The sequence below is a fragment of the Deltaproteobacteria bacterium genome (assembly GCA_016709225.1).
Lineage (GTDB): Bacteria > Myxococcota_A > Polyangia > Nannocystales > Nannocystaceae > Xiheibacterium > Xiheibacterium phototrophicum.
Genome location: JADJEE010000012.1, coordinates 1,717,501 through 1,832,843 on the forward strand (window position 1 = coordinate 1,717,501; position 115,343 = coordinate 1,832,843).

105 protein-coding genes and 1 tRNA gene (2 of these 106 only partly in view) are annotated in these 115,343 nt (G+C 71.3%); 54 read left to right on the top strand and 52 right to left on the bottom strand.

Translation table 11 applies throughout. From position 1 onward, the window contains the following. Together IPH07_32085 and IPH07_32090 are read right to left on the bottom strand one after the other, a co-directional pair. Positions 1–1,144 carry the 5' portion of a serpin family protein gene (locus IPH07_32085; protein MBK6922076.1) on the bottom strand. The gene continues 167 nt to the left of window position 1, outside the view, so 1,144 of the gene's 1,311 nt are visible here — the first part of the coding sequence; its start codon is at positions 1,142–1,144; the stop codon falls past the left edge of the window. A 54-nt stretch (positions 1,145–1,198) separates the two neighbouring features. Beyond that, complete coding sequence (locus tag IPH07_32090) at positions 1,199–3,310, bottom strand: chloride channel protein (protein MBK6922077.1); 2,112 nt, start codon at positions 3,308–3,310, stop codon at positions 1,199–1,201. On the opposite strand from IPH07_32090, the gene IPH07_32095 reads away from it, so the two are divergent. The 3 genes from IPH07_32095 (at position 3,303) to IPH07_32105 (ending at position 7,108) form a co-directional block, all read left to right on the top strand. Then, positions 3,303–3,560 (top strand): hypothetical protein, encoded by a 258-nt coding sequence (locus IPH07_32095; protein MBK6922078.1) that lies wholly within the window; start codon positions 3,303–3,305, stop codon positions 3,558–3,560. The genes IPH07_32090 and IPH07_32095 overlap by 8 nt on opposite strands. 223 nt (positions 3,561–3,783) lie before the next feature. Beyond that, the gene (locus IPH07_32100) at positions 3,784–6,555 is read left to right on the top strand and encodes a hypothetical protein (GenBank protein MBK6922079.1); all 2,772 of its coding nucleotides are present in this window, start codon (positions 3,784–3,786) and stop codon (positions 6,553–6,555) included. A gap of 82 nt (positions 6,556–6,637) precedes the next feature. Beyond that, on the top strand, positions 6,638–7,108 hold the full coding sequence (locus tag IPH07_32105; GenBank protein ID MBK6922080.1) for a hypothetical protein: 471 nt from the start codon (positions 6,638–6,640) through the stop codon (positions 7,106–7,108). A gap of 16 nt (positions 7,109–7,124) precedes the next feature. On the opposite strand, the gene IPH07_32110 is transcribed toward IPH07_32105, so the two are convergent. Together IPH07_32110 and IPH07_32115 are read right to left on the bottom strand one after the other, a co-directional pair. Then, positions 7,125–8,384, bottom strand: a complete 1,260-nt coding sequence (locus tag IPH07_32110) for a radical SAM protein (protein ID MBK6922081.1) — start codon at positions 8,382–8,384, stop codon at positions 7,125–7,127. Positions 8,385–8,417: 33 nt separating this feature from the next. Beyond that, positions 8,418–9,269, bottom strand: coding sequence for a LysR family transcriptional regulator (locus IPH07_32115; GenBank protein MBK6922082.1), 852 nt, complete (start codon positions 9,267–9,269; stop codon positions 8,418–8,420). 65 nt (positions 9,270–9,334) lie between these two features. Between IPH07_32115 and IPH07_32120 the strand changes: the two genes are divergently transcribed. After that, positions 9,335–10,048 carry a TSUP family transporter gene (locus IPH07_32120; GenBank protein MBK6922083.1) on the top strand — a complete coding sequence of 238 codons (714 nt, stop codon included), beginning with the start codon at positions 9,335–9,337 and terminating at the stop codon, positions 10,046–10,048. A 21-nt stretch (positions 10,049–10,069) separates the two neighbouring features. On the opposite strand, the gene IPH07_32125 is transcribed toward IPH07_32120, so the two are convergent. After that, positions 10,070–10,282: a hypothetical protein gene (locus IPH07_32125; protein ID MBK6922084.1), complete on the bottom strand. Its 213-nt coding sequence runs from the start codon at positions 10,280–10,282 to the stop codon at positions 10,070–10,072. A 173-nt stretch (positions 10,283–10,455) separates the two neighbouring features. Here IPH07_32125 and IPH07_32130 point away from each other — a divergent pair, with 173 nt between their 5' ends. Together IPH07_32130 and IPH07_32135 are read left to right on the top strand one after the other, a co-directional pair. After that, positions 10,456–11,313, top strand: a complete 858-nt coding sequence (locus IPH07_32130) for a monothiol glutaredoxin, Grx4 family (protein ID MBK6922085.1) — start codon at positions 10,456–10,458, stop codon at positions 11,311–11,313. Positions 11,314–11,316: 3 nt separating this feature from the next. Continuing rightward, positions 11,317–14,271, top strand: coding sequence for a DEAD/DEAH box helicase (locus tag IPH07_32135; protein ID MBK6922086.1), 2,955 nt, complete (start codon positions 11,317–11,319; stop codon positions 14,269–14,271). A gap of 38 nt (positions 14,272–14,309) precedes the next feature. Here IPH07_32135 and IPH07_32140 read toward each other — a convergent pair whose 3' ends face one another. Both IPH07_32140 and IPH07_32145 read right to left on the bottom strand, forming a co-directional pair. After that, complete coding sequence (locus IPH07_32140; protein ID MBK6922087.1) at positions 14,310–15,329, bottom strand: hypothetical protein; 1,020 nt, start codon at positions 15,327–15,329, stop codon at positions 14,310–14,312. Continuing rightward, positions 15,307–16,899, bottom strand: a complete 1,593-nt coding sequence (locus IPH07_32145; GenBank protein ID MBK6922088.1) for a DUF2914 domain-containing protein — start codon at positions 16,897–16,899, stop codon at positions 15,307–15,309. Before IPH07_32145 ends, IPH07_32140 begins: the two co-directional genes overlap by 23 nt. A gap of 179 nt (positions 16,900–17,078) precedes the next feature. Between IPH07_32145 and IPH07_32150 the strand changes: the two genes are divergently transcribed. Further along, positions 17,079–17,822 carry a hypothetical protein gene (locus tag IPH07_32150; protein ID MBK6922089.1) on the top strand — a complete coding sequence of 248 codons (744 nt, stop codon included), beginning with the start codon at positions 17,079–17,081 and terminating at the stop codon, positions 17,820–17,822. On the opposite strand, the gene IPH07_32155 is transcribed toward IPH07_32150, so the two are convergent. Then, positions 17,708–18,649 carry a hypothetical protein gene (locus tag IPH07_32155; GenBank protein ID MBK6922090.1) on the bottom strand — a complete coding sequence of 314 codons (942 nt, stop codon included), beginning with the start codon at positions 18,647–18,649 and terminating at the stop codon, positions 17,708–17,710. The two genes, IPH07_32150 and IPH07_32155, sit on opposite strands and share 115 nt — an antisense overlap. A 133-nt stretch (positions 18,650–18,782) precedes the next feature. Here IPH07_32155 and IPH07_32160 point away from each other — a divergent pair, with 133 nt between their 5' ends. Genes IPH07_32160 through IPH07_32175 form a run of 4 tightly spaced genes read left to right on the top strand, consistent with a single transcriptional unit; the run spans position 18,783 to position 24,004 of the window. Then, positions 18,783–20,834: an aspartyl protease family protein gene (locus tag IPH07_32160; protein MBK6922091.1), complete on the top strand. Its 2,052-nt coding sequence runs from the start codon at positions 18,783–18,785 to the stop codon at positions 20,832–20,834. Then, positions 20,831–22,144: a formimidoylglutamate deiminase gene (locus IPH07_32165; protein ID MBK6922092.1), complete on the top strand. Its 1,314-nt coding sequence runs from the start codon at positions 20,831–20,833 to the stop codon at positions 22,142–22,144. The genes IPH07_32160 and IPH07_32165 overlap by 4 nt, the downstream gene beginning before the upstream one ends. Further along, complete coding sequence (locus IPH07_32170; protein MBK6922093.1) at positions 22,141–22,815, top strand: hypothetical protein; 675 nt, start codon at positions 22,141–22,143, stop codon at positions 22,813–22,815. The genes IPH07_32165 and IPH07_32170 overlap by 4 nt, the downstream gene beginning before the upstream one ends. Before the next feature lie 22 nt (positions 22,816–22,837). Beyond that, complete coding sequence (locus tag IPH07_32175; GenBank protein ID MBK6922094.1) at positions 22,838–24,004, top strand: hypothetical protein; 1,167 nt, start codon at positions 22,838–22,840, stop codon at positions 24,002–24,004. A gap of 42 nt (positions 24,005–24,046) precedes the next feature. Here the strand turns inward: IPH07_32175 and IPH07_32180 are convergent, their stop codons facing one another. Then, the gene (locus IPH07_32180) at positions 24,047–24,496 is read right to left on the bottom strand and encodes a hypothetical protein (GenBank protein ID MBK6922095.1); all 450 of its coding nucleotides are present in this window, start codon (positions 24,494–24,496) and stop codon (positions 24,047–24,049) included. A 278-nt stretch (positions 24,497–24,774) separates the two neighbouring features. Next, a complete protein-coding gene (asnS, locus tag IPH07_32185; GenBank protein MBK6922096.1) occupies positions 24,775–26,166 on the bottom strand; it encodes an asparagine--tRNA ligase in 1,392 nt (463 codons plus the stop codon). A gap of 147 nt (positions 26,167–26,313) precedes the next feature. Here asnS and IPH07_32190 point away from each other — a divergent pair, with 147 nt between their 5' ends. Both IPH07_32190 and IPH07_32195 read left to right on the top strand, forming a co-directional pair. Beyond that, the gene (locus tag IPH07_32190; protein ID MBK6922097.1) at positions 26,314–27,018 is read left to right on the top strand and encodes a 7-carboxy-7-deazaguanine synthase QueE; all 705 of its coding nucleotides are present in this window, start codon (positions 26,314–26,316) and stop codon (positions 27,016–27,018) included. A 4-nt stretch (positions 27,019–27,022) separates the two neighbouring features. Next, positions 27,023–28,228 carry a threonine synthase gene (locus IPH07_32195; GenBank protein MBK6922098.1) on the top strand — a complete coding sequence of 402 codons (1,206 nt, stop codon included), beginning with the start codon at positions 27,023–27,025 and terminating at the stop codon, positions 28,226–28,228. Here IPH07_32195 and IPH07_32200 read toward each other — a convergent pair. Continuing rightward, positions 28,209–28,973 (bottom strand): hypothetical protein, encoded by a 765-nt coding sequence (locus IPH07_32200; protein ID MBK6922099.1) that lies wholly within the window; start codon positions 28,971–28,973, stop codon positions 28,209–28,211. The genes IPH07_32195 and IPH07_32200 overlap by 20 nt on opposite strands. A 313-nt stretch (positions 28,974–29,286) precedes the next feature. Here IPH07_32200 and hemJ point away from each other — a divergent pair, with 313 nt between their 5' ends. The 7 genes from hemJ (at position 29,287) to IPH07_32235 (ending at position 32,656) form a co-directional block, all read left to right on the top strand. Continuing rightward, positions 29,287–29,718 carry a protoporphyrinogen oxidase HemJ gene (gene hemJ, locus IPH07_32205; protein MBK6922100.1) on the top strand — a complete coding sequence of 144 codons (432 nt, stop codon included), beginning with the start codon at positions 29,287–29,289 and terminating at the stop codon, positions 29,716–29,718. 111 nt (positions 29,719–29,829) lie between these two features. Continuing rightward, positions 29,830–30,615 (top strand): hypothetical protein, encoded by a 786-nt coding sequence (locus IPH07_32210; protein ID MBK6922101.1) that lies wholly within the window; start codon positions 29,830–29,832, stop codon positions 30,613–30,615. A 75-nt stretch (positions 30,616–30,690) separates the two neighbouring features. Beyond that, complete coding sequence (locus tag IPH07_32215) at positions 30,691–30,981, top strand: hypothetical protein (protein MBK6922102.1); 291 nt, start codon at positions 30,691–30,693, stop codon at positions 30,979–30,981. 14 nt (positions 30,982–30,995) lie between these two features. Next, positions 30,996–31,316 (top strand): iron donor protein CyaY, encoded by a 321-nt coding sequence (gene cyaY, locus IPH07_32220; GenBank protein ID MBK6922103.1) that lies wholly within the window; start codon positions 30,996–30,998, stop codon positions 31,314–31,316. Continuing rightward, positions 31,313–31,819 (top strand): 2-amino-4-hydroxy-6-hydroxymethyldihydropteridine diphosphokinase, encoded by a 507-nt coding sequence (folK, locus tag IPH07_32225; protein ID MBK6922104.1) that lies wholly within the window; start codon positions 31,313–31,315, stop codon positions 31,817–31,819. The genes cyaY and folK overlap by 4 nt, the downstream gene beginning before the upstream one ends. 49 nt (positions 31,820–31,868) lie before the next feature. Continuing rightward, positions 31,869–31,940 (top strand) — tRNA-Val (locus IPH07_32230). Positions 31,941–32,005: 65 nt separating this feature from the next. Continuing rightward, a complete protein-coding gene (locus tag IPH07_32235; protein ID MBK6922105.1) occupies positions 32,006–32,656 on the top strand; it encodes a DUF2621 family protein in 651 nt (216 codons plus the stop codon). A 6-nt stretch (positions 32,657–32,662) separates the two neighbouring features. Here IPH07_32235 and IPH07_32240 read toward each other — a convergent pair whose 3' ends face one another. Beyond that, a complete protein-coding gene (locus tag IPH07_32240) occupies positions 32,663–35,674 on the bottom strand; it encodes a hypothetical protein (protein MBK6922106.1) in 3,012 nt (1,003 codons plus the stop codon). 94 nt (positions 35,675–35,768) lie between these two features. Continuing rightward, the gene (locus IPH07_32245; GenBank protein ID MBK6922107.1) at positions 35,769–36,047 is read right to left on the bottom strand and encodes an acylphosphatase; all 279 of its coding nucleotides are present in this window, start codon (positions 36,045–36,047) and stop codon (positions 35,769–35,771) included. 97 nt (positions 36,048–36,144) lie between these two features. Here IPH07_32245 and IPH07_32250 point away from each other — a divergent pair, with 97 nt between their 5' ends. After that, on the top strand, positions 36,145–36,969 hold the full coding sequence (locus IPH07_32250) for a hypothetical protein (protein ID MBK6922108.1): 825 nt from the start codon (positions 36,145–36,147) through the stop codon (positions 36,967–36,969). On the opposite strand, the gene IPH07_32255 is transcribed toward IPH07_32250, so the two are convergent. Together IPH07_32255 and IPH07_32260 are read right to left on the bottom strand one after the other, a co-directional pair. Next, complete coding sequence (locus tag IPH07_32255; protein ID MBK6922109.1) at positions 36,966–38,321, bottom strand: radical SAM protein; 1,356 nt, start codon at positions 38,319–38,321, stop codon at positions 36,966–36,968. The genes IPH07_32250 and IPH07_32255 overlap by 4 nt on opposite strands. A gap of 11 nt (positions 38,322–38,332) precedes the next feature. Then, positions 38,333–38,815 carry a hypothetical protein gene (locus IPH07_32260; GenBank protein ID MBK6922110.1) on the bottom strand — a complete coding sequence of 161 codons (483 nt, stop codon included), beginning with the start codon at positions 38,813–38,815 and terminating at the stop codon, positions 38,333–38,335. Between the two features lie 80 nt (positions 38,816–38,895). Between IPH07_32260 and IPH07_32265 the strand changes: the two genes are divergently transcribed. Further along, positions 38,896–40,380 (top strand): hypothetical protein, encoded by a 1,485-nt coding sequence (locus IPH07_32265; GenBank protein MBK6922111.1) that lies wholly within the window; start codon positions 38,896–38,898, stop codon positions 40,378–40,380. Between the two features lie 36 nt (positions 40,381–40,416). Continuing rightward, the gene (locus IPH07_32270) at positions 40,417–41,415 is read left to right on the top strand and encodes a hypothetical protein (protein ID MBK6922112.1); all 999 of its coding nucleotides are present in this window, start codon (positions 40,417–40,419) and stop codon (positions 41,413–41,415) included. 3 nt (positions 41,416–41,418) lie between these two features. Here the strand turns inward: IPH07_32270 and IPH07_32275 are convergent, their stop codons facing one another. The 3 genes from IPH07_32275 to IPH07_32285 all read right to left on the bottom strand — a co-directional run bounded on the left by IPH07_32275 (position 41,419) and on the right by IPH07_32285 (position 43,462). Next, complete coding sequence (locus IPH07_32275; GenBank protein ID MBK6922113.1) at positions 41,419–41,712, bottom strand: hypothetical protein; 294 nt, start codon at positions 41,710–41,712, stop codon at positions 41,419–41,421. Between the two features lie 67 nt (positions 41,713–41,779). Continuing rightward, complete coding sequence (locus tag IPH07_32280; protein ID MBK6922114.1) at positions 41,780–42,652, bottom strand: hypothetical protein; 873 nt, start codon at positions 42,650–42,652, stop codon at positions 41,780–41,782. A 108-nt stretch (positions 42,653–42,760) separates the two neighbouring features. Then, positions 42,761–43,462 carry a DUF72 domain-containing protein gene (locus tag IPH07_32285; protein MBK6922115.1) on the bottom strand — a complete coding sequence of 234 codons (702 nt, stop codon included), beginning with the start codon at positions 43,460–43,462 and terminating at the stop codon, positions 42,761–42,763. A 141-nt stretch (positions 43,463–43,603) separates the two neighbouring features. On the opposite strand from IPH07_32285, the gene IPH07_32290 reads away from it, so the two are divergent. Beyond that, on the top strand, positions 43,604–44,740 hold the full coding sequence (locus IPH07_32290; protein MBK6922116.1) for a hypothetical protein: 1,137 nt from the start codon (positions 43,604–43,606) through the stop codon (positions 44,738–44,740). A 58-nt stretch (positions 44,741–44,798) separates the two neighbouring features. On the opposite strand, the gene IPH07_32295 is transcribed toward IPH07_32290, so the two are convergent. The 6 genes from IPH07_32295 to IPH07_32320 all read right to left on the bottom strand — a co-directional run bounded on the left by IPH07_32295 (position 44,799) and on the right by IPH07_32320 (position 51,304). Then, on the bottom strand, positions 44,799–45,917 hold the full coding sequence (locus IPH07_32295; GenBank protein ID MBK6922117.1) for an AAA family ATPase: 1,119 nt from the start codon (positions 45,915–45,917) through the stop codon (positions 44,799–44,801). 11 nt (positions 45,918–45,928) lie between these two features. Further along, on the bottom strand, positions 45,929–46,726 hold the full coding sequence (locus IPH07_32300; GenBank protein ID MBK6922118.1) for an RNA ligase family protein: 798 nt from the start codon (positions 46,724–46,726) through the stop codon (positions 45,929–45,931). Positions 46,727–46,798: 72 nt separating this feature from the next. Further along, positions 46,799–47,443, bottom strand: coding sequence for a class I SAM-dependent methyltransferase (locus tag IPH07_32305; protein ID MBK6922119.1), 645 nt, complete (start codon positions 47,441–47,443; stop codon positions 46,799–46,801). Positions 47,444–47,667: 224 nt separating this feature from the next. Continuing rightward, positions 47,668–48,945, bottom strand: coding sequence for a hypothetical protein (locus IPH07_32310; protein ID MBK6922120.1), 1,278 nt, complete (start codon positions 48,943–48,945; stop codon positions 47,668–47,670). Then, a complete protein-coding gene (locus IPH07_32315) occupies positions 48,942–49,346 on the bottom strand; it encodes a hypothetical protein (GenBank protein MBK6922121.1) in 405 nt (134 codons plus the stop codon). Before IPH07_32315 ends, IPH07_32310 begins: the two co-directional genes overlap by 4 nt. Positions 49,347–49,348: 2 nt before the next feature. Next, on the bottom strand, positions 49,349–51,304 hold the full coding sequence (locus IPH07_32320) for an ATP-dependent DNA helicase RecQ (protein MBK6922122.1): 1,956 nt from the start codon (positions 51,302–51,304) through the stop codon (positions 49,349–49,351). A 155-nt stretch (positions 51,305–51,459) separates the two neighbouring features. Here IPH07_32320 and IPH07_32325 point away from each other — a divergent pair, with 155 nt between their 5' ends. Beyond that, on the top strand, positions 51,460–53,334 hold the full coding sequence (locus tag IPH07_32325) for a hypothetical protein (GenBank protein ID MBK6922123.1): 1,875 nt from the start codon (positions 51,460–51,462) through the stop codon (positions 53,332–53,334). A gap of 6 nt (positions 53,335–53,340) precedes the next feature. Here the strand turns inward: IPH07_32325 and IPH07_32330 are convergent, their stop codons facing one another. The 4 genes from IPH07_32330 to IPH07_32345 form a co-directional block, all read right to left on the bottom strand. Beyond that, the gene (locus IPH07_32330) at positions 53,341–54,213 is read right to left on the bottom strand and encodes a universal stress protein (protein ID MBK6922124.1); all 873 of its coding nucleotides are present in this window, start codon (positions 54,211–54,213) and stop codon (positions 53,341–53,343) included. A gap of 143 nt (positions 54,214–54,356) precedes the next feature. After that, positions 54,357–56,528, bottom strand: coding sequence for a molybdopterin-dependent oxidoreductase (locus IPH07_32335; protein ID MBK6922125.1), 2,172 nt, complete (start codon positions 56,526–56,528; stop codon positions 54,357–54,359). Positions 56,529–56,561: 33 nt separating this feature from the next. Continuing rightward, a complete protein-coding gene (locus IPH07_32340) occupies positions 56,562–57,236 on the bottom strand; it encodes a hypothetical protein (GenBank protein ID MBK6922126.1) in 675 nt (224 codons plus the stop codon). 142 nt (positions 57,237–57,378) lie between these two features. Continuing rightward, entirely contained in the window at positions 57,379–58,167 is a 789-nt protein-coding gene (locus IPH07_32345) for a serine/threonine-protein phosphatase (GenBank protein MBK6922127.1), read from the bottom strand. Here IPH07_32345 and IPH07_32350 point away from each other — a divergent pair. The 3 genes from IPH07_32350 (at position 58,160) to IPH07_32360 (ending at position 63,450) form a co-directional block, all read left to right on the top strand. Beyond that, on the top strand, positions 58,160–59,947 hold the full coding sequence (locus tag IPH07_32350; protein ID MBK6922128.1) for a hypothetical protein: 1,788 nt from the start codon (positions 58,160–58,162) through the stop codon (positions 59,945–59,947). The two genes, IPH07_32345 and IPH07_32350, sit on opposite strands and share 8 nt — an antisense overlap. Positions 59,948–60,090: 143 nt before the next feature. Next, complete coding sequence (locus tag IPH07_32355) at positions 60,091–61,869, top strand: sigma-70 family RNA polymerase sigma factor (GenBank protein MBK6922129.1); 1,779 nt, start codon at positions 60,091–60,093, stop codon at positions 61,867–61,869. A 159-nt stretch (positions 61,870–62,028) separates the two neighbouring features. Next, positions 62,029–63,450, top strand: coding sequence for a hypothetical protein (locus tag IPH07_32360; GenBank protein MBK6922130.1), 1,422 nt, complete (start codon positions 62,029–62,031; stop codon positions 63,448–63,450). A gap of 13 nt (positions 63,451–63,463) precedes the next feature. On the opposite strand, the gene IPH07_32365 is transcribed toward IPH07_32360, so the two are convergent. After that, on the bottom strand, positions 63,464–64,462 hold the full coding sequence (locus IPH07_32365; GenBank protein MBK6922131.1) for a DUF4003 family protein: 999 nt from the start codon (positions 64,460–64,462) through the stop codon (positions 63,464–63,466). Between the two features lie 128 nt (positions 64,463–64,590). On the opposite strand from IPH07_32365, the gene IPH07_32370 reads away from it, so the two are divergent. Then, positions 64,591–65,220, top strand: a complete 630-nt coding sequence (locus IPH07_32370; protein ID MBK6922132.1) for an RNA polymerase sigma factor — start codon at positions 64,591–64,593, stop codon at positions 65,218–65,220. A gap of 78 nt (positions 65,221–65,298) precedes the next feature. After that, the gene (locus IPH07_32375) at positions 65,299–66,249 is read left to right on the top strand and encodes a hypothetical protein (GenBank protein MBK6922133.1); all 951 of its coding nucleotides are present in this window, start codon (positions 65,299–65,301) and stop codon (positions 66,247–66,249) included. Here the strand turns inward: IPH07_32375 and IPH07_32380 are convergent. Continuing rightward, on the bottom strand, positions 66,228–69,017 hold the full coding sequence (locus IPH07_32380) for a serine/threonine protein kinase (protein ID MBK6922134.1): 2,790 nt from the start codon (positions 69,015–69,017) through the stop codon (positions 66,228–66,230). The genes IPH07_32375 and IPH07_32380 overlap by 22 nt on opposite strands. Positions 69,018–69,088: 71 nt before the next feature. Here IPH07_32380 and IPH07_32385 point away from each other — a divergent pair, with 71 nt between their 5' ends. Beyond that, positions 69,089–70,189, top strand: a complete 1,101-nt coding sequence (locus tag IPH07_32385; GenBank protein ID MBK6922135.1) for a trypsin-like serine protease — start codon at positions 69,089–69,091, stop codon at positions 70,187–70,189. Between the two features lie 14 nt (positions 70,190–70,203). Here the strand turns inward: IPH07_32385 and IPH07_32390 are convergent, their stop codons facing one another. After that, a complete protein-coding gene (locus IPH07_32390) occupies positions 70,204–71,337 on the bottom strand; it encodes a hypothetical protein (protein MBK6922136.1) in 1,134 nt (377 codons plus the stop codon). 104 nt (positions 71,338–71,441) lie between these two features. Between IPH07_32390 and IPH07_32395 the strand changes: the two genes are divergently transcribed. Both IPH07_32395 and IPH07_32400 read left to right on the top strand, forming a co-directional pair. After that, positions 71,442–74,357 carry a tetratricopeptide repeat protein gene (locus IPH07_32395; GenBank protein MBK6922137.1) on the top strand — a complete coding sequence of 972 codons (2,916 nt, stop codon included), beginning with the start codon at positions 71,442–71,444 and terminating at the stop codon, positions 74,355–74,357. Positions 74,358–74,464: 107 nt separating this feature from the next. Continuing rightward, a complete protein-coding gene (locus IPH07_32400; protein MBK6922138.1) occupies positions 74,465–74,668 on the top strand; it encodes a hypothetical protein in 204 nt (67 codons plus the stop codon). Between the two features lie 48 nt (positions 74,669–74,716). Here the strand turns inward: IPH07_32400 and IPH07_32405 are convergent, their stop codons facing one another. Then, entirely contained in the window at positions 74,717–75,688 is a 972-nt protein-coding gene (locus IPH07_32405) for a fused MFS/spermidine synthase (protein MBK6922139.1), read from the bottom strand. 205 nt (positions 75,689–75,893) lie between these two features. Here IPH07_32405 and IPH07_32410 point away from each other — a divergent pair, with 205 nt between their 5' ends. Continuing rightward, complete coding sequence (locus IPH07_32410; GenBank protein MBK6922140.1) at positions 75,894–76,412, top strand: hypothetical protein; 519 nt, start codon at positions 75,894–75,896, stop codon at positions 76,410–76,412. Positions 76,413–76,503: 91 nt separating this feature from the next. Here IPH07_32410 and IPH07_32415 read toward each other — a convergent pair whose 3' ends face one another. Next, positions 76,504–77,748 (bottom strand): hypothetical protein, encoded by a 1,245-nt coding sequence (locus tag IPH07_32415; protein ID MBK6922141.1) that lies wholly within the window; start codon positions 77,746–77,748, stop codon positions 76,504–76,506. Positions 77,749–78,025: 277 nt separating this feature from the next. On the opposite strand from IPH07_32415, the gene IPH07_32420 reads away from it, so the two are divergent. The 9 genes from IPH07_32420 (at position 78,026) to IPH07_32460 (ending at position 84,930) form a co-directional block, all read left to right on the top strand. Continuing rightward, positions 78,026–79,126 carry a hypothetical protein gene (locus tag IPH07_32420; protein ID MBK6922142.1) on the top strand — a complete coding sequence of 367 codons (1,101 nt, stop codon included), beginning with the start codon at positions 78,026–78,028 and terminating at the stop codon, positions 79,124–79,126. An 88-nt stretch (positions 79,127–79,214) separates the two neighbouring features. After that, positions 79,215–79,973, top strand: coding sequence for a sigma-70 family RNA polymerase sigma factor (locus tag IPH07_32425; protein MBK6922143.1), 759 nt, complete (start codon positions 79,215–79,217; stop codon positions 79,971–79,973). 93 nt (positions 79,974–80,066) lie between these two features. After that, complete coding sequence (locus IPH07_32430; protein ID MBK6922144.1) at positions 80,067–80,507, top strand: hypothetical protein; 441 nt, start codon at positions 80,067–80,069, stop codon at positions 80,505–80,507. A 160-nt stretch (positions 80,508–80,667) separates the two neighbouring features. Then, positions 80,668–81,582 carry a hypothetical protein gene (locus IPH07_32435; protein ID MBK6922145.1) on the top strand — a complete coding sequence of 305 codons (915 nt, stop codon included), beginning with the start codon at positions 80,668–80,670 and terminating at the stop codon, positions 81,580–81,582. After that, positions 81,579–82,295: a 1-(5-phosphoribosyl)-5-[(5-phosphoribosylamino)methylideneamino] imidazole-4-carboxamide isomerase gene (locus IPH07_32440; GenBank protein MBK6922146.1), complete on the top strand. Its 717-nt coding sequence runs from the start codon at positions 81,579–81,581 to the stop codon at positions 82,293–82,295. The genes IPH07_32435 and IPH07_32440 overlap by 4 nt, the downstream gene beginning before the upstream one ends. Continuing rightward, positions 82,289–83,092: an imidazole glycerol phosphate synthase subunit HisF gene (gene hisF, locus IPH07_32445; GenBank protein ID MBK6922147.1), complete on the top strand. Its 804-nt coding sequence runs from the start codon at positions 82,289–82,291 to the stop codon at positions 83,090–83,092. Before IPH07_32440 ends, hisF begins: the two co-directional genes overlap by 7 nt. Before the next feature lie 43 nt (positions 83,093–83,135). Continuing rightward, positions 83,136–83,837 (top strand): bifunctional phosphoribosyl-AMP cyclohydrolase/phosphoribosyl-ATP diphosphatase HisIE, encoded by a 702-nt coding sequence (locus tag IPH07_32450; protein MBK6922148.1) that lies wholly within the window; start codon positions 83,136–83,138, stop codon positions 83,835–83,837. Between the two features lie 33 nt (positions 83,838–83,870). Beyond that, positions 83,871–84,527, top strand: coding sequence for a glycerol-3-phosphate acyltransferase (locus IPH07_32455; protein MBK6922149.1), 657 nt, complete (start codon positions 83,871–83,873; stop codon positions 84,525–84,527). 151 nt (positions 84,528–84,678) lie between these two features. After that, positions 84,679–84,930, top strand: a complete 252-nt coding sequence (locus tag IPH07_32460; GenBank protein ID MBK6922150.1) for an RNA-binding protein — start codon at positions 84,679–84,681, stop codon at positions 84,928–84,930. Positions 84,931–85,164: 234 nt separating this feature from the next. Here the strand turns inward: IPH07_32460 and IPH07_32465 are convergent, their stop codons facing one another. From IPH07_32465 to IPH07_32485, 5 genes are all read right to left on the bottom strand, one after another. Continuing rightward, positions 85,165–85,866 carry a helix-turn-helix transcriptional regulator gene (locus tag IPH07_32465; GenBank protein ID MBK6922151.1) on the bottom strand — a complete coding sequence of 234 codons (702 nt, stop codon included), beginning with the start codon at positions 85,864–85,866 and terminating at the stop codon, positions 85,165–85,167. A gap of 87 nt (positions 85,867–85,953) precedes the next feature. Then, positions 85,954–86,325, bottom strand: a complete 372-nt coding sequence (locus IPH07_32470; protein ID MBK6922152.1) for a DUF962 domain-containing protein — start codon at positions 86,323–86,325, stop codon at positions 85,954–85,956. Positions 86,326–86,391: 66 nt separating this feature from the next. Further along, complete coding sequence (locus tag IPH07_32475; GenBank protein MBK6922153.1) at positions 86,392–87,933, bottom strand: hypothetical protein; 1,542 nt, start codon at positions 87,931–87,933, stop codon at positions 86,392–86,394. 145 nt (positions 87,934–88,078) lie between these two features. Then, positions 88,079–89,002, bottom strand: a complete 924-nt coding sequence (locus tag IPH07_32480; protein ID MBK6922154.1) for a hypothetical protein — start codon at positions 89,000–89,002, stop codon at positions 88,079–88,081. After that, positions 88,906–90,315, bottom strand: a complete 1,410-nt coding sequence (locus IPH07_32485; GenBank protein ID MBK6922155.1) for a sigma-54-dependent Fis family transcriptional regulator — start codon at positions 90,313–90,315, stop codon at positions 88,906–88,908. Before IPH07_32485 ends, IPH07_32480 begins: the two co-directional genes overlap by 97 nt. Positions 90,316–90,697: 382 nt before the next feature. Between IPH07_32485 and IPH07_32490 the strand changes: the two genes are divergently transcribed. Further along, a complete protein-coding gene (locus IPH07_32490) occupies positions 90,698–90,889 on the top strand; it encodes a hypothetical protein (GenBank protein MBK6922156.1) in 192 nt (63 codons plus the stop codon). A gap of 103 nt (positions 90,890–90,992) precedes the next feature. Continuing rightward, on the top strand, positions 90,993–91,625 hold the full coding sequence (locus tag IPH07_32495; GenBank protein ID MBK6922157.1) for a hypothetical protein: 633 nt from the start codon (positions 90,993–90,995) through the stop codon (positions 91,623–91,625). Here IPH07_32495 and hisS read toward each other — a convergent pair. Continuing rightward, positions 91,612–92,964 (bottom strand): histidine--tRNA ligase, encoded by a 1,353-nt coding sequence (gene hisS, locus IPH07_32500; protein MBK6922158.1) that lies wholly within the window; start codon positions 92,962–92,964, stop codon positions 91,612–91,614. The two genes, IPH07_32495 and hisS, sit on opposite strands and share 14 nt — an antisense overlap. A gap of 117 nt (positions 92,965–93,081) precedes the next feature. Between hisS and IPH07_32505 the strand changes: the two genes are divergently transcribed. Beyond that, positions 93,082–93,516 carry a hypothetical protein gene (locus IPH07_32505; GenBank protein ID MBK6922159.1) on the top strand — a complete coding sequence of 145 codons (435 nt, stop codon included), beginning with the start codon at positions 93,082–93,084 and terminating at the stop codon, positions 93,514–93,516. 170 nt (positions 93,517–93,686) lie between these two features. On the opposite strand, the gene IPH07_32510 is transcribed toward IPH07_32505, so the two are convergent. Further along, positions 93,687–95,534, bottom strand: a complete 1,848-nt coding sequence (locus IPH07_32510; GenBank protein MBK6922160.1) for a M20/M25/M40 family metallo-hydrolase — start codon at positions 95,532–95,534, stop codon at positions 93,687–93,689. A 121-nt stretch (positions 95,535–95,655) separates the two neighbouring features. On the opposite strand from IPH07_32510, the gene IPH07_32515 reads away from it, so the two are divergent. Further along, a complete protein-coding gene (locus IPH07_32515; protein MBK6922161.1) occupies positions 95,656–96,459 on the top strand; it encodes a hypothetical protein in 804 nt (267 codons plus the stop codon). Between the two features lie 3 nt (positions 96,460–96,462). On the opposite strand, the gene IPH07_32520 is transcribed toward IPH07_32515, so the two are convergent. Together IPH07_32520 and IPH07_32525 are read right to left on the bottom strand one after the other, a co-directional pair. Further along, positions 96,463–97,149 (bottom strand): hypothetical protein, encoded by a 687-nt coding sequence (locus IPH07_32520; GenBank protein ID MBK6922162.1) that lies wholly within the window; start codon positions 97,147–97,149, stop codon positions 96,463–96,465. A gap of 294 nt (positions 97,150–97,443) precedes the next feature. Further along, complete coding sequence (locus IPH07_32525) at positions 97,444–98,217, bottom strand: AraC family transcriptional regulator (GenBank protein MBK6922163.1); 774 nt, start codon at positions 98,215–98,217, stop codon at positions 97,444–97,446. A 147-nt stretch (positions 98,218–98,364) separates the two neighbouring features. Here IPH07_32525 and IPH07_32530 point away from each other — a divergent pair, with 147 nt between their 5' ends. After that, positions 98,365–98,742: a cupin domain-containing protein gene (locus IPH07_32530; GenBank protein MBK6922164.1), complete on the top strand. Its 378-nt coding sequence runs from the start codon at positions 98,365–98,367 to the stop codon at positions 98,740–98,742. Between the two features lie 66 nt (positions 98,743–98,808). Here IPH07_32530 and IPH07_32535 read toward each other — a convergent pair whose 3' ends face one another. Then, positions 98,809–99,231, bottom strand: coding sequence for a Rieske 2Fe-2S domain-containing protein (locus IPH07_32535; protein ID MBK6922165.1), 423 nt, complete (start codon positions 99,229–99,231; stop codon positions 98,809–98,811). Between the two features lie 323 nt (positions 99,232–99,554). On the opposite strand from IPH07_32535, the gene IPH07_32540 reads away from it, so the two are divergent. From IPH07_32540 to IPH07_32555, 4 genes are all read left to right on the top strand, one after another. Beyond that, a complete protein-coding gene (locus IPH07_32540; protein ID MBK6922166.1) occupies positions 99,555–101,282 on the top strand; it encodes a hypothetical protein in 1,728 nt (575 codons plus the stop codon). A gap of 165 nt (positions 101,283–101,447) precedes the next feature. Continuing rightward, complete coding sequence (locus IPH07_32545) at positions 101,448–102,785, top strand: hypothetical protein (GenBank protein ID MBK6922167.1); 1,338 nt, start codon at positions 101,448–101,450, stop codon at positions 102,783–102,785. Continuing rightward, the gene (locus IPH07_32550; protein MBK6922168.1) at positions 102,782–104,593 is read left to right on the top strand and encodes a protein kinase; all 1,812 of its coding nucleotides are present in this window, start codon (positions 102,782–102,784) and stop codon (positions 104,591–104,593) included. The genes IPH07_32545 and IPH07_32550 overlap by 4 nt, the downstream gene beginning before the upstream one ends. Continuing rightward, positions 104,590–105,462: a hypothetical protein gene (locus IPH07_32555; protein ID MBK6922169.1), complete on the top strand. Its 873-nt coding sequence runs from the start codon at positions 104,590–104,592 to the stop codon at positions 105,460–105,462. Before IPH07_32550 ends, IPH07_32555 begins: the two co-directional genes overlap by 4 nt. 63 nt (positions 105,463–105,525) lie before the next feature. On the opposite strand, the gene IPH07_32560 is transcribed toward IPH07_32555, so the two are convergent. Next, positions 105,526–106,320, bottom strand: a complete 795-nt coding sequence (locus IPH07_32560; protein MBK6922170.1) for an alpha/beta hydrolase — start codon at positions 106,318–106,320, stop codon at positions 105,526–105,528. A gap of 137 nt (positions 106,321–106,457) precedes the next feature. Between IPH07_32560 and IPH07_32565 the strand changes: the two genes are divergently transcribed. Further along, positions 106,458–107,027 carry a hypothetical protein gene (locus IPH07_32565; GenBank protein MBK6922171.1) on the top strand — a complete coding sequence of 190 codons (570 nt, stop codon included), beginning with the start codon at positions 106,458–106,460 and terminating at the stop codon, positions 107,025–107,027. A gap of 20 nt (positions 107,028–107,047) precedes the next feature. Here the strand turns inward: IPH07_32565 and IPH07_32570 are convergent, their stop codons facing one another. The 5 genes from IPH07_32570 to IPH07_32590 form a co-directional block, all read right to left on the bottom strand. After that, positions 107,048–107,239: a hypothetical protein gene (locus IPH07_32570; protein MBK6922172.1), complete on the bottom strand. Its 192-nt coding sequence runs from the start codon at positions 107,237–107,239 to the stop codon at positions 107,048–107,050. 4 nt (positions 107,240–107,243) lie between these two features. Further along, complete coding sequence (locus IPH07_32575) at positions 107,244–108,746, bottom strand: hypothetical protein (protein ID MBK6922173.1); 1,503 nt, start codon at positions 108,744–108,746, stop codon at positions 107,244–107,246. Continuing rightward, positions 108,743–109,600 carry a hypothetical protein gene (locus IPH07_32580; protein ID MBK6922174.1) on the bottom strand — a complete coding sequence of 286 codons (858 nt, stop codon included), beginning with the start codon at positions 109,598–109,600 and terminating at the stop codon, positions 108,743–108,745. The genes IPH07_32575 and IPH07_32580 overlap by 4 nt, the downstream gene beginning before the upstream one ends. Before the next feature lie 102 nt (positions 109,601–109,702). Continuing rightward, positions 109,703–110,191, bottom strand: coding sequence for a hypothetical protein (locus IPH07_32585; protein MBK6922175.1), 489 nt, complete (start codon positions 110,189–110,191; stop codon positions 109,703–109,705). 726 nt (positions 110,192–110,917) lie between these two features. Further along, complete coding sequence (locus tag IPH07_32590; protein MBK6922176.1) at positions 110,918–111,520, bottom strand: hypothetical protein; 603 nt, start codon at positions 111,518–111,520, stop codon at positions 110,918–110,920. Here IPH07_32590 and IPH07_32595 point away from each other — a divergent pair. After that, on the top strand, positions 111,402–112,469 hold the full coding sequence (locus IPH07_32595) for a response regulator (GenBank protein MBK6922177.1): 1,068 nt from the start codon (positions 111,402–111,404) through the stop codon (positions 112,467–112,469). The two genes, IPH07_32590 and IPH07_32595, sit on opposite strands and share 119 nt — an antisense overlap. A 41-nt stretch (positions 112,470–112,510) precedes the next feature. On the opposite strand, the gene IPH07_32600 is transcribed toward IPH07_32595, so the two are convergent. The 3 genes from IPH07_32600 to IPH07_32610 all read right to left on the bottom strand — a co-directional run. Next, complete coding sequence (locus tag IPH07_32600; protein ID MBK6922178.1) at positions 112,511–112,942, bottom strand: hypothetical protein; 432 nt, start codon at positions 112,940–112,942, stop codon at positions 112,511–112,513. 108 nt (positions 112,943–113,050) lie between these two features. After that, a complete protein-coding gene (locus tag IPH07_32605; GenBank protein ID MBK6922179.1) occupies positions 113,051–114,571 on the bottom strand; it encodes a right-handed parallel beta-helix repeat-containing protein in 1,521 nt (506 codons plus the stop codon). 409 nt (positions 114,572–114,980) lie between these two features. After that, on the bottom strand, positions 114,981–115,343 hold the 3' portion of the coding sequence (locus tag IPH07_32610) for a hypothetical protein (GenBank protein MBK6922180.1). It continues 144 nt past the right edge of the window; only the last 363 of its 507 coding nucleotides appear in the window; the start codon falls outside the window, past its right edge; it ends in the stop codon at positions 114,981–114,983.

Genomic DNA, 115,343 nt, shown 5'->3' on the forward strand with positions numbered 1-115,343 from the left:
CCGCCTCGTCGAGCTCCAGGAACGCCTTGTGGAAGGCCTCGCTGACCATCAGCTGCTCCGATCGCGGTGCGATGCCGGTCAGATCGGCCTCGCTGGTGAACACCTGCGAGACCCCCATCGCGCCCAACACCGAGCGCAGGGCGAGCGGTCGATCGGCCTCGATGCGGAACTTCGGCACGCCCAACGTCACCTGCGCGTCGGACATCGCCGCCAGGCCTTCGGCGAGCCAGGCACGGTCGAACCTGCGCTCGAGCGCGGCCAGGGCGTCGGCGCGGTCGGGCACGACGAAGGTCATCGCGTAGTCACCGACGCCGTAGTCGAGCTCGACGATCGTCGCGCCGTCGTGACGTGCGACCGGCATCGTGCCGCTGCGATGCATCATCGCGACGCGCTCGACACCGTGCGGGGTCGTGAAGTCGGCGTCACGGGTGAGATGGGGAAGAAACGGCGTAGCCCACCGCGCCTTGAAGTACACCGCGTCGACCAGCACCAGGCGCGAGCGGGCGTCGATGGTGCCGGCCGGCAAGAGATCGCGGATGCGTTCGTGGGTCTGCGCTTCGACCCACGCGTTGATGTGGGCGCGCGCGGCCTCGGGGTCGCCGCGGAAGTCGAGCGACTCCAGCGGGGCACCGAATACGTCGGTGCCGAGCTCGAGATAGGCCCGGTCGAACGCGACCCCCTGATCACCGAAGAGTCGGTTGGCGACGCTGAAGTCGACGCCCTCGCTGGGCGCCGCCCAACGCGACAGCAGCTCGGCGAACCCGACGTGCAGCGCTGCGGGCTGCCCCTGCCAGTGGAACGCCGACGCCAGCTCCTGCGCAGTGCGACCGCGCGCGCCGGCGTGCAGCATGCCGAATGCCAGCGCGATGCTCGACGGTGAGACCACGAGGTTGGCGTCGGGCTGTGCGAGCCGACGGTGGAGGTCGACCGCGAATGCGTCCATCGCGACGGCGATCGCCGCGGCGTCCGTCGCCGCAGTCGGGCTCGCTACCGGGGATTCGACGGGCGTCGGCGGGCGGCCGCCATCATCGGCGGCGTCGGGCTCCCGGGCGCGCTCGCGCTCCGCAGGGCTACATGCGCTCGCGGCGAGGGCGAGCAGGCCGCGCAGCGCGGCACGACGGGTGAGTTCGGGGCTTTCGTCCATGCGACGAGTGCTGCCAACGCACACGTCGCGCGCCGGTTCTCCCACGGCCTCCGATCAGATCGAGCGCGTGCGCAGGATCTGCTCGCGGGTGCCAGCCAGCGCGAGCACGTCGCCCTCGCGCAGCGGCGCGCGGGGCTCGATCGGCATGGTCTCCTCGCCGCGACACCACTCGATCACGGTCACGCCGGTGCGCCCGCGCAGATCGAGCTCGACCAGGCTCTTGCCGGCCCATCGACGCCCGACGATCACCCGCTCGAGGATCGTGCCCTTGCCGAGCCCGACCTCCTGATCGGGCACCGCACCGCCGGTGCGCACCTGCACGACCTCCTCGTGTTGTCCGAGCACCTTGTCGCTGTAGTGCACGATCAGATCGCCGCGTCGCAGCACGCCGATCAGGCGCCGCTGCGGGTCGACCACCGGCAGCAGCTCCATGCCGGAGCGCGCCGAGGCCAGCATCGCGCCGGCCAGCGTGTCCTTCTCGTAGAGCAGCGGCATCTTGCGCGCCGTCATGAGCTCCTGCGCGGTCGACTCGAGCCTGATCTCGCCGGCGAGCATGCGCTTGGCGAGCTGGTTGCCGTTGATGTAGCCGACCACGGCGCCGTCGGCATCGACCACGAACACCGCGCGCAGATCGGCGTCGAGCGAGAGCTTGCGGATCTCCTCGAGCGGGGCGTCCTCGCGTAGCGTCGGCGTCGGCGGCAGCACCAGCTCCCGCACGGTGCCGCGCCGCATCACCTCGGCCTCTGCGTCGCGCTCCATGATGACGCCGCGGCGTGCCAGCTCGAGCTTGGTGAGGCTCTGCGCCGACACGCGCCGCCCCACCACCACCGCGAGGATGCAGCACAGCATCAGCGGCAGGATGATCGCGTAGTCGCGGGTCATCTCGAACATCATCACGATCGGCGTCAAGGGAGCGTGCAGTGTGGTCGCGAAGATGGCCCCCATGCCGACCAGCGCGTACGCGCCTTGGGCCTGGGGATCGTCGAGCGCGAACCCGGCGAGGTGACCGACCAGCGTACCCAAGCACGCGCCGACGTAGAGCGACGGCAGCAGCGTGCCGCCGTAGCCACCGGAGCCCAGGGTCAGCGCGGTCGCGACGATCTTGAGCACCAGCAGCGCCGCCGCGAGTGAGAGCGCGAGCTCGCCGTGCAGCGCTCGCTCGACGGTGCCGTGGCCGGTGCCGAGCAGCTCGTTCGAGACCAGTGCGGCGAGCAGCGCCACGCCGAGCGCACCGATCGCGGGCCGCAACCACGGCGGCACCCGCACCGCCTCGAAGCGGTGGTGGGCGAGGATGATGGCGCGCGAGAAGACCGTCCCGATGATGCCGGCGGCGATCGCCAGCAGCACGTAGAAGCCGATGTCGCCGAGCCCGACGCCGGCGTGGGCGGGCAGCTCGAACGCGACGTCGTCGCCGCGGATCGCATACGACGTGAACGTGCCGCAGACCGCAGCGACGATCAGCGGGATGAACACCGACATGCTGCCGATGTCACCGCCGATCGAGCCGCCGAAGACGATCTCGACCGTGAAGATCACGCCGGCCAGCGGGGCGTTGAAGGCCGCCGCGAGCCCGCCGGCCGCGCCCGCGCCGAGCATCGCGAGGCGACGGCGCTGACGCATGCCGAAGAAGCGGGCGAGCACGCTGCCGACCGCGGCACCGATCGCGAGCGACGGACCCTCGTGGCCGCACGAGCCGCCGGAACCGATCGTGATGCCGGTGCCCACGCCACACACGATCGCCGAGCGCCCCCGCAGCGTGCCGCCGTGCTTTGCCACCGCCTCGACCACCGCCGGCACGCCGTTGGCGGGCGGCGTCCGAATCCACCGCTCGGCGGCGAAGCGCAGCAATCCCGCCAGGAGACCGCCGGCGGTGGGGATGCCGATCGCGACGGCGTAGCGCACCCATGGCGTGCCCTCGTCGTGCTGCGGGAACAGGTGCACGCCGAACTCGATCCACATCAACAACAGACCGGCGGCGGCGCCACTGGTGATGCCGACGAAGGCCGCCATCACGATCATGAAGAGGTGGTCGTCGCGTACCGCGGTGGCGAGCTGGCGCCCGAGCAGCAGGCCTGCGGAGGCCCACACGCGGCCGAGGCGCTCCGCCGGTGGCAGCGGCTTGTGGTAGCCGGTCGCGTGCAGGTCCTCGGGCTTCGGGATGCGCATCGACGTCGTCGATCGCTCGGCCTGCGCGCCGCGCCGCATCGTCGCCGAAGAGCCCAGGTCCATCCGCGCCGACGAGCCGTCGGGTCCGACGCCGCGGTCGGTCTCGCCGCCGCCCGGCGCCGCTGCTGCCGGCGGCACGGATTGGCGGTCCGATGGATCGGTCGGCACCATCCTCGCGCGAAGCTACGGCCGCGCGGCAGGGCTTTCAACCGCGCCCGACCGCACACGCGCGAGCGCGGGCGAAACCTGACCCAGCGGCAGTTCGAGCCGCACACTCGATCGACACGCCGCGGCCGTCGCCTGCCGACACGTTGCGTGGGGACGCGCCGGGATCACATGCTCGACACGCGAGGGGCAGCAATCCGCAGCCGCTCGAGGGTGGGCACCCGCACGCCGCAAGACCGCGTTCGGCCGCCCGCAGGGCTTGCGCAGCGGTCGCGGCTCGGAAAGACTCCCACGAACCGATGATTGGATTGAACGCCGCTTTCGGATGGAGCCCCGGCGCGCTGCTCGCGTTGGCGGAGGACAAGGTGCCCAACGAGGCCGCGCAGGCACTGTCACCGCAGGCGGGATGGGTGCTCCTCATCGGCGTCATCGCGCTGGTGACCCTGTTCATCCTGCACGGCGAGCGTTGGCGACGGTTCTGGCTCACCGCCGAGGACCCGCGCGCGCTGGCGCTCTACCGCATCGTCTTCGGCTTCTTCGTCATCTGCAACGTCAACGACTTCTGGGAGTACTTCACGTTCCTGTTCACCGACGAAGGCATCTTCACCGCCGACGTCGCCAGGCAGGTCCATGCGTCGGCGCAGTTCAAGGGCTTCGGCGACGGCTTCACCGACGAAGAGCCGTGGGGCTTCTTCGACATGTGGGGGCTCATCGAGTTCCTGAAGGGCCCGAAGTGGTCACTGCTCTACTTCTGGGACACGCCGACCGCGTTCTGGATCCACCTGTGGGCCTTCGAGATCATCGCAGCGCTGTTCATGCTGGGCTTCTGGACCCGCACGACCGGCGTGCTGACGTTCTTCTTGATGAACAGCATCTTCTTCCGGAACCACCTGTTCTGGGAGGGCACCGAGCTGGTCTACCGGGTGTTCCTGGCCTACCTCATCTGCGCCAAGTCGGGCTACGCATACAGCCTCGACAACTGGCTGCGCTGTCGGAGACTGCGGCGCAAGGGCCTGCTCAGCGAGCGTGACGGCCCCGGTGGCGGTGCCGGCCTCGCGCCCTCGGAGGAGCACCCCAAGGGCCTGCAGGCGATCTATCGCCTCATCCCGGCGTGGCCGCGTCGGCTCGCGATGTTCCAGCTCGGCACGGTCTACGCGTTCACCGGCATCGTGAAGAACGGCAGCGTGTGGGCCAAGGGCGACGCGATCTACTACGCGTGGAACATGGACCACTTCTACCGCTACTACCCGCAGCGGCTGACGGCCCTCATCGGCACCAACTTCCTGCGCCTGATGACGTGGTTCTCGCACTGGGGCGAGGTGTTCTTCGCGATCTGCCTCATCGGCATGGTGATGCACTGGGCGCGCGACCAGCAGCTCCCGCGCGAGACCGGTGCGCGGCGCCTGCTGCTGCGACTGTGCTGGTTCACGATCATCATCGTCAGCGGCGGCCTCATCTACGTGACGTGGTCGGTGCACTTCGTGCCCGCGATGCCGGCGTGGGTGTTCGTCTCGCTGTGGGTCTCGCTACTGCTGGCGCTGTGGTGGGGCTGGGAGCGGCTGGATCGCAAGCCGATCGTGGTGCGCCCGGCCAAGGCCGCCGGCGTGATCGCCACCGCCATCGTCGGCGCGATCGGGTTCGTGTTCGGCCTGCTGATCGGCGCCGACTCGCCCCACTGGGGTCAGTGGCTCGGCGTGCTCATCGGCTGGTTGGTGGTCGGCACCGGGCTCATGCTCGCGATCCGCAAGCGCAAGCCGACGTGGTGGGAGGCGATGCGTCGCTTCGGCACCACACAGATCGATCGCATGTGGCTGTGCCGGTGGCTGCTCGGGCGTCGCATCTGGATCCCGTGGCACATCGCGCTCATGGGCGGGATCTTCACGCTCATGAACATCGGGCAGTTCCAGACCGGGATGCTGTCGCAGACGTTCGTGTTCTTCACCGGCCTCGAGACCGCGATCGGCCTGCGCTGGTTTGGCCGCAGGCTCGCCAAGTGGGGCGTGCCCGGCATCCCGCAGGACGTGAAGGACGGCCTGCCGCCGATCCCGAGCGAGGACGCCAGCTTGCCGCACCTGCGACGCGACGCGGCGAAGCTGCCGCAGTGGGCGATGTTCGTCACCGCCGGCATCGTGCTCGTGGGCGTGCTGGTGGCCGCGGTCGTGCAGCCCGAGTGGAACTGGCAGCGCATCTGGTGGGCCGCGCTCTTGTTCGCGGCCGGCGTCGCGTTCCAGACCTGGCGTGCCAGCCGTGGTGTGCAGCTGTCGGTCGTGGATCCGAACACCCAGGAGCCGCGCACGCCGTGGGCGTACGGCCCGTTCGGTCGCTTCGTGATCGGCACGCTGCTCATCTGGCACATCGTCGCGGTCGCGACCTGGCTGCTGCCCGAGAAGGACAGCCTGCACGCGTTCCGCGGGCCTGCACGCAACGTGTTCGCGTTCTACCTGACGCGCACACAGACCGATCAGGGCTGGGGCATGTTCGCGCCCAACCCACCGCGCAGCAACGTGTTCCTGAAGGTGCTGGTGACGGGGCAGGACGGCGAGGTCTACGACATGAAGACCGACGTCTATGCGCCCGAGCGCAAGCCGATGCCGTGGATCTGGAACGACCGCATGCGCAAGATGAACCGCCGCATCATCGGCGGCGAGTCGGGCGACACGCAGTGGTATCGCAAGTGGCACGCGCGCTGGTACTGCCGCGAGTGGGCGCTCAACCCCGATCTCGTCGAGGGCCTGTCGGGCATCGGCGAGCCGCCCAAGAAGGTCGAGCTGGTGAAGGTCTGGTACAAGATCCCTTCGCCCGAGGACGTCGCGCGACGCGGCTTCTACGTGCCCGAGGACCTGCTCGAGCGCACCGGTGAGGAGAAGGTCGAGTACACCGAGAACTGTCGTGGCGCGGTCATGGGACAGCTGCCCGACTGGATCCGCGAGCGTCACGGCCTGCCACCGCTGCCCGAGAACGAGAAGTACAAGCCGTGGATCAAGCACAAGAAGCGCGCGTGGGAGAAGGCCCATGCGCCCAAGGACGAAGAGAAGGAAGACGGCAACGAGGGCGATCCGACCCGCAAGCTCGACGATTGAAGGACCCTGCGAACGGGCGTCGGCACCGACGCCCGTGGCCGATCGCGCGGGGCCCGAGCCCCCGTGATAGCCTGACGGGGTCATGCCAATGCTGTCGTGCTCGTCCTGCGCCCAGCACTTCCTCGCCCACGAGGCCGCGTGCCCGCACTGCGGCGCGACGGTGCGAACGGTCGGTGCCACCGGCTTCGCGCCGTTCATCTTGCTGGGCTTGATGTTGGCGGCGTGCCCGGCCGACGACTATCACGACTCGCTCGGCGACTCGGCCAGCGGCAGCACCACCAGCAACACCACCGGCAACACCACCACGGCGTCGACCACCGCCTCGACCGACTCGGCCACTGGCACGACCGGCATGACCACGATGGATGCCGCGACCGTCGGCAGCGAGGCCGCCTACGGCGTGCCGGAGTCGAGCAGCTCCACCGATCCGACCGTGGCCGACAGCAGCTCGGGCAGCAGCGGCAGCGGCAGCTCGGGCACCGACAGCGGCAGCGGTAGCGGCAGCGGTTCGTCGAGCACCGCCGGCGAGCCGCTCTACGGCGCGCCGGGCTGAGCCTGCGATCGCGGCTTCAAGTGGCGAGCGGCAACGTGCGGCGCGGCGACGCCGGCTCGGGCAACGCCTGCTCCCACGGCTGCTCGCACAGCTCGAAGCGACCGAAGTCGTACGGGTCGCCCGGCGGACGCTCGGCGTGCACGAGCAGCTCGCGGATGCCCCGACGCTCGAGCGTGCGCACGCGGTAGTAGCAGAACGGGTTGTTGCCGCGACGACCGAGCGCGCTGTGGGTCGTGAACGAGCAACCCGCGCGACACACGTCGGCGTAGTAACACTCGCTGCAGAAGCCCCACAGCTCCTCGCGAGTGCGATCGCGGGTGAACTTCATCCCCTCGCCGTCGCGCCAGATGTCGGCCAGCGACAGCGTGCGAACGTTGCCGCCCACGTAGGGCGCGGTCGGCAGCGACGGGCACCCTTTCACGGTGCCGTCGGATTCGATGCCCATCACGAACTGCCCCGCCTGACAGCCGCCGAAGTAGCGATTGCCGCGACCGGGTCGCGAGCGCAGCAGCTGCTCGTGCGGGCCGTAGTAGCCGAGGTTGTTGCCGATCGCGACGTGGAACGAGCGATCGGCCGGGACCCCGCGCGCGGTCGCCCGCGCGAACGCGGCGGTCTGGATCGCGGCCAGCGTGTCGATGATCTCGACCACCATCCACGGCTGCACGATCCACTCGGGGTGGTCGCCGGCACGGCCCATCGCCGCGGTCAGCTGCGCGCGCCAGACCAGCACACCCGCGGCCTCGAGCAGCTCCGCCAGCGCCGGCAGCTCGCCCATGTTGAGGCGGTTGATCTGCGTGTTGGCAGTGACGACGAGGCCGGCGGCCTGGCCGTGCTCGATGGCCCGCATCGCGGCGGCGTGGCTGCCCGCGCTCGCGCGCAGGAGGTCGTGGCTCGCCGCGGTGCCGTCGATCGACACGCCGATCGCCTCGAGACCCGCATCGGCCAGTCGTCGCGCACGCTCGGCCGTGAGCCCGCGACCGCCGGTCTGCATGGTCACGCGCAGGCCCTGCCGTGCGAGGTGCTCGACCAGCGTGTAGACGTCGGCCCGCAGATAGGCCTCGCCGCCGATCAGCGTGACCTCGCGGGTGCCCAGCCGCACGAGCGCGTCGGCGACCTCGAGCAGCTCCGCGGTCGAGAGCTCGTCGTCGCGGACCGGGCCAGCCCGTGAGCCACAGTGCTCGCACGCGTGGTCGCAGCGCAGCGTGATCTCCCAGACGCAGTAGATGGGTCGCGGGGTGTCGCGCTCCTCGTCTCGAACGGTGCGCGGGCTCTCCACGGCGCACGATCCTAGCAGAGCCCGCGCGCGGGCTCAGGCGTTGCGTCGCCGTGGGCTCCGGCGCGGCGCGTCGGCGAGCAGCAGCAGGCGCAGCGCACGGGCGGCGGGTGAGAGCCGATCGAGCCCGCGATGGAGCAGCCGCAGCGGCCGGTCGATCGGCGTCCGAGGATCTCGCACCTCGACCAGGCGACCGAGCTCCAGATCGGTCGCGACCGCAGTGCGGCTGACCAACGCGATGCCGAGGCCAGCGCGGACGCTGCCCTTCACCGTCGAGATGCTCGACAGCTCCATGCCGATCTCGACGCCGGCGAAGTGGCGGTCCATCACCGCTCGCACCGCACTGCCAGGCGCGAACGCGATGAAGGGCAGCGCGCGTGGGTCGGCACCCGGCGCAGCGACCAGCACGATCGACTCGTCGCGAAACCTCTCGCCGCGGGCGCTGCTGGCGATGACGAGGTCGAGCTCGCCGGCCTCGAAGGCGTCGATCGCGAGCTCCTCCGGCATCTCGCGCAGGCGCAGCGCAACCTTGGGGTGTCGGCGGCGGAACCCCGAGAGCACCGGCGGCAGCAGGTACGTGCACGCGGTCTGGCCGCCACCGATGCGGACCTCACCCGCCTCGAGTCGCTCGAGCGCCGCGACCGCCTGGCGAGCCTCGGCGACCGCGACCACCGCCGCGCGCGCGTGGGGCAGCAGCGCGACCCCGGCCTGCGTCAGCTGTGCACCGGTGCGACCGCGATCGAACAACCGCGCCTCGAGCTCGGCCTCGAGCCGGCGGATCGAGGCGGTCAGTGCCGGCTGCGACACGTGGGCGTGGCGGGCCGCCGCCGTGAAGGTGCCCTGCTCGACCACCAGCAGGAAGTGACGCAGGTGCTCGAGCATAAGCATAGGTTATCGAACTGCGGCGAAACATTCATGGGCGTCCGGTCCGCCGCAGGCCCATCTTCGCCATCGTGATCCTCCTCGTCGTGCTCGGGCTCGCGGCTGGCATGCTCAGCACCATCGCCGGCCTCGGCGGCGGCCTGTTCCTGCTGATGGTGCTGGGGCTGCTGCGCGGGCCCCATGCCGCGCTGGTGCTCACGACCCCGGCGCTGCTGGTGTCGAACCTCCACCGCGCGTGGCTGTTCCGCGCCGATCTCGATCGTCGGCTCGCCCGCGTCATCGTCGGCGGCGTGATCCCGGGTGCGTTCCTCGGCGCACTCGCGCTGCCGGAGATTCCCGAGACCGTGGTGGCGGTGCTGTTCACCGCGTCCACCGTGTTCGCGCTGCTGCGCGCCAGCGGACGCATCACGCTGCAGCCGCGGGGCCGCGCCATCGCGCTCTACGCCTTCGTCGTCGGTGCGCTGGCGGCGACCTCGGGCGGTGCTGGCATGCTGCTGGCACCGCTGGTCTTGAGCGTGGTCGGGCCGGGTACGCGCTACCTCGCGACCATCGCCGTGGGTGCGATGGCGATGCATGCGGCGCGGGTGATGGGCTATGGCGCTGCGGGTCTCCTGGCGAGCGAGCAGACCGGCGACATCCTCGCGCTGCTGGTGGGGTTGCTGGCTGGCAACCTGATCGGCCGGCGCCTGCGCGGCCACGCGAGCATCGACACCCAACGCCGGGTCGAGATCGGCGCGCTGGTGATCGCGAACGTTTGCGCGCTGGCCAGCCTGTTCGGGCGGTGAACGGACGAACGGGTGGATGCGCTACTGCTCGCGCTTGCGTGCGCGGTTCCACTTCCACAGCTTCACGATGCCGCCGGTGACGGCGCCCCGTGCCCGCGCGCCCAGGCTCTTGCCGTCGTCCTTGCCGTTGCCGGCCCGCGGCACCGCCTTGCCCGCCTTGTGGCCGAGGTAGAGGCCCGCGGCGACCGCCAGGACGATGAGCACGATGAGCAGGGGCAGTGGGAGCTCTTCCAAGCGGCGGGCCTCCGGACGAAGGTAGCGCCAACTGCGAAAGTCACAAGGGGCCCCCCGCGCACGAAGGTCGTTGCGGTCGGGTGCCGCACCCATCTTTGCTAAGCTCCGCGGCCGTGGACGAGCTCCAAGGTCGCATCGATGCACTGGTCAAGGGCAACCGCGTGGTGCTCTTCATGAAGGGCACGCGTGCGGCGCCCCAGTGTGGCTTCTCGGCGCAGGTGGTCGAGATCCTCGACCAGTACCTGCCCGAGTACACCACCGTGAACGTCCTCGCCGACGCCGCGATGCGCGACGGTGTGAAGGAGTACGCGCAGTGGCCCACGATCCCGCAGCTGTTCGTCGACGGCGAATTCGTCGGGGGCTGCGACATCGTGCGGGAGCTCGACGGCAACGGCGAGCTGGTCAAGACCCTCGGTGAGCTGGTCACGCCGCCTTCGCCCCCCGCGATCACGATCAGCGACGCCGCTGCCAAGGTCTTCGCGCAGGCCGTGCGCGAGCTCGCCGAGGGCGAGCGCCTGCGGCTCGTCGTCGACGGACGCTTCCAGCACGAACTCACGATCACGGGGCCGGGTCCCGGCGATCTCGAGGTCACTGCCAACGGCGTTACGCTGCGGGTCGACGTCGGCAGCGCGCGACGTGCCGACGGCGTGCGCATCGACTACGTCGAGCAGCCGAGCCCCGGCTTCAAGATCGACAACCCCAATGCACCGCCGACCGTGCGCCACGTCAGCCCCGCCGAGGCCAAGGCGTTGCTCGACGCGGACGGGCGGGCGCGCCTGCTCGACGTGCGCACGCCCGGCGAGCACGAGCGGGCGCGCATCCCCGGCGGCGTGTTGCTGACGCCCGAGCTCATGCGCGAGCTGCTCGAGCTGCCGCGCGACACCCCGCTGGTGTTCCATTGCCACCACGGTCAGCGCTCGCACCAGGCCGCGCTGCACTTCCTCGAGCGCGGCTTCACGGTGGTCCACAACGTCGCCGGTGGCATCGACGCGTGGTCGGTCGAGCTCGACCCGTCGATCCCACGGTACTAGTCGATGGAGTCGCTGCTCGCCGCGATCCGCAAGGCCTGCTCGGCCTCGACCTGGTCGCGCGGGGTCGAGCTGGCGCGCAGCGACGCGGTGATGCTGCAGGAGCGCGGCAAGTCCGAGCTCGAGTTCCGCGTCGCGACCAAGGGCGGCATGGTCGCGCCGATCGTCACGCTGTTCCCCGACGACGACGAGTGGAGCTGCGAGTGCAACTTCCCCGAGGACGCGTGCCCGCACGTGGCCGCCGCCGCGATCGCGTGGCAGCAGGACCAGGCCGGCGGCAAGCCGCTCACGCAGGCCGACGCACCCAAGGCGCCCGGCCGCATCGCGTATCGCTTCGAGACCCGCGGCGAGTCACTCGCGCTGCGCCGCGTGATCGTGCACGAGGGCGGCGAGTGGGCCTTCGACGGCACGCTCGCCATGGTCGCGCAAGGCAAGCTGCGTGGCCCGAAGTTCGTGGCCGCGCCGGCCGACCTGCGCTTCGAGAAACACGTCGGCACGTTCATGGCGCAGGTGCTGCCCAAGGCGGGGCTGGCGCGACTGTTCGAGACCCTGAGCGACGCGACCGACGTGACGCTCGATGGCACCGCGGTGCGCCTGGGGCCGCCGTCGTCGGGCTTGCGGGTGCTCGTGCGGGGCGAGGGTGACCGCGTGTTCGCGCAGCTCGAGCGCGACCCCGAGGTCACGATGGTGTTCAAGAACGGTGCGATCCGCCGCGGCGATCGCCTGCACCCGGTCGGCGGCCACGGCCTGCCCGAGGGCGAGTTCAACGAGCTGCGCCGCGGCAAGTGGTTCGACGCCGAGGGCATGGCCACGCTGGCCGGCGATCTCGTGCCGCGGTGGAAGCGGACGCTGCCGATCGAGAACGTGTCGGAGTCGGTGCCGCAGGCCCGCGCGCTCAAGCCCCGCATCGCGATCAGCACCGCCCGCGACGGCGACGCGCTGTCGCTGCTGGGCACGGTCGTGTACGGCGACCCCGCGGTCGCGCGCGTCGACGGCGATCGGCTGACGAGCCTGCGCGAGGGCGACGTGCCGCTGCGCAACCTCCGGCTCGAGAAGATCCTCGTCGAGCGCATGCGCGAGGAGCTGGGACTCGAACCCGGCGTGCGGCGCTCGCTGTCACCGGGCGAAGCGGTCGCGTGGAACCAGCGCTTCCTCGGCGGCGAGGGCTATGCCGTCGAGGGCCGCGCCCACCACGACTTCGTGCTGCGCGGCGAGGTGGTGCCGCGGCTCGGCGAAGGCCCGCGCGAGGGCGAGCTGGCGTTCGAGCTCGAGCTCGATGACGGCGATGCGGGTGGCAGCGGCGGCGGCCCCCGCGGCCGCGCCGAGCCGGGCGCGGTGGTGGCGGCGTGGCGACGTGGCGAGGAGCTGGTGCCGCTGGTCGACGGCGGCTTCGCTCGACTGCCGCTCGAGTTCCTCGCGCGTCATGGCGAGCGCGTGGCCGCGCTGCTGCGCGCCCGCGAGGCCGCACGCGATGATGCACTGCCGACCTGGGCAACCGCCGATCTCGCGGCGCTCTGCGAGGCGCTCGAGCGCCCGGCACCGCCGCAGTGGCAGCACCTGCGGGGCTTGTTCGAGGGCTTCGAGGGGCTCGGCGAGCCGGTCCTGCCCGCCGATGTCACGGCGTCGCTGCGCGACTACCAGCGCCGCGGCGTCGCGTGGTTGTCCTTCCTGCAGGACGCAAAGATGGGCGGCCTGCTCGCCGACGACATGGGTCTCGGCAAGACGCTGCAGACGCTGTGCGCGATCCGAGGACGCACGCTGGTGGTCGCACCGACGAGCGTGCTGCCCAACTGGGCCGCCGAGATCGCCCGCTTCCGCCCTGCCCTGCGCGTGTGCAGCTACCACGGCCCCGGTCGCGAGCTCGGCCGCGACGCCGACGTCACGCTCACCAGCTTCGCGTTGTTGCGACTCGATCGCGAGCTGCTGACACGCCAGTCGTGGGACACCGTCGTCATCGACGAGGCCCAGGCCATCAAGAACCCCGACAGCCAGGTCGCGCGGGCCGCCTTCGAGCTGCAAGCGCGCGTGCGATTCGCCCTCACCGGCACGCCGGTCGAGAACCGGCTCGAGGATTTGTGGAGCCAGTTCCACTTTGCCAACCCCGGCCTGCTGGGCGGCCGCAGCGAGTTCCTCGAGCGCTACGCGCGGCCGATCGGCAGCGGCGACGCGTCGGCGACCGCGGCGCTGCGCGAGCGCATCCGTCCGTTCGTGCTGCGACGTCTGAAGCGAGAGGTCGCGCGCGAGCTGCCGCCGCGCACCGACCTCGTGCTGCACTGCGAGCTGCGCGACGAGGAGCGTGCGGTCTACGACGCCGTGCGGGCCGCGACGCGCGAGGACATCGCTGCGCGCCTGGGCGCCGGCGGCGAGGTGATGGCGATGCTCGAGGCGCTGCTGCGTCTGCGCCAGGCCGCGTGCGACAGCGCGTTGGTACCGGGCCAGCGCAGCGATGGCCCGCCGTCGTCGAAGCTCGAGCGCCTGCTCGATACGCTCGCGACCCTGCGCGAGGCCGGCAGCAAGGCGCTGGTGTTCTCGCAGTGGACCTCGCTGCTCGATCGCGTCGAGCCGCTGCTCGCCGAACAAGGGGTGCCGTACCTGCGCCTCGATGGCTCGACCAGCGATCGCGGCGCCGTGGTCGAGCGCTTCCAGGCCGACGACGGCCCGCCGGTCTTGCTCATCTCGCTGCGTGCCGGTGGCACCGGGCTCAACCTCACCGCGGCCGACCACGTGTTCTTGCTCGACCCGTGGTGGAACCCCGCCGTCGAGGATCAGGCGGCCGACCGTGCGCACCGCATCGGCCAGGACAAGCCGGTGTTCGTCCATCGCCTGGTCGCACGCAACACCGTCGAGGAGGGCATCTTGGCGCTGCAGCTGCGCAAGCGCGAGCTCGCCGCGGCGGCCCTCGAGGGCGGCACGCCGGCGACCGCGATCACCCGCGACGAGCTGCTCGCGCTGCTCGACTAGTACCTCTCACGCGGGGACGCCCGCCCGCGCAACCAGGCTCAGGGCGCCGCCGCGGCGGCTGCTTCGATGGGCTCGCAGCTGCAGCCCCAGCTCGCCGGCAGCTGCGGACACATCGTCGCTGCGATGATCCGGTGGCCCTCGGCGTTCGGGTGGATGTGGTCGAAGCTTCGCAGCTCCGCGCGCAAGAACCACCGCGGCAGCTCGGCGAGCAGTGCAGCGTCACGATCGAGCTCGGCCTCGCGCGCCGCCTCGTCGAGCTTCGCGTGGGCCTGCTTCCAGCGCTTGTCCTTCGCGAGCGCAGCGCGGACGGTCTCGACTTCCTGCGCGTCGGCATCGCGATCGCGCAGCGCCGAGTCGTAGAGATCGATGGCGATGTCGGGCAGCTCGCGGGGGTCCCACGGCGCCTCGACGCCGCCAGGACGCTTGCGACCGTAGTCACCGAAGGCCTGCTCGGGGGTCAGCCGCGACATGTTGAAGTCGACGACCTCCTTGGTCACCCGCACGTGTTCGAGCCCCTGCTCCCCGCGCCAGCGCTTGTCCTTCAGATCGCCCCACGGTGTCAGCGAGAGACCGATCACCTTGAAGTGGTGATCGTGGGCGGCGACGAAGAGGTCGCGCATGTGCTTGTTGGTCGACTTCGGGGTGCCGACGCTGTTGAGCCCACCGCCGTAGACGAGCCAGTGCTCGAAGGCGGGGTCCTTGGCGCGCACGCGCGAGTTCTCGAGCACCTGGTGCTTGAAGCGCTGCTTGAGCGCGAGTGCGCCCTGACCCACGCGCGAGAGGTTGTGGACCTCGACGTTGCGACACAGGCGCTCGAGCTCGCGGGCATAGGGCTGCTTGGGCCACGCACCGATCGATCCCGCCAGCACCACGACCTTCACCGGCTTGTCGGCGTGCTTGAAGCGCCAGGTCGGCGGACCCTCGGGCTCGAGTCCGATCAAGGTCGGCGCGGCGGCGGCGGGCTCCTCGGCGTGGGCGGGCGTCGCCGGCGACCCGAACGACAGCGCGGTCGCGAGCGCCAGCCAAGGCCCAGTGTCACGGAACGATCGAGAACGCATGCTCGGCGAGCTCCACACCATCGGCAGACATGATGCGCACCACCCACTCGCCGACGTACTCGGCGCGCAGCCGCAGGTACGCGCGCGTGCGGTAGGCATGCAATGACACCACCGCGATCTTGCCGCGGCGCGCCGTGCTGCCGTCCTTCTTCTGCCACACGATCGACATCATCTCCTCCTCGCGGGGATGCACGACACGCAGGCACACGTTGATCTCCTCGAGCTTCGAGACGGAGAACTCGCGGGCGACGTCCTTGCAGCCGGTCTTGTCGTAGCCCGCGCCCATCTCGATGCGATCGACGTGGATGCCGGTCGCGCCGACACCCCCGACCGGCGGGAGGTCGGCGGGGCTCACGGGCAGGCGGGCGAAGGTCGCAGCGATCTCGGGCGGCGTGCCCGGTGGCGCCGTGCGGGGATCGGCGTCGCGCGGCACTGCGACCGGCGGCTTCGACTCGATCGGCACCGTGGGCGCGGTACCGCCGCGTTCGGTCGGCGGCGTGGCATCGTCGTCGTCGACGTGGGTCGAGGCCGGGGTCGGCTCCACCGGCGCGGGCGCGGGATCCACGGCCGGCTTCTCGGCGATCGTCGTTTGCGAGGCGGCGAGCTCGGGCGTCGCGCCATCGTTCGCCGCGCCGAACCACCACACTGCCCCGGCCACACCGACGCCCGCGACGACCGCCCAACCCAGCGAGGCCCGCTTGGGCTTGGCGCCCAGCTCGAGCGCAGCGGTGCGCGAGGTGATGCGCCGCGGCTCGGGTGCCACGACGCGCTTGCGCGCCGCCGCGTGCAACGGCAGCACGCGTCCGCGATCATCGTCATCGTCGTCGACCGCGCCCACCGCAACGCGGGCCACCACCGCGTCGCGCGGCTCACGGACGACCTGCGAGGGGCGCCGCGGAGGTTCGACCGTCCTGGCGACCTCGACGGGCTTCGCCGCCTCGCTCGGCTTCGCCGCCTCGCTCGACTTCGCCGCCTCGCTCGACTTCGCCGCCTCGCTCGACTTCGCCGCCTCGCTCGACTTCGCCGCCTCGCTCGACTTCGCCGCCTCGCTCGACTTCGCCGCCTCGCTCGCGTCCGCTGCGGCGCGTGCCGCCGCGGCCCGCTCGCGCGCCTCGAGCTCCGCGCCCATCAGCGCAGCCATCTCCGCCTCGGACTCCCGTAGGTCGCGTTGCGCCGGTGCGGGCGGCATCATCGCCACCGCAACGTCGCGGGTCGCCATCGCCCACGATCCCGACATCATCGCGTCCATCTGCCGATCGTCCTCGCGCTCGGGCGCCACCGCGACGTCGGGCTCGGCACCCTCGTCGTCGAGGGTCGCGGTCGGGAGATCGGTCGATGAACTCTCGGCCACGCGGGGCCCCGAGATCTCGCTGACGTCGCGCGCCACCACGGCATCGCCGCTCACCACGCGCGGCACCGCGGCCGCGCGCGCGCGGTCGTCCCAGGTCTTCGTCTCGCCCCCCGGCTCGGCCGTTTCGGACTGCCCGAGCAGGTCACCCCACGCCGCATCGAAGCTCGCTTTGCCGTCCGCAGCTGGACGGTGGGGTGGCTCATTCGAGCCATGCCTCATGCTCGACATCGTGCCAGAAAAGCCGCCGCGGCGGGAGCCTCGCGATCGGCGATCGCAGGCCCGGCCGGGCCGCGCATCGTCCCGGTCCGCCCTTGCCGCCTGTTCCTGGGGTGTGCCGTCTTCCGAGCGCGGCAGGTTCGGGATTGTGTCCGAACCGCCCGCGGACTATGAACGAGCGTATGCGGCCGAGCGCGCGACGCGAAGGACTCGCGGCACTGGGGCTCACGGCCCTGCTCGCGTGCGAGTGGGCTGCACCCGACGAGTTCACCCCGCCGGCGCCCTACCGCCCAGCCCACGTGCCGCGTCCGATCGCGCCCGCCGATCCGGGCGCCGAGCCCAACCTGTTGCAGGAGTACACCGTGCGCGCGCCGGTCGATCCGCAGGAGGCCGAGGCGTGGGAGCTGCCGTTCCAGTCCAAGCGCCTGGTGGTCGCGCTGCTCATCGCCGCGGCCCACGATCGCCTCGAGGAGCTGAGCTACGTGCTCACGCCCGACGCGACATGGGGCCTGCCCGATCGACGTCGTCGCGGTGCACGACCGATCTTCGGCGAGGACCACGGCGCCGCCTTCCTGCAGGCGCTGCGCAACGCGGCGGTGCGCTTCTCCGCGCGCAAGCACCCGTGGTCGAGCCCGCCGACCGCCGATGGGCCCAACCAACAGGTGCGCTCGGGTGCCGAGCCGTTCTGGACCTACTACGCGGCCGACGGCGACGTGATGGCGTTTCGCGAGGTCATGTACCGCGGTCGCGCGCGCATCGACTACGTCGGGTTGTTCGAGTCGCTACCGCCGCCACCGATGGTGGGCGCGCCTCACGATCCACCACCGCCACCGTCGCCTCCGCCGCGCAAGCCCAGGCCCGGCGAGCTCACGGCCTCCGAGCTCGCCGGCGACTTCGATGCGCCCGCCGTGGGCGAGCTTCGCTGATCGGTGGCCTCGAGCATGGCGGCCACGCGCACGCGCAGTGGCGACCACGCGTGACGATCCAAGAACGCGGCCGGCGACAGCTCGCCCCGCAGCACCGCAGCGAAGTCGGCCTCCTGCCGCGCCAGGCGAGCCTCCACCGCCAGCTCGGTCGCTGCGGCGGCGCGTGGGTGCTCGGGATGCCGCAACGCGAACAACCCCGGTGCCCCGCGCCCACCCGTGACCCAGCGCGCATGCAGATCGGCCTGCAGCGCGCGCAGGCGATCGAGGCTGTAGGTCCCGGCCCAACCACCGCGACCGATCCGCAGCGCCGCGTAGGCATCGAGCTCGCGGTGCCCGTGCTCGAGCGACCATCGATCGAGATCGGCGTAGTCGAGATCGAGGCGACCATCGCGATCGCTGGTCGGCACCACCTCGAGCGCGATCCACCGACCACCGGGCTCTCGCAGCTCCACCGTCACCGGGCCCGTCCACGCGCGCACGTGGCAGGGCGCGACATCGGCCTGGTCGAGCACGTCGCCGCGCGGCGTGGGCGGTCGTCGACACTGCGCGTGCTCGAGCACGAAGTGGGCACGTGCAGGTCCGATCTCCCGGTACGCCACGACGCCCCAGCCCGCGCGTCCGGGCACGTCGCCGACCGCGACCGGCTCGAGCGGAACAGTGCCGGCGTTCGCGGGCTCGACCGGCGCGCGCGAGCGCTGCGCCGTCGCGTCCCGTGACGCGGCACACGCGGTCGCGAGGACACAGCCGATCAGGATCGCCGCGCGATGGTTGCAGCGTCGACCGGCAATTGCCGCGTTCGCGCCCTTGCTGCCCTGCTGCCCTCGCATGCCCTGTTGCCCCTCGCGAGACCTTGCAGCTTCGCGAGACGTTGCACCTTGGCCCATGCCCACCACGCGTGCAAGCACGGGGGGACCGTCGTCGCCTTGACGGGGGCGCCGTGCTCGCGCGACCGTCCCCGAGGTGCGCCGAAGACTGTTGCCGCTCCTGTTGCTGACCTCGCTGGCGGGCTGCCTGCGCGTGCCGCCCGAGACCACCGAGCCGACCGACCAAGGTGCGGCGGCGCCGACCACCGCGGCCGATGTGCTCGCACGGCACATCAAGGCCATCGGCGGCGCACCGAAGCTCGAGTCCATCAAGCAGCGCACGGTCGAGGCCCGCATGATCTACCGCGCCGAGGCCGGCTGCGAGGCCGACGACGGCTCGTGCTTCAAGACCGATCAGAACGGGTCGTTCGTGCTCGAGACCACCGCCGACGGCAAGCTCTACCGACGCACCGTGCTCGGTGATCTGATCGAGGAGCGCGGCTACGACGGCAAGGCCGGCTGGTCGCTCGCCGGCGACGGCCTGCTACGCATCGACACCCCCGAGGAGGCCACCGTCTCGCGCGAGGACGCGTTGCTGCACTGGTACTTCGGCGTCACCGAGCGCGGCATCGAGACGACCCTGCTCGCGACGCGCAACGAGGACGCGACCGGCAAGGTCATGACCCTCGATGGCGTGCAGTGGCGCGTCGCGCCCGATCAGCCGGCGAAGAACTTGTGGTTCGATCGCGCCACCGGCCTGCTGCACGAGGAGAGCATCGACGAGGGCGAGGGCGAGAACCGCCGCCAGCAGATCATCACCTACGACGACTATCAAGCCGTCGACGGTGTGTTGGTGCCGTTTCGCATCCGCGTCACCAATCGCTTCGGGCAGCGCGAGCAAATGGTCGACTTCGAGACCCAGCGCGTGAGCCACGGGCCGGTCGAGGTCGCCAAGTTCGCGATCCCGAAGCTCGAGACCCCGAAGCCCGCCGCCGATCCGCTGCTCGAGGCGCTGGCCAAGGCCCACAAAGAGGCCGATGCGGCGCCGCGCGAGGTCGGGCCCAAGGTCGCCGTCGCGCGGCTCGAGTTCGCGGCCGCCCACTTCGAGGCCGCCGAGGCCGCAGCGCAGGCCTGCCTCGCGCTCGACCCCAAGGAGCCCGAGGCACTGTTCATCCTCGCGCGCGTGCAGCTGTTGCGCGGCGATCTCTCGGGCGCCGCGCGGACGTTGCCCAAGGCCGCGAAGTTCGGCGTGCGACCCGACGCGATCGCGCGACAACAGGCGTGGATCCACGTGCGACAGCGCGAGTTCGCCAAGCTCGCGAAGGACCTCGACACCGCCGGCAGCGCGACCACGGCGGGGCGCTACCGTTCGTTCGTCGGCAAGCCGCTGAACGCGACCATGCCCGCGGGCTGTGTCGGCAGCGCCAAGCTGCTCGCATCGACGCCGCTGGCGATCGCGGACCTCGAGATCGGTGGCAAGCACACCGGCGCCATCGTCGACAGCGGCTCGGCCGAGGTCTTCGTCGCCCAGAGTCTCGCCAAGGAGCTCGGCCTGTCGGTGCGCGCCGGCGATGCCTCGCCGAACTCGCCCGAGGTCGGCTGGAGTCAGCTCGAGTCGATGACCGTCGCGGGCGTGGCGATCGCAAACGTGCCCGTGACCGTGCTCGCCGACGACGTGATCTCGGAGATGGCGGGCGAGACCAAGGACAAGATCCGCGGTGTCATCGGCACGCGCGCGCTGTCGGAGTTCATGGTCGATCTCGACATCGCGGGCGGCAAGCTCGAGCTGGTCGCTCCCGGCTCGAAGTGCAAGGCCGCCCGCGAAGCTCACCGGGTCGGCACCGCGGTGCCGTTCTACTTGCACGAGTCCCACCACATCTACGTGCGCGCCAAGATGGGCCCCGCCGAGGGCCTCTACCTGGTGAACACCGGCATGCGCGGCGCCGACCTGGCGGCGAATCAGCCGGCGTATGCGTTCGCCGGCGTCGGTGCCCCGGCGCTGCGCTCCGACGAGATCCCGCTGGTCACCGTGCCGTCGCTCGACGTCGGCGGCGTGGCGCTGAGCAAGCTGGCCGGCGTCTATGGCTTCTTCGAGCAGACCCAGAGCTCGGACGGCTTCCGCATCGACGGCGTCATCGGGCTCGGTGCAGTCGGCCGCAAGCGCGTCGTGATCGACTACGAGACCCAGCGCCTCTGGATCACACAGTGAGCCCATCGCGCACGTTCCTCGCCGATGCGGGCGATGTCGACGGCGCCTGGATCACGCTGCCGCGCTGGGACGTCGACGAGGACGGCATCATCGTTCGGGCCGGGCCCCGCGATGCGCTGGCATCGGTGCCCGTCGCCGAGGTCGTGCGAGACTTCGGCCGCGCGGTCGTGCTGCCGGGCTTCGTGAACGCCCACAGTCACGCGTTCCAGCGTGGCATCCGTGGCGCCACCCACCACCGCAATCACGACGACGACGACTTCTGGAGCTGGCGCACCGCCATGTACGGCGCCGCCACGCAGCTCGATCCCGACGGCGTCTTCGAGATCACCCGGCGCGCGTTCGCCGAGATGCTCGCGGTCGGGATCACCTGCGTCGGCGAGTTCCACTACCTGCACCACCGGCCCGACGGCAGCCGCTACGACGCACCGGACCTGCTCTCCGAGCAGATCGTGCGGGCCGCCGCGCACGTCGGCATCCGCCTGGTGCTGCTCGAGACCTACTACGAGCGCGCCGGACACGGGGCCCCCGCGCTGCCGGAGCAGCGCCGCTTCTGTGACGGGAGCGTCGAAGCCTACCTCGAGCGGCTCGAGCGCTTGCGTGCGCGCGGCGTGGCGGTCGGCATCGCGCCGCACTCGGTGCGGGCGGTCTCCGCCCCCTCGCTGCGCGCGCTCGCGGAGCACGCCAACACCCACGGCCTGCCGCTGCACGCCCATGTCTCCGAGCAACCGCGCGAGAACCAACTCTGCATGGCAGAGCATGGCTGTTCACCGCTGCAGCTGCTGCGCGACAGCGGTTGCCTCGATCGGCCCGGTGCGTTCACGGCCGTGCACGCCATCCACGTCGACGACGACGATCGCCGCCTGCTGACCGGTCACCAGGTGTGTGCGTGCCCAACCACCGAGGCTGATCTCGGCGATGGCATCGTGCCCGCGTCGAGCTACGCCGAGGCGGGTGTCCGCATCGCGCTCGGCAGCGACAGCAATACCGTGATCGATCTGCTGCAGGAGGCGCGCTGGCTCGAGCTCGGCGAGCGCTGGCGCACCGGCCGTCGCGTGCGGTTGGCCGCCGCCGGCGTCGGCCTGGGCGGTGTGCTGCTCCGGATGTGTACGCGCGACGCTGCACGAGCGCTCGGGCGCCCCGAGCTCGGCAGCCTGCGTGCCGGCGCCCCCTTCGACGCCGCCGTCATCGGCCGCGATCATCGCGTGCTCGAGAGCGTGGCCGATCACGATCTGCTCGACGCGATCCTGATGGCGGGCACCGGCGCGCTCGTGACCCACGTGGTCGTCGGAGGCCGCGAGATCCTGCCGTGAGCCCCCGACCGCTCCTCGCGTTCGCGATGTTCGCCTCGGCTGCGGTGGGCGGTGGCTGTGCCAACCGCACCGACGCGCGCACGAGAGCGGCCTTCGAGGCCGCACAGCGCGGCGAGCCGGCACCCACGACCGACGGCGGCGCTCGACGCAACCCGCAGCGACGGGATCCCCGACGCACGAGCCCGACCGCATGGTCCGGCCTCGATGACCGGCTCGCCGACGCGATCGACCTCCTCGCCACAGGCATCGACGGCGACACCTTGATCGCGACGACTGGGCAGTGGTGCGCGGTGACGCCCGAGCCGAGCGCGAGCGAGACCGGTCCCACGTACGTGTGCTTCACCGAGCCCGCGCTGAACTTCGAGCGCCGCAGCTTCATCCTCGAGGTCGCTCGCACCGGCGTGATCGGCTTCGAGATGCGCGAGCTGAGCGGGCCGCAGAGCCGCGACATCGCCACGCGGGCGACGGATGCGCTCGCACACCACTGCGCGCGCCCGTTCGCGAAGGCAGTCAGCACCGCGGGGGACGAGGCCGAGTTCTCGACCTGCCCCGTCGACGGTGGCTCGACGCTGGCGATCGGCCACGCGCGCGCGACCGCCGAAGAGTGGTTCGTCTCGGTCGCCGTACTCGGCACACTGGTGACCCCGAAGGTCGATCCGCCACCGCCGTAGACCCTGCTATCCTCCGGCCACCATGACCGACCCCGAAGCCACGACGCCTACGAGCCACGGCGGGATCTTGGTCCCGTTCGACATGTTCCGGCTCTCGCAGCTCGCGGCGATCTTCGCCGAGCTGCTGGTCAGCAAGGCGCGCAACATCCTCGACGCCCAGCTGATCGCGGTGCGCCACGAGGCTTCGCGTGTGTTGTTGTTGCGCATCGAGGGACACGTCGTCGGCGATGACGCTGCCGAGTTCTGGCGCACCAATGCCGATCTCGGGCTGATCAGCAGCCAAGCGCTGCCCCACCGCGTGTTGTTGTACTGGGCGCAGCCTGGGCCGGCCGGCAAGCGACGCGAGGGCTTCCTCGTCGCCCAGCGCGGGCAGGTCATCGGCTCGGACGAGGCCACCGAGGACGTCGCACGCGGCGATGCCGGCTGGCCGGTTGCGCGCCTGTGCGAGCAGATGCGGCTCCCGATGAGCGAGCTCGCGGCCGGCTTCCCGGGCTCGCCGCGGGTGGCGATCTCGTTGGTCGAGGCCAGCAGCTACAACGATGAGCAGCTGCTGATGACGCTGATCGGGCGCGACGGCGCCCCGGCCGACGAGCTCGAGGATGGGCCGCCCGAGGGGCCTGCACGTCCCGCCGCGCAGGCGGCCCCTGCCGCGCGGCCCGCTGCGCCGCCACCCCCCGCCCGGGCGAACGTGGAGGAGGACGCCAAGCGGCGCGCCACCGAGGCCGCCGCGGAGGCCGCGGAGCAACGTCGGCGCGCCGACGCCATGCAGAGCGATCTCCGACATCGCAGCGACGAGCTCGGGATCATCTGCATGCCGAGCGCCGGCCTCTCCGAGCCCGATCTCCTGCGGCCGCTGGTGGTCGCCAAGATCGCTGGCGACCTCCCGCCCGGGCTCCCGCGCGCGATGACCGACGAGCTACAGGGCAAGCGCTCCGACGTCGCGATTCGCGTGGAGTTCCTCAGCGAGGTCTTCCTCGAGAGCACGCCGCTGTCGCGTCCGCTGCTGCAGGAGCGCGCGGTCGCCCGACAGATCGGTGCCCACGACCTGCGGGTGCTCGAGGTGCTGGCGCCGCGGGTGGGCTACGGCACGTTGCTGAGTGACGGCAAGCGCCACGTGTTCGTCTCGCGCAAGCCAGAACAGGCACTGCCCGCCGAAGTGGTCGACGACCTCCTCGGCGGGCAGAGCTGATGAGACGAGCAGAGCACGATCCCCTGGGGGATCGCGCGATGTTCAGGCGACTTCGAAGCGCGCCTTGAGGCTGTCGAGGATCTCGTCCTCGCGGGCCCCGGCGGTGGGCTCGGCGAGGCGGTCACGGATGAGCGCCTCGAGGATCGCGAAGCGCTCCGGGTGCGGCGGGAGATGCTGCGAGAGGTTCAGCTTGCGGCTCGCGAGGGCCTTCAAGAAGGGCTCGATCTTCCGCACTTCCTGGGCGATGCGCATGGTCGCCGCCTTGCCTTCACCACGCTTGGTCGCGAACTTGGGGGCGCATTTCTCGACGACCTGGACCAGCTCCCGAGCCAGCTCGATGTCGACGTTGTCCTCTACGCCGAAGCTCGCGACCACGATGGGACGGCTCTGCGCGCGACGATTGCCCTCGCCCGACCACCAGACGTTGTGGGCGATGGACAGGTAAGTGCGGCGCGACTCGCCACAGCGGACTTTGTTCCTTCGCAGGTACATGATGTCTTCGTTCCTCGTGGTTGCGGCCAGGCGGGAGTTCGGGGTGGTGCCTTGGCGGACCCTCACTACGACGACCTAGCGGTGCAAACCTTCAACGTCCCACCCCCCGGATCGATTTATCCGCGAGGATCTTGAAATCACGCGAAAAACCTCGTGGCCACCCTGTCGATCCGGGGCCGCGGGACAAAAAAAGTTGCTGCGCGACGGAGAAAATCGCGGGGCACGGGGGGCAGACCACCGCGGCGGACGCTCGGCCGCGCGCGGGACCACGCCGACCTTCAGAAGTCGCAGTGACGCGGCGTGCGGGGGAACGGGATCACGTCGCGAATGTTCTGCATGCCGGTGCCGTACATGATCATGCGCTCGAAGCCGAGGCCGAAGCCGGCGTGCGGCGCCGTGCCGTAGCGGCGCGTGTCGAGGTACCACGCGTAGCTCTCCGGCGAGAGGCCCGCGTGCTGCAGCGACTCCAACAGCACGTCGTGTCGCTCCTCGCGTTGTGAGCCACCGATGAGCTCGCCGACCTGCGGAACCAACAGATCGACGGCCGCGACCGTGCGGCCATCGTCGTTGCGCCGCATGTAGAACGCCTTGATCTCCTTCGGGTAGTCCGTGACGAAGACCGGCCGACCGACGATGTTCTCGGTCAGGTGGCGCTCGTGCTCGGCTTGCAGGTTCGCGCCGAAGAAGACCGGATACTCGAACTTCTGACCGCTCGCCGTGAGTCGCTCGACCGCCTCGCCGTAGGTCATGCGATCGAAGCCGGACTCGAGCACATGACGAAGTCGGGCGATCAGACCCTGATCGATGCGTTCGTTGAAGAACTCGACGTCGGCGGCGCAGCGCTCGAGCAGCGTGCCGACCAGGTGCTTCACGAAGGCCTCGGCCAGCGTGCAGTTGTCGTCGAGATCGTAGAACGGCATCTCCGGCTCGATCATCCAGAACTCGGCGACGTGGCGACTCGTGTTCGAGTTCTCGGCGCGGAACGTCGGGCCGAAGGTGTAGATGTCACCGAGCCCCAGCGCGAAGGTCTCGCCGTTGAGCTGCCCGGACACGGTGAGGTAGGCCTGCCGCGCGAAGAAGTCGGAGTCCCAGTCGATCGCACCGCCCTCGGTCTTCGGTGGCGCCGCCGGGTCGAGCGTGGTCACGCGGAACATCTCGCCCGCACCCTCGGCGTCGCTGGCGGTGATGATCGGCGTGTGCACGTAGACGAAGCCGCGGTCCTGGAAGAAGCAGTGCACCGCGTGGGCGAGCGCGCTACGGACTCGAAACACGGCGCCGTAGGTGTTCGTACGCGCGCGCAGGTGGGCGATCGTTCGCAGGTACTCGAAGCTGTGGCGCTTCTTCTGCAGCGGGAAGTCCGGGTCGGCGCGCCCGATGATCTCGACCTGCGTGGCGTGCAGCTCTACGGTCTGCCCCTTCGCGGGTGAGGCGACCAACTCGCCGCACACCGACACCGACGAGCCGGTGGTGAGGCGGCGGACGTCGTCGAGGTTCGACAGCGCCGGATCCACGACGATCTGCAGGTTGGCCATCGACGAGCCGTCGTTCAGCTCGAGGAAGACGACCTGCTTGCTGTCACGGACGGTGCGAAGCCAGCCCTTGACGCGCACATCGGCGCGCGGAGGACTCCAGGCCAGCACTTCGGCGATGCGGGTGCGAACGGACTGCATGACGGCGCGGGAGCGTAGCACGCGGCCGCGCGGCCAATGACCGGAGTGACGGTGGACCGGGATCGAACGCTTCCCTCGCGGGCGCAGCCGTGGGATCCATCCGAGGTGACCCCGCCCGCCACCGCCGAGCCCGCATCGACGCCGTCGCTGCGGGTGCAGGAGACCTTCGTGTCGATCCAGGGCGAGGGCGAGCTGGCGGGCGTACCCAGCAGCTTCATCCGCGTGAGCGGCTGCAACCTGCGATGCGTGTGGTGTGACTCACCGGCGACCTCGTGGGCACCGCGCGGCGATCGCATCGCGGTCGACGCGCTGGTGGAACGCTGCGCGAGCGGGCCACGGCATGTGGTCGTGACCGGCGGCGAACCGTTGCTCTTCACGGAGACCGTCGACCTCACGAAGGCGCTGGCAGGCCGCGGCCACCACGTGACGATCGAGACCGCGGCGACCGTGGCGCTGCCGAACGTGCACGCGGATCTGATGTCGATGAGCCCGAAGCTGGCCCACAGCACGCCGCATGGGCGAGACCCAGGCTGGGCTGCGCGGCACGAGGATCGACGCCGACGGCCGCGGATCATCGAGGCGCTGATGGCGGGCCCGTGGCAGCTGAAGTTCGTGGTGCGTGCGGGGAACCCCGACGCGCTGCGCACTGACATCGACGAGATCGAAGCGCTGCTCGCCGAGCTGTCGCTACCCGCTGCCGATCGGGCCCACGTGCTGCTGATGCCCGAGTGCATCGACGGCGCACGGCTCGGTGGTGAGCTCGCGGCGCTGGTGCCCCTGTGCCACGCGACCGGCTTCCGGCTGGGCTTGCGCCTGCACATCTCCCTGTTCGGCCACACGCCCGGGACCTGACGCAATGACCAACACATACCTGCTCGATCTCCGCTGCTCGGCCACCGGCGCTGCCGTGCCCGCCGGCCAGCTCCACGGCCTGTCGGCGGCGGGACGACCGCTGGTGTGCCGCTACGATCTCGACCGCATCGCACGAGCGGTCGATCGCGATGCCGTCAGCGCGCGCGCGCGCGGGATGTGGCGCTGGCGCGAGCTGCTTCCGCTGCCGTTCGACGCAGCGCCCGTGACGCTCGGCGAGGGCGACACCCCGCTGGTCGACGCGCAACGGCTCGCACGAGCGCTGGGCGTGCGACAGCTGTGGATCAAGGACGAGAGCGTCGAGCCCACGGGGTCGTTCAAGGCGCGCGGCATCGCGGCCGCCGTCAGCATGGCGGTGCACCTGGGCGTGCGTGCGTTCGCGATCCCCTCGGCGGGCAACGCCGGTGGCGCGCTGGCGGCCTACGCTGCGCGGGCCGGACGCCCTGCGCACGTGTTCGTGCCGAGCGACACGCCCATCGTCAACCAACGCGAGGTGCTGCTCTACGGTGCGACGCTGCACCGCGTCGAAGGGCTGATCCACGACTGCGGCCGACGAGTCGCGCAGATGCGCGAGGAGCTCGACGCCTTCGATGTGTCGACGCTCAAAGAGCCCTACCGGCTCGAGGGCAAGAAGACGATGGGGCTCGAGATCTGCGAGCAGCTCGGCTGGCGCGTGCCCGATGTGGTGGTCTACCCGACCGGCGGTGGCACCGGCCTGCTGGGCGTGCACGCCGCGATCGCTGCGCTCGCGCGACTCGGCTGGCTCCGCGAGGCCCGACAACCGCGCTTCGTGGTGGTGCAGGCCAGCGGGTGCGCGCCGATCGTGCGGGCGTGGGAGCGCGGCGCCGACGAGGCCGAGACCTTCGAACCCGCGCACACGCTGGCGTCGGGGCTCCGGGTGCCCAAGGCGGTGGGCGATCGCATGATGCTGGAGATCCTCCGCGAGACCGGCGGCACCGCGATCGCGATCGACGATCGCGAGCTGCTCGCCGACATGGCGCTACTGGCCCGCAGCGAAGGCCTGTGCGCTTGCCCCGAGGCAGGCGCGTGCGTGAGCGCGATCCGATCGCTACGCGCGTCCGGCTACATCCGCCCCGACGACGAGGTGCTGACCTTCAACACCGGCGCCGGGACCAAGTACGTCGAGCTCCTGCCGGAACTCGACGGGCCGGCTACGGATCGAGCTCGGTGATCGCGAACTCGGCTTCGTCCTCGGGGTCGACGCTGAGCGCGGGACGCCAGCGCTCGTAGCCAGGGAACGGCTCGCCCGCGATCTCGAGCGAGTGCCCGTGCTGGCTCTCGGCCGGGTCGACGGTCGGCCGCGGACTTGCGGCGGCACCGGCGGGCATCGTCGCGGTGTCGGAGGGCGACGGTGTCCCCCACATCGCGGGGGTCTGCCCCACGGGAGTGACCATGGTGGCGGTACCGGTGGGGCTGGTGGTGTCCCACGAGGCGCCACGTCGCGGCACCTGGTGCGGCGCCGGCGTGATCATGGTGGCCGCGTTGGTGGCGGTGGCTTCACTCGACCAGTTCGCCACCGGCATCGATGCGCTGCTCGACGCCGCAGCCGGTTGCATGTCGACGCCGGTGGTCCGCCGCTTGCGCGGTGGTTCGGCCGGCGCCGGCGTGGCGGTGGGCGCAGGTCGGGGCATCGGCGTGATCGACGAAATCTCCGCGCGCGCCTCGATGCCGCGAGCGTGCCGCGGCTGACACAAACGCCAGAAGCGGATGGTCTTCGCGCTCGCCCCGGTCAGGCGCATCAGCTCCTCGTCGGTGAGGCGCGGCAGGAGATCGAGGTACTGCGCGAGGCCGTTGCCGATCTCCACCACCTGGCGACGAAGCGTCGCGACGACCTCGAGCTCGACACCGGCGAGCCGCGCGAGCTCGTCGTCCGCCAGGCGCGCGAAGAGGTCGAGGTACGGCACCAAGCGGTTCATCGGATTGTTCCGACGGGCCGCATCCGATCGCGTGACCGTGTCACGCCGCGTGCTGTCGGGCCCCTCCGCCATGGCGAGTACGACGATACACGATCGGACGGCCGTGGTTGCCGTGCGTCGACGTCCCGCGCTCGCCCGACCCGCGGCCCATGACCGCGCGCCGGCCGTGCACGTGCGCGCACGCTCGCCCCGCCCATGACTCGGCTCACTTTCGCCACGTCCGGGACGAACCCTCGCGGCGCCAGGGGTTCACCGGCCTCACCTCGAGCGGGGACGCACGCGTGGCCGGGGCCAGGCTGCTAGCCTTGCGGCGATGTCCTACGACGGACTGCGCGCACTCCACATCATCGCAGTCGTGACGTGGTTTGCGGGCCTCTTCTACATCTTCCGGCTGTACGTCTATCACGTCGAGAATCGCGAAGACGATCGCGTCACCGCCCTGCTGCGCGTGATGGAGCGGCGACTGTATCGCGGGATCTGCTGGCCCGCGATGGTGATCACGACGCTCTTCGGCGTGTGGCTGTGGGCACGCGACTTCTCGTTCTACCTCGCGTCGGGGTGGTTCCACGTCAAGCTCACCGCGCTGTTGTTGCTGTTCGGCTATCACTTCTATTGCGGCAAGGTGCGCCGCGACCTCGAGGCCGGACGCTGCCGTCTGACCTCGCGCCAGTGTCGGTTGATCAACGAAGTGCCCACGGTGCTGCTCGTGACGATCGTCTGCATGGCCGTCCTCAAGCCGTTCTGAGCGCCCCGCCGCCGGCGTCGCCCGAGGGCCCCGACACGGCCCCACGTTGCGCGCGCGCGCGCGCCCTGCTGGCGCGTTGTCCGGCGTCGGCCACCCGCCTATGATCGTCCGATGGTACGTCCACGCCGCGGCCACGGCCGAGCGCAGCGAAGGTCTGCGGCGTCGCGGTTGCACGGCCACCTCGCCGCGTGGCTCGCACTGTCGGCGGCGTGCAAGGGCGACGACGATCGCAACAGCTGCGGCGTGCCGACCAACGAGATCTCGATCGTCGCGACGCTGGTCGACAACGGGCTGAGCCTGCGCACCGAGGTCGACTTCGCGGTCGGCGACCGCAGCACCGACGTCGATGGCATCTCCCTGTGCAGCGACGACGAGCTCTCGATCGCGGGTGAGCAGCCCAACCAGACCGAGCGCAACGAGCGGGTGATCTACTCGCACACGCAGCCCGCCGACGGCCAGCGCAGCGTCGAGGTGGTGCTCACGCGGACCGATGGCGAGCGCACCGCGGTCGCCATCGAGCTGCCCGAAGCGTTCGACATCACGGCGCCGGCACCGATGGCGAAGGTCTCGCGCTCGGCGGACTTCATGCTGACGTGGGCACCACCTGCGCCCGAAGGCTCGATGCGCATCACGCTCGTCGAGGAGATCGGCAACGGCATCTGCCTGGAGACCGGCACCGCCGAGCACGACTACAAGGACAGCATGGGCGTCGACGTCGACGACGACGGCAACTGGCTCATCCCCGCCGCCGTGATCGCCGGCGGCGCGCGCGACAAGTGCGACGCGCAGTACCGCTTCGCACGCTACGAAGACGTCGCGTACCCGTCGAGCTTCGCGCCCGGTGGCTACATCGAGGGCCGCACCGAGCGGATCGTCGCGTTCGTGTCGGTCCCCTGAGCGCACGGTCCTTCGCGACGCCCCCCTTGGCCGGGGTGGGTTGCGGTGCCGCGCCAGCTGGGCCACAGTCAGCCGGTGCGACTGCCTCGCAAGGGCATCCTGATCCGGCTGTGCATCTACGTGCCGCTGCTCGGCTACCTGTCGTACCGCGCGTTCGACCGCTGGTGGGCGGAGCGACATCCGGCGCCGACGGAGCAGGACGAGCTCGATCGCAAGCTGGCGCCACACAAGCGCGTCATCACCCTGCCCGACGGCTCACAGCAGGAGATCGTCGAGCTCACGCCGGAGCAAGCCGAGGAGCTCCTCGGCCCGTTGCCGACGCACGAGCCGCGGGATCCCGGACCCGCGAAGGCACCCGCCCCCTGACGACGAGGACCACCGTGGAGCGAGACGAGTTCATCAAGCTGTCGTCGCACGCGCTCGAACACATCGAGCGTACGCTCGGCGCGCTCGAGCACGATGCGCTCGATGTCCAGCTGGCCGGTGACGTGCTGACACTGTCGTTCGACGACGGCGTGCGTTTCGTGGTCAACGCCCACAGCGCCGCGGGTCAGATCTGGATGGCCGCGGGCCGCACGGCGTGGCACTTCGACTGGGTGCCCGAGCGCGAGCGGTGGGTCGCGAGCAAGAACGGCGACGAGCTGATGGGCACGCTCGCACGCTCGGTGGGTGGCAAGCTGGGCGTCGACGTGTCGCTGTGATCGCGACCGCCTTGGTCGGCCTGGGCAGCAACATCGAGCCCCGCCGCGATCACCTCCGCACCGCGGTCGCGGCGATTCGCGAGGTCTTCGGCGGGCCGGTGCGCTGCTCACCGGTGTTCGAGAGCCGCCCGCTCGGCCCATCGGCCACGAACTTCCTCAACGCCGCGGTCGCGTGCCCGGTCGACCGCGAGCCGGCCCGCGTGCTCGCAGCGCTGCACGAGATCGAAGCCGCCATGGGCCGCATCCGCACCGAACGCTGGGCCGCGCGCACCATCGATCTCGATCTCTTGGCGTGGATCCCGGATGGGGCCGTGCGCTCGGTCGAGCGCGACGCCGCGCCGATCCTGCCGCACCCCGGCCTGGTCCATCGCGACTTCGTGCTACAGCCGCTGCTGCACGTATGGCCGCAGCTCGAACACGACGGTCGCAAGGTCGCCGAGCTGTTGGCCGGGCTCCCGGCCGCCGAACGCCTCGTGATCGACGGCTCGGCCTCGCCGCTGTGACGCCCGTGGCCGACGCCACGACAGCTGTGCTACCTTCGCGACGCGACGCAGGCGGATAGCTCAGTGGTAGAGCGGCGCGTTTACACCGCGTTGGTCGCAGGTTCGATCCCTGTTCCGCCTACCGCCGTCGGTGGCCGAGACCGACACACCGCCCGCGGGGGCGATCGCGGTTAGGATGTGCCCGCGATGGACGACGTCACCTTCTTCGGCCTCAGCCACGTGGACGTGCTGGTCTCGGACCTGCCGCGCGCGCGGCGGCTCTACGCCGAGACGCTCGGCTTCGTGGTGCGGGCCGAGGGCGAGGGCTGGCTCGACCTCGACGCGGGCAGCACTTCGCTGCGCCTGATCGCGGTGCGCAACCCGGAGCAGCGGGTGTCGCTGCGCGTGCAGTCGCCGACGGTCGAGCGTGCGCTCGAGCACCTCCAGCGCGCGGGCGCCAAGCTGCTCTACCCCGCCGCACGAACGCCAGAGCTCGAGATCATGGGGGCGGTGCGCGACCCCGATGGCAACACCATCGTGGTGTGGCGCGCACTGAGCGAGGACGAGTACGACTTCGTGCCCGAACTGCCGACGGTGCTGTCGTGGCAGCCAGAGGCCGAGACCATGCTGAAGTCGTTGCTCAAGAGCGTGCCGGCGCTGTTCCGCGCGTTGGCGCGGCGTCGCGTGGTCGCGGTGACGGAGGAACTCGCCGCCCGCACCAAGCTGGTCACGCGTGAGGAGGTGATCCGTGGCTTCATCCTCTCGAGCCCGAAGGTCACCCGCGGACGCAACCGCAAGCCGCTCATCGAGCACGGCGTCGACGTCGATCGCTACCAGGCCGACTGGGACGCGGAGTAGTCGCGGTCACGGCTCGAGCAGGGATGCCCGCGCGCGCTCGATGGTGGTCGCGTTACCGGCGAGATCGCGCACACCGACGCGCAGGGTCGCGTCCATCGGTACGCCGGTCAGCGCAACCGTCACGATGCCCGCGGCGGCCCCGACCCCCGGCGCGAGGTCGGTCCATCCGCCGTCACCGCGCCACTGCACCGTGAGCGCGTCGACGTCGATCCCGGTGCCGACGTCGACCATGCCGAGCGCGAGGGTCTGCGGCGCGGCGCCGGCGATTCGGGCCACCAACACCGGTGCCGCGGTGTCGGCACGAACGGCCTCGCCACCGGCGGTGCCGGTGTCGATCCAACGCGCCAGCGTGCGTAGCTCCTCGGGTGTGATCGCACTCGGGTGATCGACACCGAAGTCGACATCGGCATCGTCGCCGACGAGGTCGGCATCGGTGCGACCGTCGACCCGCGCGTTGGCGGCCTTCCAGTACAGCAGGCTGCCGCGCGCCGACATGAAGCGCACGTGGCGGGACAGCTGCGGCTTGCGAAGCGTGCCGGCGGGGTTCTGCTGGCCCACCGGCACGTACTGCTGCGGATAGTCGGCGGTGAGCCGCCACCACGTCGAGCCAACATCGACGCCGGGCAGGTCGAGGCGCAGGCCGCCGGCGGCGGCGTCGGTGGCGTGGCACTCGACGCAGCGCGCCTGCAGGATCGGCCACACGTCGCGTTCGAACTCGATCGACACGCCGAAGCCCTCGCGCAGCTCGAGTTCGGGCGCCTCGGGTGTGCCGCCGGCGAGCAGCTGCACCTGCCCGCCGCCGGCGAGCAGCGGCGCCGCATCGGCGGCGGCGGTCTCCTCGAACCGCAGCGGCAGCTGCGAGCGCACGTGACAACCGCCGCAGGTGCGCTCCTCGCCCGGCCGGGTCGAGAACGGTACCTGCGACGACGACAACGCCCGACCTTCGCAGTCGAGGCCCGCGATCAACAACGGCGTGTCGGCCGGCACACGCACGCGGAAGGAGGTGTCGGGGTCGCCCAGCGGATCGACCACCGCGACACCGCCGTCGAACTTGCGCACGGGGAGCTCTGCGACGATCCACGCGCGATGGCCCATCGCGGTGAACATCGTGGTGAGATCGTCGGCGACGTTGGTCGCGAGTGCGCTGATGCGCACGCCGCAGACCTCGTCGTCGCCCCACTCGGAGGTCTGCGCGCCTTGCAGCGCCCAGTGGGTCTCGCTGCCGAAGGGGTTGCCGACCACGCTGCGGGTCTCGTGCTGCAACAGCGACGAGCCCGAGAGCACGGCGAACGGTGTCGCGAACGGCAGCGCCGCCAGCTGCGGTGCCCTTCGGTGCGCCGGCTCGATGTGCTCGGGTGCGGCCGCGGCGTAGAGCCCGGCCCAGGGGCCGATCCGTCGCGGCATGATCTCGTGGTAGGCGGGCGAGTCGATGATCGGCACCAGCTGGTTGGGATGATCGAGCGGCAGGCCGTCGACGCGGTAGATGCCCGCATCGCAGCCGGGGTTGTCGGCGCCGAGCCACTCGAGCGCGTTCACGGGGGTCAGCCCGGTGGTGCCGGAGGTGGCGGGCGGCGGCGCCTCGTCGGGGAACGGCGGGCCGGTGTTCGACGCGTTCTCACTGCACGCGCCCTTGGTCCACGTCAGCAGCAGAGCCCCGCCGGCGATGGCGGTGGGATCGCGCAGGAACCCCGCGAAGGCCAGGGGATCGGCGAACCCGGCCACCGAGAGCGGCGGCTCGGGCATCGCTGGCGAGAAGCCGATCCAGCTCGAGCTCCACGGCGCGACATGATCGAGATCGGTCGGCAGGAACACCTCGCTGTCGGCGACGGTGTGCGGCGCCGGGCCCTCGAGACCGTTCGGATCGGGCGTGAATGCGAACAACGCCCCGGCCCCCACGGGGCTGCTGCTCTCGACGAACAGCAGGCGACCGTCGGGCAGCTGATCGAACCCTGCGATCTGGCTGTGCTGCAGCGGGCCCGAGCTGAGGTGGGTGTGTTCGCCGAGCAGCGCTGCAAAGCGGGCCCCGTCGGGGTCCTGGACGTAGAGGTGGTGGATGTTGCGGTAGGCACCGGCGCTACCGGGCGCGCCGTTGTTGTACCGGTACGCGCGCAGGCCTTCGCTGTGACTCGACACCAGCGCGACGCGGCCGTCGATCAGCTGGCGCGGCGCGACGCTGGCCGTGGTCGCGTTCGCGCCGGCGCGCACGAGACCCTCGCCGTCGTCGTCGAGCACGAACAGCTCGACCAGCGACGGCGTCGTGATGGCCTGCCCGCTACCCTGTCGCAGCAGCGAGCCGAGCCGATCGTCGCGGCGCACGGTGAACATCACCCGGCCGTCTTCGAGGAAGGTCGGGGCTCGACGGATCTCGCCCGGTGGCGCGGCCGCGATGCGCTCCTCGCCGCTCACGAGGTCGACCACGTGGATGTCGGCATGGGTCGGGACCAGCACCGGGTTGGGCAGGTCGACGTAGCGCACGATGACGTCGTCGGCGGCGGGGTCGAGCGCCGGGCCGACCACGCTCTCGGAGCGATGCGCGATGCTGCCGTGCACCACCGCAAACGCGATCGAGCGACCGTCGAAGGCGACCGCGGGGTCGATGGCGGCGCAGGTCTGCACCTCGGTGCTGGTGGCGCTGCAGTCGAACAGCACGGTGTCCGTACCGTCGTCGTCGTGCAGCATCAGGTCACATGGCGCAGCGAAGTCGCGGTCCCGCAGCGCGCTCGGTAGGGCGTCGTAGACGTCGACGAAGCCGAACGTCCGCGTCCGTGGCACCACCGCGCCGGCGACAGTGACGTCGGCGGCGACCTCGAGCGGCACCTGGGTCCGAGGGCAGCGCACGTACAACAGGCCCGACGGCACCGCCTCGCCGCCGTCGCCGGACGCACCGCTCGGATCACCGCTGTCACCGCTGCCACCCTGGGTGCCCGACGCGCTGGCGGAGCCCGACTCGAACGGGTGCAGCGATCCTCCGCACGCCGCCACCCACGATGCACCGACGAGGCACATCGCGAGGCTCACCGATGATCGACATCGCCCCACGCTCGCCTCCAAGCGTGCCACCTGTCGCGCGTGCCGGTCAAAGCCGACGCGCTCGCGCGCAGCCGCGACGAGCTCAGGTGCTGATCGAGAACGGCGCACGCACCAGCGTGGGCGGCAGCTTCAGCACCACGACGTCGTCGACGCGGGCCCCTGGTGGGCCCTGTCGACACCACTCGACCATGGCTTCGACCTTGTTCTGATCGCCCTCGATCTCGAGCGTGACGCTGCCATCGGCCTCGTTGCGGACGAAGCCCGAGAGCCCGAGGCTGGTGGCGTTGGCCTGGGCGCTGGCGCGGAACGAGACCCCTTGCACGACGCCGACCACGCGCGCCCGAATGCGCCGCCATTGCACCGTGTCGTTGCGTCCGCGCTCGTTCACGTCGACGATGCTACCAAGCCTTCGTGCGGGGGTTAAACCGCCGGGCCGGTGGCGGAACCTCGGCCTGCGAATGCGACCTGCGACCCTGGGATTCCTCGTGATTGCGCTGTCTGCGTGCTTCGTGACGGCGTCCGACGGCGACGACGACGGCGGCTCGGCCGGTGCGACGACGGCGGGGCCGTCGACCGGCGTCGACTCGTCGGGCAGCAGCGAGGCCGCGACCTCGAGCGATGCGAGCGCGTCCAGCTCGACCGGCGCGAGCTCGACCGGCGCGAGCTCGACCGGCGCGAGCTCGACCGGGACGAGCTCGACCGGTTCCACTGGCACTGCGAGCGACGACGCCAGCGGTGGCTCGTCGAGCGCGAGCGCGGCGAGCACCGCCGACGGCTCGAGCGGCAGCGAGGGGCCGGCCCCGGACTGCGCTGCGTTCGACGATTGCGAGGACTGTGGCGCCGTCGACGGCTGCGGCTGGTGCGGTGCGACCGGCAGCTGTGCGGCCGGCGACGCGAGCGGCCCCGCGGGCGGCAGCTGCAGCGGCGGGTGGGTCGACGACGGCGACTTCTTCTCGTGCCCCGCGGCGAACTGCTTCGCGCAGACCGACTGCGCCAGCTGCCAGGACGCGTATCAAGGATGCGGCTGGTGTGCGTCGAACTCGACCTGCATGCCCGGCGCACCCGACATGCCGGCGCCGGGCGGCTCGTGCGAGGACGAGCAGTGGTACTTCGACATCTGCCCCGAGGACTGCGCCGGCGAGATGACCTGCGTCTCGTGCACCGGCACGGTCGGTTGCGGCTGGTGCACCGCCGGTAACACCTGCATGGCTGGCACCTCGGCAGGTCCACTCGCGGGATCGTGCGGCGGCACCTGGTCGATCGACACCGACGCGTGCTTCTAGCGCTCGCGCGTGGTGCCTGCGATCTCGTCGGGTGCCAGCTCGCGACCGGGACCCATGCGATCGACCAGCCGCGAGACCCGCGGACCTTCGATCGCAACCGGCCCCTCGCGCGCGGCCACCTCGGGGTCGCTCGACTCGCGCACGACCTGCCATAGGCCGTTGTCGAACGGCAGACCCGGCGCGGCGGCGACCCGCTCGATGCGCTCACGCAGACCCACGCGCCGCATCTCGAGCGCGCGGTGGTGGCAGAAGGGATTGTTGCCCGGGCGGCCCAGCAGCGGCTCGCTGGTCGCCGTGCATCCGGCCCGACAGGTGTCGGCGTAGTAGCACTCGCGGCAGTAGCCCCACAGATCGTCCACCGTGCGCTCGCGGATGTACGTGATCTCCGGCGCGTGATCCCAGATCGCGCGCAAGCCGTGCTCGCGCCAGCTGCCGCCCTGGTTGGTCGCGCCACCCAGGCTGGGGCAGCTCTTGATGACGCCATTGCTCTCGATGCCGAGCGTGACCACGCCGGCCGTGCAACCACCGTAGTGACCGCCGCGCTTCTGAACGAACCGCAGCTTCTGCTCGTTGGGGCCGAAGTAGCCGATGTTGTTCCCGGGCAGGAACTTGATGCCGCGCTCGCGACAGCGATCGGCGAGCTCGCCGAGCTGTTCGAACAGCTCGGGGATCATGTGCGGCTGCAGGATCAGCTCGGGATGATCCGCACCCGAGCCGTGCACCATCGTGAACTGCAGCTGCCACGCGACCACGCCGGCGTCAGTCAGGCGATCGAGCAGCGGCGCGAGGTCGTTGCGGGTCAGCGCGTTGATCTGGGTGTTGGCGCCCACGCGCATGCCGGCGGCGCGGGCGTTGGCGACCGCCTCGAACGCGCGACGCCAGCTGCCCTTCTTGTTGCGCACGTGATCGTGATGCGCCTCGAGGCCGTCGATCGACACCGACACCACCATCAAGCCGGCCTCACGGGCGGCCGCGCAGCGCTCGGCGCTCAGACCCCAGCCGCCGGTCACGATGCTCGAGGTCATGCCACGCTCGCGGATGCGCCGCACGACCAAGAGGAAGTCGTCGCGCAGGTAGGCCTCGCCGCCGATCAGCGCGACCTCGCCGACGCCGAGCTCCGCGAGCTCGTCGACCATGCGCAGGGCCTCGTCGGTGGTGAGCTCGTCGTCGCGAGCGAAGCCGGCCCGCGGCCCGCAGTGCAGGCAGCGGTGGTCACACATCAAGGTGAACTCCCACACCGCGATCGCGCAGCGCGGCGAGGGCCCGAGATCGCGATCGGTGAAGCTGCGATCCTTGGGCGCTGGGAAGTGGGTGACCACCGGCAAGCGGCGGCGGACGTCGTCGAGCGCCACGGCGGGCCTCTTCAGGCGCCGGTGGCCGGACCGTACAGCGGTCCGACCGAGGCCGAGCCGCTGCTGGTGTCGCCATTGCCCGTCGATCCGCTCGAGCCCGAGCCCGAGCCCGAGCCCGAGTCGCTGCCGCCGGTGCTGCCGCCCGAGTCGTCGGTTGCGGTGTCGGTGATGCTCGAGTCGGTGACCGGGCCGTACAGCGGGCCGGTGACCTCGGTGCTGCTGCCGCTCGTGGCCGACGTCATGCTGTCGCTGCTCGCGGTCGAGCTGCCGCTGCCATCGGTGGTCGAGGCCGTCGTCGACGTCATCGTGCCCGACGCGGAGCCGGTGTCGCTCTCGGCGTCGTCGCCACCGCAAGCCGACAACGCGACCCCGAGCAGCACGCCGAAGAAGCCACCCAGAGGCGCACGCGCGTGGGCGATCGCGGCCTCACAGAAGGGACAACGCGAAGACTCGGCGCGCACGAAACGACCACAGCCAGAACATGCCAGCATCATGGTGACGATCCTCCCTCGGCTCCCGGGCCGCGCGCAAGATGGCCACGAAAACCCCCGGGGCCGCGTGCTACAAGCGGGGAATGCGAGGGCACTACGCGTTGGCGTTGACGTTGGTCTCCGCGTGCCGCGGTGGCGCGGGCGACGGCGGTCCCGGCGGGAGCACGACCGTCGACGCGTCCTCGGGCCCCACCTCCACCGGGGCCGCCACGAGCGATGCGTCGGGCTCGACCGCCGCCGATTCGTCCAGCACTGGCGACACCGGCGAGCCGCAGGGCCCGTGGCAGCCCGGCACCGTCTACCCCTCGCTGCCGGAGCCCAGCCCGCGCGGCCTGCTCGATCTACGCGGGCTCATGCACACGCACTCGGTGTACTCGCACGACGCCTGCGACGAGATGCCGACCGATCCCGACGGCGAGTCCAACCGCGAGTGCTTCGAGGACCTGCGGCGCGCGCTGTGTCAGACCCGCCACGATTTCGTGATGTTCACCGATCACCCCGATCGCTTCGCCGACAACGAGTACCCCGACACGCTGCTGTACGACCCCGATCGCGGCGACGCATTGCTCGAGCGCGACGGCCAGCCGGTCGGCAACTGGAGCGGCTGTGATGCGGCCGCGCCGGTGCTGCTGCTCGCGGGCAGCGAGGGCGCGACCATGCCGGTCGGGCTCGAGCACCACGCCGACGATCGCGGCGACTACGGCCTCGTCACGCCGGAGGCGATCATGGCGCTGAAGGCGGCCGGCGCGGTCAGCCTGGTCGCGCACACCGAAGACTGGTCGGTCGAGCAGCTCGAGACCCTGCCGCTCGATGGCTTCGAGATGTTCAACCTCCACGCCAACGTCCTGCTCAACCTTCCCGCCGTGGCCGAGCTCCTGGCCAAGCTCGCCGCTGGCGGCGAGGGGCTGCCGCACTCGGACCTCGCGATCATGCCGATGTGGAGCGAAGACCCGCGCTACCTCGAGCGCTGGGGCAGCGTGCTCGCCCACGACGTGCGGCGCGTGACCACGGTCGGCACCGATGCCCACCGCAACACGTTCATGCAGGTGCTCCCCGACGGCGAGCGCGTCGACAGCTTCCGCCGCATGATGCAGTGGTTCTCGAACCACCTCCTGGTCGAGCCCGCCGCCGACGGATCATGGGACGACCGGGCGCTCAAGGAGGCCCTGCGCGCGCGTCGGCTGTACGCGGCGTTCGAGTACATGGGCTACCCCGAGGGCTTCGACGCCCACGTGCAGAGCGCGGCCGGGATCGTGGAAATCGGCGGCGAGGTCTCGCTCGCCGACGCGCCGACCATCCACGCGACCGCGCCCTCGGTGCGTGAGCTCGACCCCGGCGTCACCGCGCCCGAGATCTCCCTGCATGTCATGCGCGCGATCGAGGGTGGATTCGAAGAGGTGCACGACGGCGTGGACACCATCGACTACGTCCCCGACGCGCCCGGGGCCTACCGCATCGAGGTCCGCATCGTGCCGCACCACCTGGCGGGCTGGCTCGGCGACTACGTCGCGCTGGCCGACGCGCCGCGACCCTGGATCTACGCCAACGCGTTCTTCGTGCGCCCGTGAAGGCAGGCGGTCAAAGGGCGCTATCATGTGGCGTCCGTGAAGGCCCCGCGCGCAACGACGTCGACCTGGTGGCTGGTGCTGCCCGATGGCAGCCGCAGGCGGGTCGAGCCCGGCGGCTGTCTGCTCGGGCGCGCGGCCGACTGCGATGTGGTGCTGGTCTCGCAGGACGCCAGTCGCCGCCAGGCGCTGGTCTATCTCTCCGCTGACGGCCCGCACGTGGTCGCGATGGGTCGCGCTCCGACCAAGCTCGGCACCGAGCTCGTCGAGGGCTCGCGCGCGCTGGTCGACGGCGCCGTGATCGAGGTGGTCGGCCAGCAGTACCGCGTCGTCGCCGAGACCGTCGGTGAACGCGACGGCGAGCCCAGCTGGGTCATCGAGCGCGTGGGCGGGGCGTTCTTCGGCGTGGGCGACCGCCCGCTCACGATCGGCTCCGACGCGGGTGACGACGTTCGCATCGAGGGCATGCCGCCGCGCGCGTTGATCCTGCGCGTGGTCGATGACCGCCTGCTGGTCGAGTTCGGCGACGCCGGCACGCTCGACGGTCAGGCCGTGGCCGCCGGCGCCATCGAGGCCGTCGGTGCGGGCACGCGCGTCGCGGTCGGCAGCGAGGTCATGCGCGTCATCGCAGGCGGCGGCGGCCACGATGCCACCACCCGCGGCGCCGATCGACCGAGCGCGGTGAAGGCGACCGCCGCGACCCTCGAGTTCCTGCCCAACGGTGGACGCCTGCGGCTGGTGGTCGGAGGCCGCGAACGCTCGCTGTACCTCGCCGATCGTCGCTGCGATCTGATGGCGTGCCTGCTGCAGCCGCCAGCGCCGCTACGCGTCGGCGAGTTCGTGCCCGACGACGTGCTGCTGCCGCGGGTATGGCCGGGCAAGCCGAGCGATCGTACCGCGATCAACGTGCTCGTCCACCGCCTGCGCCGCGACCTGGTGCGCGCCGGCATCGACGGCGTTGCGCTCATCGAGCGCTCGACGGGTGGTGGTGGCACACGGGTCGTGCTCGCCGGCGGCGCCGACGTCAGCGTGCGTTGAGCCTTAGTACTCGTCTTCGTGGATGGTCTCGTCGGTGATCTCGGCGCGGACGCGCTGCCCGGTGCGCCCCTTCGCCTGCACGACCTGGATCAGCATCGCCCACACGCCGCCGTAGTTGATCCAACCAGCCTCGGACTCGGCGATCACGCGACCCAGCACCACCACGCGCAGCGGCACCGGCGGCTCGATGCGCATGCTCTTGCGCGACCAGTACGACAACGGGCTGCTCCAGTAGGTGTCGATGCTCTCCCAGGTCTCGTCCTCGCGGAACGTGTGCGCCTTGTAGTGGGTCGCCATCGTCGTCGGCGCGGAGCATAGCGATGCGCCCGGCCGACCGCCAGCTGCGCCCACGGCGGGAACGGCCCTACTGGCAACGCGCCCACATCTCGATCCACTTCGCGTAGTCCTGATACGCGGGGTCGGCGGTGCTCGGCATCTTGTCGTGGCCGCCGTGCACGACGCCACCGGCCTGCTCCGCCAGCGGCTTGGTCAGCAACAGGCTGCGGCTGGGGGTCGCCGCGTCGAGCAGCCCCGAGCCAACCACCTCGCGCATGGTCGCGAGCGATCCGAGATCGCACGCGCCGTCCTTGATCCACCGCGGCGCGTCCTCGGGGTCGCCGTCGTGGCTGTCGAAGTGGCAGGGGTAACAGCGACCGCGCCACGAGTACACCAGCGCCGCGAAGCCCTCCTCCAGCGTGCGGTCGCTGCAGTCACCCGGATCTTCGTAGGGACGCGCGCCGCTCGCCTGCGACGAGTTCGGCACCTCGCACTCGCCGGCCAGCACCTGGGTGCCGCCGCATGGGTCGTCGATGCTCGGACACACCTCGGCGCCGCAGCGCGCGTTGTACTCGATCCACTGCAACACGGCGTCGTGCTCGGCGTCGATGACCCGCTGCGTGATGAGGGCGTTGGCTGGCTCGGCGCGCAGGATCCAGCTCAGCACCACGCTCTCCCGCGGCTGTTCGAGATCCACGATGCCCGACTCCACCATGCATGCCATCGTGGCGCACGGATCGCCCTGGCCGTAGAGCCCGAGGTTGACGCCCGAGAGGTGGCACTCGTTGCAGGTCGACTGCCGCTCCGACGACAGCAACGGCGCGATGCGCTCGTCGAACAGTCGCGTCGCGTCTTCGTCGGTGCACGTCAGCGGCGCGTCGTCGTCGTCGGCGCGATCGCAGTGGGTGGCGCCGAGGGCCACACCGAGCAGGAACATGCGCGCACGCGGGAGCATCGACATGGGAGTGGGCGGGCCTGCACGACCCGCCCGCGATCCTACTACGTCGCGTGGGCGCCGACGGATCGATCGGTCCCCGCCCGGCGGCCGTGGGATGGCCGCTGCGCGCGATCAGGGGGATGCCACCGCCGCGAGCAGGGCGCGGCCGCGGGTGATGAGTCCGGGCGCGCTCTGCTCGTGCTTGAAGAACACGTAGCTCTCCGGCCATGCGGCGCCGACCCGCGCGAGCCAGTCGCCGAGCGCGCCGTCGTCGTAGTCGTCGGCGCGCAGGCGCAGGTAGCCGATCGGCGCGGTCGCAACCAGCGGCGGATCGGGCTGGTCTTCGTCGGAGGCGCACAGGCACACGGCCGCACCGCGCAGCACCGCGTAGACCTCGTCGCAGAACCACGAGCGGTGGCGGAACTCGATCGCCGCGCGGTGCTCGGTCGGCAGCGCGGCGACGAACGCCTGCAGCACCGCGTCGTCGCGGCGCAGAAACGGCGGGCACTGGTAGAGCACGGCCCCGAGCTTGTCGCCCAGCGACTCGAGCTGCCGATACAGGTACTGCACGTTGTCGGCGGTGTCGCGCAGGCGCGACATGTGCGTGATGCGTCGCGATGCCTTGATGACGAAGCGAAAGTCCGCGGGCACCACGTCCGCCCAGCGCCGCAACACCTCGGCCTTGGGCATGCGATAGAAGGTGTTGTTGATCTCGACGGTGTCGAAGCGCGCGGCGTAGAACGCCAGCATGTCGTCGCTCGCGAGATCGGCGGGATAGAAGTCGCCGCGCCAGAAGTCGTAGCTGAAGCCGCTCGAGCCGATGCGCACGTGCACGATCGCGCGTCAGGGTAGCAAGCTTTCGCGGCCCCCGTCGCCACCGACATGCCGGCGGTGGCAATGGGAACGATCGTGCACGACGGATCGTACGGTGCGGGTGGACATGGCCGCAGCCGGGTGGCTACCGTGGAGGTCGTGTTGTTCGCCTCGCTCGCCTCGCTCGCGCTGTCGTTCACCCTCGCGGAGCCAGCCACTGCGGTGGCCACGAGCGCCGAGCCCAGCGCACCGCTGAACCCGCGACCGGTCGAGGGCCCGACGGCGGCCCCGGCCCCGACGGCCACCGAACCCACGCCCGAGCCCACGCCCGAACCCACGCCTGCGCCGAGCGACACGCCCGAGCCGACCGCGGCTGCGTCGACCGAGCTTCGCGAGGGCGACGGGCGTCGCAAGGGTCTGCAGCGGCATCGCTTCGTCTACAAGAACCTCACGGCGCTGCGCTACAACCCGCTCGGTCTCGTCAACGAGTTCACCTTCGGTTGGCGCATGCAGCTGATCGATCGCAACACCACGTTGTTCAAGGAGAGCTACCTCGCGCTCAAGGCCCACACGTTCTTGAACCCGGCCTTCGGTCGCGTCGGGCCGATGCTCGAGTTCCAACCCCTGGCGGTGCTCAACCTCCAGGCGATCTACAACGCGGTCGGCTACTTCAAGACCTTCGATCAGATGCAGACGTTCCAGAGCCCGGCGGCGAGCTACTCGGATACGAAGCTCGACGAGCGTACCGACCAGCGCTACCCGGCGATGGGCCACATGGTCACGTTGTCGGCGCTGCTGCAGGCCAAGGTCGGGCGCTTCGCGGTGCGCGACAACGTGAAGTTCTACTGGGTCGACTTCGACATGAAGACCGACCCGCGGACCGGCCGCGCCGACACGGTCTACTACGACCAGACGCTCGACATCCTGCAGCCCGATCGCGGCTGGGTCGTGACCAACGACGCCGACGCGCTGTACCTGTTCGACTTCGGCCTGCGCGTCGGCGCCCGCTACACGTACACCCACGCGTTCTATCGCGACGACATGTACCTGGCGGGCGAGGCCACCACCAACCTGAACGACACCCACCGCATCGGCCCCGCGATCCTCTACGCACCGCCGAAGTGGCGTGCCAAGGCCGCCAAGCGCACCGGCGTCTCGCGCAAGCGTTGGTACAACCCCACTGCCTTCTTGCTCGTTCAGTGGTGGGCCAAGCACCGCTGGCGCACCGGCCAAGACGTCTCCGCCGGCGTGCCGTACATCGTGCTCGGCTTCGTGTTCGAAGGGGACTTCTTCCCGTAGGCGACCGTGATCGCGCCGATCGGGCTCTTGCGCGCTGCCGGCAACGAGACGATCGAGGTCATCGCGCAGTGACGTCGTCGTCGGGCAGCCACAGCAGCTCGTGACACTCGGTGCGCTGGGGCTGCTCCCAGCGCTGCACCAGGCGGTCGATGACGTCATCGGGCACAGGCTCCGGTCGCGCGCGGTTGCGGGCGCGCAGCACCGGCTCCGGTGCCTCGACGTGTACGATCCGCACGCGCGCACCGTAGTCGTAGCACAGCGTCACCACGCTGCGTCGCAGCGAACGGCTCAGGTTGGTCGCGTCCCACACGAACGACCGGCCAGCTCGCAGGTGCTCGCGCGCCAGCTCGCGGGCGCGGGCGATCACCTTCGCCTGGTGCTCGGTGGGGTCGACCTCCAGCTCCTCGCGCAGGCGGTCGAGTGCGACCAACGGTTGATCGCCGGCATGCTCGCGCACCCAACTCGACTTGCCCGCGCCGGGCAGGCCCGACATCACCGTGACCGTCATGCGCGTGTCGTCCCACGCAGCCCAGTCGGGATCGCGGTCACTGCGGTGGAAGTACATCGCGCGCGCGTGATCGTTCGCGAACGGATACGGCCGGTCGAGACAGCCGAGCTCATCCGACAGCTCACCGAACAGCGCGATGTTGTCGAGCATGCGCGGTGTGTCGAGCGCGGTACGCCCGCGAACGTCGGCCTCGCACAGCATCGCGAGCTCCGCGGCCGAACACGACTGCGACAGTCGAATCACCACCGCGCGGGCATCAACGCGATCGACGACGAAGTACGGCACCTGGTGGTACTGCACCAAGGCGCACACCGGCTCGCGCTCGCGCGCGTGCCAGCCCAGCCGCCACAGGATGCCGCGCGCCATCACGGCCCCTCGCGGCGAGTGCCCTGGGGATCGCACGCGACCATCCTCCTGCACGACGGTGGTGTGCGGCTTCGCCACGTCGTGCAGCAGCGCCGCCGCGAACAGCCGCAGGCGCACCGCGGGCGCCGAGCGCTGCCACGCCGGCAGCGACACCAGCGCTTCGCAGACCATGCGACTGTGGATCCACACGTCGCCCTCGGGATGGTGCACGGGGTCCTGCACCACGCCGCGCATCGCCGCGACCCACGGGAACGCGCACGTGATCGCGTCCCAGTCGATCGACCACGGCGGTGCGTTCGGCATGAAGGACGCAATCACGTGGCCTCCGCGAAGAGATCGACACCGGCGCGCAGGCGATTGGGCACGATCGGACGCGAGAGCCAGTGCGAGCCGGAGTCGACCACCGCGGTGAGAAAGCTGGCGCGCACGAACTTGTAGCGGCCGATGACGACGCCGTGCTGCTCGTGCTTGAGGTAGAGCCCCTCGGCCTCGTCTTGGAGGTCGGTCTCGCGCTCGATGCGTTCGACATCGAGCTCGGCGAGCTCGGCGGCCTCACGCAGGGCCTCGCGCCACCTCGCAGACTTGTAGCGAGAGACCCCGACGAGCCGCCGTAGCGACGCGACGTCGCGCACCTCACCGCGGTGCACCACTGGCACCGACACCACCGGCGCAGTTCGGAGCAGCGCGTGGCGACGATCGGTGTCGAGGAACTCGCCGCGCTCGCGATCGTAGATGTCGAACTCCATGAAGTAGTGCGGCAGCTCGTCGTAGAAGACGGTGTGCTTGGCGTACAGCCACTCCCCGTACAGCACGTGGCGCGACCCCAAGACCCGCCACAGCGCCTCGCGGTGTCGGGTCGCCCAGGTCTTCAGAAGATCGAAGTGTCGTTCGCGCCCGCCGCCGGTGAGGAAGTGCCCGCGGCTCTGCAATCGCAGCGCGCCGTCGTCGTCGAAGCAGATGCCCGCGTTCGCCCCGTCGAGCTTCTCCTCGATCACCAGCGTCGCGTGCCGCTGATCGAGGCTCGCGAGTGCGACGGCGGCAAGATCGTGATCGCCCGGCTGCAGGCGGGAGCCCTCGATGTGCCGCGTGCGTGGGTACTTGAGCAGCTCCATGGCGCGAGCGAGGGATCCTACCCGAGACCAACCGCGAGCACGATGACGACGCTGCACTCGCGAGACCGCGCATCAGCGCGCGCGGGCGACGATCGCAATGATGTGTCCAGGCACCCATGCGAGCTGCACCCGCGGCGCGCCGAGGTCCAGGAACAAGCGTGAGAGCGTGTCGCCGTCGAACAGGCGCACGTGTTCGGGATTGTCGTCGGGCTGACTCGGCACCGACACGACCACGAACCGCCGCGCCACTCGCAGGAGCTCGCGTGCGACCGGCACCGCGTCGTCGACGTGCTCGAGCACCTCGAGCGCGGTCACGATGTCGAAGCTCGCGGCCGGCCACGGCAGCGCCGCTGCGTCGGCCTCGACGCCCGCGAGGCGCGCGATGCCACCGGCAGCGACGGCCTGCAGATCGCGGACGCGAATCGGATCATGATCGACCGCCGTGACCGCGATGCCGCGGATCGTTTCGAGCAGCGGCCACAGGAACACCCCGCGACCACTGCCGACATCGAGGATGCTGGTCGGCTCGAGGCCCTCGAGGATCCCGAGCACCCGCTGCACGCGCGGCAGCATCGCGGTGCGCTTGAACTTGTGAAGACGTAGGCCCTGCGCGAGCGCGGCCTCGATCATCGCGTCATCGTCGAGCCGCGCGAGCTCGGGTGCACGACCGCGGATGAACGCGCGCACGAGCGTGAGGTCATGGGAGTCGTCGTCCATCGCGGGCGAGCGCAGCAGCGTAGCGCGCACCCGTCGGAGACGCCCGCGGGCCGGGAGGCGGATGCGAATGGATCTCGGACCGCAGGGGCCCTGCGCGTGGCGACTGTCGGCGCCACCGCTCGGATCGCCGCGGCCCTCGACCGACGACCGGCTGCAGGATCGCTCGGGTATCGTCGGCGACGCGGGGCCAGTTCGCGTGGCACGTGCATTGCTCCCACGCGCGATCACGGCTGCGGCACGGCGCACCAGCTCGTGCCGTCGCTCGCGGCAGCCTCGAGACGATCGGCGATGATGGTCGCGGCGGCGGCGAACGGCAGCTCCGCCCCTGGGCGGGCCTCGTAGGCCACGCTCACGTGGGCGCGATCGAAGGGGCTCCCGCGGGCCTCGTCGACCCCGGCAACCCACAGCACCACGCGCCCGTGCTGGCCGTGCTGCAGCACCACCATCGCGCGCGTGGGCTCGCAGGCGAGCTCGTCGATGCGCCAGTTCGCGACCTGCTCGCCGTGCGCCAACGGACCCAGCCGGTCGGTCGGCACGCGCGGCGCGCTGTCGCCGGCGTCGAGCGCCCGCGGACGGTGGTGCGCGGCCGCGTAGTCCCGCACCGGCGTGGCCGACCATGCGAGCGCTACGATCGACACCAACGCGAGCGCGAACACGCGATCGGCCGCGGCGGGGTGCGACGGGATCGATGCCTCGCCTTCGACGCTGCGCGCCGCGGAGAACCAGCGCGGCCACGGCAGCCCGAACGCCAGCAGCAACACCACCGGCTGGCCGTAGCCGATGCGGGCGAAGGTCGCGACCCCGAGGTGGAAGCCGACCAGCGCGAGCGCGGCGATCGTGCGCGTGCGACCGCCAACGAGCAGGCCCAGACCACCGAAGAGCTGCACCACCACGGTCGCTCCCGCGAGGACGCGCGCCAGGCCGGGCGCGTCGGCGAGTGCCGCGGTGAAGCCCTGCGCGTCGACCAAGGCGTGCGTCAGCGCGACCGCCCGCAAGGTCGTGGCGTCGACCCACGCCGGGCCTGCGCCACCGAGCTTGCTCGTCGCGGCCGCGAGGTAGCACGCCGAAAGCGTCGCGATGGCCCCCCACTCGGCGGCGCGCTCCTCGTGCGCGCGAGCACGGCGGGCCCACATGCGACCCACGATGGCCCCGAGGATCATCGCGCCGACGAAGAAGCGCGCGCGCCAGGGCCCGGCGTTGCGGGCCGACTCCAGCTCGATCAGCGCGCACGAGGTCACCAATACGACGCATGGCCAGCGCAGCGAGCACGGTCGTCGCCACCAAGCCAGCGCAGCGACCAGCACCACCGCCGCGAGCGCGAGGCCGACCTGCGCCGCGTGGGCCAGCAACCAGGTCGGCGCGAGCGGATGGGCGGCGACCACCGTGGGCGCGAACGCGTCGCGACTGGCGTCGAGGCCATCGAGCACCGCCACCACCGCGAGCGTGCGCGCGAGCCAGCGACGATCGCCGCCGTCCCACGGCGACGGGATCGCGGCGCTCACGGTGCGACCTCGCAGCGCGCGAGGATGCAGTCGTCCGGCTGCGGGGCGCCGTGCTCGGGCAACCGCCACACCCGTCGCACCAGCGTCGCGTCGCGACCCTCGTCAGCCGGGGTCGGCGCGAGCTCGACGTGGGCGAGCGCCTCGCGATCGCGGGCCTCGACGTGGAAGAATGGCCACTGCTGCGTGCACCGCCGCGGATCGGGATCGGGCGGCGTCGCACAATGCCAGCGCGTGAAGCGTTCGACTTCGTGCACCTCGCCGTTCACCACCACCGCGATGCGGCTGGCGCTGGTCAGGCGCGTGCCGCCGTACATCTCGAAGGTCGAGAACGGGTACACGTTGCCGAGCGCGCGCGCGATCGCGAGGTAGGCCAGCGCGAGCAACACGGCCCGACGCCGCATCGTCAGACCGCCCCGCGCGCCGCCGCCACGGTGGCGAGCAGACCCTCGCCATAGCGCTCGAGCTTGGTCGGCCCGATGCCATGGGCGAGCGAGAGCTCTTCGTTCGTGCGCGGCCGCAGCATCGCGATCTCCCGCAGCGTGCGATCGCTGGCGACGACATAGGGCGGTACGCCCTCGGCACGCGCTCGATCCATGCGATGCCGTCGCAACGCCTCGAACACGACCGCCGCCTCGGGGTCGAGCTCGACGACGTGCTCGGTGCCCGCACGCGAGGCCCCGCGGCCGCCGGCCCGCGGCACCGCCGGTGCGTCGCTGGGCAGCAGCAAGCGTGCGGGTCGCTTGCCGGTCATGACCTCGCGGCCGAGCTCCGTCAGGAACACCACTGGTCGCTCGTCGCCGTGGAAGTCGACCCAGCCGGCCGACACGCAGCGGCGCAGCAGCTTGGTGAGCCATGCCTCGCTGCGATCCGCGAGCGCGCCGAAGGTCTTGGTCTGCGCCAGGCCCGAGCGTTCGAGTCGCGGATCGGTGACGCCCATCAGCAGCTTCGCGGCCATCTGCATGCCGAAGCGCTGGTGCACCCGTGCGATCGCGGACAACGCCTTGCGCACGATGAGCTCGACCTCGGCCTCGGGCACCGGCTCGCCCTCGAGCGAGGCACACACGTCGCAGCGACCGCAGCCGTGCAGGGTCTCGGCCTCGTCACCGAAGTAGCGCAGGATCGCGTCGTGGCGGCAGCTCCCGCCCTCGGCCCAGCGCATCAGCTCGAGGAACATCGACCACTTGTGCTCGACCACCGCCGGGTTCGGCGCGCGATCGTCGATGTCGCGCTCGAGCAGGCGCCGTCGCAGCGGCAGGTCGGCGGGCGTGACCATCATCAGGCCGAACGCGGGCGCGCCGTCACGGCCCGCGCGGCCGACCTCTTGGTAGTACGCCTCGATCGACCCCGGCGGCGCGAGGTGGATCACCGCGCGCACGTCCCCGCGATCGATGCCCATGCCGAACGCGTTGGTCGCCACCACCACCGCCAGCTCGCCGCTGCTGAAGTCGCGCAGCACCTGCTCGCGATGGCTGCCATCCATGCCGGCGTGGTACGGCGCCGCGCGCCAGCCCGCGCTGCGCAGCCGCGAGGCCTCCTCTTGCGCGGTGCGGCGCGTGGGGGCATAGACGATCGCCGCGCCGGTGTTGGCGGACGGGCCCTCGAGCGCCTCGCGGAGCATGGCGTCGACGCCGTGCTCGCGCTCCTTGGCGACGCGCAGCTCGGCCACGCGCAACGTGAGGTTGGGCCGCGCGAAGCCGTGCACCAGCTGCGGCGTGTCGGCCGGCAGGCCCAGCCGCGAGAGGATCTCGTCGCGCACGACCGGGGTCGCCGTCGCCGTGCACGCCATGATGCGCGCCGGCTCGAGCTCGCGCAGCAGCTCGCCGATCATCAGGTACTCGGGTCGGAAGTCGTGGCCCCACTCGCTGATGCAGTGGGCCTCGTCGACCGCGACCAGCGACAGCGGGAGCTTGCCGAGCAGCGCGCGGAAGCCCGGGAACGCCAGCCGCTCGGGCGCGACGTACACCAGCTTGAACTCGCGGCGCGCGACCCCAGCCATGCGCGCGCGGACCTCGTCGCCGTCGAGCGTGGCCGCGAGGTACGTTGCCGCCACGCCGCGGGCCTGCAGCGCCTGCACCTGGTCCTGCATCAACGCGACCAGCGGCGACACCACCAGCGCGACACCGGGCAGCACCACCGCCGGTAGCTGGTAGCCGAGGCTCTTGCCGCCGCCGGTCGGCGCGACCAGCAACAGACGGCCGTGATCGATGAGCGTGCGGATCGCGTGCTCCTGGCCCGGGCGGAACGCCTGGTAGCCGAGCTGCGCGAGCGCGGCGTCGAGTTCGGGGGCTGAGGCTGCGGCGGACACGTCGGTACGAGATCGCGGGCTCACATGCTGCTCAATCGGCCACCGCACGCACAAGTCCCAGCCACGAGATGGCCACGCAGCGTGGCTGTGCGGCGCCTCGGACGGCCGCGGCCCACGATCGCGCGAGGGCGTCGCGCACTCGCGCGTCCGAATCGCGCCAGCCTCGCCAGTGTCCCGCGGGGTCAGCCCTCGCCTATGCTTGGATCGCGGTGCGACCTTCGATGCGACCTGCGAGGCCCAGCGCGCCACGACGCGCGTCGTGGCGCGTTGCGATCGTCGGGGCCGCGGGCGCGCTCGCGTGCGCCGACGTTCCCGCGCCGGGCAATGACAGCACCGGCGCCGCCACGGCCACCGGCTTCACCACCTGGTCGCCCACGACCACGACCCTCGCCGAGGGCGGCAGCAGCGAGACCCTCGCCAGCTCGGACGACGGCACGAACAGCCTGCCACCGGTGCCGATGCTCGCGAGCCCGTCCGACGGCGCGCTCGAAGTGCCGCTCGAGACCTCGCTGTGCTGGACGCCCGTGGTCGATCCCGACGGCGACGCGGTGCGGTACCGCGTGTTCGTCGACGACACCGAGCTGACCAACGGCGTGCAGGGCGACGAGCCCGGCTTCGAAGGCCCGTGTGTGGGGCCGCTGTTGTTCGCGGAGGCGCGCAGCTTCGCGTGGTCGGTGCAGGCGTTCGAGCGCGACGATCCCAGCCGCACGTCGGAGCGCAGCGCGACGTGGAGCTTCACCACCGTGGCCGACAGCGAGGCCCACGTCGTGTTCGAGGACCGCTTCGAGGACGACGGCGACTGGACGGTCTCGGGCGACGCGAGTGCCGGGGCGTGGGTGCGCGGCAACCCGGTGCCGACGCTGCACACGGGCGTGCGTGCGCAGCCCGATCGCTGCGATGGCGGCGACAGCTGCATGTTCACCGGTCAGAACCCCGACGCGATCGTCGATGACGAGGACGTGGCCGGCGGCGCGACCGTGCTGTTGTCGCCGCCGTTCGACCTGTCGGGCTGGGCCACCGCGACGGTGCAGCTGCGACGCTACCTCTACAAGTCCGATGCCGACGCCACCACGGCGCTGCGCATCGAGCTACTCGCGCCCAACGCGGCGGCACCCGACGGCTTCGATGCCTACGAGCTCGAGGCGCTCGCGGCCGCCACCCTCGACGATCCGCAGAACCGGTGGACCCCGCGCGAGTACCTCGGCTGCGGGCTACCGCGGGTCGATGGCATGCGGCTGCGGATCACCGCGCGCGACGATGGTACCGGCATCGTCGAGGCCGCGATCGACACCGTCGCGGTGATCGGCCATGAGCGCTCGACGTTGTGCAGCAGCGCAGAGGGCGGAGCGTGCGACCCGACGCTCGGCGAGGCCGCCTGCCCCGACGCGCTGTCGTGCTGCCCACAGGGCACGATTCACACCGGCGCGTGGCGCTGCACCACGCCGGTCGCCGGCCTCGACTACGACAACCCCACCGCGAGCCCCGACGATCCCGGCAACGGCCCGCTGGGCTGTCCCGCACCCGACCTCACGATCGTGCAGCCGTTCATCATGCCGGTGCTCACCGACGTGATGGTCGATCCCGACAGCTGCCTGCTCTACGAGGGCTGCGTCGACGCTCCGGGCCTGCGCACGATCCTCCGCTTCGATTTGGTCACGCCCAACGTCGGCGCCCGCGACCTGGCGCTCGGCGTCGCCGCCAACAACCCCGACGTCTTCCACTACTCGGCCTGCCACGACCACTATCACTTCGACGACTACGCCAGCTACGAGCTGCGCGACGCCACCGAGGGGCTGGTTGCGGCTGGTCAGAAGCTCGGCTTCTGCCTGCTCGACTCGTACAGCTGGGCGTGGCCCACGGCACACGCGAAGTTCGACTGCTTGAACCAAGGCATCAGCCGCGGCTTCGCAGACATCTACGAGTCGGCGCTGCCGTGTCAGTGGATCGACGTGACCGACGTGCCCGCGGGCGACTACACGCTGCGCGCGACCGTGAACCCGGCGCGCAGCGACGCAGCGCTGCCGTTGTTGGTCGAGCGCGACTACGGCAACAACACCGTGACGGTGCCGGTCACGCTGCCGTAGGGCCCGTCAGACCGCGGGCACCGCCAGCACTGCGCGTCGCGACAGCCGCGCGAGGTCGGAGGCCGTGGAGGATCCGAACAGCCGGTCGAGCGGACCGACGTGCTCGGCCCCACAGACGACGACCGGCGCATCGATGCGATCGGCCTCGGCCATGAGGCCGTCGAGCGGGGTCATGCCCGAGAGCACCCGCGGCTCGCCCCCGAGCCCGTGCAGCGATTGCCAGTCGCCGACGTCCGCACGTGTGCGCGTGGGCGTGGTCGCGACCTGGGCGATGCCCTCGCCGTAGAAGGTCGGCCAGGCGCGCATCGTGCAGTCGACGTGGGCCACGATCAGCTCGCGACCGAGATCCTTCGCGAGGCGCTCGCCGAGCTGCGCCGCACGGACCGCGCTGGCGCCGAGGTCGGTGGCGACGAGGATCGGGCCCTTGCCGACGCGGTCGCGGGGGAGATCCGGCGGCACGATCATCACCGGCGCCGGCAGCCTTCGCAGCATCCGCCGCGCGATCGAGCCCAGCCGCACCAACGCGTGGCTGTCGCGTGCGGCGATGCGACCGAGGACGAGGCCGTCGACCTGCGGCTCGCTGGCCGCACGCGCCAGCGCGTCGTCGATCGCGGGTGCCTCGAGCACGCGCAGCTCGCCGATCATCGCGGTGGCCTCGGCGCGCGCGACCGCCTGCTGCAGCGCCGCCTCGGCGCGCGCGACGATCGCACCGCCGCCGGCGTGTTCGGCCCGCGAGCGCGCAGCACCATCGAGGACGTACGCGCCCACCAGCGTCGGCGCAGCGCTCTGCGAGTCGCGGTGGTGCGCGTGCAACCACGCCGCCATCTCGATCGCGCCCTCGCTCCGCTCCCCCAGGTCGATGCCGATGATCCACTTCATGCCGGCCACAGTGTGCGCGCCGATCGAGGCCGCGCCACGCGCAGCTTCTGCGAATTCCGCCGGGCGCGGCGCCGCCAGGGTCGACCCGTGCGGGTGTTCGCGGACGCCACGACGCTCGCGCGCCGCCGCCAAAGCGACCTCGCCTACGCCCGCTCGACCTCGACCGGCACGCCGGAGAACGCCGCGACCCCGCTGACTGCGTCGACGCGCTGCTCGTCGGTGAGATCGTTGATGCTGACCCCCGCGTGGGCGCGCGCGACCTGCTGGCCGGTGCCCTCGCGATCGTGGCCGAAGCCGTGGGGCAGGCTCACCACGCCGGGCATCATGTCGCGGTCGTGCTCGATGATGCACGTGAGCACGCCGACGCGCGAGCGCACCCGCGCGGTCGCACCGTCGTCGAGCGTCCGCGCGCGGGCGTCGTCGGGGTGCATGCGCAGGGTGCAGCGGGGCTTGCCGGCCATGAGCTTGGGCAGGTTGTGCATCCACGAGTTGTTGCTGCGCAGCTGCCGACGACCGATGAGCAGCAGCGCATCATCGTCGCCGCGCTCGAGGCTCGACTGCAGGCGCGCGACGTCGCCGCGCAGCTCGGCGGGCGCGACATCGATGTATCGCTCTGCGCCGCCGCGGCGCGACGGCAGCCGCGACGGCAGGCACGGCAGCAGCGGCCCGAGATCGACGCCGTGCGGCGAGCTGCGCAGCCGCGCCATCGAGACCCCGCGCCAGCCCTGCCGAAAGCCACCCTTGAAGCCCCACGGTCCCACGCGCAGGCCCAGCGCGAGGATGCGCTCGGGGCCGAGCTGCTCGCGCAGCCGCACCTGCATCCGCGTCGACAAGGGCGCACCGCGCAGGGCGTGTAGACGTCGCTCGAGACCGGCGAGGATCTCGTGATCGTGGCGCTGCGTGGGCCCGCGCTCGAACACCGGTGCGCTGTACTTCGCGGTGTTGTGCACCGCCAGCGCGTGCAGGGCCACGTCGTAGTGGGCGTGCTCGAGCGGGCCGGTCGGCGGCAGCAGCAGGTGCGCGTGGCGGGTGGTCTCGTTGAGATAGAAGTCGATCGCGACCACGCACTCCATCTGCGCGAGCGCGGCATCGAGCCGCGGGCCGTTGGGCGCCGACAGCACGGGATTGCCGGCGATCGTCACCAGCCCGCGGATGCCGTCGTCGCCGCCGGCTTCGATGTCCTCGGCGAGGGTCGCGACCGGCAGCTCGCCGCCGAACTCGGGCAGCCCGCGCACGCGCGAGCGCCAGCGACCGAAGCTGCCGCGCCCGAGGCCGAGCGGCGGCTTGTTGCCGATGATGTCGAACGCCGGCGTGGCGAACATCGACCCGCCGCGGCGATCGAGGTTGCCGGTCAGCAGGTTGAACGCACCGATGAACCAGTGGCAGAGGCTGCCGAACGGGTGCATCGACACGCCGACGCGGCCGTAGAGCACCGCCGACTCCGCGGCCACGAAGTCATGCACGAGCTGGCGGATGGTGGCGGCGTCGATGCCGGTCGCCGCGGCGACGCGCGCGGGCGCGAATGGCTGCACGATCGCGCGCAGCTCGGCCTCGTGCCGCACCGGCGCGGCGCGCTCGCGGGTCGACACCAGGCCGTCGGCGAACAGCACGTGCAGCATCGCCGCCAACAGCAACGCGTCGCTGCCGGGCCGTACGAACAGGTGGCGGTCGGCGATCGCGGCGGTCTCGGTGCGACGTGGATCGATCACCACCAGGGTGCCGCCGCGCTCGCGCAGCGCCTGCAGCCGGCGCTTCATGTCGGGCGCGCTCATGATGCTGCCGTTGCTGACCAGCGGGTTGCCGCCCAGCACGATCATGTGCTGCGTGTGATCGACGTCGGGCACCGGCATCAGCAGCTGGTGGCCGTACATCAGGTATGCCGCCAGCATCTGCGGCAGCTGGTCGACCGAGGTCGCCGAGTAGCGATGGCGGGTGCCCAGCGCGCGCAGGAACTCGGGCCCGTACAACATCGCACCGACGTTGTGCACCGCGGGGTTGCCGATGTAGACCGCCAGCGCGTCGCGGCCGTGGCGACGCTGCAGCCCGTGGATGCGCGTCGCGGCCTCGTCGAGCGCCTCGTCCCAGCCGATGCGCTGCCAGCCGGAAGCCGTGCGCCGCAGGGGTTCGCGCACGCGATCGGGATCCTCGTGCAGGGCCACCAACGCCGGCCCCTTGGGACACATGAAGCCGCGGCTGAAGGGGTCATCGTCGTCGCCGCGCACCGCCACGACGCGGTCGTCCTCGACGGTCAACACCAGGCCACACATGGCCTCGCACAGCGAACACGAGCGATGGTGGGTGCGGGCCGCTGGCATGCGCGCCAGCGTACCCCGCGCGCCGCCGGGGCTCTACCGCCGCAGCGGGTGCACCTTCGCGGTCGCGCCGACCGTGGTCACGAGCTCCATCTGGATGGCCGCCGGATCCTCGCGGCCCTGCAGCGGCGCGAGATCCTCGGTACGCAGGTGCAGGGTTGCGACCGCGGTGCCACGCACGGTGGTGCCCTGGTGGAGCGCGCGGTCGACCGTGCCGGTGAAGCGCGGCGAGACGGTGAGATCGAACGGCTCGGCGATCAGCCGAGCGACGCCCTCGCGCTCGATCGACAGCAGGCGGTCACCGTCCGACTCGACTTCGGCGGCGAAGTACGGCACCAACGGCGGAGTCACGCCCTTGCCCTGGGCATCGGCAATCACGGCCGCCTCGAGTGACATCGCGACGCTCTCGATGGTGACGTCGTCGACGTCGACCTCCTCACCGATGTCGTCGCGCAGCTCGGCCATGTCGACCAGCGTGCCGTTCCAGCGCACCTCGATCACGCAGGTGAGGCCATCGTCGGCCAGCGTCTTGGTGTAGACGCTCTTGCCCTGGTCGGTGGTGAGCTCGCCGCTGCCCTCGCACTCGCCCTGCAACTCGAGCTCGAGGCGTACGCGACTGTCGACCTCGCGATCGACATCGACGTCGATGGTGCAGGCGGGCGCGAGCAGCAGGCAGGTCAGCGCAGCGAAGAAGAAACGCGGGGTGTTCATGCCGCATCGCATGAGCAAGACGAGTGCCAGCCCCAACTCGCACGACGGGTTCGTGGGCCGTGGCCGCGCCCGCCACCTCCCCGCTCGCGCTGCGGGCCGGTGCTGTCCCCGGGGACGACACCGGCGCGACGGGGGACGCCGATCAGCCGCCTTCGATGCGCACGACCACCGCGGAGATGTTGTCGACCCCGCCGGCTTCGTTGGCCTGGTTGATGAGCTGGGTGGCGGCGGTGTCGATGCTCTCGAAGCGCGTGACCGTCTGCATGATGAGCGGGTCGGCGAGCATGCCCGAGAGGCCGTCGGAGCACAGCACGTAGAGATCGCCGCGCGCGTACTCCTCGACGATCACGTCGACGAACACGTTGGGCGTGAGTCCGAGCGCCCGCACGACGACGTTCTTGTAGCTGAAGTTCTCGAGCTCCTCGCCGTTCATCTCGCGCATGCGCCGGTAGTCGTTGAGCAGCGAGTGATCCTCGGTGAGCTGGCTGATGTGACCGCCGCGGATGCGATAGACACGACTGTCGCCGACGTGCCCGATGTAGCAGCGGCCCTGGCTGAAGTAGATCGCGTCGAGGGTGCAGCCCATGCCCTTCTTGCTGGGGTCACCGAGGCCGGTCTCGTGGATGCGGTTGTTGGCGAGCTTCACCGCCGCGGTCATGCGATCGCGCTCGATGTGCAGCTGGGGCATGCGAAACGGCCAGGTCGACGGGCTGTCGGCGGCGGTCTGCTGGTAGAAGCTGCCGACGGTCTCGACCGCGATGTTGCTGGCGACCTCGCCGCAGGCGTGGCCGCCCATGCCGTCGGAGACCGCAGCGAGCGGCAGCTCGGTCGGCAGCAGGATGTTGTCCTCGTTGTGATCGCGCACCCGGCCGATGTCGGTCTTGCCCGAGAAGCGAATCCGGCAGCCACTGTCCGGGAAGCTGATGCTCATCGCAGCGACGACGCTAACCGATCTGCGCGGCTTTCGGGTAGACTTCGACCTGCACGCGAAGATGGAGCTCGGACGCCCACGGGCCGCAGGCGCGAAGTCAGTCCAGCTCGAGCAGGTCCCGCTGCCGCGGCTGCTGTTCGCGCTGCTGCACCAGCGTTTCACTGGGACGCTGCAGCTCGAGCAGCCCGACCCGGCGGGGCCGCGCACGGTGTGGTTCCGCGGTGGCATGGCCGTCTTCACCGACTGGATCTCCGCGGTGCAGGCGCTCGGCGAGGTCCTGGTGGCCGAGTCGCTGATCCAGGCCGAGCAGCTGTCCGCGGCGCTGCGCACGATGGCGGCCGAGGGCGGCAAGCTCGGCGAGGTGCTGCTGCGCTCGGGGTTGATCGATCAGGCCGGGCTCAACGAGGGCCTTCGCCGACAGTGCCAACGCAAACTCCTCGAGCTGTTCGGTCTGCGAACCGGCGAGGTGGTGGTCACCGCGGGCGAGTTCGAGGGCCCCGATCTCGGCAAGGTCAACACGCTCGAGCTGGTGTGGGCCGGCGTGCTGCTGCACTTCGACGAGGCCCGCGTGGCCGCTGCCATGGGCGAGGCGCTGGCCGGCGCGATGGTCACGACCTCGGCGCTGCCGCGCTACCACGACCACTTTCGCTTCAGCGCCGGCGACGACGCCCTGCTCGAGCGGCTCGCGGTGCCGACCACGTTCGACGATCTGTCGCGCGCGCCGGGGGCCTCGCGCAAGCGCGTGGCGCAGCTCGTGTTGACGCTGTGGTCGTGCCAGATGCTGCGCGTCGGTGCGGCGGCGATGGTGGTCGAGGCGACCCCGCGGGCACCCACGAGCCCGTCGACGCGCCCGACCATGACGGCACCGCGCGCGGGCGCGACCGCGAAGCCGACCACCACGAAGGTCGCGAGCGCACCCGCGGGCGCATCGACGAGCGCCCCCGCAGGTGGCGCGCCACCGCGTCCTGCGGCGGCGCCCACCGCCGAGGTCGTGGCCGCCGAGCCGGTGGAGCGCCCGCAGACCAACGAAGAATTCATCGCCGAGCTGGTCGCGCTGGAGCGCAAGCTCGAGACCGGCAGCCACGCGTTCGAGCTGCTCGGGCTCGAGCTCGACGCCGGCAAGCGCGAGGCCAAACGTGCCTTCGGTGAGCTGAGCCGGCGCTTCCACCCCGACACCATGGCGGCCCGCGGGCTCGCCCACCTGCGTGACCGCGTGGGCAACGTGTTCGCCGCGTTGAGCGAGGCCAACGTGCTGCTCTCCGACGAGCAGAAGCGCGAGACCCTCAAGGACGCGATCGAGCGCGGCGTATCGCCGACCCAGACCGGTGCCGATGCGACCGCGATGGCCCGCGCCGCCTTCGAGAGCGAGGTGCTCGCGCGCGACGGCGACAAGTTCCTCAAGGCCAACCGCTTCGATCGCGCGCTCGAGTACTTCCAGCGCGCACTGGCGCTCACCGCCGACGAGCCCGATCTGCAGGCGGCGCTGACGTGGTGCGAGTACAACCTGTCGCCCAAGACGCGCGCCGACGCGATGACGGCCGAGAAGACCCTCGCGGGCGTGGTCTCGCGAGCGCCCCTCATCGCCCGCGCGCACTACTTCCGCGGCATGGTCCTCAAGGACCTCGGCGCGGTCGATCCCGCGATCGCGGCGCTCGGCAAGGCTGCGCAGCTCGATCCGCGGCTGATCGACGCCGAACGTCAGGCCCGTGCGCTGCGAACCGCCCGCACCGGCTCGCCCGCCGCGCCCGGGCGCAAGGGCCTGTTCGGCGGCAAGAAGTGACCCGACCGCCGGCGGGATAGCGCGCCCGAGCTCGCGACGTTCTCGCGCGCGTGCGACTCGCCGTCCGTCGTGTGCCCTGCGGAGCCAACTCACAGGATTTCGAACCAACGCTGGCGGCTCCGCGGCATCTGGTCTCGCGAGTGATGCGAGACGAAGCCACGGGCCTGACCGCCCACACCGATGACCTGCGGGCGTTGGCGTGGTGCCTGGCCCGCAACGACGGTGCCGACGACCTCGTGCAGGACACGTTCGTCACCGCGTTGCGCTCGCCCCCACCGCGGGCCGACCGCGTGCGGGCGTGGCTGCGACAGGTCATGCGCAACGAGCTGCGCATGCGTCTGCGTCGAGAACGACGCCGGCACGAACGCGAGCGCCAGCTGGTCACGACCGACTGCGCGCCCGCCCTCGACGAGCTCGCCGCCCACGAGGAGCTCGTGGCGGCGATGACCGAGGCCATGACCACGCTCTCGGATCCGTATCGCTCGGTGCTACAGGCCCGCTTTTTCGACGGCCAGGCACCCTCCGAGATTTCGCGCGTCGTTGGCTGTCCGCCGGCGACGGTGCGCTGGCAGATCCACGAGGGACTGCGGCGCATTCGCGAGCAACTCGACGAGCGATACGGCAACCGTCAGCGATGGTGCGGCGGTGCAGTGGCGCTCGCAGCATGGCCCGGGCGCGAGGCGCCACGGGCCGCCGGAGTCACGACCATGGGTAAGTTTGCAATTCTCCACTGGACCCTCGGCAGCGTCGCCGCGGGCGGAGCACTGGCCGTCGCAATCACACAATCGTCGGCTGCATCCCACGGCGACGAGGCCGCGTTGGCGCCCAGCTCGGCGCCCACGGTCGTCGCCGACGCAGGCGCGAGTGCAGGCGCCGTCGCAGCGACCGATCGCGCCGCCCTCGACCCCGCGCCACCGCACCGAGACGCGCCCGCGCCCGCCGACGACGGCAACAGCTGCGATGGCCAGTGCGATCCTGGTGTGCCGATGCGAATGTCGCTGTCCGACGACGCACAGCTGGCCGCGGTGTTCGCCCAGTGCCAGGCGCAGGTACCGGGCACCCGTCGCGACGAGCGCTACGAGCTGTCGATCCATGTCGCCGGTGGCGACGACGGCAACGCCATCACCGGCGTCGACGTGACGCAGGGTCGCAAGTTGCCCTGCGTCGACCCCGACGCCGACTTCGACGAGGTCGACGATCCCGACGCCGAGCACTTCCCACAGCTCGAGGCCTGCGTGGCCAAGGCGCTGGACCACGCCTTCGTCGATGCGGTGCCGACCGGCGAACAGCGCATCGTCGACGCGGTGATCGGCGACGCGCAACACGCCGCCAAGCTCGCCGATCGCAGCACATGGGCGCTGCCGGCCCCGAGCGCGGCCGGCAAGCGCGAGCCCGAGCAGGCGGTGGCCGCGATCGGTGAGCGCAGCACCGCGCCGGTCTCGATCATCGAGTGCGGTGGCTACGACTGCAGCTTCTGCCGCAAGGCCCAGGACACCCTCGACGAGCTCGCGACCCGCTACGGCGAGAAGCTCTCGTTCCACTTCTTGCAGTTCCCGCTCGACATGCACGCCACCGCCGAGCTCGCGGCCCGCGCCGCGATCGCAGCGCGCAAGCAAGGCGGCTTCTGGGCCATGCACGAGGCGCTCTTCGATCACCCCGAGGCGCGCACGCTCGAGGCCATCGTCGAGCTCGCGCGCGCGCAGGGCCTCGACGTCGCGCGATTCGAGGCCGACATGCGCGCCGACGCGACCGGTCAGATCGTCGCGGACGAGCGCGAGGTCTGCATGCACGCCGGTGCGCAGGGCACCCCGGCGTTCTTCATCAACGGCGATCTCGTCGTCGGCAGCCAAGCGGTCGACGCCTTCCGCGACGTGATCGACGACGAGCTCGCCCAGGCCGGCGCGACCGTGCCACCGCGCTGACGCGCGTCGACCACCACCGCGGGGCCTCGCCAGGCCGGGGCCTCGCGTGGGGTACACCCTTGATCCGCTCGGCGCAGCGCCGAGCATCGGCGCCGCGAGGAATGCGGTTGCAGGCCACGGGGCCGAGCTGCGAGGATCGCCGGCATGGAATCGGTGGACATGGCGATGCGAAGCGACGACGAGTCCCCACGCGACGCGAGGCCGCGTGATCGCGTGGGCGCAGCGCTGTTCGTTGCGGCGGCGTGGCTGGGCGCCTGCGGCGGTGAGGGTCCCGCGGCGACCGGCTCGGCCGAGGGCACCAGCGCGAGCGGGTCGCTCACCGACGCGACCGCGAGTGCCGACACCAGCGCCGGCACCGAGGCCTCGGCGACGATGTCGAGCTCGGCGGGCACGACGGCCACCACCGCCGCCGACACGGGCGCCGGTGACTCGACCGACGGCACCAAGTTCGATCTCGGTGTCGGACCCGACGTGGGCCCGCCGGCGTGCGACCGCGGCGGCGGCAAGGGTGGCACCGATTTCTCGTACATCTGGGTGAGCAACAGCGCCGAGGGCACGATCTCGAAGATCAACACCGAGACGATGGAGGAGGAGGGCCGCTACCACACCCGCAGCGACACCGCGGGCAGCCCGAGCCGCACCTCCGTGAATCTCTCCGGCGACGTCGCGGTCGCCAATCGCCTGGGCGGCATCACCAAGGTCTACGCGCGCCCCGAGGACTGCGCCGAGACCAACGGCATGGCCGGCCTGCAGACCTCGACCGGCAAGAACGACGTGCTCGCGTGGGGCGTGGAGGAGTGCGTCGCGTGGCACACCCCGTTCGCCTACTCGACGCAGCGACCGGTCGCGTGGGCGCCGGGGACCTTGAACGAGGCCACCTGCAAGTACGAAGACGAGATGCTGTGGACCGCCGGCGGCCAGAACAACGTGATCGACAGCCTCGAGGTCGTGCGTTTGAACGGCGACGACGGCTCGGTCGATGCGCTCATCCCCATGCCCGACGTGCCGATCGGCTACTTCGGAGCGTATGGCGGCGCGGTCAATGCCGCCGGTGACTTCTGGTTCGTCATCTACGACACCTACGACGTGCCGGCGACCTACCTCGTGCGCGTCGACGCGTCGGACCTCACCTACGACACGGTACCGGTGCCGTCGGAGATCTGCCCGTACGGCTTCACCGTCGATCGCGACGGCCGACCGTGGATCGGTTCGTTCTGCACTGCCAGCGCCCGCTACACCCCGTCGACCGACACCTGGGACACGTTCGGAGCGCTCGGCTACGGCATCCAGCAGGATCAGCTGGGTCGCATGTGGTTGGCCGACTATCAGCTGCCGGGCGTGCGCGAGATCGATGCCGACACGCTCGCGCTCGGCATGCAGATCCCCCTGGCCGCGAGCTCGCCCAAGGGCGTGAGCATCGACTTCACCGGCAAGGTGTGGGTCGTCGACATGTACCAGAGCGCGTTCCGAGTCGATCCCGACACGCTGCAGATCGACGAGTACAACCAGCTGAACGGGCCGTACACGTACAGCGACATGACCGGCTGGGGCCTCAACAACGTCGCGAACCCACCCGGCTGACGCGTCCCTCCCTCTAGACGGTCGCGGCGGCGGCCTGGCGGCTCGCGACGATCGACTGCATGTCGAGCACGAACTTCGCGCGCGCCAGCGCAGCGATGCGCGGATCGTCGTCGCTCTGCAGGAACTCGACGAACACGAGGTCGGCAGCGAGGTTGGTCGCCATCGAGGTCTCGTACCACGACAGCTCCGCGAGGATGCGCTCGCGCATCGCGACCACCCGCTCGGTGATCTGCGGCGCGCTGCGGGGCAGGAACGCCAGCACCGCGATCTCGTCGTACTCGCCGCTGCGCACCTTCACGCCGCGCTCGCGCAGGCTCGCGGCCAGCTCGAGGAACCGCGTCGCGACCTCGTCGGGTGCGAGCTCGATGAGCCCGAGCACGTTGGCCGCGGTCTGCAGCTCATCGCCCGACCAGATCTTCGGCGCGGCCGCGAGCCGTCGGTAGATCGCCTCGACGTGATCACCGATCTCGTGCGGCGTGCCGGGCCGCGCGACCAGCATCGCGCACGCGGCGAGGTCCTCGGGCCCGGTCAGGAACCAGTGGTGGTGCTTCATGCGCTCGTAGATCAGACGCATGCGCAGCACCTCGGGCTCGCCGGGCTCGCCCGCCACGACCTGCCGCAGCACCATCGCGGCGATGAGCGAGTGCACGCCGCCGCGGCGCACGCCGAGCTGGTCCATCCGTGCGCGCAGGCGGTCGATCGCCTCGACGAAGGACTCGACCGACTCGCCGCTGCGCGACAGCGTCGCGGCGATCACGAAGCTCACCGAGCGATCGACGCTCGAGAACCACCCGCCGTAGTGCTGATCGAGTCGGGCGGCGCACCCACGCACGCGCTGCGTGAGCTCGGCCGCAGACCCGGCCATCGACGCCAACATCACCGCGCCCAGCCGCAGCGGCGCACGATCGCCGAACATCCCCCGCTCGGCGTCGAAGGCCGCGAACAGCTCGCCGACGCGCTGCAGCGGATCGAACCCACCTCCGTGGGCTGCGAGAGGATCGCGAAACGGCATGGCCGTCAGCTTGCCCTGGGTGGCGACGGGGCGTCACCCCGCGCGTGCAGGCCCTGGCGTTTCTCACACCCGCCAGCTGCCGACGCCGGCCGCGCGAGCGGCTTTGCCGCGGTACCCTCGCCGCCGCGATGCCCGAACTGCTCGGAGACGACGCGCTGCTCGAGGCGTGGTGCCGCGGCGACGCGCAGGCCGGTCGGGGCCTGCTCGACCGCCACTTCCACGTGCTCTACGGGTTCTTCGCTCCGCGGGTCGGCGACGCGACGCCCGATCTGATCCAGCGCACGCTCGCGACCTGCGTCGAGCTGCGCGAGCGCATGCCCCGGAGCGTGAGCGTTCGGGCCTACCTGCTGGGCATCGCGCGCAACCATCTGTTGCACCACCTGCGCAAACAGGCGCGCGAGCGTCGAGCGCTCGAGCGACAGGCCCGCACGCCTGCACTGCACGTGCCCTCGCCGAGCGCGGCGGTCGGAGCCGACGCCGAGCAGCGGCGACTGCTCCGCGCGCTGCGTCGCCTGCCGCTCGACATGCAGCTGACCATCGAGCTGTTCTTCTGGGAGGAACTCAAGATCGACGAGATCGCCCAGGTCCTCGAGGTTGCGCCGGGCACCGTGAAGAGCCGGCTCGCGCGGGCCAAGGACGCCCTGCGCACCGAGCTGGCACGCGAGGCCGAGCGGGCGCCCCTGCGCGCGACCCTCGACACCTTCGAGCGGTGGTCGCGGGCGCTGGCCGAGGGCCGTCCCCGCGACCGCCTGGCGTAGCCGGGCACGTGCGCCTCGGCCACGCCGAGGCCCGAAGAAACCATGGAACCTTCGGCCGCGAGCGGGAATTGACGGGCCATGCTGGCCCGCACGACGCCCCTTGCCCCGTTCGCCCTCTGCCTCGCCCTCGCCTGCGGCACCACTGCCGAGCCCGCCGTGCAGGACGGCTCGACCAGCGACGACGCGACCACCACGGCGACCAGCACGAACTCGGCCTCGACCTCGGCCTCGGCCTCGGACGACGCGGGCAGCTCCGGCACGATGACCACCGCCAGCACTGCGGCCGACGGCAGCTCCGGCACCGACGGCGGCTCGAGCGGTGACTCGGGGCCGGTCGGCGGTGGCGAGTGCGACCCGTTCGCGCAGGACTGTCCCGAGGGCACCAAGTGCATGCCGTGGGCGGACGATGGCGGCGGAGCATGGAACGCGAACAAGTGCGTGCCGGTGGTCGACGGCGGCGGACAGCCTGGCGATCCGTGCAACGTCGAGGGCAGCGGCGTGAGTGGGGTCGACGACTGTGACCTCGGCAGCATGTGCTACAACGTCGACGCGACCACCAACATGGGCACCTGCTACGAGCTGTGTAGCGGGAGCCCGGCGGCGCCGACGTGCCCGCAGACCAATGGCGTCTGTGCGATCTACAACGACGGCGTCCTGCCGCTGTGCCTGACCGCCTGCGATCCCATCACACAGGACTGCCCCGGCTCGCAGCAGCTGTGTGTCGCGAGCCCGGCCAACGACGGGTTCGTGTGCATCCTCGACTCACTGCCCGGCAGTGCCGGCGGCTACGGTGCGCCGTGCGAGTTCGCCAACGCGTGCGACCCCGGGTACTTCTGCACGCCGATGTCGTTCGTGCCCGGCTGCACCAACGGCGGTGGCTGCTGCACCGGCTTCTGCGATCTCGACGCGGCCGATCCCGATGCCCAGTGCGAGGGCCAGGACGGCGGACAGATCTGCCAGCCGTGGTGGAATGGCGAGCCCGCTGCGCCCGGCTTCGAGCACGTGGGCTACTGCGGACTGCCGGCGTGATCGAGCGCGAGCAGGGCTGCGCGCGCGGCCTCGCGCTGGGCCGCGCCACCGTCGTCGATGGCGTCAGTCGCGTCGTCGAGCACGCGCCGCAGCTGCTGCCGCGCTGCCCCGTGATCACCGAGCGCGGCATCGATCTCCGCCAGCCGCAGGCGTCGCCACAGCAGCTGACCATCGCGTGCCGACCCCAGGCGCACGAGCACCGCGAGGCCGGCCGCGAATTCCTGCTGACCCTCTCGGAGCCGACCGGCGCGCGCGAGTGCGTCGCCGAGGTTGAGTCGCGACGCGGCGGTGTCGGGGTGGTCCTCACCGAACGCGGCGCGCCGGATCGCGAGCGCCTCGCGGTGGGCTGCGATGCTCTCGTCGGTGCGGCCCTGCTTGGCGGTGACCGAGCCAAGGTTGTTGAGCACGATCGCGACCTCGGGGTGCGCGTCGCCGAAGCGACGCCGACGCTGCGCCAACACCTCGCGCACCATCGCCTCGGCGGTCGCGCGATCGCCCATGGCCTCGAGCACGGCCGCGACGTTGAGCTGCGAAGCCTCGACCTGCGGGTGATCGTCGCCGTACGCGCGCCGACGCGCGTCGAGAGCCTCGCGATGGCGCGCGAGCGCGGCGTCCCAGCGGCCCAGCTCGAACTCGACGATCGCGATGTTGTTGGCCAGCGCGGCGCGATCCGGGTGGCCCTCGGACAGCGCGGCGCCGTAGATGCGCTCGGCCTCGGCGTAGTGCGCCAGCGCCTCGTCGCGGCGCCGCATCGAAGCCGCGACGTTGCCGAGGTTGACCAGGCTCGCGCCCACGCGGGGATGATCCGGCCCCAGCCACGCGCGGCGGATCGTGAGCGCGCGGCCGTGCTCGACCAGTGCGTCGTCGTAGCGACCCGCCTGCTGCAGGACGTTGCCGAGCTCGCTGTCGACGTTGGCCGTGCGCAGGTCGTCGGCGCCGTGGCTGGCGATCGTCAGCGCGCGCGCGCGATCGAGCTCCTCGATCGCGCGCGTCAGCTCGCCCTGCTGCGCCCACAACATGCCCGACTGCTCGGCCCAGCGCGCCACCGCATCGTCGCCCGTGATGCGCACCTCGGCCCAGCGCAGGAGTCGGCGCGCCAGCGCCAGCTCGCCGCGCGCCCCCACCATCGCGGCGAAGTCGACCAGCACCGCCGCAGCCAGGGCACCGTCGTGGGCGCGCTCGGCCTCGACCAGGGCATCCTCGATCACGCGCTCGGCCGCGCTCGGATCGCCAAGGGCGATGGCGATCGCCGCGGACAGTCGCAGCGTGCGGGCCAGCCGCGCAGGGTCGTCGTCGTGACGCGCGGCCTCGATCGCGCCGGCCACCAGCTCCGCGGCGCGGGCCTCGAGCGCCGCCGCGTGGGCGGCCTCGGCCTCGGCGAAGCGCTGCTCCCACGCTGGATTCGCAACCACGTCGGTGGTGCCCGGCGGCGCGGTCAGGCACGCGCGCGGATCGGCCAGGCCGATCACCAGCTCGCCGCCGCGCTCGACCGCTTCGGGGGCCGCGGTGCGCAGCGCGTCCAGCAGCGAGGTCGCGCGCAGCAGATCGCGATCGAGGCAGCGCTGTACGTCGGCCCACGGCGACCAGCCCTGGCTGCCGCGGACGCACGCGGCCTCGCTGGTCTCGGCCCATGCGCCGGCCCAGCCGTCGAGCTCGCGCGCCAGCACGTCGGCGGTGGCGGCCGCATACGGTCGCTGCGACGCCAGCAAGGCGGCCGTCACCCGCGGCGCCTCGCCGTCGATCAGCGCGCGCGCCCGCGCGGCCTCGACGGCGCACGGCTCGGGGCCACGTCGCGGCCACGCGAGTGCGATCGCGGCGACACCGGCGGCCGCGACCGCCACGGTGAACCACCGACGACGGCGACGACGCGCACCGTCGATCGCCGCGACCACGGCGTCCATGTCCGCGAAACGATCGCGTGGATCGACCGCGAGCGCCCGGATGACGATCCGCGTCAGCCAGCGCGGCGCGGTGCCGGCGAGCCGCGTCGACCAGTACTGTGCCGCGACCCCGGGCTCGGGACTGCAGCGCGCAGGGTGATCGCTGGGCCGGCCACCCAACAACAGCTCGGCGAACGCGGCTGCGAACGCGTACTGATCGCAGGCGGCATCGAAGACCCCGCGGCTGCGCTCCGGTGCGGCGTAGGCCGGACTGCCGCCCTCGGGTGCCGGTCGCGAGCCGCCCAGACGTGCCAGTCCGAAGTCGGCCGCCTTCACGTGGCCGTGACCGTCGATCAGCAGGTTGGCCGGCTTGACGTCGCCGTGCACGACGCCGGCGGCGTGGGCCGCCGCGAGCCCACGCGCGGCCTGTCGCATCGCGGCCATGATCTCGCGCCAACCGTGACCCTCGCGGCCCCATCGCTCGAGGTCGACGCCATCGATCAGCTCCATCGCGACGAACACCGCCGGCGCTGCGCTCCCGAGCGGCGTGAACAACCCCGCGTCGTACACCGTGACCACGTGGGCATCGTTGACGCGGGCGATCGCCCGGGCCTCACCGAGGCGCGCATCGAGCTCGTCGTCGTCGACGCGCGGCTCGAGGATCTTGAGCGCGACGCGTCGATCGAGCGTGGCGTCGTGGGCGACGTAGAGCGTGCCGCTGCCACCCTCGGCGAGGCGATGCAGCAGCGCGTAGCGGCCGATCTGCAGCGCCGCGGTGCCACCGAACACCCGCGCGTCGAGCTCGGCGCGCGCGACCTGCTCGGCCACCGGCCGTGCCTGTCGCGCGCGACGGATCTGCGCGCCGAGATCGTCGTCCTCATCGCCCATGACCGAGCTCGGGTTCTAGCAAGAATCCCCCACCCACGCGGGATCCCGCGCGTCGCCCCCGGAGTCCGCCCATGCACGTCGTCCTGCTGACCCTGTTGTCGTTCGTCCACGAGCCCGGTGGGCTGGCCTCGACACGCGAGCCTGCGAGCGTCACCGGCGGCGCCGCAGCGCTGCCGTGTGCGTGGCCCAGCACGATCGCGGTGCAGACCTCTGGTGGGCTGTGCACCGGCACGCTGATCCATCCGCAGGTCGTCGTCTACGCCGCGCACTGCGGCGACGCGGTCACGCACCTGCGCGTCGGCGACCACGCCGACGTCGCCGCGCGCGAGCTCGACATCGAGGCCTGCCAGGTGAATCCGGACTACCTCGGTGTGACCTCGCAGGCGCAGGACTGGGCCTACTGCACGCTCGCGACCCCGGTCGACGATCTGCCGCTCACACCCGCTGCCTACGGCTGCGAGCTCGACGCGATCGCGGCGGGCACCGAGGTCGTGATCGCGGGCTTCGGGCAGGACGCGCCGGGCATGGGCGCCGGACCCAAACGATGGGCGCTGACCCACATCGTCAGCAGCTTCGGCGCAACCGCGAACATCGGGGGCGACGGCGCCTCGACCTGCCCGGGTGACTCGGGCGGCAGCGCGATGCTGCGACTCGCCGACGGCAGCTGGCGCGCGATCTCGATGGTGTCGACCGGCGTCGACTGTGGCTCGGCCGCGGTGCACGTGCTGATGCGCGCGGCAATCCCATGGATCGAGAGCAGCTCCGGCATCGACGTGACGCCGTGCCACGACGTCGATGGCGGCTGGAATCCAGGCCCCGCCTGCGCCGGCTTCTACGCCGGTGACGGCAGCGAGGACGCGAGCTGGTCCGATGCCTGCGCCGACGTGCCGCGCAGCGCGGCGAGCCAGAGCTGTGGGCCCGCCGCGCCCGATCCAGGCGACGACACCAGCAGCAGCGGCGAGGGCGGCGACGAGCTCGGCACGAGCTCCGACGCCGACCCGACGGCGACCGGCTCGAGCGGGCCGGGTGACGCGGGCAGCAGCGGCGATGCCACCGGCGCCACGGCTCCCGCGGCGCACGGCTGCGCGATCGATCGCCACGACGCCACCGCGGCGCTGCCGTGGGTGGTGCTCGTGGCTGCGCGCCGAAGGCGACGCCCCGCCAACCGTTGACCGCCGCGACGCGCCTACGCGCCCTTGGGGTGCGCGAGGAAGAACTGCACGACCGCCTCGCCCCACACCACGAGGTTGGGATCGTCGCAGCTGGCCCCGACCAGCTCACCGGGCGCGTCGCCGGGATCGTCGGCGCCGGGCATGCAGTGACCGCCGGCGATGGGGTTGTCGCCGATGTAGTCGTGCTCGAGGTACTCGAAGGTCATCGTGTCGCCGGCGAAGCGCTGCCAACGAACGTCGGGATCGTCGAGCACGACCTCGGGCTCGCCGTCGAGGCCGAAGTGTGCGCGCACGGCCTCGACCCGCGGCAGTGCGCAGCCGTAGTTCACCACGAAGTCCTGCGTGCCGTGCAGGTAGAGGATGTCGAGTGGCTCGCTGGGTGACTCGTCGTCGGTGAACTGGCAATCCTCGATGGGGAAGTCGTTGCCGCACGCCGCCCCTGGCGCGACCGAGGCCAGCACGTCGGCGTGGGCGCACGCGAAGCGCCAGGTCATGAACCCGCCCTGCGAGAAGCCGGTGAAGTGCCAGCGGTCGGCATCGACGTGCCACGCCGCCGCGGTGCGCTGCATGAAGTCGAACACCTTGGGATCGTCGATGCCGGGGATCCAGTTCGACAGCGGCGGCGCCGGGTCGGCGTTGGGCTGCACCACGATGTAGCCGTAGCGCTGGCCGAGCGCGCGCATGTTGGTGTTGGAGTCCTGCATCTGCGCGCTCATGGCGAGCCCGTGCACGTCGACGATCATGCCGCAGGGCGCCAGCAGGCACGCTGCGGGCACCTCGACGTCGTAGGTCAGCCCATCGCACACGAACGCGTGGTGACCGGCGGTGACGTCGGTGATGCAGTCGTCGGGCACCGGTTCGGGGAATGGCTCGCCGGTGGTGCCCTCGCTGCTGGCGGCGGCACCCGAGCTCGACTCCGACGACGCCCCGGCGCCGCTGCTGTCACCGCTGCCATCGACGCTGCCGACCGTGGTCTCGCCGCCCCGGGTGGTCGCGACCGTGCCGGCACCGCCGCTGCTGTCGGCGGTGCCGCCGGTCTCGCTGCTGCTGCCGTCGGTGCCGCCATCGAGGCCGGTGCCGGCGCATGCCGACAGCCACGCAACCACGCAACCCGAACGCAGTGCGACACGCCGCCCTTGCACGACCATGGCACCACCAGCATACGCCAAGCGCCGCAGCGCTTGCCGCCCGCCGCGCGAGCGTGCCGGGAGCGACGCCACCGCCGGGTGGTACGCTGGGCGCGGTTCGAGGTTTGGCCCCCGACGACAGCGCAGCCCCACCGGATCGCACGGCGGCATCCGACACCCCGTCGCGGTCCGACCGCGGCGCCGAGGCATCCGCGTCGGCGACGACCGACATCCTCACGCACGCCAACGCGCCGCTACCCGATGCACGCGAGCGACCCCGCACCGAGCCCGCCGCCGCACCGACCGGCGGCTTCGAGCTCGCCCGCGGGAGCGCGCTCGGCCGCTACGTGGTGCTCGAGCGCATCGGCGCCGGAACCATGGGCGTGGTCTTCCGGGCCTACGATCCGGAGCTCGATCGCCGTCTCGCGATCAAGCTCGTCGCGGTGCGCGGCCGCCTACGCAAGCGCGGCGCCGAGGTGCGTGCACGCCTGCTTCGTGAGGCCCAGGCACTCGCGCGCGTCGATCACCCCAACGTGATCCAGGTCCACGACGTCGGCACCTTCGCACCACCGCACGACCACGACGGCGGCGGGCCACTGGTGTTCGTCGCGATGGAGTACGTCGACGGCGGCACCCTGCGCACGTGGTTGGCGGCGCAGCCCCGCGCGTGGCCGGCGATCCTCGACGTGTTCATCCAGGCCGGACGCGGGCTCGCGGCGGCGCACGCTGCCGATCTGATCCATCGCGACTTCAAGCCCGACAACGTGATGGTCGGCCGCGACGGTCGCGTGCGCGTGCTCGACTTCGGGCTCGCACGTGCGGCCTCGGGCGGCAACGAGTCCGCGCCCGAGAGCATCGAGTTCGCCGAGCGGGCGCAGCACTCGGTCGACTTCGACGACGCGCTGACCCAGGATGGCACGATCCTCGGCACGCCGGCCTACATGGCGCCGGAGCTGCACGTGGGCGCGCCGGCGGTCGCCGCATCGGATCAGTTCGCGTTCTGCGTCGCGCTGTGGGAGGCGCTGTACGGCGAGCGACCGTTCGCGGGCGACAGCCACGCTGCAATCGCCTTCAACATCATGCAGGGCCGCGTGCGGGCGGTGCCCAGCGATCGCCGCGTACCGCGGTGGCTGCACCGCGTGCTGCTCTTCGGCCTCGCCGGCGAGGCCAACGATCGCTTCGCGAGCATGACCGCGCTGGTCGACGAGCTCGCCCGTGATCGCGGTCGCATCCGAAGACGCGTCGCGGTCGCGATCGCGATCGGAGGCGTGGCCGCAGCTGCCTATGCAGCCCCACGCGCGACCGACCGCGATCGCGCGTGCCCGGAGCGCGACGAGCGACTGGCGGCGGCGTGGAATCCGGCCGTCCGCGACGAGCTGGCCGCATCGTTCGCGGCCACCTCGCTGCCGTTCGCGCGCGAGAGCTGGCAATCCACCGCCGCGTTGCTCGACGACTTCGGCACGCGTTGGCAGCATGCACGCACCGAGGCCTGCCGCGCGACCCACGTTCGCGGCGAACAGTCGGAGGCGCTGCTCGACCTACGCATGACGTGCCTCGATCGTCGGCTCGGCGACTTCGAGGCGTTGTTGGCGGTGTACCGCACGCCCACGCGCGATGCGGTGGTCGGCGCCGTGGAGGCGGCGCGCGGCCTGCCCGACCTGCGTGACTGCAGCGACACCACCACACTGGTCGCCCACCAGCGCATGCCCGATGATCCTGCGCTGCGCGAGCGCATCACCACCGCGCAGACCGAGCTGACCGGCATCCGCGCGGCGCTCGGCGCCGGCGACTACCGACGCGTGGCGCCGCAGCTGGCTGCGCTGCGCGACGAGCTGCTCGCGATCGACTGGGCGCCGCTGTCGCTCGAGCTGCTGCACTTGCACGCCCGCGTCGAGCTCGAGACCGGCGCAACCACTGCCGCGCGCGACGACTGGGAGCAGGCCTTCGCCGAGGGCATCGTCGCCGGCGATCTCGAGCACGCCGCGTTCGTGGCCAGCAAGCTGGTCTATGTCGCGTCCCGCATGTCGACCATCGAGCGCGGACGCTCGTGGGCCCGCATCGGCCACACCCTGCTGCGCGGCTTCGACGACGACGGCAGCAGCGAGGTCGCGTTGTGGTCGGCCGAGGGCGCGTTGGCGACCACCGCCGGCGAGTGGACCGCGGGGCTCGCCGCGCACCGCCGCGTGCAGGCCTTCTGGGAGCAGCGGGACCCGGCCTCGCCCGAGCTGGCGGTCGCGCTCGGCAATGTCGGCACCATCCTGCGCATGATCGGCGACGCAGCCGGCGCGATGACGCTGCATCGACGCGAGCTCGCGATCTACGAGGCCACCCTCGGCGCCGAGCACCCCGACTGTGCGATCGCGATGCGCCACATCGGCCTGTGCGCGAGCGACCTGGGCGACCAAGACGCGGCCCGGGCCGCGCTGGAGCGGGCGCTGACGATCCTGCGGGCCTCGCAGGGCGACTCGACCGAGGTCGCGACCACGCTCGACGAACTCGGTCGCGTGGCCAGGCGACAAGGCCGTCTGGCCGAGGCCGAGGGCCATCACCGCGAGGCGCTCGCACTGTGGCGACGCGAGCTCGGCGATCGACACCCCGACGTCGTGGTCTCGTGGATGAACGTCGGCTACACGCAGCTGGCCGCGGGCGACCACGCCGGCGCACTCGCCACCTTCGACGAAGCCCTCGCCCACGACGATTCGGGGCCCGATCATCCCCACGCGATCTACGGCGCCAACGCGACCGCCAAGGCGCTGCTGCAGCTCGAGCGCGCCGAAGAGGCACGCACGCGGCTCGAGGCCGCGCTGCGCTCCAAGGCGGTCGCGGAGGTCGATCCCACGTTGGTGGCCGAGACGAAGTTCCTGCTCGCACAGGCCCTCGTCGCCGGCAGCAACGATTCGCAGACGCGTGCCCGCGCCGTCACGCTCGCCGTCGAAGCACACACCAGCTACGCGACCGACGCGACCCGCTACGCAGACGACCTGCGCGAGATCGACGGCTGGCTCGCACACCGCGGCGCGTCGCCGTCGCAGCACCCATGAACCCATGAACCCATGAACCCATGAACCCATGGTGCTCCAGCACGCGAGCGGGAATTCGTCGCCCGCGGGTTTCGATGCCCAAGCGATCGCGCTACGCTGTCGAACTCATGAAGACCGCAGCCACTCCCGTCCTCGTGCTCTCGACCTTCGCACTCGCGCTCGCCACCGCTGGTTGCGAGAAGAAGGGCGAGACCACCAACCCCGATGACGCGACCAAGGCCGACAGTGCCGGCGGTGAGGAAGAGGGCGGCGGCGGTGGCGAGGAAGAGGGCGGCGGCGGTGGCGAGGAAGAGGGCGGCGGCGGCTGGTGATCCCCCGCGGTGCTCGGGAGGCACGCGCCTGCGTGCTCCCGCGGCCCGCTACCGCATGCGATAGGGACAGTCGTCCCCGTCGCAGCGGACGTTGTGTCGCTCCGCGCCCTCGGGCGTGTCGCCCGGCGGAAAGTCGTCGCCCAGCACGGCCACGCTGGGGTCGTAGTCGCGACCGAGGTACCAGCGCGACGCGAGCGCCATGCGATCGAAGTCGAACTTGTCGGCCAGCGCGACGGCGTTGGCGCGTAGCTCGTAGGCACCGAGCTGTCGCCGGCTGTTGCTCGCGACGTAGGTGGTCTGGCGGCTGCTCTCGGCCAGGAACGCATAGCCGGTGGGGAACACCGCGTCGAACGTGACGCGATCGTGCGGATACATCGGCGTGGCGTTGTGGAGGTTCGCGACCACCACCGCGTCGTCGCGCATGTGCGAGCGCAGCAGCTCGTAGTACTCGCGGGTCTTCAGATGGAACGGCACGAACACGCCGCGGAACGCGTCGAGGATGATCATGTCCCACTTGCGCTCGCCGCTGCGTTCGACGAACAGCCGACCATCCGCGGCGTGGGTGCGATAGCGCGGGTCGTCGGGCACCTCGAAGTGCTTGCGCGCCAGTCGGATGACCTCGCCGTCGATGTCGACCGCGTCGACCTCGAGCCCCGGGAAGTGCCGGAATAGATAGTTGCTGAGGGTGCCGCCGCCGAACCCGATCATCAGCAGGCGCTCGACCTTCGGGCGCACGAGGAAGCCGGCCATCATCGTGCGGGTGTAGTCGAGATCGAGCGCCAGCGGCCGCCGACGGTCGAGCCGCGACTCGATGTAGTAGGTGCCGTCGACGACGAAGTACATCGTGCGGACCTCGTCGTTCTCGGCGATCACGATGTGGTTGTAGGGCGAGTGGGCCTCGTCGATGACGCGCTCGCCGGCCGCGAGCCCGCGCCGCGGGGCGTAGGCCCACGCGCCGGCGACCGCGGCAGCACCGGCGCCGAGCAACCATCGACGTCGTGGGATCGGAGGGCGACGCATGCTCTTCGCTACCGGCCGCCTGAGCTTCGCGCGGGCACGCACCGGCCGCAAGCCGGGCCGCCCCCGCCGATCCGCGGCTTTCTGGCGCGGCACCGGATCGCCGTGCTACCGGCACGAGAGCGTGGAGGTGCGCCCCCTTTGGGCCCGCCACCCGAGCTCCGTCATGTCTCGTGCGCTGCGCCCGTCGGCCGCCCTCGGCCTGTCCGTGTCCGCCACCGCCATCGCGGCGATCGGACTGGCGCGCTACGTCGTGCTGCCGATCCTCGAGCGCGCCGACGCGCTGGTCGACGCCAACCTCGCCAAGGCGCTCGCGCAACCGATCCACTTCCGCCTGGCGGAGATCGTGCTCGCGGCCGCGCTGGTGGCGTTCGTGTTGCTGCCGCGCTGGACCCGCTCGCGCCTCGCCGGTGGGCTCGCGATGGTGACGGTGGCCGCGGCCGCGGCATGGCGCGCGTTGCTGCTGCCCGCGCTGTACACCGCGTGGTCGCACGCGGATCTGGTCGCGGGTCGCCCGCTCGATCGACTGCAGGCCGCCCAGCACCTCGACGACTACGAGCAGGCGATGGGCCTGGGCCTGATGGGTCTGTTCGCGATGACGATGTGGATCGGACTGCGCGGCGCGGAGGCGCTCGCCACCGACGACTCGACCGTCACGGCCACGGCGCCCACCCAGATGAGTGCCGCCGGCACCATCGACGTCGCCGCCGATCCGGCCCCCGTGTAGCCCCAGTGTAGCCCCGGTCTAGCCCCGGTCTGGCCCCGGTCTGGCCCCGGTCTGGCCCCGGTCTGGCCCCGGTCTGGCCCCGGTCTGGCCTTCAGCCGGTGCGCTTGAGCGCGGCTGCACCGATCCCGAGCGGCAGCGCGATCGCGGCCCACACCAGCAGGAACGTGCGGCGCAGCCCCGCGAGCGCGTCCGCGAGCTCGGCCTCGATCACGTCGGGTGCACGCACACGCGCATCGTCGACGCCGATGGGATCGGCCACCGCGGTGGCCAGCTCGGTCTCGAGTCGATCGCAGGTCTCGACCGCATCGCGGCGCACCCACGCGAACGCGACCACCACACCCAGCGCGACCGCGACGATGGCACCGAGCAACGCCGAGGTCACGCGATCTTCGGCGAACATGCCCCGCGCGGGCGCGAGCTCGACGTTGCCGCGCATGCTGGTCGAGGCCGCCGCGTGCACCCCCGAGGTGGCGGAGCGCGAGCCCGACGCCGTCGAGTAGCCGCCGCTGCGCGCGGCCGCTGGCTCGAACGTGTCGACCGGCTCGAGCCGCGCGCGCGCGCTCGCCTCGGGCTCGGGTCGCGCACGGGTACCGCTGCGCTCGCTCGACAGCGACTGCGTGCCGAGTGGGGCCTGCGTGAGGCCGGCGGCCGCCAGATCGAGCTCGACGCGCTCGCCCGCGGCCGGCGGAGCGAACTTCGCCGAGCGCGGACCACCGCCGAGCGCCTCGGCGCTGATGACCGGCGCACCGGGATCGAGCGTGGGTGCGGCACCTTCGCTCGCCGCTGGGATCGCGCGATCGCTCGGGCGCGGACCGGCGGCGGCGGGCCGTGGCGATGCGGCAGCGACGGCGGGCGGTCGCGCGACGGGATTGCCCACCACCGTCGCCGGGGCCGGCGCGGGGTTCGAGCCCGCGCCGCGTTCGATCGCCGCGGCACCCACCGGCCGCGCCGGCACCTCGAAGTCGTCGACCGACTCGAGCCGCGAGATCGAGATCAAGTCGCGATCGTCACCGCCCTGGGCGAACATCGGCGCCGGGGGTGGCGACGCACCGGCGCGCTCGTGATCGGGCTCGAGCGTGAGAACGCCGGAGGTCTCCCGCGACGGTCGCAGGTCGACCACCGCCCCGAGCCCCTGCAGCGACCGCGCCGCGACCACCGCCTCGGCCTGCGTGAGCCGACGATGGACCTCGAGACCGCCGCCGGCGAGCCCGAGTCGCACCGCCGCGGCGGGCATCGCGAACCGCTCGACGATGCCGCGTGCGAGCTCTTCGAGGCCCTCGGCGCCAGCACGGCGAGCCCCCACGATGACGACGTCGAAGAGATCGTTCCCACCCACGGTCAGGAACTCCAGCGTACCCCGCCTGCTGGGTTTTTTTGTGGCGATCGGCCCCCGGCGTATGCTGCCGCGGCCCATGAGCCGAACCGCCGATCGCGAGCCCTGCCGTTGCCGTCGGCACCCCAGTGCCCTCGCCCGACGGTGCGCGCGACATCCTGTCGCGACCGCGGCCGTCGACGCGGGCGTGCCGGGCCAAGATGTCGCGCAGGCCCCGTGGGCCCCCACGCCGACGCTGGGATCGGGCGCGGCACGTCGCTTGCTGCCCTGGACTGCACGCGTGCCCAGCCTCGATCGATCTCCGCGGCGTCGCGCCGGCTTCGCCGTGGCGCTCGCGACCGCAGCCCTCGTCGCCTCGCTGCCCGATCGCGCCGACGCCTCGCCGGCGGTCGACGGCACCCGCAATCTCTCGCTGGGCAACAACGGCCGCGGGTCGTCGTATGGCACCAACGCGGTGCTCGCGAACCCCTCGAACATGGCCTTCTCCGGCGTGTTCGCGATCGAGCCGATGTACCAGCTCAACATCCGCAGCCGCACCAGCGGCCTCGGCGTGGTGGTGATGGACTCGCTGAACAACGCCCGCGTGTCGCTGGGCCTGGGCTACCTGTTCATGCGCGGCACGCCGACGGTGACGTTCACCGACGAGGACAGCGGTGACGACCGCGACTTCGAGCTGTCGCGCTTCGGCCACGAGGCCTTCGCGGCGATCAGCGTGTCGATCGTGAAGCAGTGGCTCGCGGTGGGCCTCAAGCCCAAGTACCAGTACACCAGCCTGCGCTACCGCGACTCGACCGGCGCGGCGCGCAACGCCGGCAGCAAGCTCAGCGCGTTCGGGCTCGACGTCAGCCTGACGGCCAACCTCGCCGGTTGGGCCGCGATCGCGCTGGTCGCCACCAATCTCACCGGCAACTCCGACCCGTACTTCACCGACGACAAGGACGTCAGCTTGGTCGACGTCGGCGCGACCGAGGGCACGATCCGCTACAAGTCGCTGAGCCCGTTGTCGGAGTATCCGCTCGGGTTCGCGTGGGGTGCCTCGGTGTTCCCGCTGCACAAGATCGACTTCAGCATCAACGCCGACGGCTACTACGACTTCACCAGCTACAAGTTCCAGAAGGCGACCCGGGCGGTCTACGGCGGCAGCGCGGAGTTCGTCGCGGGGCCGGTGCCGCTGCGCTTCGGTACCACTTGGGACAGCCGCGGTCGTGGCAAGCAGGACGACCGCGTCTACGTGAGCGGTGGCATCGCGTACGTGCGCCAGGCTCCGCTCGGGGGCATCGGCGTCGACGTCGGCTTCGGCTTCTCGCAGCAGGTCTCGGGTCTCCAGAAGGAGACCATCCTCGGGTTCAACCTAGGCCTGCGCATCAACCCGGATCTGTGAGGCCGCCCTTGGGCCACCATGGACGACGCCGCCGCGTTCTCGCGCCCGCCGTCGCGGAACTTGGCGCGCCTGCAGTAGTCTAGGCGCCTTGGTGGGCGCGACCCTCGGCACATCCGACGCCCGCGACGACGCCGCCGCCGCGGGCCGAGCCGAAACGAACGGCGACGTGATCGCGCCCGCGGCCGCGCCACCAGGCCCCGCAGCCGCGCCCCCTGCGGTGCCCGACCTCGACGACGACGCCGCGCTCGATGGCCAGGACCTGCGCGACCGCAGGCTCATCCGCCGCGCCCGCAACGGTGACGCGCGGGCGTTCGAAGAGCTGGTGCAGCACTACCAGCACCGCATCTTCGGGCTGGTGCTGCGCATGATCGGCAACCGCCAGGAGGCCGAAGATCTCGCGCAGGAGGTCTTCATCACCGTCCACCGCGCGCTCGGCAGCTATCGCGGCGAGGGGCGCTTCTACACGTGGCTGTATCGCATCGCGACGAACACGTGCAAGAACCGGATCAAGTACCTGCGCGGACGCAACTTCCACCGCAGCGTGCCGGTCGAGGACAGCCCCGAGGCCCAGGCGCCGCAGGCCGACGGTGGACCTGCGGTCTCGCTGCAGAGCCACATCGCCGGCCCCGAGGCAACCGTCGAGGGCAGCCGGCTCGAGGCCGCGATCGCGGCCGAGCTCGCGCAGCTCGAACCCGAACACCGGCTGCTCATCGTCCTGCGCGACGTGCAGGGGCTGTCGTACGGCGACATCCTGCGCATCACCGGCTTGCAAGAGGGCACCCTCAAGTCGAGGCTGCATCGCGCCCGCCTCGCCCTCAAGGACCGCCTCCGGCCCTACATGCGATGATCGGGCATTCGCGCCCGCCCGCGCGGTTTTTCCACCCACGCCAGGTGCCAACCCCCGGCCCCCGCACTACCCTTCTCCAAGCACCCACGATCCATGTCCAGCAGCAGCGACAACCAGGCCGAGCGCATGACGGCCTACCTCGACGCGGAGCTCGAAGCGAGCGAGGCCGAGGCGTTCGAGCGCTACCTCGAGGACGAGCCGCAGGCGCGCTCCGAGCTCGAGGACCTGCGCAAGGTGATGCAGCTGGTCGGTAAGCTGGGCGCGGTCGAGGCCCCGCCCGACTTCGTCGAGAAGGTCGCGCGCAAGGTCCGTCGTCGCGCCACCTTCGACCGCGACGGCGGCGGTCTGCTCGGGCTCGTGACGCTGCCGTTCCAGGTGATCTGCATCATCGTGATCCTCACGATCGCAGCGCTCAACATGATGGCCCAGCTCGAGGCCCAGCCGCAGGCGGTCGAGCGCGACGCCGCGGCCGAGGCCGCCGACGAGGCCGAGCAGGCCGACGACGCCCCCGCGCCGCGACCCATCGTCCCCTGACGTCCGAGCCGTCGCGCATCGCGGGGGCCGAGGCCTGCCGGTTCACCTGGCCCGCACCGAGGATGCCAACCGCGCGTTTTTCCGACGCCTGTGATACAACCCGGACGTCATGGCGCGGGAAGTGACCATCGTCGACGCGGGTCTCGGTAACCTCGCAAGCGTGGAACGCGCGCTCATCCAAGTTGGCGCAGCCGTTCGTGTTTCCGGGGACCCTGACCGAGTGGCCACGGCCCGGATGGTGGTCTTCCCGGGGCAGGGCGCGTTCGGTCCGGCGACCAACGCCATCATCGACGGGGCCCTCGGCGACGCCCTGCGCATGGTGATCGACCGGGGCGATCCCTTCCTCGGGATCTGCCTGGGCATGCAGATGCTCTTCGACCGCAGCGAGGAGAACGACGGCCATCCCGGCCTCGGGATCCTGCCCGGGTACTGTCGGCGGTTCGTCCGCGGGCTCGACGAGGAGGCCGAGCCCAACGCGGCCCCACCGAGCCAGCCGATCGAAGCCGTCGCGCCCAAGCGCGAGGAGGGCAAGCGCGAGGGCATCGCGGCCTCGATCGCCGCTGCGCTGGAGAACGACGGCGAGCGCCGCAGCGGCAACCTGGCGTCGCAGGACAGCGGCGACGAGCCGCCGCGCAGCGAGGACGGCGACGCCAACGTGGTGTCGATGCCGGCACCGTCGATCGACGCGCTGTTCGAGCCCGCCGCCCCGATCGCACCGGTCGCGGCCCCCGTGCCGGCGGCGTCGGCTCAGGCGGCCGCGGTGCTGGCCCCCGAGCCGATGGTCCAGGCCGCGCCGCGCAACGACCCGGCGATGCCGCTTCGCCGTCAGATCAAGGTGCCGCACGTGGGCTGGAACGCGGTCGAGCCCACCGGCGAGCACTACTACTTCGTGCACAGCTACTACGTCGAGCCCGAGCGTGCCGAGGACATCATGTGGGTCACGACCTACGGTGGCGTCCGCTTCCCCGCCGCGGTGCGCTACCAGAACCTGCTCGGCTGCCAGTTCCACCCCGAGAAGAGCCAGCGCGCCGGCCTCAAGTTCCTGCGCGCATTCCTGCTCGGAGGCTGGGGTTGAGAGTCATCCCGGCGATCGACCTGCTGCAGGGCCACGCGGTCCGACTCGCGCAGGGCGACCGTTCCCGCGCGACCCGCTACGAGGCCTCGCCGGTGCAGATGGTCGATCGCTTCGCCGACGCCGGCGTGCAGCTGGTGCACGTCGTCGATCTCGACGGTGCGTTCGGCGAGCCGCTGCAGCGGCCGGCGTTGGCGGAGATCGTCGCGCGCGCCCACGCCCGCGGCGTGCAGATCGAGCTCGGCGGCGGGCTGCGCGACGCCGACGCGGTCGAGCGTGCGCTCGCGACCGGGGCCGACTTCGCCGTCGTCGGCACGCTCGCGCTGCGCGACCCGCAGACCTGCGCGGCGCTGTGCGAGCGCCATCGCGATCGCATCGTCGTCGCGGCCGACGCCAACGACGGCATGGTCGCGATCGACGGCTGGCGCGAGGCGTCGCAGCGCACCGCGGCGGCGCTGGTCCGCGATGCGGCGGGCTGGGGCGCGGCCGCCGTGCTGTACACCGACATCGGCCGCGACGGCCTGCAGACCGGCCCCGCAGTGGCGGCCACCGCCGCGCTGCAAGCCCTGGTCGAGATCCCGATCTACGCCAGCGGCGGCGTGGGCTCGCTCGCAGACCTCACCGCCTGCCGCGACGCCGGCCTGCGCGGCGTCGTCGTGGGTCGAGCGCTCTACGAGAATTCCTTTTCGATCGAAGAAGCGATGGCACGATGCTGAAGCGCAGAATCATTCCTTGCCTCGACATCAAGAACGGCCGCGTCGTGAAGGGCGTGCACTTCGCGGGGCTGCGTGACGCCGGCGATCCCGTCGAGGCCGCGCGTGCCTACGACCTACAGGGCGCCGACGAGATCTGTCTGCTCGACATCACCGCCACCACCGAGGGCCGCGAGACCTTCGTCGAGGTGGTGCGTCGGGTCTCGGCGCAGCTGTTCGTGCCGGTCACGGTCGGCGGTGGCGTGCGCCGCGACGAGGACGTGCGACGCCTGCTCGGCGCCGGCGCGGACAAGGTCGCGATCAACAGCGCCGCGGTCGCGAACCCGTTCCTCGTGCGACGGCTGGCGGAGCGCTACGGCTCCCAGGCCATCGTCGGTGCGGTCGACGTGCGACGCCTGCCCGGGCGCCCCGGCGAGACCGAGCCGCTCTACGAGGTCGTGATCCACGGCGGCAGTCGATCGACCGGCCTCGACGTGGTCTCGTGGTGTCGCCAGCTCGCCGACCTCGGCGCGGGCGAGATCCTGCTGACCTCGATGGACCGCGACGGCACCCGCGACGGCTACGACCTGTGGATCACCCGTGAGGTCGCCCGCGCGGTGCCGATCCCCGTCATCGCGTCGGGTGGCGTCGGCTCGCTCGAGCACCTGCGCGAGGGCCTCGCGACCGGCTGGGGCGAAGCCGACGCGGCGCTCGCGGCCTCGATCTTCCACTTCGGCCTGTACTCGATCGCGCAGGCGAAGCGGTACCTGCTCGAGCACGACATCCCGGTGCGCCCGCCCGAGGCGCCCGTCAGCGTGTAGCGGCGGGCAGACGCGCGCGCGGTCTTCCGGCACGATGCCGGCGATGGACGACGACGCCGCGCTGCTGTGGCAGCAAACCAAGCCCGACGCCCACGGACTCGTGACCGCGGTGGTGCAGCACGTCGACACCGGCGTGGTGCTCATGGTCGGCGCGATGAACCGTGAGGCGCTCGCGCTGACGCTGTCGCGCGGACGCGTGACGTTCTTCAGCCGCAGCCGGCAGACGCTGTGGGAGAAGGGCGAGACCAGCGGCAACGCGCTGCTGCTGCATGACCTCCGTGTCGACTGCGACGGCGACGCGGTGCTGGTGCGCGCGCGACCCCTGGGCCCGACTTGCCACACCGGCGCGAGCAGCTGCTTCTTCCGCGCATGGCGGCCCCCCCAGCTCGAGCGCGACGACGGCCCCGCACCTGGGGGTCCACGCGAGCGCGTCTTCGAGGTCGTGCTCGCGCGCAAGGCCGGCCTCGGCATGACCCAGGCCCAGGGCAAGAGCTACGTGCGTGACCTGCTCGCCGGCGGAGCCACCCGCATCGCCGCCAAGATCCGCGAGGAGGCCGACGAGCTGGCCCGCGCGCTCGAGGGTGAGAGCGACGACCGCGTGGTGGCCGAGGCCGCCGACCTCGAGTTCCACGCGATGGTCGCTCTGGCGCTGCGGGACCTCGGGCCCGACGCGGTCGCGGCGGTGCTGGCGTCACGCATGGGCGTGAGCGGCATCGACGAGAAGTCCTCGCGCCCCGGCCGCTGACGAACCCGCGGCAACCCGCCCAGGTTCGCTGTTATGCTGCGGCCGAAAGCGGTGGCCTCGCTGCAGCACAGCGTAGCGTTCTGGGTCGCGGTGGCGTACTTCGTCGCGGCGATTCCCACCGGCGTGGTGGTCGCGCGCCTGCGCGGCGTGGACCTGCGCGCCGCCGGCTCCGGCAACATCGGCGCCACCAATGCCGGCCGCGTGCTCGGCACCAAGCTCGGCATGCTGGTGCTCGTGCTCGACACCTTCAAGGCCGCCACGCCGGTGTGGCTCGCGGCCCGCGACGCGGCCCTGGGCGGTGGCCCTGGGGCGCAGCTGGGCCTGGCGTGCGTCGGCTTTGCCGCGGTGATCGGCCACATCTTTCCGATCTACCTCGGCTTCAAGGGTGGCAAGGGTGTGGCCTGTGCGCTGGGCGTGTTCCTCGCGCTCGACCCCCCGGTCGCGCTGGCGGCGGTGGTGATGTACGGGCAGTCGGTGTGGCTCTCGCGTGTGAGCGCGTTCGGCTCGCTGACCGCGGTCACCTCGATCACGCTGTCGCTGTGGATTGCGGATCGTCCGGGCCCCCATCAGCTGCTCGCGCTCGCGACCGCGGTCATCATCTGGATCCGGCACACCAGCAACATCCGCGGGATGCTGGCCCAGGCCCGCGAGCGCAAGCGCTCCGGCGCCGGCTCCCACGACGACGGTTGAGACGCCCCGGCCGCAGACCGCGGAGCTCCCGCAGAGATCTCTGCGCGCGAGACTTGTGATCTGCGCTTCGCCCCACGACGAGGTGGTTGTGCCGATGCATTCCGGCTTGGCGTAGGTGCAATCCCGGCGGTAGGCTTCCGGTCGACTGGCCGTGCGCGATCGTCTGCACACGCTCTACGTCGGTGGCCTGCCGCCCGCGATGGACTCGGCGGCGCTCGGCGCCCTGTTCGAGAGCTTCGGCCAACTCGCAGCGGCACGCGTGGTCATGCGGCCCTCGACCAACACCTGCCGCGGCTTCGGCTACGTCACGTTCCTGACCGCACAGGCCGCCGAGCTGGCCCGCCGTGCCCTCGACGGCCAGTCCATCGCCGGCCTCCGCCTGCGCGTGGCGCCGGCGCCCTGACACCCCGCTGCGGTGACAGCTCGCGCTCGCAGAACTCGATGCAGCCACTGCATCGCAGTGTGCAGCTGCGCACGCAGGTCTGCTCGCATTCGCCGGCGCAGCGCTCGCTGCAATCGAGCGCGCAGTCGTTCACGCACTCGCGGCAGTGCAGCTCGCAGCTCGACTCGGGGCTCGGCCGCGCCAGCACGCCCACCAACAACGCGAGCACCGACAGTCGCATCGCGCGGGCCCCCTTCAGGCCGCCAGCAACCGCCGCTGGACATCCCAGCGGGTGCTCGCGCCCAGCTTCCGCCGCAGGTTGCGGGTGTGCATCTTGACCGTGGTCTTCGCGATGCCCATCGCCTGCGCGATGTCGACGTAGCGATACCCCGCCATCATGTAGCGAAGCACCGCGAGCTCGCGGGCCGACAGTCGGCCCTCGCGGGCGGCCTGCGCGATGGGATCGGGCTCGGCACGCGGCAGCTCGGTCCGTGCCTCACGCTCGGTGACCTCGTCGCGTAGCTCGCCGAGCTGCTCGCAGCGCGTCCGCAGGTTCTCACTGGCCTCGACGACGCGCGCCACGGCGCGCACCATCGACGCCGCATTGCCCTCGCGATCGATCAGCTCGATCGCACCGCACCGCAGCGCGTCCCTCAACGAACGGGCGCGACGCACGTCGCCGAACAGCGCGTGCAGACACGGTCGCCGACGCTGCCGGAGCGACGCCGCCAGGTCGACGCGCTCGGGTGACGGCACCGCGAAGTCGAGCAGCGCGGCCGAGAACGCGCCGGGATGCGAAGCCACCGCATCCCGTGCGGACTGCACCGACCGCGTGACCACCACGTTGGCCCCGGCCGCGGCCAACACCGCCGCGAGCGCGAGTCCTTCGCTGACCTCCAAGCTGACCAACAACACCCGCACGTCCGCCAAGGGACGCGCGACCAACGGCGCTGACATGCGAACCTCCGCGGCCGCCGGCTCGGCAACCGCGGCGAGGGTCGGCCCCGCCCGCGTTGCCGTTGCAGCGCGGGCTTGGCTCCCACGTCAGCGCGGCACGAGCAGCGGTGCGTCGCGACGCGGCGCCGGGCTGCCGTACAGCCGTGTGACCTCGGCCGCCATCTTGCCCCGCAGCGCGAACGACAGCATGCGGTAGTCGGCCCGCAGCGACCACAGTGGGTACTTGAAGCTCGCAGGCTTGTTGTTCTCGATGAAGAAGTGGCCCACCCACGCCGGGCCGTAGCCGAGCACCAGCGCGACCGCGATCAGCCACCACGCACCCGCATACGTGGCGTACAGCGCGAGGCTCGTGGCCATCGAGGTGCCGAAGTAGTGCAGCCCGCGGCAGATCGGCACGCGGTGCTCACCGATGTAGAAGGGCCAGAACTCTTCGAAGCTCTCGATGCGGCGCGACATGATCCGCCGCGGAGCATAGCAACCCCGCGGCGGCTTGGGATCGACGCCACCCACGGCCACGGGGCCGCATCAGTGCCGACGCAGCAGCACCGCGTCGAGCGCCGGCGCAGGCGCCTCGACCTGGGGGCGGATGGCGATCGACGGCGGTCGCGAGCGCGGCGGTACCCGCTCGAGGCCGCTGTGCAGCGGTGCCCGACGCGTCGGCGGCCGCATGTAGTCGGGCACGGGAACGCCGAGGCCATCGAGCACCATCGGCGCCACCGCGCGCGTCGAGAGCCCGCGCTGAGGCTGCGCCAGCGCCCCCACGCGCCGATGCGCGGCGGCGGCGTGGTGAACCGCGAGCACGCCCTCGGGCACGTGGTACGCGGTCTGGCCCGATTCGTCCTCGATCGCGACGTCGGCGAAGCCGAGCTGCGCGAGCGAGTGAGCGCGACCATCGATGGTGGCATGGTCGGGGTGCTGCCCCTGCACCACCGGCACGGCCAGGCAGAAGCGCCCGCCACCCAGCGGCTCGATCACCAGCGGCTCGCCGGCGACGGTGATGGCCCCGGCGCGCTGTGGGAACTCGGCGGCACCGCGATCGTCGATCGCGACCACCACACGCGGCGCCATCGCGGGCTGCTGCTGCCACTGCTCGCGGCGGTAGCCCAGCGCCGCCATCAGACGATCGACGTGTTCGAGGTAGAGCTGCGTGCTCACGCGATTGTCGGCACGGGTCGCCGCCTGGCCCATGCTGCTGGTGAGCCACAGCTGCCGCCCGGGACGCGCGTGGGTGTACGCCAGCAAGCGCTCGAGCATGCCGTCGACCGCGTCCATCGCCCACGTGATCTCGCCGCCGTAGCTCGCGCGCCACGGCGCGGGATAGTCGTTGCGATCGTAGTCGTCGGGGTAGGCCGCCGCCCAGAAGCGATGCATCGTCGCCGCGACGTGGTTGGTGAAGAACGTCGCGAAGCGCGGCGCCGTGCGATCGAGCAGGCGCATGAACACGTCGAATCCGAGGATGGCCTGGAACCCGCGTCGTCGCACCGCGCGGGCGGGCGTGCGGCGCTCGGCGGCGAGCTGCGCAGCGACCGACGCGAGCGTGGCCGCTCGGATGCCCAGCTTCGGTAGCGCGCCCGCCAGCGACAGCGCGTCGCGCCACGGCAGCGAGCGCGCGACGTTGCGGGCACTGCGACGCGACATCGACAGGTTGAAGCGCTGGAACGGCTCGACCCACGCGGGTGCGGTGGCACTGTCGTCGGCGAACGGATCTGGCACGTGGAACGCCACGGCGCGCGGGTCGTCGGGCAGCGGATGGGTGTGCATCGAGCCGAACACGCCAGTGGGCAGCCCGGCGGCGCGGATCAACCGCCACAGTGGTGGCCGTGCGCGATCGACCTCACTCAGGTCGGCATTGAGGTTGGTGATGCCGTGTTCGCACTCGTCGACGCCGCGATGCAGCGTCGACCACGTGACCCAGGGGCTCAGTCGGCGATCCTCGGCGTGGGTCACGAACGAGTCCGCCCGTGTCAGCAGCCGCGCCATCGCACCGTGTGGGCGACGGTGCACGTGATCCATCACCACGCGCCACGGCACTTCGTTGAGCTCGAACAACACGATGCTCGTCGACATCGGACACCTCCTTTGCCGACGGCGCAGCCCAGCGCGCGCCCTCGGTCCACCTGGGCCATGGCGGCGACCGTCCCGATCCGTGCCCACGCGGTGCCGTGACGCGCACGTGAGCGCGGCTCCGGGTTCGCACCGATGGCTCGCGGCCTCAGCCCTGTCGATCGTCACCGATCGACGGCAGCGCGTCGACGTAGAGCAGGCGCATGATCTCGGCGCGATCGCCCGACGCGATCGCAGCCAAGGCCGTGCCCCACTCGCGACGCGCTGCGGCCATGGGCACGTGCGCTGCCGTCGGTGGGATGTCGAAGGCGTGCTCGCCCAGCGACGCGCCGAGCTCGACGTGCGTCGCGACCACGCTGAAGGCGGGTCCGTCGTAGCGCAGCGGCAGGCCGGCGACTTCCCACGTGCAGACCTCACCTCCGCCGGCGCGGACGCGCACGCAGTCGATGCCCGCGATGGTCTCGCGCGCGCCAGGGTCCTGCGCGCTGGCGGCTGCGAGTTCGGCCCGCCAGCTCCGCACCGCCGCGATCACACGCTCGCGCTCGCCGGCCGGCAACGCCACGATCGCGTCGGCGATGCTGCCCAGTCGCGCGGGTGTCACGACACCGACATCCTCACCCTCGGCGCGCCACACCGCGTCGGGGGCATGCACTGCCGATCCTCGGATCTCGCGGGGCCCATCGGCCAACGGCAGCGTGATGGTCCAGTTCTCGCGGCGCAGCCCGCCCTCGGCGGCGAGCAGCTCGAGCGAGCCCGACATCCCCGCGGGGCCGGTGACGTCGTACACGATCACGACGGCGTGCTCGGGCATCGGCGCGAGTTCGGCGAGTACACCCGCGAGGTCGTCGGGGATCGCCGCAGGCCCGGGCAATGCCGTGCGGGCCGCGAGCGCCTCGGTGGCCGCGGCCTCGGGCGCGGGTGCGTCGGCGAAGTAGCCGGTCGGATCGCAGGCGCCCAGCAGCAGGCACGCGGCGATCAGGTGCCGCCGCGCTGCAGGCCGAGCAGCTTCATCTTCTTGTGCAGGTGGGTGCGCTCGATGCCGAGCGACTCCGCGGTCTTCGAGACGTTCCATGCCAAATCGCGCAGTCGTTGGGCGATGAACGCCCGCTCGACGGCCTCGCGGAAGTCTCGCAGCGACAGCCCGGGGGGCAGCGCGTCGCCGTTCAGATCGACCAGCGGCCCCAGCAGGGAGCTGGGGTCGTCGCCCTGGGCACCAGCTCCGCGGAGCTCGGCTGGCACGTCGTCGAGATCGAGGTCGCCGTCCGAGAGGATTACCATCCGCTCGATCACGTTGCGAAGTTCTCGGACATTTCCTGGCCAGCCGTAGCCCGCGAGCGCCGCCAGCGCTTCGGCCGAGAGCCGCTTGTTGGTGAGGCCGTTCTCGCGGCAGGCCTCGTCGATGAAGTGCCGGCACAGCAGCGCGAGGTCGGCTGCGCGCTCCCGCAGCGGCGGCACCACGATCGGTACCACGTTGAGGCGGAAGAACAGGTCCTCGCGGAACTCGCCGGCGGCGACCAGCTCGGCGAGGTTGCGATGGGTCGCCGCCAGCACCCGCACGTCGACGTGGATCAGCTTGCTGCCGCCGACACGCATCAGCTCGCCGCTCTGCAGCACCCGCAGGACCTTGGCCTGCGCGCCCGCGGACATGTCACCGATCTCGTCGAGGAAGATCGTGCCGCCGTCGGCGACCTCGAACAGCCCCAGCTTCTGCGCCATCGCACCCGTGAAGGCGCCGCGCTCGTGGCCGAACAGCTCGCTCTCGATCAGCTCGGGCGCGATCGCGGCGCAGTTGACCTTCACGAACGCGGCCTCGCGCCGATCGCTGGCGTCGTGGATCGCCCGCGCTGCCAGCTCCTTGCCGCTGCCGCTCTCGCCGGTGATGAGCACCCGCGCGCGGGTCCGACCGACCTTGTCGAGCTGGGCGAGCAGCGCGGCCATCGCGGGGCTCTCGCCGATCAGCTCGCCGCGGATCCGCGAGCGCAGCGCCTGTAGCTGGCGATCGGCGGCGTGCTGGCGCAGCGCGTTGCGGACGCTGACGATGACGCGGTCGCGATCGAGCGGTTTCTCGAAGAAGTCGAACGCGCCCAGCCGGGTCGCCTTGACGGCATCCTCGACGCCGGCGTGACCACTGATGAGGATGACCGGGATCGCCGGGCGGCCGTGGCCGGCGTGTGAGAGCCGCTCGAGCACCTGCAGGCCGTCCATGCCCGGCATGCGCACGTCCATCACCAGCACCTCGACGGCCGGATCGGCCGACGCGAGCATCGCGAGGGTCTCGTCACCGCTGGCGGCCTCGAGCACCTCGGCACCCTCGCCCTCGAGCACCATCCGCAGCGTGCGACGAATGTTGCGCTCGTCGTCGGCCACGAGGATGCGGCCCTTCAGCGCGGTGGCCCCCGTCGCGCCGGGGTCGTCGTCGAGCGCCGTCTCGCCACCGCGCTCGCCCTCGGCATCGGCGCTCGGATCGGCACTCGCGGACTCGTCGACCATCGACGACATCATGCCCCGGGCCCGCGGCCCTCGGCCAGTGCGGCGGATCGCGTGCGCACCTCGCTCTTCCATGTCGGGGCCATCTTGGGTCCGGACAGGGGTAGACTGGCGCCAGCCGATGACGACGCCGACGCTGTATCTCAAGCCCACGTGAACCACCTGCCGTGACGTACGAGGTCTCGTACGCAAGCTCTCGGATCAGGTCGTCGAGCGCGACTACGCCAAGACGCCGCTGCAGGCGCGCGAGGTCGAGGCGATCGTCGACGCCGCCGGTGGCGTGGCCGCAGTGCTCAACACCCGGCACGCCGAGGCCAAGACCAACGGCTGGAAGGACGCGCCGCCGGGCAAGGCCGCGTTCGTCGCGGCCGTGCTGCGCGAACCCAACCTGCTGCGCCGCCCCATCCTCGTGCACGGCCGCACCGTCGTGATCGGCAAGGACGAGGCCGCGCTGCGGCGCGCGTTGACGTGACCACACCGGCTACACGCCCGTGAGTGCGGGCACGGCCGTGCCGCCCTCGCGGGCCTGGGCGCCGCTGCAACCGGCGAATTCGCCGCCCGTCTGAGGTCGGCGCATGACCCGAATTCTCCCGATGATGATGGTGCTCGGCCTCGGCCTCGGTCTCGCTTGCGACAGCAAGACGGAAGAGGCGAAGTCGGACAAGAAGGCCGAGACCAAGAAGGCCGACGACAAGAAGGCCGACGACAAGAAGGCCGACGCCAAGGGCGAACCCGCCAAGGCCGAGCCCGCCGCCGACGCCAAGGCCGAGCCCGCCGCGGATGCCAAGGCCGAGCCCGCCGCCGACGCCAAGCCGGCCGTCGCCGAGCTCGAGGAGATCGACCTCTCGCCGTGGGGCGACGCGTTCAAGGGCTACGTCGCGATGGCGCCCAAGGGCACCAAGGTCGAGTTCGACGACCCCAGCCGCCAGCTCATCATCTCCGACGTGGACTTCGTGTCGATGGGCGAGGCCCCCGGCTACGCCGACGCGATCAAGTCGCTCGCGAGCGACAAGGACAACTCGAACATCAACGTCGTCAGCGAGACCGAGGCCCGCTGGGAGCGCAACCCGCCCCTGGGCAAGCAGTGGAACTTCGACATCAAGCTCGACATCGGCGGCAAGCCGTGGTCGTGCAACGGTGGCACGTTCACCGACGCCGCCATGGGCGACGCACTCGTGAACGTGTGCAAGAGCATCAAGAAGAAGTGAGGTGCGCCGCCACGCGATCGACCGCGACCGCGGTCTGATCGCCGCTGGCGAGGTGCTTGAGGGTGAGCTCGCCGCGCGCGAGCTCGTCCTTGCCGAGGATGCCGCACCACCGCGCGCCGACGCCGGGCGCGTCGGCGTACTGCAGCTGCCGCCCCAGCTTCGCCGCCTCGGGGAACACCTCGACGCGCAGGCCCTGGGCGCGCAGCTTCGCCGCCACCGCGAGCACTTCGGCCGGTTCGACGTCGAGCCAGCACAGCATGAGCTCGGGGCCGATCGCGAGCGGCGGATACATGCCGCGCTCGCCCATGACCACCAAGATGCGCTCGAGACCGAGCGAGAGCCCGACCGCCGGCACGCGTCGCTTGCCGAAGATGCCGACCAGCTCGTCGTAGCGGCCACCGCCCGCCAAGCTGCCCGCGAGATCGGCCACCTGGATCTCGAAGATTGGCCCGGTGTAGTAGCCGAGTCCGCGCGCGAGTGAAGGATCGAAGCGCGCGCGACGGCCCGCCGAGGTCACGGCCAGCAGCGCGAACAGCTCGCGCAGGCCCGAGAGCGCCGCGCGGGCCTCGTCGTCGGCCAGGGCGATCGCGGTGGCGTCGAAGCGTGCCGCGTCGGCCTCGTCGGCCGGTCGATCGATGAGCTCGATCAGGCGCGCACCGGCCTGCGCCGCGATGCCGCGCTCGACCAGCTCGGCGATCACCGCGTCGCGGCCGATCTTCGCCAGCTTGTCGACCGCCTGCAGCGCAGTGCCCTCCTGGGCAGGGTCGATGCCGGCGGCCCGGATCACGCCGCGCAGCAGCGCGCGGTGGTTCACACACAGGGTGTAGTCGTCGAAGCCGAGCCGATCGAGCACGTCGCACGCCGCCGCGCAGACCTCGGCCTCGGCGAGCTGGCTCTCGGTGCCGGTGATGTCGACATCGCACTGGTAGAACTCGCGGAAGCGGCCCTTGCCCGGACGATCGGCGCGCCACACCGGCTGGATCTGGTAGCGCTTGAAGTACTTCGGCAGCTCGCCGTACTGCGCGACCACGCGGGCCAGCGGCACCGTGAGGTCGTAGCGCAGCGCCTGATCCGACAGCGCATCCGCCGACAACGACGCGGGCTCGGCGAGCGCACGCTGCAGCACCTCGCCGCGGTGCAGCAGGCGATAGACCAGCTTCTCGTCCTCGCCGTACTTGCCCAGCAGGATCTCGAGGTTCTCGATCGCCGGGGTCTCCAGCGGCACGAAGCCGTAGCGTTGGTAGACCTCGCGCACGATCCCGACCACATGGTTGCGACGCGCCAGGTCGGCGGGAAGGTAGTCGCGCATGCCCGAGGGCGGCTTGGTGCTGATGGCCATCGCCTCGACGTTGTATGCGAAAGCGCGCGGGTGAGCCAATCCTTCTCTTGCGCGCGGCAATGTCGGCGTCACAACCGGTCCCCACCCGACTCGATCCCTCGGACCGAGGAGGCCCCGATGCGCACCGCTCTACTCGTCACGGCGCTCACCTGCAGCGCGGCGATGGCCGTCCAGGTGCGCGCGGCCACCCGTCAGAGCGTCAGCGGCTGGGCGCGGCGCGGCGACTACACCCTGGCCGGCAGCCTCGTCCGCGAAGGCACGAAGACCACCGGTGAGTTCGTGCTGCTGATCTATCCCACGACGCCCGGTGGCGCGAGCTGCAGGTTCACGAGCTTCCACGACGTGCGCTTCGACGTCGGCTCGGTCCGCTTCGAGGGTCGTGGCACCTGCACGAGCATGCCGGCCACGGGCGCGCCCCTGACGACCGATGTCGACTGTCGCTTCGTGCTGGAGGACGGCGTGAAGGACCGCTTCGACGTCGAGAAGGTGGGCACGACCGGCGTCAGCGTGCCCGGCGGGACCATCGACAGCGGTGATCTGAAGATCCGCTAGTACCTCGACACAGCGATAGTGATGGGTCAGAACGCCGTCATGGCCGCGACTCCGCAAGGCGCCGTGCCGCCGGAATACCGGGCGTATTTCAAGGTGCGGCAACGCAGCGAGGCGCGGTCAGGGCGGTGTTATGGCCCGTCACTATCGCTGTGTCGAGGTACTAGGCGCGGTCAAGGCTTCGCTGCAGCGCCGGCCTTCGGCGGCGCGACCCATTCGCGACCGGCGAACGGCTTGTCGTAGTCGAGCTCGCCGAAGCGCTGCTTGCGACGATCCCGCCTTGCGTCACGCTCGGCATCGACGGGATCGCCGGTGAAGTCGAAGGACAGCTCGACGCGCTTGCCCTTGCGCAGCACGGTGACCTTCTTGCGCTGCCCGGGCCCATGGATCGCGCGGAACAGCTCCCAGCGCGAGCCGGCCTTGCCGTCGACCTCGAGCACCTCGTCGCCGATGCGCATGCCGGCCGTGGCCGCGCGACCGCCCTTGGTGAGGCTCTTGGCGCGGGTGCCGTCGAACTCGACCCCGAGCTCCCGGCGGGGCAACGAGGCGCTGTCGGTGCGATCGAGGCGATGATCGAGGTTGGCGAAGCCGAGCGCTGCGATCGCGACGACCATGGCCGAGTGCTTCTGGTACTCGGGGATCGCGAAGTCCAGGGTGTCGAACTGGGTGTGGTGCGAGTGGTCGTAGTCGGCGCGACCCGACTGCCGCCAGAAGAAGCCCGGGATGCCCTTGTCGATGAACGGCGAGTGATCGCTGCCACCCTTGCGTAGGCTGTCGGCGTACCACAGCCCGAACGGCATCGCGTCGTCCAGCTTCATCACCGGCGCGAAGACCTCCTGCATGTCCTTGGCCATCTCCGGCGTGACCTCGAGCCCCGAGAGGAAGTTGGTGCCGCCGTCGTGCACGAGCACGATCTGCGTGCGCTCGACCAGCTCGGGGTGCGCGTCGACGTAGGCCTTCGAGCCCAGCAGCCCCTGCTCCTCGCCGCTCCACAGCATGAAGCGAATGGTCCGCTTGGGCTTGGCCCCGGCAGCGACCAGCAGCCGCGCGGCCTCGAGCGTGGTCGAGCAGCCGGTGCCGTTGTCGACCGCCCCCTCGGCGCCGTCCCACGAATCGAGGTGTCCGCCGACGATCACGAGCTCGTCGGGCAGCTCGCTACCGACCAGATCGGCGACGACGTTGTGCTGCGGCACCGGGCCGCGGAAGAAGCGGTTGTCGATCGAGAACTCGAGCTCGACGCCCTCGCCCTTGGCCATGCGCGCGGTGAGGTCGTCGTGTTGATCACCACGCAGGATCACGCGTGGGTCGGCCGGCAGCGCCGCCCAGTCGACCTCGTAGCTGCCGCTGGTGTGCACCAACAGCTTCGCGGGATCACGCGCGCGCTCGACGAAGCCCGCCACGCCCGCGCCGTGCAGCGCAGCGTCGATGGCCTTGGTGACGGCCTCGTTCGGGCGCGCCTCGGGCTTGCGCTCGGGCACCACCACCCACGCCCCCGCGAAGCGCTTCGGCTCGGCGGTGACCTGCTTGGCGCTCTCGGGGTACGCGACCGCCGGCCCGCGCACGGGCCCGAACACGCCCGGGCTCCACGCGCGGGTGGTGAACACGTAGGGCGCCGCGACCGGCGCGACCATGCCCCCCGACCACGGCCCGCGGTCGAAGCCGACCGGCACCTCGCCCCAGCGTTCGATGCGGGCGTCGAGGCCGAACGAGGCGAACTTCGATCGCGTCCACCGCTCGGCCTCCATCAGCGCGTGCGAGCCCGTGAGGCGCGGACCGACGACCTTGGTCAGATGCTGCAGGTACTCGTCGACGCGGCTGTCGTTGGTACCGAGCTCGACGATGCGCTGGACGATCGGATCGTCGGAGACCTTCGCGACCTTCGGCGTCGTCGGGGTCGACGCGATCTCGGCGGGCGTCGCCGCGGGCGTCGTCGGCACGGTCGTGACGGGCCGGGGCCCGCAGGCCAGCGCCGCAAGAGCAGGCCAGAGGATTGCGGCGATGCGAGCGAAGCGTCTCGACATGATCGGCGCCGAGCATACACGCTCGATGCGCACAGCGCCGCAATCGGCGCGCGCCTCCAGGGCTCGGCGCGTCGGCCCGTCGTGGTGCGACCCCGACCGCCCGGCGTGGTAGCGTCGTCGCATGCGTCGGTTCGCTGGTCTCGTGTGGGTGGTCGTCGCGTGCGGTGACGACGTCGGTGGTGTCGCCACCGGCGACGATGGCAGCTCGTCGCCATCGACCTCGGCGGGTTCGGCGACGGACTCCGACGGTGCGTCGGCGAGCGGCGCGTCACACTCGAGCACGACCGCCGACGCCACCACCAGCACGGGCGGCGACACCTCGGGCGCGGCCGATTCGACGACCAGCGCGGCCGAGCCGTGCGGCTGCGAACCCGGCGAGGTCTGCATCGAGCACACGACCGACGCTTGCACGGTCCCGCACACCCCGAACACGGACTGCATCCCGCTGCCCGACCCCTGTGCCGACGCGGCACTCGAGTGCGACAGCCAGTGCGGCTGGCACCTGTGCGCGGGTCCTGGCTGCCTTGGCGCCGGCGTGGAGGTCTGTGGCGCGCTCTCCGAGGGCTTCGTCTGCAGCGGGGGCGGCTTCGCGTGCAACCTCTACGCAGCCGAGCCGTGCCCCATCGGCGAGAAGTGTGCGTCGTGGTCGTCGGACGGCGACGACACCTTCGACGCCACGCGCTGCTCGCCGCTCACCGATGTGAGCCCCGCGATCGGCGAGCCGTGCAGCTTCGAAGGCTCGCCGTACTCGGGGATCGACAACTGTGAGGCGGGCGCCATGTGCCTGCTCGTCGATCCGAGCGACGAGAACAGCGGGCTGTGTCGGGCCGCGTGCGTCGGCGATCCCTATGACGCGACCTGCGTCGATCCGGCGATGACCTGCGTCATCGAGGGCGACTACTTCGGGTGGTGCCTGCCGAGCTGAACGTCAATATCGTAGGTAGCGCAGCTTCATCGAGACGTCGTAGTCCCAGTCGAGCAGTTCGAACACGTGACCTGGCGCGAGCTCGAAGGTCGCGACGCGATTCGGGTACAGCGACGCGTAGAACGACGCCGGTGCCTTGTCGGCGAGCGCGAAGGTGCCGTTGACGAGCAGCGGCGACTCGTCACCCTGCTCGGTCATCTTGTGGCTGTGGCCGGCGAAGTGCAGCTGCGCGCCGCCGGACAGCTTCGCGGTGCCGCCGCGTTGGATCGTGAAGGTCTCGACCGGCTCGGCCACGGTGAACTCCAGCAGGTTGACCGGCGACGGTGCCGAGTCGAAGCCCGCGGAGGGGCCGTGGCTGGCGCGAATGCCCTGCGGGTCCCACGCGACGTCGATGCGAAAGACGCCGCGCTTGCACGCGGGGAACAGCTCGGCGAGCGCGACCTCGAAGCTGACCGTCGAGCCGACGCCGATCGGCGACGCGTGGCCGGTCGCCCGCGGCGTCGTGCAGCGCTTGGCTGCGACTGCCTTGCCGCGCGCATCGACGAGGTCGATCGCCAACCACGCCCGCGCGAAACAGCCCACGTCGGCGAACTCGACCATCGGCAACGGCGCGGTGTCGAGGTTGTGGATGATCACCGTGAGCTTCGGCGCCGATGTGCCGAGCGCCGGCGCGATCAGGAACTCGACCATCGCGGGCGAGCAGCTCGGTCCTTCGCACGGTGGCGCTGCAGCAGCGCCCGCGGGCGCGGCGACCTCAGGCGCCACGACCTCCGGCGTCGGTGCGTGGGTGGCAGGTTCACTCGGATCGCGGGACCGCGTCGACGCAGGCGAGGCCCCCGATGCGATCGCGGGGGTGGGCGCAGGCGTCGTCGCGGTCGTGGCCGCGCGGCAGCCGATGACGAGTGCGAACGCCAGGACGAGCGGATGGCGATTCGGCACGCCGTGAGCGTAGCAGGGCCGCTGGCGACCGCGCGCGCGGCCCGCTCAGCCGCCGCGATGACGCTGCACGTAGGCGCGCGGCGTGACGCCGATGGTCGCCTTGAAGTCGCGCGCGAAGTGGGCCTGGTCGGCATAGGCGAGCACGGCCGCGAGCTCGGCGAGCGGTGGTGGGTCGGCGCTGGCCAGGCGCGCGGCGGCCTCCTGCAGCCGCGCGCGGCGGATCACCCACTTGGGCGTCGCGCCGACGTGGCGGGCGAAGAGCCGCTGGAGCACGCGGGCTTCGAGGTCCCACGTCGCCTCGAGCTGCTGCACCCGCACGATCGCGCCATCGGCTGCGATGCGCTGCACGATCGACTCGACCATGCGCGCCTCGTCGGTCGGCGTGGGCGCGAGACCCGACCACGCCTGCTCGAGGGCGTCGAAGGCCGCGTCGTCATCGGCCGCATGCTCGAGCTCGAGCTCGAGCGCGTCGACATCGATCGACAGCACGTCGCGCAGCGCAACGACCCGGTCGGTCCACTGTCGCGCATCGCCGGGCACCAGCGCCGCGATGGCGCCGACGCGCAGGCGGGTCCCGAACATGCAGCCCCGCCCGTCGAGCCGTCGCACGAAGCGACGCCGCTGCAGCCCGACCAGCCGCGAGGCACCGCGCTCGATCACCAGGTTCACGGTCGGGTCCGTGATCATCTCGGCGACGTGCGGCGCCTGGCCCTGCAAGTCCCACCGCGTGGTCCACAGCAGCGCGACCCAGCCGGCGAGCGCGGGGCACGGCGCGCGGCGTGCGACGTCGATGCGTCGCCCGCTGCGGGGGTCCGACACGACGACGCGGGCCGGCCGCGTCGGCAATCGCGTTTGTTCAAGACGATGGGGGCGCGGCGTGGCCATGCTCTCGCACGTGGCTCGCCACGCGCGGCCCCCTCGGGCGCCCTCGCGCGAGCTTCGTTTCGACCCATCGAGGAGTGCCCCATGAACGACATCACCATCAAGCACATCGACGCGATCCCGGCCTACGAGGGCGAGCACGCCATCCCCGGCATCCAGTTCCGCTTCGCCGCCAAGGCCCTGGGCGTGACGGCGTGGGGCATGAACATCGGCGTGGTCGCCCCCGGCGTGACCGCGTGGCCGGAACACGACCACCACGGCGACGGCCAAGAAGAGGTCTACTTCATCGTCGCAGGCAGCGCGGTGCTGGTCGTCGGTGACGCACGCACGCCGCTTCCCACCGGCACCTTCGTGCGCGTGCCCCCGCAGGTGCGCCGGACCCTGCACGCAGGGCCCGAGGGCATGACCGTGCTCGCGATCGGTGGCACACCCGGCCAACCGTACACGCCGCAGTTCGGCTGACCGCCGCGATCCCGCTCCGGCGCGTGCAGAGCACCCCCGGCGATGGCTTGCCTCGTGGCGACGGTGTCACGGCGCGAGGACCGTGAGCACGTCGCCGTCGAGCATCCAGTCGTAGGACGTCAGGCCCACCGGCGCCGGCCCGCTGCGACGCGCACCGTCGAGCGCGAAGCGGGCGCCGTGGCAGGGGCAGGCCCAGCCGTCACCGTTGCGCTGCACGCCACAGTGCTCGTGGCTGCACTCGGTGCCGGTGACCTCGAACGTCTCGGCGTCGAGGCGTGTGACCGCGATGGGGTGCGTGAGCCCGGCATCGATCATCACCGAGCTGTCGACGTTGGCGAGCTGCGGGTGGTCCGAGAGCTTGACCTCGAGGTCCTGCGAGAGGACGTCGAGGTTGCCGTCGTTGGCCGTGCAGCCGACACACGCGGAGGCCCCGGCTGCACCGGCGGCGATGGAGAAGCGACGACGCGTCAACGTAGGATCTGATGCCATCGTCGTCGAACCCTAGCACCGTCGCGAACGCACGCGAGGGCGGGCGAAGAGCCTGCGCGTGCGGGAGCGACCGTCGTCATCGTCGCGGTGGTTGTAACGAACTGCGGGCAGCTCGATCCCGCGACGTACCACGATCGATGTGGGTCAGATTGAGCCATCGGCGCGCGGCCACCGTGCCGACCGGCCCGCGATGCAACCTCGCATTGCGATGCCGTGCGGCGAGGGCAATCGGCCGTCGGCAACGGGGCGGCCACGATCCCGCGTTCGGCGGCCATCGACCGCGCCCCTCGTCATGGACCGCCGGTCCGCCGACCATGGGAGTCATGGCGTGGATTCGATGGCTGAGTGTGGTGGTGGTGGTGTCTGGTGGGGTGGCTTGTGGTGGTGACGACGCGTCGGGCGGCGGCGGCGACTCGAGCAGCAGCGACGGCTCGTCCTCGACGAGCCCGACACCGAGTACGAGCTCCGACGAGGCCGACGTGAGCGGCTCCGAGACCTCGTCGGAGGGATCGTCGTCGGACACCACCGGCACGACGGGCGACGAGCCACCCGAGCCCACCGACGCGCGTGTGCTGTACACCGTGCTGCACGGCACGGCCGAGCAGGATGGCACGTGGTTGGTCGATGTCGAGGCGGGTGTGCTCGGTACGCCGGTGCGCGTGAGCGAGGACGTCGCGTACCCGGTCGCGTCGTCCCCGAGCCGACGCTGGCGCATCGACGATGGCCCAGCCCTCGCAGCGGGAGCTCAGGTGCGCCTGCTGGATCGCGACGCCGTACCGATTGCACCCGCGAGCACCCACGACCTCGGCGACGACGGCGAGCTCGACTCGCTCCGCACGCACGCGTTCGCGAGCGATGAATCGGCCGTCGCCGTGCTCGCGGTTCCGTTTCCCGCGGACACCGCGAGCATCTTCACGCTCGCGCTCGACGGCGCGACCCCAGCGACCCCGTGGCGTGCAGACACCGCGTTGCCTGGCGAGTCCTTCGCGACCGACGTGGCCTACCTCGCCGGCGACGACCAGCTGGTACTGGTGACGCACGACCCCGCCACGAACGTCGAAGGGCTCGCGCTCGTGCCCGCGAGCGTCGATGTCCCCGGCGCCTTCGCCTCGGTCGTGGATGCGGCGGTCGGCGAAGAGATCGAATTCATGGCTGCGGCCCACGACGGCAGCCTGCTCACCTACGTCGCACGCGATGCCGCCACGGATCGAGCGCGTGGGTACGTCGTCGAGCTCGCGGCGCTGCCGGCCGTGCCCATCGAGCTGCAGCTCCCCTCCGAGGAGACGCGCGTGGGCCTGATCCAGCTCGCCCCCGACGACAGCGGGGTTGCCTACTCCGTGCGAACCCCGGCCCAGCCGAGCGATACGATCTCGGTGTGGTGGAGTGCCCTGGTCGACGGCGTACCGCAGGCGCCGATCGAGCTGGCCCCGGACCAGCAGGTCTATGGTGTCACCGCATGGTCGCACGATGCCCGCTGGATGGCGCTGCGGGTCGATGGCGAACCGAGTCGACGCCTGCTCGTGCGGCTCGACGACGGCACGCCTTCGGCCCCGATCGATCTCGGCCCCTTGGTCGACACCCTCGCGGATACCAGCCGTTCGTTCACCGCAGATGGATGGCACTACTACCTGACGCAGAGCGATGGCGCGCCGACGATGGTGCGCGTCGACGTGACCGGCGATAGCCCCGGCGAGCCTCAGACGGTACTCGGGCCGGTCGACGACGTGCTCGAGTACGAGATCTCCGACGACGGCAGCACGCTCGTCGCCGCCACCCGCGGCCCTGGAGGCGGCGACTACGAGGGGTTTGCGGTCGATCTGCGGGGCAGCGAGCCCGGCGTGCCCGTGAAGTTCAACGCGCCGATGGCCGCGGGGGAGTGGGTCTACCGCGTCTCCGTCACCGCCGACGGCCGCGCGATCGCGTATGAGCGACGGAGTGCGGACGGGTCGGCCCGGTTCGCCCACTACGTGGATCTCGCGACACCGGGGGCGGCCGTCACGCTCGCGGACGGGATCGAGATCGACGGGCTCGGCGTGCGCGGGCGACCGTGACGCGCGAGTCGAGGCCCAATGCCTCGATGAGCGCGAGCACGTCGCGACCAAAGTCGCACGCCCGATGAACGCTGCGTCCGGCCGCGGCCGCTTCGGGCCCGACGCCGCCCACGAAATCGGGGATCGAAATCAATACCCGCGACACGGAACGGGCGGAGTCCGTCCGTGCTCGCCGTCCATCGCCTCGCCGAACCCACCGCGCTTCCCGTCGTCGCCGTCCTCGCGGTCGCGCTGGGGTGGACGGGCTGCGCCCAGCCGCCCCCTGCACCGCCGCTGCTGTTGGGGACCAGCGCGGGCGAGACCAGCGCGGGCGAGTCCTCGAGCGGAGCCGACGACACCGACGAGGCGCCGCGGACCCACGCGGTCGATGTGCTGTTCGTGATCGACAACGGCCACGCCATGGGCGGGCCGCAGGCCCGACTCGCCGCCGCAGGGGCGCCACTGCTCGCAGGGCTCGACCAGCTCGGCCTGCACTGGCGCATCGGCTTCACGACCACCGACAACGGCAACCCGACGTGCGGCTCGACCTCACCCGAGGCCGGACGCCTGCAGCTGAGCAGCTGCCGCGCCCACACGGGCGACTTCGTGTTCAACGGCAGTCCGCCCACGGATGCGACCGCGAGCGCGTGCACCGATCTCTGTCCGCTCGACGAACTCGTCGTGCAGCCGACCACCACCGCGCAGGACGACGTGCCCTCGCAGCGACTCTGGCTCGAGCCCGGCAACCTGCCCACCGGCGTGACGGCGGCGCAGGCCTTCGCGTGCGCGGCCCCCCAGGGCATCGCGGGCTGCGGCTTCGGCTCCCCGCTCGAGTCGGGTCACAAGGCCCTGTTGCGCGCGGCCCTGGACGACGAGGCGCAGCATGGCTTCGTGCGCGACGACGCGTTGCTGGTGGTCGTCTACGTCACCGATGGCGTCGACTGCTCGTACGTGAACGACTTCCAGTCGATCTTCCTCGAGGAGGGCGCCGTCGCGTTCTGGTCCGACCCAGCGGCGTCGGCACCGACCGCGGCGGTGTGCTGGAACGCCGGCGTCGGGTGCAGCGGGGGCCCCGGCAGCTACGACGAGTGTCACGCCGAGAACCGCGACCAAGACGGCAACTTCGGCGTGAGCGACGAGCGAGCCGTGCTGCACCCCGTCGCGCGCTACCGCGATCGGCTCGCGGACCTCGAGCTCGAGAAGCAGGGCATCGACCCCGCCGCGCGCGTGCTGGTGGCCGTCATCGGCGGGCTCCCTCCGGGCTACGACCACGGCACCCCGCTGGTCTACAACGACGCGAGCGACTCGACCGTGCAGCTCGAGCTGGGCATCGGACCGGGCTGCGTGCAGCCCGACGCGAGCCCGGTCGCCCCGCCGGTGCGGCTGCGCGAGCTGGCGGAGTCGTTCGCACCCCACGGTGCGTCGCGCAACCTGTGGTCGGTGTGCGACCCGAGCTACGACGACGCGATCGCCGGCATCCTCGCGATGATCGAGGCCCACGTCGCGCCGAAGGACGGACCATGATCGCGCCCGCGAGTTCATCGGCGTCCGCGCTCGTGGGCAGTGTGCTCGGCGGCCGCTACGACGTGGTGCGCCTGCTCGGTCGCGGGGGCATGGGCGAGGTCTACGAGGGCACCCATCGCCTGCTGCAGAAGCGGGTCGCGATCAAGGTGCTCTCGCCGCAGCTCGCGGTCGACGAGACCCAGCGTCTGCGATTCCTCCGAGAGGCGCGCGCGGCCAACCTCATCGCCCACGAGAACGTCGTCACGATCCTCGACTTCGGTGACGGCGATCCGACCTACTTCGTGATGGAGTTCCTCGAGGGCGACGACCTCCACCGCCTGGTCTCGCGCGAAGGCGGCCTGCGATGGCCGCGAGCACAGGGGCTGTTGCTGCAGATGGCGCGCGCGCTCGGAGCCGCCCACGCCCGCGGCATCGTGCACCGCGACGTGAAGCCCTCGAACATCTTCGTCCTGCCGCGGGTGGGCCTCCCCGAGCTGGTGAAGGTGCTCGACTTCGGCATCGCCAAGCTCGCAGGCACCGGCGGCGAGACGATGGGCCTCACGCGCACCCACGAGTTGATGGGCACGGTCGCGTACATGGCCCCCGAGCAGGCGCTCGGCGAACGCGTCGATGCACGCACCGACGTCTACTCGCTCGGCATCGTGATCTACGAGATGTTGAGCGGCAAGCTGCCGTTCAACGGCACCAACAGCTACAAGGTGCTCGACCAACACGTGCGGACTCCGCCGCCGCGGCCGACCTTCGTCGACCCTGCGATTCCACCCGCGGTCGAGGCGTTGATCCTGCGCGCGCTCGCGAAGCAACCCGCCGATCGGTTTGCATCGATGGAGGAGCTCGCCCACGCAATCGCGGGCATCGGCAGCACGGGTGGCACCGCGCACGCAGGTGCACCGCGGGGCACCTCCGCCGCCACGGCGGGGGATCCGGGCACGGTGATGTTGTCGTGGACGCCCCCGAGCAGCCGCGAGCCCATCCCGCCGACGGAGTTCCTCGCAATGCCGGTGACACCCGCCTCGGCCGGGCCCACCGAGTTCCTCGGACGCGAGCCGCCAGCGCCGTCGTCCACACCCGCGGTGGTGACACCCACGCGCGCGGGCACGCACACGACGCTGGGCGCCGCACCGGCGATGACGCGGGTCGAGATCCCCGGACGACGGCGGCTGGCGCCGTGGCTGTTCAGCGCGGCGATCGTCTCGATCGGTCTCGGCGTCGCGGTCGGCACCCAGATGATCGACGATGCGCCCACCACCGACGCGCCCGTGCACGCCATCGCGGCCGCCAGCCCGACACCCGCGCCCGCGCCGGAGCCCACTGCGCGGTGGGACGCGGGGACGAAGGTGCCCACGGAGCAACCGACGGCGACGACGACGACGACGGGTCCACCGACTGGCGACACCCCCGCGATCCCAGTCGCCACACCACCGCCGGCGACCGACCCGGCGACGACGTCGAACGCTGGCCCCGCCGCAGAGATCGCGACCCCGAGTTCGTCGAACCGGCCGCGCGCTCGAACCGCGCAGGACGACACGACCTCCGCCACCGCGACGTTCGAGCGCACGATCGCCGCGCTGCGCAAGGCCGCGCGACGCAAGTGTGGGTCGGAGCTCGGCACCACCGGCGTGACGGTGACGTTCCATGTGAAGGCCGACGGCGCAACCACGCTCGTCAATGTCAGCGACGCGACGCCGCTGGACGGCGAGTCCGGCTGCGTCGCCGCGCTCGTGCGCGCAACCAAGTTTCACGACGGCCGCGACGTCGGCCGTCACAGCATCGTGCTCGAGCCCTCGAGCCGGAGTCGGCAGCCATGAAGAGCCTCGCTTCATCGATCGTGGCGGCGATGCTCGTCGCTTCACCACCGGCTCGGCCGGCAACGACCGCCACCGACGACAGCTTCTACACCGTGGTCGACCGCGCGGAGGCGGCCGCGGCCGCCGGCGCACTCGCGGACGCTGCGGTGCTGTACGAGCAGGCCTACGATCGCCTCGCGCCGTCCGATCGTGCCGCCGAGAGCGGCACCGACGTGGTCTCGGCGTCGATCCGCGTGCGCAAGAAGCTGTTCGTCCAAGCGCCCGCGGACCCGGCCCCGATCGAGGCTGCGATCGCACTGTTGGAGCGCCACCTCTCCGACATCGCCCAGGGCGACGCCATGCGCCCGACCGCCGTGCTGCGCGACGAGCTCGAGGGCCTGCGCAAGCTCGCACCAGCGCCCGCACGAGCGTCGACGCCGTCCCCCTCGCACCCGCCCGGTCCGACCAGTCGCCCAAGTCGTATCGACGCGATCGATCTCCCGACGTACGAGGGCGACGACGACGACGAACACACCGCGTCGTTGGTGCACCGGCGCGGCCGCGTGGGCGCGGCCCTGCTCGGCGTCGGCGCGGCCGTCCTCACCGGCGGCGTCACCTTGCTCGCGGTGGGTGCCGCCAACCGCCGCCAGAACGATCGCGACCTCGCACGTGCCACCGCACTGCCGGCATGGCAGCAGACCTGCGCGAGCGACCCTGAGTGCGGACTGCTGCAGTGGCGCGACAGCGAGCGCTCACGCAACCGCACGCTGTTCGCGAGCGGTGCCGTGCTCACGGGCGTCGCGGTCGGCCTGCTCACCGCGGGCATCGTCGCGCTCGCCCGTGCGCGGCATCCGGGGCGGCGACGCCAGGCGCTTCGGGCCGCACGCTAGCGGGCGCACGAAGCTCCAAGAGCGCGCCGGCCACGGCCAGCACTCGCCGCTGTGGGTGGGGCATCACGTCGCCGCGTCGGCGGCGAGCACATGGGCCACGATCGCCGCGTTGACGAGCTCGCCGTGGGTCAGCGGGCCCATGTGGCCGGCCTCGGCAACCTCGAGCGTGCGCGCGTGGGGCAGCGCCGCGGCCAACAGGGCGACCACGCGCTTTGCCGCGACCGGCGAACGGCCGCCGGCGAACAGCAACGCCGGCGCGACGATCTTCGCATACGCACTCGCCGGGCTGCGCTCGTTCATCAGCGCCATCACCTCGAAGAACACCTTGCGACCGACGCGCAGGAACGACGCGCGCGCGGGCTCGGCGAGGTTGCGCCACGCACCCGGGCCATTCCAGTAGTCGATGAAGGCTTCGAACCACGCATCGCCGCCGCCGCGCACCGCGTCGGTGAACACCGGATCGACTTCGGCCCGGGCGAGGTCGGCGAGGCCCTCGCGATCATCGGCGCGGTACACCACGCCGAACGCCACCGGGTCGTACAAGGCCAGCGAGCGCACGCGATCGGGCTGCCGCTGCGCCAGCATCAACGCAATGAGTCCACCGTACGAGTGACCGACGAGGTGCACGGGTTGACCGAGCTCGGCGATGCGCGCCTCGAGCGGCGCGAGCTCCATCCCCAGCTCGAAGGGCGCATCGTGGGGCCACGGTGGGTTCTCGCCCGAGCCGAGAAAGTCGGGCGCGACCACGTGGTGCGTGGGTGTGAGCGCGTCCGCGAGCCGACGCCACTGCCGCGACGACATGCCACCGCTGTGGAGCATGACGACTGGATGGGCGTGGTGGACGGCCGTGACGGGCATCGCCGCAGCGTACGCGTGAACCGCTGCGCGTGGGCACCCCCCTGCATGCGCCCCACCGCGCGCGCCGGGCAAGCCCCGTGCGCCGGCGCCGAGCGCCCATCGCCGCGGCACCGCAGCTCCGATAGACTCTACCGACGATGCTCAACGCTCGCACGTCGCTGCTCGTCGGGACCATCTCCGCGTGTGCGTTGCTCGCATGCGACGTGGCCGACGCCGCCGATCGCGAGGCCGTCGGCGCCGTCGCTGGCCTGAGCGAGACCGACGCCGATCGTTTCGTCGGCCAGTACGCGTTCGCTGGCGGGGACGACGAGCGCACGACCCTGCGCAACGCGATCGAAGACCTCGTCGGCATGCTCAACGCGCTCGTCCGCGGCGTCGCACGCGACAAGCTCACCGAGACCAATCCGGTGTTCGAGAAGGTCTCGATCGAGCGCAAGGGCGCCGAGCTGGTGCTGAAGTTCGGCACCCTCACCAACGCCTGCAAGCTCGACGGTAGCGTCACCGAGGTCCCAGGCATCGATGGCAGCACGCTCACCTGCCGCCTCTCGATGCAGGGCGATGCGCTCGTCCAACAGCTCAGCGGCTCGCGCGGTGGCCGGGTCAACACCTTCAGCATCGGCAAGAGCGGCCGGCTCGCGATGAAGACGCGGATCCACTCGAAGATGATGCCCGCGGACCTGCGCTACACGCTGACGTTCAAGCGGTAGCCGGCAGCGGGGCGCCGGTATCACGCCTCGTCGCAGTCGCAGCCGGCGGCGACGGCAGCGACCTCGATGCGCACGGGTGGGGAGAGTGGCTTGCAGTCGTGCGTCCGGTCGATCGCAACGATCACGGTGCCGTCGTGCAATCTCTCGACCACCTCGCCACAGCTACCAGCCTTGAGTACCGCCGAGTAGTCGCTGGTCAGATGGACACGCATTTGCTCAGTCTCCGCTCTTCGTCTGGGTGATACTCAACATTGCCTTCGCGGCTTGCAGCGTTCCGAGAATCCGTGCCTTCTCCTGCGGGGTCAGAACCTTGCCGAGCGCGGCGGCCTTCTTCCTGGCCAGCTCGGACGTGATGAGCCGCAGCTGTTCGCGGAGGGCATCACGAGCCTCGCGGCGCATCTCGCGAATTGCATCGACCTCCGCAGCACTCGGCTCGGGTTTCGTACCTGCGTCTGCCGCCACTGCTGGGGACGGCGGCGCGCTGTCCTCGGTGCTCCCAGGCATCGGGAAGCCGCCGGCGGCCGCGGCGATCTTGATCGCAGCGTCGGCCGTCGCACGGGCGATCTTCAGACCGCCTTCGACGACACCCTTGGGGTCGTTCTCGGCTTTCTGGACGCGATACCGCCCGACGCGGTCGCGGACGATGACTACCCCCGACTTCCCGGTCGCACGGAACTTCGCGTAGGCGAACTCGCGATGCCAGGGGGAGTTCCACGGCTTTGTCTTCTGGCTGATGATCCGAAGGTTCGGATCCGCGGGGTCCTGCTCGCGGTCGAGTACCTCGGCGGAGAACCTCGAGATCACGCGCCCAACTCTGCGGGCGCTCTCGGTCACCGCCCCATTCTGCCCGGGCTCGAGCACGGCCAAGTGGGCCCCCACCACTGCGTCGCCGAGTTCGCCGGCGCCGGCCTTCGCGAGTCGGCGCAGCGCGCCCGCCTGGGCCTCGACCCACGCCTCGCCAGATGCGTCGAACGCCGCGGCAGCATTCGCCATGGCCTCGTACTCGGTCTGCGCCGCCTCTGCGGCCGCCTTCGCCGCTGCCTTGGCTCTGCTCTCATCGCCGTAGAGCGCGCGCAGATTCTCCGGGTTGAGCTGGCGTTCCGGAGCGTCCTGCAGCCGGGCCTCCACCAGGGTCTCCCAATCGCTCCCCAGCGGCCCGAGCAAGTGTCGCATCTGCTCCGCGACGACGGCGAGCTTCGCCACCGCAATCGTGCGCGCGTTCCACAGCCGAAGACTTGCTTCGCTGGCGTCTGTCTTTGCCGTCTTAGGCTCCGTGTCGGGTGATCCGGCCGAAGCGGTCAGGAGGCCGCGATACGCCTCGAGGGCCTTGCGCGCCTCCGCGACGGCAGTCTCGACTTGGCTCCTCGCGACGCCAACGACGCCCTCGTATGCCGCGCGACGTTCGGTGAGACGACTGCCCTCGGTTCCGCAGCGCTCTTCTGGTCGCCGCGTGAGCGCTTCGTCGAACGCCGCCAACACACGGCAGGTTCGCGTCGCGATCTCGATGCGCGCCGCCGCGACCTTCTCTGCATCGCCGCCCGCTGCCGTGAGCGCGGCATCCACCTCGTCGAGAACACCGGCGAGGTCGCCGATATCCGTGCGGTTCGGCGCAACCAGGCCGGTCCCGTCGTGGATATCGACCACCACCCGCGCCGATGCGCATGCACTTGCGCTCGCAGCGAAGAGGCCCAGCAACGTTCGTGAGACCAAGCGGTTCATGGCTTGCTCACCGCCTCTCCGAGCGCCTGCAAGGTCCCCAACACAGCGCCCGAACTCTGGCCCAGGGTGCCCAGCGCCGCATCGATGAGAGAGACCAACGCCGCATCGCCCTCCCCGGCGACGTCGGACGCGGTGGCGGCTTCCTCGTCCGAGCGCTTGCCGAACTTCACGATCGTATCCGCGAGCATGCCGATGGTCGCCGAGGTCTTGTCGTCCTCGGCAAAGCGAGCGATGGCGTCGATGATCTCGTCGGGATCCGAGGAGAGCACGATGATGAACTTCGAGTTCGAGTGCTCGCGATCGAGTTCTCCCACCGGATCGTACTCCATCAACTCGTCGGTCGCGCCGTCGTCGAATCTCCTGCGAACGTTCTGTCGCGCCAGGAGGAGCGCGCGCAGCTTCGCCGGATCTGGTGTCTCTTTTGCCGCCTCGACGAGATAGGCCGCATTTGTGCTGATGATCGCCTCGTCGATCTGCTTACGCACCTTCGTCTCGGTATCACGCGCAGACGTCTCCGCCGCGCTGGTCACCTCCCCGAGCGCGGCGTCGACGGCGGCGCTCGGGTACCAGCCCTGCCGCACCTCCGCCTTCGTGAGCGTTCCGCGGACGTGAACGGCGACGCGGTAGTAGTTCACCTGGCCATCGACGAGCGCCCGGTAGTAGTGGAAGTCGGTGGCTTTCGTCGCGCATCCCGCGAGCATTGCGGCGACGACGGCGACTCCGGTCAGATAGCGGCGCCGTGCATCGAGCGAAGCGTCGAGAGCTCCATCCTTCGCTCGGACGGAGCGAAGTCTCGTGGGGCGGAGCGGGTGAGGTAAGGGCATCGCTCCCTGGTAGTGGAGCGACGCGGGCATTCGATCCGATAATTTTCTGTTCGACGCAACGCCCCAGTTCCCGCGGCCAATCGGCCAGTCGGTGATGCATCTCGGAGTCCTCGGCTCGCCGTCGTCGGCGCGTCAGTAGCCGAGCTCGACGAGCCACCAGCCCTTCGGCGTCAGGATCAGCATCGCCGCCGCATCTCCGCCGCTCATCCACAGGCCGTCGCCCAGCGCTGGGCCGGCCGGCGTGCTCGACCCGCGGACGAGACTGTCGCCCGCACGCTTCGCCACCGACCACGCGACCAGCCACGACACACTCGCTGGCGAGGTCTCTTTCGCGTCGGCTGGCCAGGGCGCGCCGAGGTCCGGCAGCTCGACCTGCGCGAACGGATCCTCGAGCACTCGAGTCTCGCCGCCACCGAAGGTCACACGGAGCACGGGCTCGTCACCGGCGGTCGCGAAGTCGACCCGGTCCATGCGCCCGTCGCCATCGAGATCGAGCCTTTGCTCGCACGCCAGCGCCGGCGATTCGCACCCGGGCTCGTCGTCACAGAGCTCGGCATGGATGCGCGCACGCATCGCCACGCAGGTGTCGTTCGCAGACTCCGGCGCGGTCTCGACCTCCACCTGCCGGTCACCGTCACGGTCACCTCGATCGTGCGGCGGTGGTGGAACGGGCGCGGCGCGCGGGGTACAGCTCGGTGCTGCGACGATGACGACGACGAGTCTGGCGGTGACCCAGGGGCGTAGCTGCACGCCGCACGGTACTCGAACTCGACGGCCACGGGCGGGTCGTCTCACCGCCGGGAGCGACGCAACGGCCGACACCGGTGGTGCCAACCCAACGCCAGAATCCGTCCCGCTCGCGGACGCGGCCCGCCACGCTCGGAAGCGCGAGTCCACCGCCGCTGCATTCGCGGTGGCCGAGCCCGAGGATCGCGTATCCTCGCCGATGGGGATCGCACCCGGCGTACGACGAAGGGTGACGCCCGAGCGACGCCCGTACGCACGGCCCCGCTGCGCATGGACGACGACGAACGGCTCAACCGCACCGCGTGGCTGCGACTCGACCCGGATCGCTGGCGCGCCGATCTGCTGCAGGTGATGCTCCGCGTCACCGCGGTGCTCGGTGCGCTCGTGTATCTGCCGAGCGTCTACTTCGCGATCGGCAGCGGGATGGTCGGGGTGATCGTGCTCGACACGATCGCGCTCGCGGCGATCGTCGCGCTCGTCCGCAGCCGTCGCATGTCCCTGACATGGCGGGCGGGCGGCGCCTCGGTCGTCTTCTACGTCGTCGGTGCTGGCCTCATGGTCGGCGTCGGGTCGATCAGCCAGATCTACCTCTTCGGATTCTCATTGCTCACGACGCTCCTGCTCGAGCTGCGCTGGGGCCTGGTGACGGTCGCAGTGAATGCCGTGACCATGCTCGCCATCGGCTTCGCGGGGATCGCCGCGCCCGAGATGGTGGTGACGCGCTGGTCGGTCGACTACGCGGCGTGGTCGGTGATGACCGCCAACTTCGCGTTCGTGAACGTGGCCCTGGTGCTGGCCTTGGGTGCCGTGCTCCATGCACTCGAGTCGGCGTTGCAGCGATCGGTGGCGGCAGCCGCCGCACTCGAACGCGAGCGCGCGGCGCTGGTCGAGGCCAATGCCTCGCTCGCGCTCGAGGTCGACGAGCGCAGGCGCACCGAGGCCTCGCTGCGCGAGAGCCAGGCGCACCACGAGAAGCTCGAGGCCCAGCTGCTGCAGGCGCAGAAGCTGGAGGCCATTGGTCGGCTCGCCGGCGGCGTGGCCCACGACTTCAACAACATCCTGTCGGTGATCCTCGGCTACACCGATCTCGTCGCCTACGAGCTCCAGCCCGAGGACCCCTTGCGGGCCGACGTCGAGGAAAATCAGGAAGGCGGGACTGCGCGCGAGCGGCCTGACACGCCAGCTGCTGGCATTCAGCCGCAAGCAGATCCTGCAGCCGGTGGTGCTCGATCTCAACGAGGTCGTGGTCGGCGTACAGGCGATGCTCACGCGTTTGCTCGGCGCCGACGTCAAGCTCTCGCTGCTGCTGTCACCCGAGCCGAGCCCGGTCCACGCCGACCTCGGCCAGCTCGAGCAGGTCATCCTCAACCTGGTCGTGAATGCTCGCGACGCGATGCCCACCGGTGGCAACCTGACGTTCGAGATCACCAACACCACGCTCACACCGGAGTACGCGACGGATCACGCCGGCGTCACGCCCGGCGCCTACGCCATGCTGGCGGTGACCGACACGGGCGTCGGGATGGATCGCGACACCCAGGCCCGCATCTTCGAGCCGTTCTTCACCACCAAGGACAAGGGCAAGGGCACCGGCCTCGGCCTGGCGATGGTGTATGGCATCGTGCAGCAGAGCGGCGGGCACATTTGGGTGTACAGCGAGCCCGGCCGCGGCACCACCTTCAAGCTCTACCTGCCGCGCACCGATCGCGCACCGACCGACGCGACGCACATCCAGACGTCGCCGGCCTCGGCCCGCGGCACCGAGACGATCCTCGTGGTCGAAGACGAGCCCCAGGTCCGCGAGGTGGTGCGCACCGTGCTGCGCAAGCATGGCTACAACGTCCTCGACGTCCAGAACGCCGGCGAAGCGTTTCTGCTGTGCGAGCAATTCACCGCCGCCATCCATCTCCTGCTCACCGACGTCGTGATGCCGCGCATGAGCGGCCGCCAGCTCGCCGAGCGCCTCGCGCCCCTGCGGCCCGACATGGCCGTGCTCTACATCTCCGGCTACACCGAGAACACCATCGTGCACCACGGTGTGCTCGATGCCGGCATCGAGTTCCTGCCCAAGCCGATCACACCCGAGGCGCTGCTCCGCAAGGTCCGCGCGGTGCTCGACGGTCGGCGCGCGAGCTCGGCCTCGCCGGGGTGATGGTTCGGTAGGGGGAGCCCGACCGACGCACGTGCCCCGCGTCAACCGCTGCGCTGCGCTCCCGCCAGCGCACGCGCCTCGAACGTTGCCAGCGCCCCGACGAACATGCCCTCTCCCAGCAGGTACGCGACGCCGAGCCAGCTCGCATCGGCCCACACGCGCGCGGCCATGACGACGCACACACCAGTCCACGCGAAGTTGGCCGCGATCAGCAGGCGGACTCGCGGGAGCGACGGTACCGGCGAGCGGGCGAGCAAGCCCGAGCCGCAGCCGTAGAGTGCGTTGACGACGGCAAGCGCAAGCAGCAGTCGCGCGGATACACCGAAGGGCTGAGCGAGGTACGGGCCGGCGATGCTCATGAGAACCGCCGCCGCGGCGGCAGCACCGGCGTCGAGGAACAGCCAGCGACGCAGGGTCGTCTCGGCGGCGGTCCGGGATTCAGCGTGTGCCAAGCGTCCGGCCGACGTTCGCACGTCTGCGAGAGTTACTCGCCGCGTCACCTCGCCGCGGCCGCGCCGTCGGCGTCAACGACTGAGGCGCCGCTGTTCGGCCGCCGTCACCCCCCTCGAGCGCCTTCCAGCTCACCGCACGCGGCCGACCCGCTCGTCGCCGTCGATGTAGATTCCCACGGGAATCGCCTCGCGGGTGTTTCCGTCGCCGTCGTGATCGGCGAGGTCGATCCCGGCGTCGAGCAGGATCGATCCCTGCACCGGGTGAAAGTCGTGGGCCGCGGCATCGACGACCCCAGGATCGCCGGCGAGGGATGCGGCGTCGTAGCCCAGCGCTTGCCAGCCCGCGAGCCCGCCGACGTCGACGCCCTGCGCCGCGAATGCGTCGAATTCGGCGAACACGTTGTGGTCCGACGAGATGTCCCCGATCGCGGCGTCGAAGTCGAAGGGTCGCTGGACGGCGAGGAAGAGGTTGTTGAACACGCCGATGCCGCTGACATCGAACCAGTTGCCGATGCCTGCGCGAGACTCATAGAACACGTTGTTGTACACGCGGATGTCGACGATCTCCTCCGCCGGCTGCAGCGAGAGGTCACAGTCGTAGAACAGGTTCTGGGTCACGTCGACCTGGTGGTGGTACGACAAACGTACGCCCTTCGCCAGGTCGTGCAGCTCGTTGAACCGGAACACGTGGGGCCCCGACTCGCCCTTGGGAAAGAAGCCGGTGAAGCTGTCGTGCAGCTCGTTGTGCTCGAACACCACATCGGAGCTCAGGTAAATCATGATCGCCGCGTGGTTCTGCGGGTTGTTCTCGCCGAGGTCGACGGGCTGGATCCCGTGGATGTCGTTGTTGCGCACGAGCAGGCGATTCGAGCTGTTGATCCGTAGACCGTTGTGGTTGTCCTGTAGCAGCGTGGTCTGGCCCTCGATCTCGTTGCCGATGAACGCGCCGTCGTTCGACTCCCACAGCACGACCGGCCCAGTGTCGGGGTGATAGCTGTCGCGCTCGACCACGTGCATTCCGTCCCACACGATGTGATCGCGGCCATTGGTTCCGAGGATGGGGCCGGGGACGGTGAGGTCGTAGCCATCGCCGGCGTTGGGTACCTGCGGCAGCGGTTGCGAGAAGCTCGCCGTACGTGACGCGCCGTCGTAGGCGGCGATACGTCGGTACTCGTCGGTCGCCGGGCCAGAGCTCAAGCGAATGAACCACCCCTCGTAGGCGCCATCGTCGCTGGAGGAGCCGGGCGCGAGTACGATCGAGTTGCTGGCTGCGGCGGTGAGCGTGTCGGACACCGAGGGGCGCGTGGTCACCACGGGTGCGCCGCGGCCCTTGAACACGATCGGCGCGTCGGCCGTGCCGCTCATGGCGGGATTGAGCGCGGGCTCGAGCCGCGAGTCGACCGGGACCACCGTGTAAATCGCCGACTCGATGATGATGACGTCACCGGGCACTGCGACCGCGGTCGCGTGTTGGATCGTCGCCCACGGGGCCTCGGCGGTGCCCGGGTTGTCATCCGACGCGCTCGGGTTACTGCCGTCGACGTAGGACCACGGGCCGGCCGGGCAACCAGCGGTGATCGACACGTAGGCCTCGTCAAATGCGATCTCGCTGCAGCACAACCCAAGGCTGACGACTTCGTCGCCGCACATGCACGGCCCAGCGACTGCGCCTTCCATACAAGCTGGACAGGGCATGTCACCGCAGTCGGGCGCCGGCGGGTCGCCGCCCGTCGAGTCCATGCCGGTGGCGCCTGCACCCGTCGAACCGCCCGTGCTCGCGTCGGCGCCGGAGGTCCCGGCGGACGAGGCGTCGGGGCCGGTGCTCGCCGTCGACGAAGGGCCGGAAGGGTCCGACTCGCTCGAGTCCGCCGGATCGCCGCCGCCAGGGGCATGGGTGGCGCAGGCAACACAGAGGCACGTGAGGACGATCGGGCGGCGAAGCATCACGATCCTGCTCGACACGCCCGGCCGCCGCTTGTCGCACGTCGCTCGCAGGGTGCGATCACGCGCCAACGCGGACCCTCATGCTCGCGGCGACGCTGGGGTGGGTTGCTCGGCCCTAGAGTACCTCGACACAGCGATAGTGACGGGCCATAACACCGCCCTGACCGCGCCTCGCTGCGTTGCCGTCCGACAAGCGCCGATCGACCATGAAGTGGCGCACGAGACGGCGCGCCGCGAGCACCGCGATGCATGCAACGATGACACGTGCGAACGACGGCCCCTGCGTCGACATCTGCACGACGGCCGCCAGGCCGAGAACCGTCGCGAGCAAGAGCCCGAGAAGGGCAAACCACGGCAGGTGCGCGTAGACGAGGCGCAGGACGAGCGCATCTCGCTCCGACGCCTCGACGACGGCGGGGCGCGTCATCGGTTGGCAGGACACCTCGAACGCCGGCTCGTCGCCGGCCCCGGCGAGACC

Excerpts from the sequence above, each read along its gene's own strand:
- IPH07_32095 (MBK6922078.1), top strand. The coding sequence starts at position 3,303 with ATGCGCATCGACGTCGTCGATCGCTCGGCCTGCGCGCCGCGCCGCATC.
- IPH07_32090 (MBK6922077.1), bottom strand. The coding sequence starts at position 3,310 with ATGCGCATCCCGAAGCCCGAGGACCTGCACGCGACCGGCTACCACAAG.
- IPH07_32105 (MBK6922080.1), top strand. The coding sequence starts at position 6,638 with ATGCCAATGCTGTCGTGCTCGTCCTGCGCCCAGCACTTCCTCGCCCAC.
- IPH07_32115 (MBK6922082.1), bottom strand. The coding sequence starts at position 9,269 with ATGCTTATGCTCGAGCACCTGCGTCACTTCCTGCTGGTGGTCGAGCAG.
- IPH07_32130 (MBK6922085.1), top strand. The coding sequence starts at position 10,456 with ATGAAGGGCACGCGTGCGGCGCCCCAGTGTGGCTTCTCGGCGCAGGTG.
- IPH07_32135 (MBK6922086.1), top strand. The coding sequence starts at position 11,317 with ATGGAGTCGCTGCTCGCCGCGATCCGCAAGGCCTGCTCGGCCTCGACC.
- IPH07_32140 (MBK6922087.1), bottom strand. The coding sequence starts at position 15,329 with ATGCGTTCTCGATCGTTCCGTGACACTGGGCCTTGGCTGGCGCTCGCG.
- IPH07_32145 (MBK6922088.1), bottom strand. The coding sequence starts at position 16,899 with ATGAGGCATGGCTCGAATGAGCCACCCCACCGTCCAGCTGCGGACGGC.
- IPH07_32150 (MBK6922089.1), top strand. The coding sequence starts at position 17,079 with ATGCGGCCGAGCGCGCGACGCGAAGGACTCGCGGCACTGGGGCTCACG.
- IPH07_32155 (MBK6922090.1), bottom strand. The coding sequence starts at position 18,649 with ATGCGAGGGCAGCAGGGCAGCAAGGGCGCGAACGCGGCAATTGCCGGT.
- IPH07_32175 (MBK6922094.1), top strand. The coding sequence starts at position 22,838 with ATGACCGACCCCGAAGCCACGACGCCTACGAGCCACGGCGGGATCTTG.
- IPH07_32180 (MBK6922095.1), bottom strand. The coding sequence starts at position 24,496 with ATGTACCTGCGAAGGAACAAAGTCCGCTGTGGCGAGTCGCGCCGCACT.
- asnS (MBK6922096.1), bottom strand. The coding sequence starts at position 26,166 with ATGCAGTCCGTTCGCACCCGCATCGCCGAAGTGCTGGCCTGGAGTCCT.
- IPH07_32195 (MBK6922098.1), top strand. The coding sequence starts at position 27,023 with ATGACCAACACATACCTGCTCGATCTCCGCTGCTCGGCCACCGGCGCT.
- IPH07_32200 (MBK6922099.1), bottom strand. The coding sequence starts at position 28,973 with ATGAACCGCTTGGTGCCGTACCTCGACCTCTTCGCGCGCCTGGCGGAC.
- hemJ (MBK6922100.1), top strand. The coding sequence starts at position 29,287 with ATGTCCTACGACGGACTGCGCGCACTCCACATCATCGCAGTCGTGACG.
- IPH07_32210 (MBK6922101.1), top strand. The coding sequence starts at position 29,830 with ATGGTACGTCCACGCCGCGGCCACGGCCGAGCGCAGCGAAGGTCTGCG.
- IPH07_32235 (MBK6922105.1), top strand. The coding sequence starts at position 32,006 with ATGGACGACGTCACCTTCTTCGGCCTCAGCCACGTGGACGTGCTGGTC.
- IPH07_32250 (MBK6922108.1), top strand. The coding sequence starts at position 36,145 with ATGCGACCTGCGACCCTGGGATTCCTCGTGATTGCGCTGTCTGCGTGC.
- IPH07_32260 (MBK6922110.1), bottom strand. The coding sequence starts at position 38,815 with ATGATGCTGGCATGTTCTGGCTGTGGTCGTTTCGTGCGCGCCGAGTCT.
- IPH07_32265 (MBK6922111.1), top strand. The coding sequence starts at position 38,896 with ATGCGAGGGCACTACGCGTTGGCGTTGACGTTGGTCTCCGCGTGCCGC.
- IPH07_32275 (MBK6922113.1), bottom strand. The coding sequence starts at position 41,712 with ATGGCGACCCACTACAAGGCGCACACGTTCCGCGAGGACGAGACCTGG.
- IPH07_32280 (MBK6922114.1), bottom strand. The coding sequence starts at position 42,652 with ATGTCGATGCTCCCGCGTGCGCGCATGTTCCTGCTCGGTGTGGCCCTC.
- IPH07_32295 (MBK6922117.1), bottom strand. The coding sequence starts at position 45,917 with ATGCCGAACGCACCGCCGTGGTCGATCGACTGGGACGCGATCACGTGC.
- IPH07_32300 (MBK6922118.1), bottom strand. The coding sequence starts at position 46,726 with ATGGAGCTGCTCAAGTACCCACGCACGCGGCACATCGAGGGCTCCCGC.
- IPH07_32305 (MBK6922119.1), bottom strand. The coding sequence starts at position 47,443 with ATGGACGACGACTCCCATGACCTCACGCTCGTGCGCGCGTTCATCCGC.
- IPH07_32315 (MBK6922121.1), bottom strand. The coding sequence starts at position 49,346 with ATGCGGCGTCGGGCCGTGTTGCTCGCGCTGGCCTACCTCGCGATCGCG.
- IPH07_32330 (MBK6922124.1), bottom strand. The coding sequence starts at position 54,213 with ATGAAGTGGATCATCGGCATCGACCTGGGGGAGCGGAGCGAGGGCGCG.
- IPH07_32335 (MBK6922125.1), bottom strand. The coding sequence starts at position 56,528 with ATGCCAGCGGCCCGCACCCACCATCGCTCGTGTTCGCTGTGCGAGGCC.
- IPH07_32340 (MBK6922126.1), bottom strand. The coding sequence starts at position 57,236 with ATGAACACCCCGCGTTTCTTCTTCGCTGCGCTGACCTGCCTGCTGCTC.
- IPH07_32350 (MBK6922128.1), top strand. The coding sequence starts at position 58,160 with ATGCTCATCGCAGCGACGACGCTAACCGATCTGCGCGGCTTTCGGGTA.
- IPH07_32345 (MBK6922127.1), bottom strand. The coding sequence starts at position 58,167 with ATGAGCATCAGCTTCCCGGACAGTGGCTGCCGGATTCGCTTCTCGGGC.
- IPH07_32355 (MBK6922129.1), top strand. The coding sequence starts at position 60,091 with ATGCGAGACGAAGCCACGGGCCTGACCGCCCACACCGATGACCTGCGG.
- IPH07_32360 (MBK6922130.1), top strand. The coding sequence starts at position 62,029 with ATGGCGATGCGAAGCGACGACGAGTCCCCACGCGACGCGAGGCCGCGT.
- IPH07_32365 (MBK6922131.1), bottom strand. The coding sequence starts at position 64,462 with ATGCCGTTTCGCGATCCTCTCGCAGCCCACGGAGGTGGGTTCGATCCG.
- IPH07_32370 (MBK6922132.1), top strand. The coding sequence starts at position 64,591 with ATGCCCGAACTGCTCGGAGACGACGCGCTGCTCGAGGCGTGGTGCCGC.
- IPH07_32375 (MBK6922133.1), top strand. The coding sequence starts at position 65,299 with ATGCTGGCCCGCACGACGCCCCTTGCCCCGTTCGCCCTCTGCCTCGCC.
- IPH07_32380 (MBK6922134.1), bottom strand. The coding sequence starts at position 69,017 with ATGGGCGATGAGGACGACGATCTCGGCGCGCAGATCCGTCGCGCGCGA.
- IPH07_32385 (MBK6922135.1), top strand. The coding sequence starts at position 69,089 with ATGCACGTCGTCCTGCTGACCCTGTTGTCGTTCGTCCACGAGCCCGGT.
- IPH07_32390 (MBK6922136.1), bottom strand. The coding sequence starts at position 71,337 with ATGGTCGTGCAAGGGCGGCGTGTCGCACTGCGTTCGGGTTGCGTGGTT.
- IPH07_32400 (MBK6922138.1), top strand. The coding sequence starts at position 74,465 with ATGAAGACCGCAGCCACTCCCGTCCTCGTGCTCTCGACCTTCGCACTC.
- IPH07_32405 (MBK6922139.1), bottom strand. The coding sequence starts at position 75,688 with ATGCGTCGCCCTCCGATCCCACGACGTCGATGGTTGCTCGGCGCCGGT.
- IPH07_32430 (MBK6922144.1), top strand. The coding sequence starts at position 80,067 with ATGTCCAGCAGCAGCGACAACCAGGCCGAGCGCATGACGGCCTACCTC.
- hisF (MBK6922147.1), top strand. The coding sequence starts at position 82,289 with ATGCTGAAGCGCAGAATCATTCCTTGCCTCGACATCAAGAACGGCCGC.
- IPH07_32450 (MBK6922148.1), top strand. The coding sequence starts at position 83,136 with ATGGACGACGACGCCGCGCTGCTGTGGCAGCAAACCAAGCCCGACGCC.
- IPH07_32455 (MBK6922149.1), top strand. The coding sequence starts at position 83,871 with ATGCTGCGGCCGAAAGCGGTGGCCTCGCTGCAGCACAGCGTAGCGTTC.
- IPH07_32465 (MBK6922151.1), bottom strand. The coding sequence starts at position 85,866 with ATGTCAGCGCCGTTGGTCGCGCGTCCCTTGGCGGACGTGCGGGTGTTG.
- IPH07_32475 (MBK6922153.1), bottom strand. The coding sequence starts at position 87,933 with ATGTCGACGAGCATCGTGTTGTTCGAGCTCAACGAAGTGCCGTGGCGC.
- IPH07_32480 (MBK6922154.1), bottom strand. The coding sequence starts at position 89,002 with ATGGAACGTCTCGAAGACCGCGGAGTCGCTCGGCATCGAGCGCACCCA.
- IPH07_32495 (MBK6922157.1), top strand. The coding sequence starts at position 90,993 with ATGACCCGAATTCTCCCGATGATGATGGTGCTCGGCCTCGGCCTCGGT.
- hisS (MBK6922158.1), bottom strand. The coding sequence starts at position 92,964 with ATGGCCATCAGCACCAAGCCGCCCTCGGGCATGCGCGACTACCTTCCC.
- IPH07_32505 (MBK6922159.1), top strand. The coding sequence starts at position 93,082 with ATGCGCACCGCTCTACTCGTCACGGCGCTCACCTGCAGCGCGGCGATG.
- IPH07_32510 (MBK6922160.1), bottom strand. The coding sequence starts at position 95,534 with ATGTCGAGACGCTTCGCTCGCATCGCCGCAATCCTCTGGCCTGCTCTT.
- IPH07_32515 (MBK6922161.1), top strand. The coding sequence starts at position 95,656 with ATGCGTCGGTTCGCTGGTCTCGTGTGGGTGGTCGTCGCGTGCGGTGAC.
- IPH07_32520 (MBK6922162.1), bottom strand. The coding sequence starts at position 97,149 with ATGGTCGAGTTCCTGATCGCGCCGGCGCTCGGCACATCGGCGCCGAAG.
- IPH07_32530 (MBK6922164.1), top strand. The coding sequence starts at position 98,365 with ATGAACGACATCACCATCAAGCACATCGACGCGATCCCGGCCTACGAG.
- IPH07_32535 (MBK6922165.1), bottom strand. The coding sequence starts at position 99,231 with ATGGCATCAGATCCTACGTTGACGCGTCGTCGCTTCTCCATCGCCGCC.
- IPH07_32540 (MBK6922166.1), top strand. The coding sequence starts at position 99,555 with ATGGCGTGGATTCGATGGCTGAGTGTGGTGGTGGTGGTGTCTGGTGGG.
- IPH07_32550 (MBK6922168.1), top strand. The coding sequence starts at position 102,782 with ATGATCGCGCCCGCGAGTTCATCGGCGTCCGCGCTCGTGGGCAGTGTG.
- IPH07_32555 (MBK6922169.1), top strand. The coding sequence starts at position 104,590 with ATGAAGAGCCTCGCTTCATCGATCGTGGCGGCGATGCTCGTCGCTTCA.
- IPH07_32560 (MBK6922170.1), bottom strand. The coding sequence starts at position 106,320 with ATGCCCGTCACGGCCGTCCACCACGCCCATCCAGTCGTCATGCTCCAC.
- IPH07_32565 (MBK6922171.1), top strand. The coding sequence starts at position 106,458 with ATGCTCAACGCTCGCACGTCGCTGCTCGTCGGGACCATCTCCGCGTGT.
- IPH07_32570 (MBK6922172.1), bottom strand. The coding sequence starts at position 107,239 with ATGCGTGTCCATCTGACCAGCGACTACTCGGCGGTACTCAAGGCTGGT.
- IPH07_32575 (MBK6922173.1), bottom strand. The coding sequence starts at position 108,746 with ATGAACCGCTTGGTCTCACGAACGTTGCTGGGCCTCTTCGCTGCGAGC.
- IPH07_32580 (MBK6922174.1), bottom strand. The coding sequence starts at position 109,600 with ATGCCCGCGTCGCTCCACTACCAGGGAGCGATGCCCTTACCTCACCCG.
- IPH07_32605 (MBK6922179.1), bottom strand. The coding sequence starts at position 114,571 with ATGTGCGGCGACGAAGTCGTCAGCCTTGGGTTGTGCTGCAGCGAGATC.